The following is a 115,343-nucleotide window of genomic DNA, read 5'->3' as shown; positions in this document are numbered from 1 at the left end:
ACTTTATCAATTTGTTCTGTTACCGCTTCTTCCTCTACTTCTTCTTGTTTTATTAATTCATATAATGCTTGATCATTTTCTAATGATACGGTATATGTATCATATAAAGTTATGTATGCTTGATATCTTTCTTCCATTATGTCATACATTTCATTAGCGTTTGTTTGGACTGCCTCATCTTCTATGTCAGATAGCAAAGGTTCAATTTCATCAAATTCTTCTTTACTCGCATCAATACTCTCTTTCTCAATTACCAGTAATTCTTTTCTTTCTTCTATTGATTGTAGTGCTTCATCAGCAAGTGAAATGATTTCTTCCATATCATCACTACCCAATGCTGTGATTTCTTGATACAAAGCTTGTTCTTCTGCTTCTAATTCGTTTAATGGCTTTTGCTGTGCAACAAAGTCATTTTCTAGTTCAACTGCTTCTTCCATATGAACATACATTTGTTCTGTCGCTGATTCACCTGAACATGCTGCTAATAATGCGATACTAACTAATCCTACAATAAAAACCTTTAACTTCAAAATGCTGCCTCCTTAATCTTGATGCAATTTTATTATATTTTTTGACATTTATGAAAATATTATAACATATCACAATACATTTCTTATACTATTTAAGAAAAGTTATTGTTTCTTTTGCAAAAATAATAAAATACCATTATATTTAATAGTTATGTTACACTATGTAACAGTTAAAAACACTGATAAGGAGAGTGAACCAGTTGATTACCATGGATGATATTGTGCGTGAAGGTAATCCTATTTTGGAAGAAGTTGCAAAAGAAGTAGCATTACCGGCAACTGAGCAAGATAGCGCAACACTGCATGAAATGTTAGAATTCCTGAAAAATAGTCAAGATCAAGAGATCGCTGAAAAATATCAATTAAGACCTGGTGTCGGAATAGCCGCACCACAAATTGGTCTATCTAAAAGAATGATTGCCATTCATTTTGAGGATTTTGATGGTAATTTCTATAGTGATGGTTTATTTAACCCAAGGATTGTTAGTCATTCTGTTGAGAAAACATTTCTATCAAGCGGAGAAGGTTGTTTATCCGTCGATCGTGAAATACAAGGATACGTTCCTAGATATGCACGTATTACAGTAAAAGCTATTAACCTAGCCGGCGAACCAATAAAATTAAGATTACGTGGTTATGCTGCTGTTGTTCTTCAACATGAAATTGACCATTTAAACGGGCTTATGTTTTATGACTATATTAATGAAAACAATCCCTTCTTAAAACCAGATAATGCCAAACCCTGTGATGTAGATTAAATATTACACTTGTGCATGACTTAATTTTTTTTATATAGGCACACTCCTTTCGTATAAGATTAGCTCTATAAGCAAAAAATAAATCCTAATTACACTATTATTTCATTATTTTTGTAATAGTTTAGCACGTTTCTGTTTCCAAACGAGCAATTCCGTACTATACTAGTATATAGTGGGATTGGATCGGTAGGACGTATATGCTTTTCTTTAACTAATCGAAAGGAGCTGTGCAGTCAAATGTTAAAGCGACTGAGAGAAAAGCTTAGAAAACGATGGAAGAAATTATTAGGTCAAAATCGAGTTCCAAATGCTTTCAAAGAATAACTGTCGGTACGTAAAGCATTCCAATTTATCAGGTGAACACTTAATATCGCAGGAAAATTGCTATTTAAATATCAGCAATATAAAAATAAAAATGTAAAAGAATGAAGGAGAGATCGAATGATTTTCAAAGTATTATACCAAGAAATTCACAATGAAATTCCAGTAAGAGAAAGAACAACAAGTCTCTATTATGAAGCAGAATCTGAGAGACAAGTAAGAACAGAGTTAGCGACTCGCGAGATTAACATCGAATTTATCCAGCCATTAAATGGTGCTCATTTAGAATATGAAAAACTTTCTGAGCACTTCGAAGTGGAGAATGGATAAATTATGAAATTCGTAAAAAATGATCAATCAGCAGTTTTTTCACTAGGCGGACTTGGTGAAATCGGTAAAAACACATACGGCATTCAGTTTCAGGATGAAATAATATTAATCGACGCTGGAATTAAGTTTCCTGAAGATGAATTGCTAGGAATTGACTATGTCATTCCTGATTACACTTACCTTGTACAAAATCAAGATAAAATTAAGGGATTATTTGTCACGCATGGTCACGAAGATCACATCGGTGGAATTCCTTATTTATTAAGAGAAATTAACATACCAATATATGCTGGTAAACTTGCACTTGGATTAATTAAAAATAAATTAGACGAACATGGTCTATTAAAAAATGCAGAGCTACATGCATTTGAAGAAGAAGATATAATCAAGTTTAGAAAAACATCTGTAACGTTTTTCAGAACGACACATAGTATACCTGATTCTTATGGAATTGTAGTTAAAACACCACCTGGTAATATTGTACACACAGGTGACTTTAAATTTGATTTTACACCTGTAGGAGAACCTGCCAACATAGCTAAAATGGCTGAGGTAGGTAAGGAAGGCGTACTTTGCTTATTGTCTGACAGTACAAATAGTGAAGTTCCCGGATTTACAATGTCTGAACGTGTAGTTGGAGATAGTATTAATGATATCTTTACGCGTGTTGATGGTAGAATTATTTTTGCTACTTTCGCATCCAATATCTATAGATTACAGCAAATGATTGAAGGTGCTGTAAAGCATAATCGCAAAGTAGCTATTTTCGGTAGAAGTATGGAATCATCAATAGCAATTGGAAGAGAACTTGGTTATATTAATGCGCCTGATGATGCATTTATTGAATCACATCAAATTAATCGATTACCTGCTAATGAAGTGACGATCCTTTGTACAGGCTCACAAGGTGAACCAATGGCAGCTCTCTCACGAATTGCTAAAGGAACACACCGACAGATTCAAACGATCCCTGGCGATACAGTCGTATTCTCATCTTCACCAATCCCTGGTAATACGGTTAGTATTAATAGAATGATTAATATGCTTTCTCACGCTGGAGCAGATGTTATACACGGTCCATTAAACGATATCCATACATCCGGTCATGGTGGGCAAGAGGAACAAAAGCTAATGCTAAGATTATTACGTCCTAAGTTTTTCATGCCTATTCATGGTGAATACCGTATGTTAAAGGAACACGTAAAACATGCAGTTGCATGTGATGTTCAACCAAATAACTGTTTCATTATGGACATTGGTGATGTATTAGCACTAGGTAAAGATAAAGCTGCAGTTGCAGGTAAGATTCCTTCTGGATCTGTTTATGTTGATGGAAGCGGTATTGGTGATATTGGTAATATTGTATTACGTGATCGCCGTATTCTTTCAGAAGAAGGCCTTGTAATTGTTGTTGTTAGTATTAATATGAAAGAATTTAAAATTGCATCTGGACCAGATATTATTTCAAGAGGTTTTGTCTATATGAGAGAATCAGAAGACTTAATTAACGAAGCACAAAAAATTGTTTCTACTCACCTTGATAAAGTGATGGAAAGAAAAACAACACAATGGTCAGAAATCAAAAATGAAATAACAGATACAATTGCACCATTCTTATTTGAAAAAACTAAACGTCGTCCAATGATTCTACCGATTATTATGGAAGTATAATAATCGTAGCGTTAAGCGAAATATAAACAAAAAAAACACCGTAACTTGCGGTGTTTTTTTGTTTGTTTTTAATCGTCATCGACTACTAAATGTTTCTCAAAACGAGATATATCTTTATCTGCTCCTATAACGATTAAGATATCGCCGCCATCTATAACTTCTGACGCCATTGGCGAGACATTGATATCATTAGTTTCACCTTGCTTAATTGCGACAATGTTACACCCATAATTAGCTCGTACATCTAGCTCTACTAACGTTTTTCCGATCATCTTTTTACCAGCCTTTACTTCGACAATACTATGATCATCTGATAGTTCTAAATGGTCCAAGATATTATTAGATATTATGCTATGCGCAATTCTTTTTCCCATATCTCTTTCAGGATGAACAACTTGATCGGCACCAATTTTATTTAATACTTTTTCATGGTAATCATTTTGTGCTTTAACTGTTATTTTTTTTATGCCTAATTCCTTTAACATTAGCGTTGTTAAGATACTTGCTTGAATATTGTCTCCTATTGCCACAATGACATGATCAATATTACGAATTCCTAATTCTTTTAATACTTTTTCATCAGTTGCATCTGCGATTACTGCATGTGACGCAATATCTTTAAATTCATTTACTTTTTCTTCTTGTGTATCAATCGCTAATACATCCATGCCTTCTTCACTTAATTCGCGACATATACTTCCACCAAAACGCCCTAATCCTATAACTGCAAACTCTCTTTTCACGATTTTTCCTCCTCGTACACCTTACTGAAGATAGTTTATCATATTTATAAGAAATAAGGACCATCATTTTTAAAAAATAGCTGTTTTCTAAGAGATTTGATGCTATTAAAAACTTATGTACTGCTTGTAACGTACTTGCCTCGCTCTGTAACTAAACTACGCTAGTTGGTAATACTTAAACGTGGGATGTACTATATCAACGATAAGAATCCCACGAATATTTTTATATAGCTCCATGCTAACATTAAGAACCTTAAAACTTTATAAGCAAGCAGATGGCATATTACTCCGCTTTCGGCTGACGAAATTGATATGAATTACTACGTAACATACCGCTCTGGAAATATACTTCGCTTTCCGTGGGCACGGGAGTCTTCGTATATTTCCATTGCTAGTACAGATTTCTTCTTTCATGAATTGAGAAAGACTAGCTCTTTATCATTATTTTGTTTTACAAAGTTGGTTATTAGTATAAAAAGCTAACCCTTTGGTAAGGAAGTCAATTTTATTTAATACGTAACCTACATCAAAAACAATTCATAATACTTGTGTATGGAAGTTAATTACACTATAGCAACAGACAAAATTATTAATTACTTATATGCTACATTACAATTTTTCTTCAAACTTGCTTCCGTAGTGAGTAAGACCACAATGTTACGTCAGGGGTATTACTTTTATGTCTGTCAGCAATTTCACTTGATACGCTATACAAAAGAGGGAACAAATGCATGACATAACAGCTAAAGAAGCTATATCATATTTTCCATCAATAACAAAGTTAAAAATACTAAAGTTTAAGATAAAGCCCTCCATCACTAAGTAATGGAGGGCTTTATTTATAGATTTTATAACGCGTCTAACATTTCAAATTGTGATTTCACTAAACCGAAATATTCACCACGTTTTTGCATTAAATCGGAATGATTTCCTTGTTCCAAAATCTTTCCGTTTTCTAATACGATAATATTATCTGCTTCTCGAATTGTCGATAAACGATGGGCAATCATAATAGCCGTACGCCCATGTAATAACTTCTTAAGCGCAAGTTGGATACGCACCTCTGTTTCTGTATCAATGCTTGCTGTTGCTTCATCTAAAATCAATATTCGCGGATTAGCTAACAATGCTCTAGCAAAAGAAAGTAACTGCCTCTCGCCTGCAGAAAGAACGTTTCCTCTCTCTTCTACTTCTGTTTGATACCCTTCTGATAAACCTAAAATGAAACCATTCGCACCGACAACTTTTGCAGCATCGATCACTTCTTCATCTGTCGCAGTAGGCCTTCCAAAACGAATATTTTCCATAATAGTACCCGAAAAAATAAATGTATCTTGTAAAACAACACTAATATTATCTCGTAAATTACCAACTTTCATATCCTTTAAGTCATTTCCATCAATTTTAACTGTACCTTTAGTTGGATCATAGAAGCGACTAATTAGATTTGCAATTGTTGATTTACCAGATCCGGTATGCCCTACAAGTGCAACTGTTTGACCAACCTTCATTTCTAATGAAATTTCATGCAGTGCAATACGGTCATCGTCATAAGAAAATGCAACATGATCGAATTCAATATGCCCTTTCATGTCAGTAAATTCTTTTGCATCTGATTTTTCATGGACATTGGGCTGCTCATCTAAAAACTCAAAAATCCTTTCCGATGAAGCCATAGCGACTAATAATTGATTGTATATTTGACCGAGACGTGAAATCGGTTCCCAGAACATACCTAAGAAAAAGGCAAAGGATACAAAGGTACCAATTTCAATTGTTCCATTAATAATTAAATGTGCACCGTATGAAATCAAAATAACAGTACCTATCGCATTACTCATCTCAACAAAAGGTCCAAAATAGGCACTCTTTTTCATTGCGATCCGTTCTACTTCATAATTATCTTCATTCACACCATTAAAGTACTCGGTATTTTCCTTTTCTTGAGAAAAAGATTGCGTAATACGGATACCCTGCATACTTTCATTCAAATGTGAATTCAAACGTGATTTCTGGATACGTACATCTTGCCACGTCTTACGAATATTTCTTCTTAATTTAGTTGAGATATAGAACATAATTGGTAAGATGACTAATACCGCTAATGCAAGCTGTGGGCTTAACACAAACAAAATAACGATTATACCCACTAACATAAAGACATCCATCAATAAATTAATAATCCCGTTAGTAAACAATTCTTGTAACGAATTTACATCATTTAAGATACGAACCAAAATTGACCCAGCTGAACGTTTATCAAAAAAGTTATGCGATAAACGTTGTACGTGTGAGAACAATTGTTTACGTAGATCATGAATAATATTTTGCCCTAATATATTAACCCATTTAATTCTAAAATGATTTCCAATATAACTTATCACATATAAAAGTGAAATTAGGATAACTAAATAGGTTAAAAGTGTTGGATCTTGATTTGCTATCGCTACATCAATTACCACTTTACCAATCAAAATAGGTACCGCTAAACGGATCAATGTCGTAATAAACATTGCTATAATAGCACCTGGTAACAGTGATTTTGCATACGGTTTTATATAGAACAATAATCGCGTCATTTGTTTCCAATTAAAAGGTTTTTCCACTGCTTGATCGAGTGGATAATAAAACCGCTTTAAGTGTGGACTTTTTTGTTTTGCTGTATCTTGTTTTGCCAAAGTTATTCCCCCCTTTTTAATTTACTATATTCATAATAGCTTGTTTATCTTGATATTGAATATCATAAATTCGTTGATATGGTCCACCATTCTCTAATAATTTCTCGTGTGTACCTCGTTCGACAATTTCACCATCTTCTAAAACCAGAATCTCATCCGCATGTTTCAATGAAGATATACGGTGAGCAATAATGAATGTTGTCCGACCTTTCATAACCTCGTTTAGCGCTTTTTGAATTCTAAATTCTGTTTCCATATCAACAGCAGAAGTTGCATCATCCAAAATAAGAATACTTGGATCAATCAAGATCGCTCTTGCTATCGCGATACGCTGTTTCTGTCCACCAGATAAGCCCATCCCTCTTTCTCCAAGCATGGTTTCATAACCATTTGGCATTTCCATAATAAATGAATGCGCCTGTGCACGTTTAGCTGCAGCGATAATATCATCTATATTTGCTGTTGGATTACCGTAAGCAATATTGTCTCTAATTGATGTAGAGAATAAAAATGACTCTTGTAAGACAAATCCAATATGCTTGCGTAGTGACTTTATGTTATAGTCACTTGATGGTTTTTGATCAATTAAGACTTTACCCGATTGTGGTTCGTAAAAACGCGTCATTAGTTGCGTGATACTCGTTTTTCCAGATCCAGTTGCACCAATTAGACCAATCACTTTTCCTGGTGGAGCATCAAACGAGATGTTTTTAAGTGCCGCTTCATCACCTTCCACATATTTAAACGATACATTTTCAAAAGTCACATGACCTCTTATAACGTTTGGAATGAGCGCATTGTCTTTTTCTTGTATATCTTCTTCTGCTTCTAAGATTTCTAATAATCTTTCACCTGATGCTTTAGCTTGAGAAAATTGGTTGACGATAAAACCTAGGTGCATCAGTGGCCCTAAAATATAGCTTACCAAACTAAAGAAAGCGATTAACTTACCTAACGACAGACTCTCGTCAATAACCAGATAACCTCCAAAAACCAACAAAGCTACCATACAAATATTACCGATTAACTCCATAAATGGGAAATATTTAGCCCAAATATTTGATGTTTTAATATTCACTTCTCGGTACTCTTGATTATTAACAGTAAATCTGTCTATTTCAAAATCCTCTTTAGATAGAGATTTCACTGTATTAATACCACTTACGTTTTCCTGGATGCGTGTATTTAAACGACCTAATGATTTACGTATGGTACGAAAAGCTGGGTGAACCTTCTTATCAAATTTATAAACGACTATAGCCAGGAATGGCATGGCGGCCATTGTTACAAGTGCTAATGGTATCGAATAGTAGAACATGACAGATAAACTAATTACAATTAGCAATATAATCCGAATTAATTCCTTTAATCCAGCAGAAAGGAAGAATTTAAAACCTTCTACGTCCATTGTAAGACGTGACATTAAGTCGCCAGTTCGAGCATTATCATAATAAGTAAAAGATAGGCGTTGTAATTTTGTATACAAACCATCTCGCAATCTGTAGACAGATGACACACCAAACAGGTCACCTAAGTATTGTTGGATAAAATTCGCAATACCTTTAATAATCATCACAAGTATAAACCCACCTGCTAAATAAGGTATAAGACCGTATTGTTCATCAAGAACAACATTATCAATCGTTATCTGTAATATAATTGGATAGAGCACGGTGATTCCAGTTACTATAATTACAAATAATATAGACATGAGAAAATATTTTTTAAATGGCATATAATATTGTTGTAATTTTTTAAACGTTTCCAATGTATTATTCCCTCCCCTTTTTTCCTTTTTCGTAACTATAAATATATCGGTTTCCGAAATAAATTGCCACCCTTTTGCACTATTTCTTTTAAAAAACTAAAAAATCAGTCTTAAGACGGAAGCGCTTTTATGCAAACGAAAAGAAAAGATCCCTTGTATACTTTACGCACACAAAGGACCTTTTCAAATAGTGTTACATACAAATACCTATTTCTCTGTCGTTCCTAGCACACGATTGACACGTTTACGGAGCATTTTCATTCCTCCACCACCAGCTTGAAAATGGCGGAGATTACCTTCTTCATCAAAAACATAATATGCTGGAACATATTCATTTTCAAATGCATCTGTTAAAATATGCTTGTTGTCTACAAAAATGGGTTGTGTTATATCGTGCGCTGCGGCAACCTCTTTAATTTGATCTAAATCTAAATCCTTTTCAGAACGTGGTATATGGACAGCGACTACATTAAGCGCATCTTTATACTCATCACGAAATTCATTAACATTTGGCATTGCTTCTTTACATAAACCGCAACTAACTGACCAAAAGTGGATTAAAGTTGGTTTATTACCAATAAGATCGTCCTTTTTTAATTCTCCATTCAACCATTCAGTTGCACCATCTAATTCTGGCATCGGCGTTCTTAATCTCATTAATCATAATCCTTTCTATTCACTTATTATTAATTAAATAAGATTTTTATAGTGTTTCTTGACCTGGTTTCCAATTGGCTGGACATAGACCACCAGTTTGTAATGCTTGAAGTACACGTAATGTTTCATCGACATCACGACCAATATTATTATGATTTACGACTTGATATTGTAATTCACCTTCTGGATTAACAATAAATAATCCACGAAGCGCCACACCTTCACCTTCTATTAATACACCATATTCTGCTGATACTTTATGATTTGTATCTGCAGCTAAAGGATAAGCAAGATCACCTAGACCATTGTCTTCACGTGATGTATTAATCCAAGCTAAGTGTGTATGTACTGTATCTGTAGATACGCCAATTACTTCTGCATCTAAATCTTCAAATTCATCATAGCGATCAGATAGTGCAGTGATTTCAGTTGGACATACATGTGTGAAGTCCATTGGATAAAAGAATAACACTGTCCATTTGTCTTCTTTCATAATCTCATCTAATGATACCTTTTTGAATTCTTTATTCGCCATTACTGCTTCCATTTCAAAGCGTGGAGCCTGTTTTCCTACCATACGTTCTGCCATGCGAATCCCTCCAACTATCTATTTTTTGTGATAATATTTTCACATACTTTAATTAATTATAAAGATTGGAAAAAGTTTAGTCAACAATAATCAAACTTTAAATTACTAAATTGGACTAGTAACAGTTTTAACAAAAAAGCACGATGATATGCTTAAATTTTGTCGAAAAAGGGTATTATTTGATTATTAAAGTATATTTCTTTATTATGAAAGAGTTACTTTAGAAAGGAGCATAAAAAATGTACATGTTTGGCATTGATTTTAGTCAATTTACGACTACTTATCCACTAATTGCTAGTGCACTAAAAATTCTATTTCTATTTATCGCTTTTGCAATTGCTGCACCAATAGGTCGAAAGGTTATTGCTACCACACTAAAAAAAGCAGGTAAAAGAGAAAGTATCTCACCAGCTCGAACAAAAACATTAGAAAAGCTGATACAAAATGTTTATACATATATTTTACTATTTGTATTCATTGCAATGTTATTTGGTATCTTCGGTCTTGATCTAGCACCATTAATTGCTGGGGCCGGTGTTATAGGACTTGCAATTGGTTTTGGTGCACAAGGTCTTGTAAGTGATATTGTAACTGGTTTTTTTATACTATTAGAAAAGCAAATTGAGGTAGATGAATATGTCTCAACTGCTGGATACAGTGGTATTGTTGAGGAAGTCGGCTTACGCACAACAAAAATCAGAAGTTTTGATGGTACATTAAACTTTATCCCAAACAGACAATTGGAGGGAATTAGTAATCACTCTCGTGGTACAATGCGTGCTTTAGTTGATATTGGTATTAGTTACGATGAAAATATTGATCACGCAATGAATATTCTCCAAAAAATTTGTGATGAGTTTCAACAGGACGTTCGCTTTGTTGAAGGTCCAGACGTACTAGGCGTTCAAAGCTTCGGTTCATCTGATGTTGTTTTACGTCTCTTAGGTAGAACCGAAAATATGGAGCAATTCGCTGCAGAGAGAGATATCCGTAAACGAATTAAGGAAGAATTTGATAAAGCAGCTATCGAAATCCCTTTCCCACATCAAGTAAATATTACGAAAGAATCAAGTAAATAACAAAAAGCGGGTGCCATATAATGGCTTGCCCGCTTTTTTATTATGCCATCTTCTCATCAACTTGCTGACAAATTTCCTCCGCATTCATACCATGCGCATTAATTACTGAACCGGTGTAATTCGTTGTTGCCATTCCCATCACGTCTTTATCTTGGCCAGATATGACACAACAGCCACAATCCCCTAGGTCTTCCTCTTGTTTTAACTCAATAACCTCATAGCCTTTATCTTGCAAAGCCCCTTTTACATCTGATAACGTCCCTTCAACACCTACACGTTTCACACTATCTGCCTCCCATTCTATTTTCACAAGATAGTTTGTGCGTAGAACGAGCTATTTATACAAGAAAAAATGATGCTTATAGTTGACGCAACGTCGCTTCAACTACTTCTATTCCAGTTGCGATTGCATCTTCATTAGGATTGAGTTTACTATGATGTAATCCAAAAGGAGAACTAACACCTAACCAAAACATAAATCCAGGAATATCACGTAAGAAATAACCAAAATCTTCACCAGTCATAGCAGGATTTGCTTGCTTCCAAGTTGCGGAAGTGTCATTTACTATTTGCTTAAATTTATCAACATACTTTTTTGTATTATAAACTTGATAATAGTTTGAACCATAATCTATTGAAATCTCACAATGGTGACTTTGTTCATAACCTTTCGCCATTTCTTCAATCGCCTTTTTAATTTCGGCAATAATACTAGCATTGGCTGTTCGAATCGTACCTTCTAATCTAGCATTCTCTGCAATCACATTTTGTACCGTTCCACTTGTTATTTTTCCAACTGTCACAACAGCACTTTCTATTGGATCTAATTTCCTTGCTACTATTTGTTGTAATTGCGATACAAAGTTACTAGCAGCAACAACCATATCATTGGTTAAATGGGGGTATGCTGCGTGTCCACCTTTACCTTTAAAATCAATAAATAGTTCGCTCGTATTAGCAAATAGAAGTCCAGATCGAGTAGAAACAGTACCTACAGGTAATTCTGGTGCAATATGTAACGCAGTAATAATATCTGGATAAAAAGTTTGAAAAACATCTGATTCAAGCATAGGTAGTGCACCACCTGGACCCTCTTCTGCAGGCTGAAAAATCAGTACAATGTCATTTTGAGGCGGATTACGTGTTACATTCTCTAAAACGCCAAGTGCAATAGTCATATGTAAATCATGACCACACGCATGCATCTGTCCATCATGCTTAGATGAAAAAGGTAATGCGGTTTCTTCTTTAATTGGTAATCCGTCTATGTCTGTGCGATAAGCGATTGTTTTAACCGACTGGGTTCCTTTGACTTTAACTAATATACCTGTTTTCCATGTTTCAACTGTTAAGAAGTCTTGTGGCAATAATTTTATCTGCTCTAATAAATAGGACTGCGTTTTAAATTCTTGAAAACCTAATTCAGGAATTTGATGCAGCTCTCTTCTGATATTTAGTAATTTGTCACGATCCATCTCTCTCACTCCTCGTTCTGTTATAACTAAACTTTCGCGCTGTAAAACAGGCACTTAAGTCTTTATATAAAAAGAAATTCTAACAATCCAAAATAGATGTTGACTTCACGTTTCTTTGGTAATCATCCGCACGTTTGATCTGACGCACTTGAGAGAAACTCTGTGGTAAGTGACTTACAACTTTACACGCTACGGTAGCAAATGGTCTCGCTTTCCGTGGGCACAACCTCAGCTATCTATAGAAGCAAAGAACGCTTCTATAGAGGATCTTCGATTTGTGCTGTTCCCACAGGAGTCTCAACCATTTGCTACCTTCGCTGGATAGCGTATCTTTGTTTTAAACAGATGTTACTATACTATTTAATGACCCTAACGCGAGTTTGAGACCCTTTAGTTACAAATAATAGTGTAATTTACACAATTTTAAATTCACGGACTAAAACCAGCGGATCAAGCAAAATGGGTGACACTCCTGCAGGAACAGCACGGGCTGAAGATCCACTCGGAAAGCGTATTTTGCTTATCCGAGTTAGCTGAAGTCGTGCCTGCGGAAAGGGAGCCCATTTTGCTTGAGGAGCGGGGCGAAAGTTCTGTTAGATGCCCATTTATATAAAGATCCTTACCGCAGAGTCTATGTTTATTCAGTATTAAAAAACTTTTTTAATACTGTAAAGCTTTATAATGAACACACGTCAAACTCATAATAGCCAACGTGTAGCGTTTATTTTTCAAGTAAGAAAGTTCAGTTATTACAAAATTGATTTTAAAAAAAGCAGGAGAGTATACTCCCCTGCTTTTTACTATCCATTTATTCTTCGTCGTCTAAATTACGAAGTGCTTGCATAATTTCTGTTTTAGATTTCGTTTTATCATCAATCTTTTTAACCAATTTAGCAGGTGTTCCAGCTACTACTGTATTCGGTTCAACATCAGATATTACAATTGCACCTGCAGCAACAACTGCACCTTCTCCAACTGTTACACCTTCGAGAACAACTGCATTAGCTCCAATTAGCACGCCATCTTCAATTACTACAGGACTTGCTGATGGTGGCTCAATAACTCCTGCCAATACAGCTCCAGCACCGATATGACAGTTCTTACCTACAGTTGCACGTCCACCTAAGGTAGCATTCATATCAATCATCGTTCCTTCTCCGATAACAGAACCAATATTAATCATAGCACCCATCATAATAACGGCCCCGTCACCAATTTCAACTTGGTCACGAATAACAGCTCCTGGCTCAATACGTGCATTAATTCCTTTTAAGTCTAACAATGGAATTGCTGAATTTCTACGATCATTTTCTATTACATAATCAACAATTTGATCTTTATATGTATCCAAAGCTTGTTTAATTGCTTTCCATTCCCCAAACAATACGCCTGTTTCAGCTTGTACAAACGCTTGAATTTCATTTGTAAATTCTATCTTATTTAATTCCGTTCCTTTCACATAAACTTTCACTGGTGTTGCCTTTTTACTATTCGAAATAAATGAGATTATTTCATTTGCATCCATCTTCTTCATTTTCTTACCCCCAAGATAATTTTTCTTTACTTTATCAGATAGTATATGTAGCTGACAAGTATGATTCATTCAAAGTTTACATACAGGTCAACTACACGTTTTCTCTGCATACTTCTTTATTACTTATCATCTATTACTTTTGCAAATAAATCTTTGTTCACGTGAATGTACTTATTCAACTGCTTCAATATTGCTCTTCTAGTTAAGATACCGTCAAAAAAACCTTCTTCATCTACTACACAAACAAAAGGATGGTCAATCACAGCTTTTAAACAAGTTAAAAACGCATCTTGTTTTTTCACACATGGAATTTCTTGATTCATCACTTCTTGTACTTCTACTTCAGACAATCTTTCCATTTCAAAGCGTTCTAAACCAAGAATATGATTCAAAATAAGATTTTTTCCAATTGTTCCTTTGAATTTGTATGAGGTATCTAAAACTGGTACAGCGGAATACCCTGATTTAACTAATATCAATAACGCATGTTCTAACGGATTATTCAATTGTACGTGGGCTACTTTTTCTGAAGAGATCATTAAAGACTCAGCAGTTATATCTAATAACGGTAGTTGTTTAACAGTATTCATTTATCCACTCCCTTTAACGAGCAGTTGAAATAAAATGTTCACGTTAAAAATTAACATACAAGTATAGTTTACCATAAATAAAATAAGGAGACCAATTGATGTTAAATACTGTTTGTTTATCCATTAGCTAAATTAAATAACATTTTAACTAGTAGATATAGTTTTTTTATTAAGAAAATGTTAAAATAGTTGACAAATAGGAATCTACTATAAGAAAGTAGACATAGAAAGGAGGAACAGTAGTGAAGAAAGAGAAGTCTACAAATATTGAAGAAATTGCAAAAGCTCTATTTATTATCAATCGCCACGCAAAAACAGCTTTAAACCCTAGTGACTTGTATAACTTGAAAAAGAAAACAATTACAAAGTTATTGGAAAATAAGGATGCAGAAAAAATTGGTCTTCATTTTTCGGACCGCCCCAAATTAAGTCGGCAACATTCAACTCTACTCGTACAGGTAGGAAACTATTATTTCCACATTCCTCCAAATAAACAAGATTTCAAAGAAGTAGAACATTTGGGTAACATTGATCAAAATTATAGAAATCCAAAAACAAAGTTATCACTTACCCAAGCAAAAAAAGTATTATATACATTTTTAGATATCCCAATTCCTACCGAAGAAAAGGTTTACTCATCCTATTATACGCCTTCCTCATTAGGTCATTGGAATAAATCTTATTTTAAAAATAGAAGAGAAAGATAACTACATAAGCGGCATCTGTTAACTAGAATTTGACTTGTGCTGCTTAAAATAAAAAATAGCCCTATTTGTTAATACCACAATGCCTATAATAACGCCTAAGGTAATGATATCAAATAATACATAATGTACCATAGATAGATTGAATGCCATACTCCCCTTTTCTATTCCGCGATATAGATATGAAAACATCACTATATTTATAAATAAAAGGATCGTCACCAGATACGTTAACAGGAAATTCCATTTTAATTCTATTAAAAGTCTTACAGATGGGTGCAATATAACATACAATGCTACGATACAAAATAAACCTATTAGAAAATCCACTTGCCGTTCTTGCAAACCAAAAGATAACAATTGATTTTTTTTGAACCAACTAAATCCAAGACTATAAACTGTAAGTAATACTGTTTGCACTAGCATTTTCCCCTTTCAAGTAAAGGAAGTTGTTAAAAAAGGAGCCATCTAAAAGTATGACGCCCTTTAAAACTTTAACTATGACTATTGCAAACTAGTTTTTCCTACTCCGCATTGATTTATACGATGTATAAAGAATTTTTATTAATTATTCAAAAACATTTGTATTTTTCCACCTAATCGTTCCGCCTCTTCATACCCTTGATTGTATAAAGCATCTAACTTTTGCCTATTCCGTTCAATTCTATCAACTACTAACGGTAATTCTGGACGAACGATAAAAACTTCTTGCCTTTTCTCCATTTCGAGCAGTAAATCTAAAGTTTGGTTATATTTCTCGTGTCGTTTTAACAGTGCAGTTACTAAGCCGGGATACGCTTTATATTTTCTTTGAACAAAGCGTTTGAATTTCATTTCTTTTTTTACATAGCCTTCATTCCTTGTTAGTACGACAACATGTTTGTCATTACCAGCTTCAACGGAATGTGCAACTGGTATCGGATCACTAATCCCACCATCCATTAGTTCTAATCCATTATGCAAAATACTAGAAGCAATGAAAGGCAGTGAACTTGACGCCCGAACAATTTTTAATAACTCCTGCTTATTCTCGAAACTATCATAATAAACTGGCTCACCCGAATATATATCCGTTGCTCCTATAACAAGCTTACTCGTTCGCTTACTAAAAGTATCATAATCATATGGAACTAATTTATTAGGAATGGTATCAAAGATAAAATCCATTCCAAATAATTGCCTTTTTGTAATGAAACGTTTGTATGAAATATATTCAGGATGGCTTGCGTAATTAACGAATACTTCATAATTTCTATCTCTCTGGTTAGATAAATAGGAAGTCGCAACACAAGCGCCAGCTGATGTTCCAATTACATAAGGGAACTGATATGCTGCATCATGAAAAAAAGCAAGTACACCAGCCGTATAAGCTCCCCTCATTCCGCCTCCCTCTAAAATTAAACCTGTTTGACTCAATACTGCATCTCCTTTTTATTCATTTACTATAATGTTACTGTCTCTTAAGTATACCTCTATCATACAATAAATTGGTAATTCACGTAAGTCATTCGACTCCAACTAAAATTAAAAAACCAAAAAGCCTTTGCAATTAAAATGCAAAGACTTTTTGACATACTTAATTCAACTTTCTCACCAAAAAATAAAAGTGTAAGCGTTGGCTGTATTGCGTTTGAGTTATATGTGTTATCCTGCTTGACGATCTTTTAAGAAGTGGATTTTAAAAGATTGTGTTTATGATTAAATTAACATAGACTCTGTCGCAATGCCATGTTGATTTCTGCTTCTGATCTTGCTTTTCCCGCAGGAGTCGCCTGTTACGCTACAATCAATTAGCATAATGTGCGAAGCTGTTGTCATAAGCACAATAAAACTTTATGACCACCAGATAATATATTAATTTTAATCTCTATCCAGCGGAGGAAGTAAATGGGTGAGACTCCTGTGGGAACAGCACAAGTCGAAGATCCACTTGGTGAAGTGTTGTTCTTTACCAATGAAAGCTTTAGACTGTGCCCACGGAAAGCGAATCCATTTACTGACGTAGTGGGTAAAAAATTTACGTCACAATACAGCTAAATTGCAACAAGCCAACTAAAAAAGCTAGAAGTTTTGTTTACTTTACTGGAATTATGGTATGATCAATTTGATCACTTTCTTTTTGTTTCAAAGAAGAACTTGCTTGTTTTTTATCTAAACTTTCTTCAAGTTTTTTCATCGCTATTTCATCATTTAATAGATCTTGTTTATTCTGATTAACAAGCTCGTCAAAATTAAGTTTTCTTGCACGCAAGATTATCACTCCTTATAAGGCTAGTTTTATACAAGTGAACCGCTTACATAACAGTATAACCTATTATAAATATTTTTCAATTCAAATAAGTCTAAATTATATGACAATTTCCAAGGAGGAACTTTTATGGATCATTTATTAAACAAAAACGTCTTAGATATTGAAATTTCGGGTATTCGAAAGTTCTTTAATATGGTTGGTGAAAAAGAGGATATCCTTTCTTTGACAATAGGACAACCTGATTTTACAACACCTGAGCATATTAAAACAGCAGCCATTCAAGCGATTGAAAATAATCAAACGACCTATACGCATAATGCTGGTATCCTCCCACTCAGACAAGCCATTGCAAATCACGTTAAGCATAATGATCAATTACTATACGACCCACTGACTGAAATTATTGTTACTGTTGGGGCATCACAAGCAATTGATATAACGTTGCGAACCATTCTACAACCAGGTGACGAAGTGTTATTGCCTGCACCAGTTTATCCAGGTTATGAACCACTGATACGATTGGCTGGAGCTAAAGTCATACATGTGGATACACGTGCGGATAATTTTAAATTAACTGCTACAAATTTAGCTGCACACATAACAGACAAGACTAAATGCGTGATACTTCCATACCCTTCTAACCCAACAGGCGTTACATTAAGTCAAGAAGAGTTAACAGCTATTGCTAATGTCTTGGAAAAAAAGGATATCTTTATCATTGCGGACGAAATATATAGTTCTTTAACATACGAAAAAGCGCACTTCTCGATTGCACGACTGAACCAAGTAAAAAATAAAACGATTGTCATTAATGGCTTATCAAAGTCACATGCTATGACGGGTTGGCGTATCGGTTATTTACTTGCACCGAATTGGATTGCAAAGCACATTATAAAAGTACATCAATACAATGTTTCTTGCGCTACTTCTATTAGTCAACATGCAGCATTAGAAGCATTTAAAAATGGACAAGATGATCCAAAGAAAATGAAAGAAGCATATTTAGATAGAAGAAACTATGTCCATAATCGATTTTTGTCTATGGGGATTGACGTGATAAAACCTGATGGCGCATTCTATTTTTTTCCAAAAATCAATACAGAATTAACATCATTTGATTTTGCCTTAAAGATGGTTGATGAAGTTGGTTTAGCACTTGTTCCAGGTGATGCATTCAGTCAATATGGAGAAGGTTATTTACGTCTTTCGTACGCCTATAGTATGGAAACACTTGAAAATGGATTAGACCGATTTGAAACGTTTTTATCAAAATAAAAAAAGGTAAAGCAGAGATTTAATGTCTTCTGCTTTACCTTTTTAAATTGCTTTTTCTTTTAATTCTTCAAATTGGTTCAATAATCTGTCTAATTCACGGCTTAAATTTAGTGACTCCTCACTAGTAAAGCCCTCAAGTATAGCAATCTCGATCATTCTTTTACGAAGCATTTCTATTTGAGTGAGTAAATAATATGATTGTTCCTTATCCAAACGAGCTACCCCCTATACCAACTATCTCATTGAATTAGTTTAACATATTGCTATTAAATTACCACTACGTGTATTTTCAAAAATATGCATCCTAAACATAAAAATGCACAAGTCACCAAACGTACATTCTATTACTAAATATGGTACACTATAAATGATATTATGCATAGTTTTATGACTTCAAGATACATTTAAGATTTTCATAACTGCTTAGAGAGAGGACGTCCCTCATGCACTATAGCGCTAAAATGAACTGGAAAAATTGGATCAAATTTGTTTTACTAGCCCTTATTCTTGTCATTTTATTAACTTCCTTTATTTTTTCTACATCCGTTATTGAGGGAGATAGCATGCAACCTACATTACAAAATGGCGAACAGATTGTATATAATAAGATAGCTTATCTAGTAAATGAACCTCAACGTGGTGATATTGTTATTATTGATTATCCATTAAAAAATTATATAAAACGTATCATCGGTTTACCGAATGAAACCATTGAAATAAGAGAACAACAATTATATATCAATAACTTACTTTATCAGCAATCTTTTTTGACAGAAGCAAAAAGCTTCACTACAGATGATTTTGGTCCTATTACTATTCCAGATAAAAGCTACTTTGTTATGGGTGATAATCGCCAAATAAGTAAAGATAGCCGAAATGGTTTAGGTTTCATTAGAAGTGAAGAAATTATTGGCAATTTGGAGTTTGTCATCAACCCCAACTTTAAATGGAAACTGGTAGAATAATAGATATGTAATATTACAACTAGAAGTAGGTGTTTTAACATGGCTTATTGCCCATATTGTGGTAGCACAACGAAAACAGATGAATTATTTTGCATTCAATGTGGTGAAAAACTACCGACAGATATTGATTCTAGAAAGATACCACCAAAAAGGTTCTTTCGTTTCATTCATATTCCTATACTTATAGCTTTATTAAGTGTGATAGCTTGTACAAGCTATTATTTTTATTTGCAATCTCAAACAAAACAGGCTAACGCGTCTTATGAGAAAGCGGAAAACTACCTATTAGACGAAGATTATCAAGAGGCACGCATTGAAATAGAAGCAGCACTTGAACATAATAGTAACTTTCCAGCTGCACAAGAACTACAAGCATTCACCGAACTTGCACTAACAATAAAAAATGATATTGAAAATAAAGAAGCAATTAGCTATCAAGATGCTTTAGTTGAGATAAATGAGGGTAAGAAAGAATTAAGCAGCTATAACGGTGAAGCAGTTATTCAACTAACCGACAAATTAGAAACATCACGTATAGAGATCCAACTTAAAAAAGTAAAAGAAAAATTAGAAGGTGAACCAAGCATCCAAACATTACAAACTACTTTATGGGAAGCTGAAGGTATTCAAAATCCTGAAGCAATGGAGATAGCGACTTCTATCAGAGAGCAAATCATCGCCTATTCTTCTACTACTGCAAATCAGCTTTTACAAGAGAAACAATTTTCCGAAGCGCGTTCTATTGTTGCAAATGCTTTACAATATGCACCTGATTCAGAGAAGCTATCAAGTTTAAAAACAACAATTGAAAAAGAAAAGACTGCATTTGAAACAGCACAGGAAAAAAGAATTGAACAAGCTCTTACCGCAGTTGAAGCAGAACGTGACCTTAACAACAATGACGCCGTAGAGCTAACGAATGCTGCATTAGACGAAGATGATCAGGGCAACATTGTTATCTTTGGTGAACTTAAAAGTGTTGCGACTGTTCCAATTAACAGTATTGCTATCACCTATAATATTATAGATAAAGTTGATAATATTATTGAAACAAATGAAATCTATGTTTACCCCGAAACATTATATCCCGATGAAGTTGGGAAATTTGATCACACGCATTACGATTTAACAGATAAAAATAACGCATATGATGTAAAAATTGAAACCATAAAGTGGTTCATTGATTAATTACTTAAGGGGTAGCGAGATGAAAAAAAACACACTTTCCATTACAATTACACTTAGCCTTATCATTATAATTACAAGTATTACCATCTGTTTCAACCTTTATAATAATTGGTCATCTAAAACTGTTGAACATGATAATAACGTTGCAAGTTTAATTAATACAACTGGTCAAAAGGATTTACAATCCATTATTCATGAAGCACAAAAAAACGTCGTTCAAATTAGTGTTGAAACAGCGACAAGCGAAAAAACGGGTTCTGGTTTTTTATACAATACCAATGGAGACATTATTACGAATGCACATGTGATTAAAGATGCTGAATCCATTACGGTAACAATGTCAAACACTGAAACGTATAATGCAGCTATCGTTCAGATTGGAGAAACTAAAGATATTGCCGTTATTAGAGTCCCGCAACTAATTAACCAGACACCTGTTGAGATATCGTCTTCAGAACAATTAAGCATCGGTGATGAAATTATTGCTGTAGGAAGTCCTTTAGGTTTTCAAAACTCTGTTTCAATTGGTATTATTTCTGGGTTAAATCGCTCCTTTGAAATTGATGACTTCTCCTATGATAATGTGTATCAAATTTCTGCAAATATTACACATGGAAATAGTGGTGGTCCACTAATTAATCGATTAACTGGTGAAGTAATTGGTATTAATGCAGCCGGGATCGATGAAAGTGAAATTGCATTTAGTATACCTATCGAAAATGTCATTGAAGATGTTACAGAATGGTCTCGTTCTGTTAGCGATGAAGAATTAATCTATCCGATTGCTTCTTTTGACATGAAAAGCGATCCAACTCAGATGCAAGAAGATGCCGACTATCTAATTAGTTATTTTTTTGAGAGTATCAAGATACACGATTATATAAACGCATATACATTGTTAGGTAGTAGTCTACAAACCGAAACAGGCTATACTGATTTTAGGAAATCATATATCTATCATCTTTCAATAGAAGTAAGTGAAAGCAAAACCACCTATCTTGAGAACGAAAACCAAGTAAAAATCGTTTCAAATGTTGAAGTAGTTCATGTTGATTCTGAAAATGAACCAGAAAAACGAACGTTTACATTTACTATTGGGTATGAAAATGATCAATTAAAAATTATTGAATTAATTAAGGAAGAAGTATCTGATTAGGTACAAATGAATGTTTTTAAAGGAGAGCGATGCAATTGATTAAACATTATAGTGGTTGGATACTAATGATTTCCATTTTTCTCGTTGGTTGTTCTGATGACACACCTGCTATTGTGCAAAATGATATTAATGGAAATGAAGAAGAAAGTGCTATATTAGTTGAACAAACAGAAGATGAATCAAGTGAAAATGAAGCAAATACAATGATCGAGTTCAATCTAGAAAATGAACAGATCATGATTGAATTAAGCCAAGTACCTATCTTAGAGAACTATCTTGCTCAAATTCAAGATCGTCAACAAGCCTTAGATGATATGAAATTAGAAAAAATAGATAGCTCAACTAAGGATTCTTTATATTTACTTTCATTCTCTCTTTATGAAGATAGTGGTTCTTACTTATTATTAGATAGATCAGATCAAGGTAGTTCGCTTTTATTAGCTGATTTAGCAACTGTTTCTGACATTATCCCATCACCTGATGCATCAAAACTATTATTTATATTCAATCGTCAAAATCCTGAAAAGTCATGGCAAAGAAATAAAGTGGTAATTCTTGATGTAGAGAATTTCACACCACTTGGCGTGACAAATGAAAAAGACCTTTTATTCACTTCTTTTAAATGGCCGATAGAAAACATCGCGTGGCAAGATAATGAAACAATACTAGTTGATATACCAGCTATTGAAGAACCTACAATAGCAGCACTAGATTTATGGATAGAATCTGATAAAATGATAGATCAAATTACTTTAGCTATTGTAGGCGAATAAGAAAGGAAGTAAATAAAATGAATGAAACAATTAAGACCTTGTTAAATCATCGTTCAATTAGGAGTTTTAAAGATAAAGCCTTAAAACGAGAAGAAATTGATATAATCTTAGGAGCCGCAAGTCTTGCTTCAACATCAAGTTACTTAATGGCCTATTCTATTATTGGTGTGACTGATAATGATAAGAAGGCAAAATTAGCAAGTATATCAAATCAGCCCTATATCGAGAAAAATGGTCACTTTCTAATCTTCTGTGCTGATTTTCATCGTCACATTAGACAATCGTCAAATGAACAATACCAAGATATGCGCGTTAATTTAGAAAATACAGAACATTTCTTAGTAGCTACGATTGATGCAACTTTAGCAGCGCAAAATGCTGCCATTGCTGCAGAATCAATGGGATTAGGTATTTGTTATATCGGAAGTATTCGCAATGATATTGATAAGGTCGACACATTATTTAATCTTCCTGAACATGTAGTTCCTTTATTCGGTATGGCGATCGGTTATCCCGATGCTGAAACCGATCAAAAACCAAGATTACCTAAAGCCGCATATTATTTTGAAAATCAATATATTTCAATTGAGGATGAGGAACTTCACTTACAGAAATTCGATGAAAAAATTGCTGATTATTATCAAAATCGGACTACCAATCAACGAAACGAGCGTTGGACAGACCAAATGAAACATACTCTTTCAACTCCAAAACGCGCTAGAATGTCAAGCTATGTTAGAGAAAAAGGATTCAATAAACACTAAAATCACCAACAAAAAAAGCCTTTTAAGGCTTTTTTTGTTGAAATAAAACATCTTTTTCAATTTTAATATTTATAACTTCTTCCTTATAACGAAATTGACAATTCATGTATACCGTATGTGTTCCTGCTTCAAGCGGTTCCTCTATAAGTGCACCCTGATGTGGACGATATATATCACCAGATTCTAACGTTTTACTAACAGGACTACCTGTAAAGTCACTTGTATCCGTGTTAAACGATATAGATATTAGCGGAGTTCGATGTTCAATCGTAACTTGCTCTTCCCCGATATACTCTAATGAATGTAAAATCCGAAAACCTTCATCCGTATTTTCTATTCGCATATGTAAAATAAAGTCGTTCTCTTCTTGATCAGTTGAAACCGTTTCTGCCAGTGTTGTTGTCGTTGTATTATCCAGCCAATAAACCGTTGTAGCTCCAATAACCAAAAGAATAAAACCCATAATAACGAGACGCTTTATCATCAAACTCCCTCCTTTCAAATCTTTTCTATATATATAATGACGAAAACCAACGGTAAAAAGTTTCAAATTCGTGGAAATTATTTTTGATTATATTATTCGGTTTAAATAATTTTCATCGTATATCTAAAGTTTTTTTATACAAACTAATCACACAGAGTCATTAACATATTTTTATAATACGAGAATAAAGGTGATTATATGTCGAAAATAAAAGTTATTTGGATTATTACGTCTATTACTCTCTTCCCGTTTTTAACTGGATGTAATCAGGAAGATGCTAATCCGCCATTAATTAATAAGCAAAGTGATATGAATATGCAACAAATTAAAAATGAAGGAGGCTTAATAGAGCAAGCTAATTTGCAAGAGATAAATGATAAAATTCTTTCTACATTTAATTCTGTTGAAGATGTAGTAAGTCTTAAAAATCATGAAGACATGCTAATAGCTATAAAGACGACTGCTTTCCAACAGTTTAACGAGCAACAGATTGAACAAGACGTAAAAAAAGAAATGGAAAAGATAAAACCAAAATTAAATATCCTCGTTTCTTCTGATCAAAAAATCTTTATCGAAATAAACAAATTAGTAAAAGATTTACAAAATGGTCAATTTTCAATTGAAGATTTTGATAAACGATTTGATAAAATTAAAAAGCTAAAAAATGACACTGCTTAGAGAGGAACTTTTATAATGTCACCAACAAAACTAACAACAAGTCAAAAAAAATATCAAAAGTTAGCAGAAACAAAAGAAATAAAACGTCCCCTTCTTAAAAATTGCTTGATTGCCTTTTTAATTGGTGGCCTTATCTGTACGATAGGGCAAGCAATTTCCTTCTTTTATATGTATTATTTTGATTTTACTGAACAAACTGTCGGAAGCCCGATGGTAGCCACGTTAATTTTCATTACGATGTTACTAACGGGGTTTGGTGTTTATGATCATATTGCACAATATGCAGGTGCAGGTACAGCAGTTCCTGTCACTGGTTTCGGTAATGCTGTCATTTCTGCCGCTATTGAGCATCGTACGGAGGGGTTCGTATTGGGTGTTGGTGCAAATATGTTTAAACTTGCAGGTCCTGTTATCGTTTACGGGGTGTTCTCTGCTTTTGTTATTGCAATTATTAAAACACTCCTTATTCAATGGGGGCTTATCTAATGCTTAATGGGAAGCAAACATGGATTTTTGATCAGGCACCTGTGATTGTTTCTTCCGGAACAGTTGGCGGTCCATTTGAAGCGAAGGGAAAAATCGCAAATGATTTTGATCTCTTACATTCTGATTTATGGTTAGAGAAACAATCTTTCGAGCAAGCACATCAATTACTTATGGAAGAAGCGTGTCAACAAGCAATTAAAAAATCAAGCATTACAAAGGAAGATGTACAATTTATGTTAGGTGGAGACTTGATTAATCAAATGACACCTACTAATTTCGCTGCTAACACTTTGCAAATTCCTTATCTTGGTCTCTTTAGTGCTTGTGCAACGTCGATGGAAGCATTAGCTTTGGGTGCATACTTAGTAAATACAAATGGAGCAAACTATGTATTAGCAGGAGCAGGTAGCCATAATGCTGCTGTCGAAAAACAATTTAGATATCCAACAGAATATGGTGGACAAAAACCACCTACTGCACAATGGACTGTGACAGGTGCTGGTGTTGCTTTACTTGGTAGATCCGGGGACGGTCCTCGCGTTACAAGTGCTACAATCGGAAAAGTTTTTGATATGGGATTAACTGATCCATTCAATATGGGTGGAGCAATGGCACCTGCTGCAGTGGATACAATTGTTACCCACCTGCAGGAACGAGGCGTTGATCCAACTTACTATGACATGATCGTAACAGGTGATTTGGCTAAAATCGGAAGGGAAATCGCCATTGATCTAGCTAAAGAAAAGGGTATTACATTAGATGAAAAAACATTTAATGATTGCGGCTTGTTAATTTACAAGAATGATCAACAAGTTTTCGCTGGCGGTAGCGGTGCAGGCTGTTCAGCTGTTGTCACATTTGGGCATCTACTTAATCAACTAAGGGCTAAAAAAATAAACAAACTATTAGTTGTTGCAACCGGCGCATTACTCTCCCCCCTTTCCGTGCAACAAAAGCAATCGATACCTTGCATCGCGCATGCCGTATCAATTGAAAATGGAGGTGCATAAAATGGTGTTTTTATGGTCCTTTTTAGTAGGCGGTACCATTTGTGTAATTGGTCAGATTATGTTTGACGTTTTCAAACTCACCCCCGGACATACACTAAGTGCTTTAGTTGTAGCTGGAGCCGTTTTAGACGGGTTTGGATTATATGAACCTTTAATTGATTTTGCAGGGGCCGGAGCAACTGTACCGATTACTAGCTTTGGTAATTCATTAGTTCATGGCGCAATGGCAGAAGCAGAGAAACATGGCTTAATCGGTGTCGTTACCGGTATGTTTGAAATAACAAGTTCCGGTATATCTGCTGCGATTATATTCGGAGTGATTGGAGCAATCTTCTTTAAACCAAAAGGTTGAATAAAAAGCATAAGCTATCGTGTTTAGACCCAAAACGTTCGTTTTCACGCTACCTTTTGGTTGTAAAACACGATATACTTATGCTTGTTTTTTGTTTTAACTAATTAATTATTGATGCGCAGCCCAACTTTACCAAATTGCTTTCCATTTCTAAGATAAGTAAATGCTTCTGCCGCATCATCAAGATCAAATACACAATCAACTGCAGGACGAATAACTTGTTCTTCCATAAACACTAGCATAGCTCGCAACTCTTCTCTACTACCCATTGTTGATCCAAACAACTGATACTGACCATAGAAAAATTTCCGCATATCAATTGTTATTTGGTCATCTGTTGTAGCACCAAAGGTTACCATTCTTCCACCTTTTTTCAATACATCTAATGATCGGTTAAAAGTAGCTTCCCCAACACTTTCAATTACTAAATCAATCATCTCCCCTTTTAATGCATTCTTCCAGTCTTCATTCGTATCTATTACAACATCAGCACCTAATGCACGTGCTTTTTCTCTTTTTTCTTGTGAACGTGAAGAGACGATCACTCTTGCTCCAACGGCTTTTGCAAACTGAATAATATAAGTTGCTACACCACTACCAGCTCCTGGGAAAAAGATGGTATCACTAGACTTCGATTTCCCTTTAGTAAATAGCGCTCGATAACCCGTTAAAGCAGGTAACACTAATACGCCAGCTTCTTCCCATGTCAAGTAACTAGGCTTTCTTTCTACGAATGCTGCGTCTACTACATATTTCTCTGCAAATGTTCCATGGTAAGGCATTCCAACAATACTAAAGCCTTCTGGTGGTGCGTCACTATTTTCTATCCAACCTAACCCTGGATTAATAACCACTTCGTCACCAACAGAAAATGTTGTCACACCTTCTCCAACTGATTCAATTATTCCCGCACCGTCAGAACCTAAAATAAGTGGCTCTTTATTTTCCCCTCTTCTTTCGGGTATATGTAGGTCCCGATGATTTAACCCAGCCACCTTTATTTTCACCTTGACTTGTCCTTGCATAGGTTCCGGTTCTTCAATGGTACCAACGATAAGTTGATCCCCTTGATGCATATACGCCTTCATGTTATCCCCTCCAATTAATTATTATGACTCTTTTCCAATGCTATTAAAACCTCGCAGCAGATAGAAACTGCGACGTAGTTTCCATACCCGCTCCACAATTGAAATGGGCTCGCTTTCCGTGGGCACGGCTTCAGCTAACTCGGATAAGCAAAAGTCGCTTTCCGAGTGGATCTTCAGCCCGCGCTGTTCCCACTGGAGTCTCACCAATTTCAATTGTTCCGCTAGAATCTAACTGAGGGAGTTTTGTCAGTAATATTTTATGAACTATAAATAAACACAATAGCCATTCATATTTTGAAAATCCGCCTTATTGTTTCTGTTTTCTACTTAGAAATATTTCCACTAACTAGCGAAGGAAGCAAATGGGTGACACTCTAGTGGGAACAGCACAAGCCGAAGATCCACTTGGAAGTGTTCTTTGCTTCCAAGTTAGCTGAGGCTGTGCCCACAGAAAGGGAGCCCATTTGCTTCCGTAGTGGTGGTAATGTTACGTCGTAGTTGATGGAAATTCCGTCGTAAATCGCAGTTTATTGCAATTGTAAGCTATATAAGAGTTATGGTTCTTTTATTGTTGCTGTGTGGTCGTCAACACGGGAAAAAGACTTGAATCTTCTTTTTTATCATTCGTATTCTTTGATAAGTTCTCTCTGAGATGACATACTAAACAATACTAGTAGAAAGGAGTGCTCTGATGACAGAAGTAATTTCACACCCCTATTTCATGACAGAACGTAAAATTGTCAACAATCAACAATTCACACAAGAAACAGCCCATAAAGTTAACCTACACCAAAATTTTATTGAAAGTACTGAAAATTATATTGCATTAGAAAGTGTATTAGACATCTCTTATCGAGCCTTGTCCATACACTACTATTTTCTTTATTTACATACAGATAAAGGCGTGTTAGCTTTTCAATCAAAAATAAATCCTGCCCCATTTGTTGCTGTCTTTCGCGAGATAAAAGCCTCAGGCTATTCTTGAGTTAATTGTAAGAACTCCTCTACATCTTGCTTACAAAGGTTGATACCTTCTACCCAGAATGTTGGGTCTTGTAAATCAACTTGTAAATGTTTCTTGGCTAAATCTTCTACACTCATTCTTCCAGTATCATATAATAATTCATTATAAAACGTTTCAAATGTAGCGGTATCTTCTAATGCTCGTGCATAGATACCCATACTAAAGAGATAACCAAATGTATATGGGAAGTTATAGAATGGTACATCTGTGATATGAAAATGTAATTTCGAAGCCCAAAATGTTGGATCATATACTTCTAATTGATTTCCGAATGCTTCTTTTTGAGCGTCTTCCATCAAGTCATTTAAACGTTCTGTTGAAACGAAACCACGCTTTCTCTCCTCATAAAAGTTCTTTTCAAACAAGAAACGCGCATGAATATTCATGAAGAACGCTACACTTCGTTGAATTTTATCTTCTAATAATCCAATTTTTTCGTCTTTGTTTTTGGCATTCCGTACAGCAGCATCCGCTACAATCATTTCTGCAAATGTAGACGCAGTTTCCGCCACATTCATCGCATAACTTTGATTTAACACATCTAAATCATCCATTATATATTGATGATAGCCATGACCTAATTCATGTGCAAGCGTAGCAACATTCGTAGCATTACCGGCATATGTCATAAAGATTCTAGTTTCTTTACTGTCAGGGAAACTCGTACAAAATCCTCCAGGTCTCTTGCCAGAGCGATCTTCAGCTTCAATCCAACTCTTCTCAAAAGCATTTTGTGCAAATTGAGCCATCTTTGGGCTAAATTCAGAAAATTGTGCAACAATAGTCTCGGCAGCTTCATCAAAACTAACTTTTTTTGAATGCTTTGTAATGGGTGCTTCTAGGTCATACCAATTTAATTTCTCCACACCTAAAAGTTCTGCTTTTCGTTGTAAATAGGTGTAAAAGATCGATTTATTTTCACTAATTGCTTGCCACATTGTATGTAATGTTTTCTGACTCATTCGATTATAGCTTAATGGCTCTTTTAATACATCTGTCCAACCACGATGTGCATACGTTTGTAATCGAAATCCAGCCAAATGATTTAATGTTTCTGTAAAAAGATCAGCTTCCTTTGTAAAAGCCGCTTCTAACTTATCGAATGCCGATTTACGTACGTCGCGGTCACTATCATTTAACTTATTTTCTACCTGTCCTACGGATAATTGTTTCACTACATTTGCATCTTGCCAATCAATCGTTATCTTGCCAACAATTGCATCGTACATTTCTTCCCAAGCTTGATAACCATCTACTGCTAAATCAGCAAGTAATGCTTCTTGTTCAGCAGGTAATTTCTCTTTTGTTAATTTTCTCCGTTCTTCTAATACAAACGCAATAGGTTTAATAGTAGGAGTTTCAAGGAAAGACTCCCATCTATTGGTTGGGATTTCAGTAAGCTTATTATCAAAATTCGTCATTATCTTATCAAACATTGCTTGATAACTGTTGCTTTTTCCTACAAATAATTTGGCCTGTTTATCTTGTATATTTTCTGCTGTTAAACAACCAATAAACGAAGATATTTCTTCTAACTGCATCGTGCATACCCGAACCAGACTCACTATTTTTTCTAATGTATCTTCATCTAGTTTTTGGGCTTGTGATTGCCCAACTTCTATCTTCAACATTTCCAAACGTTTCTCTAATTCCTCCATATAACCGGCGAATTCTTTAGAACTACTACCACCAGCAAACAATGTATCTAAATTCCAAACCTGCTTATACTTCAATTCCATTCCATCACTCCTATAGACAATTATTCTTCTATCTTACTACTTTTTAGTAAAAAAATAAAAAAAAGGATGCTGTGGCATCCTTTATTCAACATGGACATACTTTTCATGCGCTGTAATGTAATAAATTTCACCTTTAGAATTTAGTACTTTATATTGCGCACCTGTTCCAACAGTTATTTTCGCTGCAATTTCCGGAAAACCAATTCCTTTATTGATTGTATTCACACAGGCGTTATCTTCCCAGGATGGTTCACGATAATATCGTAAATTATCTACCTTGCTAACAAGTCGTTTGCCAATATACCATGGTTTATCTTGTTCTAAATTCCCTTGACGCGTCGGAACACAATAAGAATAACCTGCAAAAGCACAAAACCCTTCAACAACAGCCTCTGCATACATCTCCCAGTTTTTTTCAAGTTGGGTGCGGTCATCCTTTACTGAATCAGCGAATCCGTATTCAATAATGATTGTTTCTACCTCTCCCGTTTCTCTATTCATAAAATAGTAGTCTTTGTTCTTGTTATTCGGTAGCGTTCTAGTGAAAATACGTCGTACATTTTGGCCTGATTTTTTTAATCTCGTTGCTAAACTTTTAGCCATTTTCCCATCACTATAAATAGAATGAATAAGCTCAGCACCGTCTCCGCCACCTGCATTAATATGATTAGAATGGCAATAACGCGCACCACTTACTCGTATCGTTCTTACCCTTCTATTTGGAGTTACTGTTTGATCTGTATTTCTAGTTAGTGCTACCGGAATTCCTAATTCTCTATATCTCTTTAATTGATATAATGAAATTTGTAATACGAGATCTTTTTCAACCCATTTATCATTTGAACCACCTCCTGGATCAGCTCCGCCATGGCCTGGATCAATAATTAGAACTGGTTTCAAGCAATTTTCCTCCCTCTTCACTTCGATAGTCCATGTTGTTTCAAACATTCTTTTTGATCTTTTCCTTTTTTTGTTACATAATTGTTTCCAAACCAAGCGATCAATGATGAGATAATGGTAAAGAAAGTAGAAAGGAATTGTTCCAAGACTACATCAGATATTGGCAATGGCGATTTTCCAAACAAAACAAGTACTTGATTTGTTAAAGCAACAAGCAAGGTGACTGTTCGTATAATCGTACCTTTGTCCACTTTTAATCACCTCCTTGCGTTACAGTAATAGATTGTAACGCTACTATAGTATTTGCTTGAAGGCGCTTTTTTGGAACGGCATCCTCTTATCGCCCTATTTCTATAATCCATGTAAAGACTACTAAAAGTGTCTATCATTTTTTTGAAAAAGTGGTAGAATACATCTATAGAAAAGCAAATTATATATTTTTGATTTTGAATTGATGATGAGGGATAACATGAAAAGTATAAAATCAAAGCTTTTAACATTTTCTCCACCACAAGTATTGGCCTTGAGTTTCTTGGCAGTAATTATAATAGGTACATTAGTATTAAAACTTCCTATTGCTACCACCACTCCTATCAACTGGTTGGATGCTTTATTCACAGCAACATCTGCTACAACAGTAACTGGTTTAATTGTTGTTGATACAGCAACTGCTTTCACACGATTTGGTCAAACGGCCATTATGATTATGATTCAATTTGGCGGGATTGGATTAATGACATTTGCGATATTCACTCTATTAGTAATCGGTCGAAAGATTACATTCAAACAACGTCTATTCTTGTCATCTAGTTTTAATCAAGATACGCCTGGTGGAATCGTTCGTTTAGTTAAATTACTAATGAGTTTTGTTGTTATAGTAGAATTCTGTGGTTTTTTAATTCTTGCGCTAGATTGGGTACCTAAATATGGTTGGTCAGATGGTTTATTTCACAGTATATTTCATAGTATTTCAGCATTTAATAATGCTGGCTTTTCCACATGGTCTGATAGCTTAATGGGACATGCAACTGATCCAGTAGTGAATATTGTCATCACCATTTTATTTATCATTGGCGGGATTGGATTCACAGTTATTGCAGACCTAAAAGCCAATAAGCATTGGCATCCGCTAACCTTGCATACGAAATTAATGCTAATCGGAACATTTGCGCTTAACTTTATTTCCTTACTCGTGATTCTAGCTATCGAATATAATAATCCTTTAACAATTGGTTCATTCAGTCATTTTGATAAAGTAATTACCTCTTACTTTCAAGCTGTAGCACCTCGTACTGCAGGATTCAATACCATTGACATCGGTTCAATGGAAGATGGTTCCCTGTTATATACAATTATGCTGATGTTTATTGGGGGAGGTAGTGGCTCAACGGCTAGTGGTGTAAAGCTGACAACGATTATCGTCGTATTCTTATCCACTTATGCTTTTTTAACTACTAAAGAATCACCTGTCATATTTAAACGTGCTATACCTAGAGCAATAATTATCAGATCATTAGCCATTATGAGTATTGGCTTTGCTGTGATTTTCATTTTTACACTTGCATTAACAATTACAGAAAAGGCAGACTTTTTAATGATACTATTTGAAGTCGTTTCAGCTTTCGGAACGGTTGGTTTATCAATGGGATTGACAGGTTCTTTAACAGATATCGGGAGGGAACTACTTATATTACTGATGTTCATTGGTCGTCTAGGACCATTAACATTTGCTTTTCTTTTAGCAAGACCCCACAATACACACATTCGTTATCCAAAAGGTGACGTTTATACTGGGTGATTTGAAAGATATCCTAGATTCCATAAAAAAGTCGAATCTGGGACAAAAATAAATAAATATTAAAGTAACCGAACTATGCTAGTTGTTAAAACTAGTATAGTTCGGTTACTTGATTTGGTGAAAACAAGTACTTATTTTTTTGGTGAGTAAGTTGCGTTATTAATATTTAGAATAAGAAATTTTGTTATGTTCCAGCGCCGACTTTTTTTCAAACAAATCGGTTACCTAACACTGCTTAAACAAGTATTATTGAAATCAACGCAAGTTTTTATAAAAATATGTATGACTCAAAATAGTGGCACACTTCATTTTCAAATTAATATAGTACATTAGTCCATCTAAATCTGAGGTGATGTTCAATGCCTAAAACTACTTTTACTGCCATTGTTTTGATCTATTGTTCTATTTTTATCGCTAGTAGTATTTATATCATGATCCCTATTCAACCATTATTGACTGAAAAATTTCATATATCACTACATTTTGCCAGTCTGCCTAGTACATTGTTTGTTATTCCTTATGCACTGGGGTTGGTGTTCTTTGGTATTTTGGCTGATCGTATTTCATTACGTAAACTTTTATTAATTGGCATGGCCGTGTTGGCTGTTGTTACCTTATTACTTAGCTTTAGTAATTCCTTTCAAAGTTTACTTGTTTTACGAATGTTCCAAGGATTTCTAGCAGCAAGTTTTGCACCATTAACATTTGCTTATTGCTTTAAATATTTTAAAGATTCTTCCCAAACTTTTGTAATTGCTATGATTAATACCGGGTTTTTATTCGCAGGCGTATTCGGACAAATGACCGCTGTTTTCTTTACCGAATTAAGTTCCTATCACTTTATTTTCACAGCCTTCTTTTATTTTTATTTAAGTTGTTTAATTGGTCTATTTCTTACATTAGAACCATCTAGTCCATCAAGAAGAGATGATACAAAAAAAATCTTACCTATAATTTTAGTGTGTTTTCGTGATCATACATTGCAAAAGGTTTACACGATTACTTTTTTCTTGCTATTCACGATTATGTTATTCTATGGCTCATTTGAAATTTATTTATACAATGGCTTGCGTGATTTCCCATATTCTTCACAACTACTACGCTTGATAAGCTTAATTGGCATCTTACCTGCATTTTTCTCTGGGTTTTTCGTTAAAAAGTGGAGCGTAAAGTCGGTATTGCGGTTTCAATTAGGAATTATGGTAGTTGGGTTTATTCCAGCCGCTATTTCGATAAATGTTTTTACTATATTAATAGCTTCCCTGTTTATGATTGCCTCTACTTCACTTACCATTCCGATGGTGGTCTTGCTCGTAGGAAAACATGCACATTTATTCAAATCGACTGCGATAGCTCTATACTCTTTCGTATTATTAATCGGAGCAAGTATTGGTTCTGTGCTAGCACCATTTATCCCTTTTAGTACTGTTCTTTTCATTATCCCAATTCTATTTATAGTGCTTTTAACATTTTCCTGTTTGCTTCCAAAAAACGAAAAGGATGCTTTCTCTGATTAATTTAATCGAGATAGCATCCTTTTATAGCTAGAGCCATTACTTATAAAAATTCAAAGTAGTGCTTTTTTGTTTTTAATGGCAGATTTTAATCGTTGTTGCATCTCCCCTATTCCTTTTGTACCTAATAATGGATAACGAATATCCTTATTAGGTCCAAATGTTTCTTCAATAATTGGTTGATACTTTTTTCCTGTTAAGGAAATAATTTGATCAAATGCACCTAATTTTTTATCTAACAGTTGACTTTGTAATTCTTCAATTGAAATAACTTCTCCATTATTTTTCACTCCAAATGTCACGTTATAATTTTCTAGTATCGTCTCATTAGGTAACATTAATCCGTGTTTTCCTGATAAAACAACCCATTGATCACAAAACATTTCCGCATATTGTTCACACATTCGATGCAACACACCGACATATGCATCCTTTACCACTGCAGGTCCTTGAGAGGAGTTTCTATCCCAAATCTTTTTTTTGCCACAAGGTATTATTGCTAATTGTTTCATTAATAATCACCTTCCTCTTCTCAAAATATCATACCATAGATAATTTACCATTATTTGTTTAAAAACGCACCAATTAACAACTAATTCCTGTAAGATTTTCTTACCATCAACATCTGACCTATTGCAAATAAAAAAGCACCTTAACACTAGTAACGGCAGTCTTTTAACCTCTTTAACAAATATTTATTCTACATGAAACACACACATTTTTTATAAATATCAGAAAATTTTCACTAAACCTGTTGACCTTATCTCAAAATGGTTGTATGATTGTCGTCAACCAAATAAATTATTTATTCTAATTTTAAAATGAGTTTTTTGAAAATTTAAAACACATATGCAACTTTTCACTAAATGAAAGCATGTTACTTGAACTAACTACACAAAAAGTTGTCACAACTATCAATACTGATGGTATAATAGATTAATACAGATAAGCTATACTATTAACTAAATCGATGAAGAGAACAAAGGAATAAGCATTTGTATTTACAGAGAGCCGGGGTTGCTGGAAGCCCGGAAATACATTTTATTCTGACATCGTCTCTGAGTGTTAAATTGAACAGGTGTAACCTAAGTAGATTTGGCCGGGTGGATCACAGTTCACTCGTTAAAAAAAGAAGTACTCTATTTATAGCGTACTTCATGAGACAATACTTGTAAAAGTGTTGTGAATCAGGGTGGTACCGTGAAAAGCAAAGACCTTTTCTCCCTTGTAATACTGCAATTGAATTAGATGCAGTTTATTTGGAGAAAACAGGTCTTTTTTCTTTTATATTAAAACACTTTAAAAATATGCAGGAGGGATTATAAAATGGCGAAAATGACAATGAAACAGGAAGAACAAGTAAATGCAGCTAACAAAACACCAAAAACAGGGGCAGATCTTTTAGTTGAATCTTTAGTTGATGCTGGTGTAGACACATTATTTGGTTATCCTGGTGGTGCTGTCCTACCAATTTTCGATGCATTATATAGAGCTAAAGGGTCGTTTAATCAAATACTTGCAAGACACGAACAAGGGTCGATTCACGCCGCAGAAGGTTATGCACGTGTTTCAGGGAAACCTGGTGTCGTGATTGCAACTTCTGGTCCAGGTGCGACAAACTTAGTTACAGGAATTGCAGATGCAATGATGGATTCACTGCCACTTGTAGTTTTCACAGGGCAAGTTAACCAAAGTGTCATTGGCACCGATGCTTTCCAAGAAGCAGATATCATGGGGATAACTACTCCAATCACAAAGTATAATTATCAAGTACGTTCTATCAAGGACTTACCTCGTATCGTTAAAGAAGCATTTCATATTGCTTCAACCGGTCGTCCTGGTCCTGTTGTAGTTGATATTCCAAAAGATTTAGCCGCTAATCCATGTGAAGATCATTACGACACTGATTTTTACTTGCCAGGCTATCAACCAACAATTAAACCGAATCCAATGCAAATTAAAAAACTGGGTGAAGCATTAAAAGCAGCTAAAAAACCAGTTATCCTTACTGGTGCAGGCATATCTATTGCGAAAGCATCAGAAGAAATGAAAACATTCGCAGAAGAACATCAAATTCCAGTTACCTCTACACTACTTGGATTGGGTGCATTTCCTGGAGAACACCCTCTATTCTTAGGAATGGCTGGGATGCACGGAACATATGCAGCAAATAAGGCAATTTATGAATGTGACTTGTTAATTAATATTGGAGCACGCTTTGACGATCGACTAACAGGTAACTTAGACCATTTTGCTCCAGCAGCGATCATCACTCATATTGACATAGATCCTGCTGAAATCGGTAAAAATATTACAACACATATTCCGATTGTTGCTGATGCTAAACTTGCACTAACACAAATGCTTACACAGATTAAAACATCATCAGATTTTGGTGACTGGCTTGACCACGTTCAAGAAAACAAACAAGATTATCCGCTTTGGTATAACAAACCTGAATCTGAGATGATTGGTCAATGGGTAATTGAACAAGTTTACAAAGCTACTGAAGGTAAGGCGATTGTTACAACTGACGTTGGGCAGCACCAAATGTGGTCAGCACAATATTACAAATTCAGTCAACCAAATCGTTGGGTAACCTCCGGTGGACTTGGAACAATGGGCTTTGGCTTTCCAGCTGCTATTGGAGCTCAACTCGCCGCTCCCAATGATACAGTTGTAGCAATAGTTGGAGACGGTGGTTTTCAAATGACATTACAAGAACTATCTATCTTACAAGAACGAGGTTTGCCAGTAAAAATCATCATTGTTAATAATTCTGCCTTAGGTATGGTTAGACAATGGCAAGAATCATTTTATGACAAACGTTATTCTGAATCAGTCTTTTCCATCCAACCTGATTTCGTTAAGCTAGCTGAAGCTTATGAAATCAAAGGAGCAAGAATAGATACGCAAAAAGAACTAGCAGAAAAATTACCAGCACTTATCGCTTATGACGGGCCAGTTCTAATTGATTGTCGTGTACTACAACAAGAAAATGTATATCCGATGATTGCACCTGGCAAAGGTATTCATGAAATGATAGGAGTGAAACCATGAAACGAATTATAACAGCTACTGTTCAGAATAGAAGTGGTGTCTTAAACCGAATTACTGGGTTATTACAAAAACGACAATTTAATATTGAAAGCATATCTGTCGGTCGTACTGAGATTGAGGGCATATCTAAAATAACATTTGTTGTCGAAGTGGAAGATAACCAAAAACTAGAACAAGTAACCAAACAGTTAAACAAACAAATTGATGTTCTAAAGGTTTCTGACATAACAGATAAAGCCATTGTTGCTCGTGAGCTTGCGCTAATTAAAATCGTAAGTAACAGCCAGCTACGCGCTGAAATACAAGGTATTATTGAACCATTCCGTGCAAGTGTTATTGATGTAAGTAAAGATACATTATCCATTCAGGTAACAGGTAAACCCGAAAAGGTTGAAGCATTAATTGAACTTTTACGACCATACGGCATTAAAGAATTAGCTCGTACTGGCGTAACGGCATTCCAACGTGGCCAACAGCCACAGGTTGCACAAGAAAACACACCATTTTCATTGCTACACTAAAAGAGAAGTAACATGTATCTTACATTTACTATATAAAACAAAACAAATTTGAGAGGATGTATTCATTATGGCAAAAGTACTATATCACAACGATATTCAAGAAGAGGTTCTAAAATCAAAAAAAATCGCAGTTATTGGATATGGCTCTCAGGGTCATGCACATGCATTGAATTTAAAAGAAAGTGGTTTTGATGTTGTTGTTGGTCTTCGTAAAGGGAAATCTTGGGACAAAGCAGTTGAAGACGGTGTAGAAGTTAAAACAGTTGCTGAAGCTACTAAAGCAGCTGACGTAGTAATGATTCTATTACCTGATGAAAATCAACCTACTATTTACAAAGAAAGTATTGAATCAAACTTAGAAGCTGGTAATGCGTTAGTATTCGCGCATGGTTTCAACGTTCATTTCAATCAAATCGTACCTCCAGCAGATGTAGATGTATTCCTTGTAGCACCAAAAGGTCCAGGACATCTTGTTCGTCGTACATTTGAAGAAGGTGCTGGTGTACCTGCACTTTATGGTATTTATCAAGATTATACTGGTAAAGCAACGGAAACAGCTCTTGCATATGCTAAAGGCATTGGAGCAGGACGTGCAGGAATTCTTAAGACTTCATTCCAAGAAGAGACAGAAACTGACCTATTCGGTGAGCAAGCTGTTCTATGTGGTGGTGTTAGTAGCCTAGTTAAAGCTGGTTTTGAAACTCTTACAGAGGCTGGTTACCAACCAGAAGTTGCTTATTTTGAGTGTATGCATGAACTTAAATTAATCGTTGACTTAATGTATGAGGGTGGACTTGAAGGCATGCGTTACTCTATCTCTGATACAGCACAATGGGGAGATTATGTTTCTGGACCACGCGTTGTGAATGCAGAAACAAAAGCTCGCATGAAAGACGTATTAACTGATATTCAAACAGGTGTATTTGCTAAAGGTTGGATTTTAGAGAACCAAGCAAATCGTCCACAGTTTAACGCTATTACTGCTTCAGAAAATAAACACCAAATTGAAAAAGTTGGGAAAGAACTTCGTGAGTTAATGCCCTTTGTAAATCAAAGAGCAAAAGCTAAGAAAGAAGTGGTCACGAATGACTCGAATTAAGATATTTGATACCACACTTCGGGACGGCGAACAGTCCCCTGGTGTGAATTTGAACCAACTTGAAAAACTTGAAATTGCTAAACAATTAGAACGCTTGGGCGTTGATGTTATGGAGGCAGGTTTTCCTGCTTCCTCCCAAGGTGATTTTGATGCAGTTCAAAAAATTGCGGATACAATCGAAAATGTGACGGTTACAGCATTAGCACGAGCGTTTAAATCAGATATTGATCGCGCATGGGAAGCTATTAAAAATGCTAAAAAACCAAGAATACATGTTTTTATTGCAACCTCCCCTATTCACATGGAATATAAATTAAAAAAAACCGCTGAAGAAGTAACGGATATTGCAGTTAACATGGTACGTTACGCGAAAGAAAAATGTGATGATATCGAATGGTCAGCAGAAGATGCATCTCGAACTGATTTACCTTTTTTGGCCTCTATTATTGAGAAAGTAATTGATGCTGGAGCAACAGTAATTAACTTACCAGATACGGTAGGGTTTACGACACCAAAGGAATATGGCGAAATGTTTCATTACATCAAAGAAACTGTACCGAATATCGACAAAGTTGATTTATCTTGTCACTGTCATGATGACCTTGGAATGGCAGCAGCAAACTCTATTGCAGCGATTCAGAATGGTGCAACACAAATTGAAGGTACAATTAATGGTATTGGAGAACGTGCAGGTAATGTCGCTTTAGAGGAAATAGCAGTTGCATTTAAAATACGAGAAGATTTTTATCCTTATACTACTAATTTAACATTAAAAGAAATAAAGCGAACAAGCGATCTGATTAGTAAACTTACTGGAATGGTTGTTCCCGGTAATAAAGCAGTTGTTGGTCGTAATGCATTTGCTCATGAGTCAGGTATTCACCAAGATGGTGTACTAAAAAACGCGCAAACGTATGAAATAATTACACCTGAACTAGTCGGTATTCAATCTAATAACTTAGTACTAGGAAAGCATTCAGGACGACATGCCTTTAAAGATAAAATTGAGCAACTAGAATTCACTTTAACAGAAGAACAAATCACAGAAGCCTTTAAATCTTTTAAACTTTTAACGGATAGAAAAAAAGAAGTAACCGAAGATGACTTATTTGTTATTTTAACTGATATTCAGACTGATTTAAGTACGCGTAAAAAGTATGAGCTCCTTTCTTTTCAAGTGCAATATGGTACACATAACTTACCCACAGCAACAGTTGCATTAACTACACCAGAGGGTAAAAAGGTAGAAACTGCTCGCACTGGGCAAGGAAGCGTAGAAGCTTTATATAATACGATTGAAGCATTAATTGAAGAAAAAATTCAACTTACTGATTTCACATTAAATTCAATTGGTAAGGGTACGGATGCCTTAGCAGAGGTACATGTAAGTATGACTGTAGAAGAATACAAGACTTCTATGAGCGGTCGTGGGACAGCTCAAGATGTTTTAGAAGCTGCTGCTCATGCCTTTATAAATGCAATAAACAGAATTTTCTTAACTAAAAATAATACTAAAAAAATAGATGCGTCTGAAAATATCTAACCAATTGGAGGATAAATGATGGAAAAAAATATAGTACTTCTTCCTGGTGATGGAATTGGACCTGAAATTATCGATGCTGCAACAGAAGTTCTATCCGTTATTGGAACTAAATTTGGCCATACCTTTACATTTGATTCGCAAGCAATTGGAGGAAGTGCTATCGATCTATACGACACTCCCCTTCCCGATCAAACGGTTTCAGCCTGTAAACAAGCAGATGCTATTTTATTAGGTGCAGTTGGTGGACCAAAATGGGATAACAACCCTTCTCACTTACGACCCGAACGAGGCCTACTAGGCATTCGCAAGGCATTAGATTTATATGCGAATTTACGTCCTGTTAAAGGGTTCAAAAAACTATTAAGTGCTTCTCCATTAAAAGAGGAAGTTATTAAAGGCAGTGACTTGTTAATCGTCAGAGAATTAACTGGTGGTTTATATTTTGGAACACCTAGTGAGCGACGCGATAATGGTAATGCTGTTGTCGATACATTAAGTTATAGTCGTTATGAAATGGAACGTATTATCGATAAAGGGTTTCAAAGTGCACAATTACGTAGCAAGAAACTCACCTCAGTTGATAAAGCAAATGTTTTAGAATCTAGTAAACTATGGCGAGAAATTGTCGAAGAAAAAAAGGCTACCTATCCAGACGTCGAAGTTGAACATTTACTAGTAGATGCTGCCGCAATGAAATTAATTACCAATCCGAGTCAATTTGATGTAATTGTGACAGAGAATATGTTTGGCGACATTTTAAGTGATGAAGCTTCTGTCTTAACTGGTTCATTAGGAATGCTACCATCTGCAAGCTTAGCTGAAAATGGCGTTGGTTTATATGAACCAGCACATGGTTCAGCACCAGATATTGCCGGTTTAGGGATAGCGAACCCTATTGCAACATTATTATCAGCTGCCCTGATGTTACGCTACTCTTTTTCATTCGAAGAAGAAGCAGCTTTAATCGAAGAAGCAATTGAAGCGTGTATAGATAAAGGATACTATACTGCTGATTTACAAGTTCAAAGTGGAAAGAAAATAAACACAGAGGAAATGACTGAAGCTATTATTGCTTATATCGAGCAAAAATAATAACCTTCATTTTCACAAAAGTAAAGGAGTGATTTCTAACATGGGAAAAGCCAAAACAGTTATCGAAAAAATCTGGGATAAACATGTTGTCCATGAAGAAGAAGGTAAACCAGATCTTCTCTATATTGACCTTCACCTTGTTCATGAAGTTACCTCCCCTCAAGCTTTTGAGGGATTGCGTTTGCAAGGTCGGACGGTTCGTCAACCAAATCGAACATTTGCAACGATGGATCACAACGTACCTACTGTGCACCGAAATGTTATTAAAGATGAAGTATCAAAAAAACAAATGGATCAACTAAAAATAAACTGTAAAGAATTCGGTGTACCTTTGGCAGGTATTAATCACCGTCATCAAGGTATTGTACACGTCATTGGTCCTGAACTTGGTTTAACACAACCTGGAAAGACAATTGTATGTGGAGACAGTCATACATCTACACACGGTGCCTTTGGTGCTTTAGCATTTGGTATTGGTACGAGTGAAGTAGAGCATGTTCTTGCTACGCAAACAATCTGGCAAGCAAAACCTAAAACCTTGAATGTAAAAATCGACGGAAAATTAGGTGTCGGTATAACGGCTAAAGATTTAATACTTGCTATAATCGGTAAATTTGGTGTTAAATTCGGAACTGGTTATGTCATTGAATATACCGGTGAAGCGATTCGAAGTCTATCTATGGAAGGTCGTATGACCATCTGTAACATGTCGATCGAAGCTGGAGCTCGTGCTGGCTTAGTAAGTCCAGATGACACAACAGTTGACTATCTTCGTGGAAAACAATATATACCAAAAGATGAAGATACATTTAACCAGTTGGCTTCAGACTGGAAAGCACTTGCTAGTGATGAAGGTGCCAGTTATGACGCTATGGTAGAAATGAATGCAGCAGAAATTGAACCACAAGTTACATGGGGAACGAACCCAAGTATGTGTATTCCAATTAGTGCTAATATTCCTAGTCCTGATGATGCAACATCTGAGAATGATAGAAATGAAATAATTAGTGCATTAGAATATATGGGATTAGAAGCCGGTAAACCAATATCATCGGTAGAAATAAAGCATGTTTTTATCGGATCTTGTACAAATTCACGACTAGCTGATTTACAACGTGCTGCCGAGATCATTAATGGTAGAAAAGTACACCCGAATGTACGCGCTTTGGTAGTTCCTGGCTCACAGTCTGTTAAAACAGCAGCTGAAGAACTTGGATTAGATCGTGTCTTTATTGATGCTGGTTTTGAATGGCGTGGAGCCGGTTGTAGTATGTGTCTTGCAATGAATGATGATGTTGTCCCTTCTGGTGAACGTTGTGCCTCTACTTCAAACCGTAACTTTGAAGGACGTCAAGGTACTGGTGCACAAACACACCTAGTTAGTCCAGAAATGGCTGCTGCTGCTGCAATTGAAGGACGATTCGTTGATGTCCGCAACTTGCCTGTAGGTGTGTAAGCTTAATGGATGTGAGGTAACAAATTAATAGATTTCCACTATTAATTTGTTACCTCACTCCCCTTTTACCATTAAATTAATTAGGAGGTACTTCAAATGGAACCAATTCGCAAACATAATGGACTTGTTTATCCACTGAATCGAGCTAATGTTGATACAGATCAAATCATTCCAAAACAATTCTTAAAAAGAATTTCTCGTTTAGGGTTTGGCGAGTTCTTATTCTATAATTGGCGTTATGATGAAAAGGGTCAACCTAGACCTGATTTTTCTTTAAATCAACCCAAATATACAAATGCTTCTATTTTAGTTGCAGGTGATAACTTTGGTTGTGGTTCCTCTCGTGAGCATGCTCCTTGGGCTCTACAAGATTTTGGTTTTAGAGTTATAATAGCATCTAGTTTTGCAGACATTTTCTATAATAACTGCACAAAAAATGGTATTTTACCTGTTCGTTTAACCGATCAAGAAGCACAACAATTAATTGAAAATGCACAAGCAAAGGACTATAACATCACAGTAGATTTAGAATCAAAGAAAGTTTACGATAGTGAAGGTTTTGAAGCTAGCTTTGACGTTGCGGCGTATCAAAGAGAAATGCTTTTAAATGGTTGGGATGAAATAGCAGTAACTTTAACCCAAGCAGATAAAATCGATAAATTCGAATCAAACCATATCATTCACCCAGCTGTTATCACAAACTAAAAAAACCTCCTTATAGGAGGTTTTTTTAGTTTTTTTATAAGACCTTCTTGCTAGTTAAACGACGCAATAGATAGAAACTGCGACGTAACTTCCTTACCCGCTACGTCAGCAAATGGGCTCCCTTTCTGTGGGCACAGCCTCAGCTAACTTGGTAAAGAAAAACACTTTACCAAGTGGATCTTCGGCTTGTGCTGTTCCCACTAGAGTGTCACCCATTTGCTTCCTTCGCTGGATAGCGTATCATTGTGACAAATATCATTATTATTATATAACGAAGCAATTTATCTCTATTATTATCACGGTATAAGAAACTAGCGTATCAAGTGAAATTGACGACACTCCTGCAGGAACAGCACGGGCTGAAGATCCACTTTGGAAAGCGCTTTTTGCTTTCCAAAGTTAGCTGAAGCCGTGCCTGCGGAAAGGGAGTCAATTTCACTTGTGAAGCGGGTCAAGAAATCCTGTTACGTCGCAGTTGATAAATATAATGAATCAATATTATAAATATCCCGCTTAATTTAATGATCATGGCTGTGTATGACTTCCTCTGAGGTTACGTTTGTTTCCATATGATCGTGTACTTTGCAGTATCTTACTTCTGTTCTAACTTTATTTATCACGTTGCACGTTTTTTCCTTTTGAATAAAATGGTGCCACACATTAAAATCATGAGAATAAATTGGAACATGATGATAGGAAACCCTTTGGATCTCCCATATATGATTCTCAGATTGTCGCTCATCTTCATGTGCAGCTTGCACAATAGTTGGCTGCATAAAACACATTACGATAAAACCACATGCTAACCCTATTTTCATTGCAGTAACTCCCTTTCACCAAACACTTTCTTTTTTTGTTAGTTTACCTCACATTTAATAAACTATACCTAACAAAAAGTTGAAATAATTATCAGAATTTTCAAAATATATCGTCAGGCAATCTTACAAACTAGTGTTTTTTTGTGTGAACTCTCTATACACTTAGTCTGTAGGATGTTCCAACAACACTTTTCACCAAAGTTCTATACCTTTTACATAGAACTTTTAAAAAAACAAGGGGGATTTAATTTGAGAAATCGAAAAAATTATTTATCTGCATTATTGGCTAGCTTTTTCTTGATTCTCGCACTATTTTTAACTGGATGTTCATCCGATGAGGATGCTAGCACAGATGAAAGTGATACACCTACAGAAGAAGAAACGGATACGGAAGAAACTTCTTCTGACAGCGACGCTGGCTCTACTCTCGCTGCTGTTGAAGAAAGAGGAGAAGTTGTTGTTGGTGGTAATAGTCAATTACCTGGTTTTGGTTATGTAAATGAAGACGGTGATTATGAAGGTTTTGATATTGATTTTGGTAAAGCACTTGCTGCCGCTATCTTTGATGATCCAGAAGCGATTGAAGTAAGACCCCTTTCTGCTCAAGAACGTTTTACCGCTTTACAAACCGGTGAAATTGACGTTCTGATTCGAAATACAACATGGACAACTACTCGCGATACTGAACTAGGAACAAATTTTGGCCCAACTACTTTTTATGATGGTCAAGGAATGATGGTAACAAAAGAGAGTGGTATAACTACTCTAGCTGATTTAGCTGGAGCACGTATCGGTGTTGAAACAGGTACGACAACAGAAATGAACTTAGCTGACCAATTCCGGAAATTAGGTATTGAATATGAACAAGTAGTATTTGATGATAGCGATTCATTAGTTGAGGCATATGAAGCAGGTACAGTTGATGCGTGGACTACTGATAAATCAGGTCTAGTTTCACGTCAAGCAACATTAGCTGAACCTGATGCACATCTAATCCTTACTGAGGCTTTATCGAAAGAACCACTTGGACCAACAGTAAGACAAGGTGATGATCAATGGTTCAACATTGTTAAATGGGTAACATTTGCAATTATTGAGGCTGAAGAACTAGAAATCACCTCTGAAAATATTGATGATTTTATGGACAGTGAAGATCCTGTAGTTCGTAGATTCTTAGGAATCGAAGGTGAACTTGGTAGTTTAATGGGTTTACCAAATGACTTCGCTTATCGTGTAATCAAACATGTTGGTAACTATGAAGAGATATACAATCGTAATTTAGGCACAGATTCAGTCTTTAATTTAGAACGTGGTTATAATACAAACTGGAAAGATGGTGGATTACTCTACTCTCCACCATTCAATTAAGATTATCTAATAAATGATCAAGATCTGCTCTCTTCAGTTAAGGGAGCAGGTCAATTTATTTCTATACGGAAGGGTGAATAACATGAATAAAGAACAAACTGTCCGTACACCGTTCTGGCGTGATAATCGAATTCTACCTATCCTATTTCAAGTAACATTCGTCATTTTCATTTTTCTTGTTGGTGCTTATTTAATTAATAATGCACGTGCTGGATTGGATCGGATTGGAATGGATTTAGGCGTTGGATTTTTAAACAATACTGCCTCATTTAACATTTCTGAATCAATGATTGATTATCAACCCACTGATACATATCTACGAGCAATTTTAGTTGGAATTCTAAACACAATCAAGGTAGCAATAATTGGAATTTTTTTCGCCACTTTAATTGGGGTTTTTGTTGGTATCTCACGCCTTTCTACGAATTGGCTCGTTCAAAAATTAGCAGGATTGTATATTGATGTATTTCGTAATACACCTTTACTTGTTCAAATATTCATCTGGTATTTTGCAGTTTTATTACCCTTGCCAGCTGTTGAAGAAAGTGTAAAGATCGGACCTGCATTCTTGAGTAATCGTGGCATTGCGATACCATGGTTAAATATGAACGCCCACACGTTTACATGGCTACTTCTATTTTTTATTGGTCTAGTAGGTGCACTCATTCTATGGAAAATAAAACGAACAAAACAAATTGAAACAGGTAATAAAAAGTATCCTGTTGTTTGGGGTATAGGAACCTTAATACTCTCTCTTCTCCTTGCATTTGTGATTACCGTGTCTGGGCCAGTAAATATAGATACGCCAGTTCTAGGTACTTTTAATTTCGAAGGTGGGTATATTATATCACCAGAATTCTTAGCTGTTTTACTAGGTTTAACCATTTATACAGCAACTTATATTGCTGAAATTGTTCGTGGCGGTATCCTTTCCGTTGCTAAAGGGCAAAAAGAAGCAGCCAAAGCATTGGGGTTAAAAAGTTCTACCACAATGCGTCTCGTTGTTTTTCCACAAGCTGTAAGGATTATCATACCACCATTAACAAGTCAGTATCTTAATCTCACTAAAAACTCAAGTTTAGCGATTGCAGCAGGATACGCAGACTTAGTATTTGTTGCAAATACAACAATGAATCAAGCAGGACATTTTATAGAAATGATTGTCATTATGATTTTGGTTTACTTAACTTTAAGTTTAATAACGTCTGTCTTTATGAATTTCTATAATGCCAAATCTCGTTTAGTGGAGAGGTGAGTAGAATGAATTTGAATACAAATACAAACCAAGTAACAAGCTCCATTAAGCCACCGAAAAATTCACCAGGTATATTAACGTGGCTAAAAAGGAATATGTTTAATAGTTGGTGGAATGTTTTATTATCCTTTATTTCAATTTTTTTGCTCTATCAAATAGTCTCTGGTACAGCAAATTGGGTATTCATCACTGCCGAATGGGATGTAATTAGTAATAACTACCGCTTGTTTATGGTTGGTCAGTATGAACGATCGGAGCTGTGGCGCGTTTGGGCTGGATTAGGATTTATCTCTCTTTTATTCGGGATGTCAGCTGGTATTTGGAAAGGCACACCCCGTATCCTTTCTGGTGTATTAATCTTTCTATATCTCGTTCATATTGTCGTACCGTTTACATCAGGAACTAGCAAACTATGGTTACTATCCACTATCGCGTTAATTATTGCAGGATATATTATTACGCCATATTTACCAAAGAAAAAAATGATTGTGATAATCGGCTTTTGTTTAGCCTTTCCACTAATTATCTTTTTGCTAAATGGATTTGGTATCTTACCTGCAGTGAAATCAAATGTATGGGGTGGTTTACTCTTTACTGTATTATTATCAGCTGTAGCGATTATCTTTTCTTTCCCAATCGGAATTTTACTTGCATTAGGACGTACAAGTAAGCTGCCAGTAATAAAATACTTTTGTATCGGTTATATAGAAGTTATTCGCGGCATTCCTCTAATTACTGTATTGTTCATGGCTCAAATATTAATACCTATATTCTTACCGGAAGGTTTTGAAATCACCAATATTATTCGCGTTATGATAGGTTGTACGTTATTTACAGCCGCCTATATGGCTGAGAACGTGCGTGGGGGGCTTCAGTCTATCCCGAATGGTCAATACGAAGCTTCAAAAGCAATTGGCTTAAATTCCATACATTCGATGACATTCATCATTATGCCACAAGCATTACGCGCTGTAATTCCCGCCATTGTGGGACAGAGTATTTCCATGTTTAAAGATACTTCTCTCGTTGCAATTGTTGGATTATTCGATATTTTAGGTATTGCGCAAACAGTCAAGTCTAACCCTGATTACCTAGGACGACATATGGAAGTGTATCTATTCATTGCGCTCGTTTATTGGGTAATTGCTTATGCAATGGCCTACTCTAGTCGCCGTTTAGAACGATCTTTAGGTGTCGGTGAACGCTAATAACTAATAAGGAGGAATTGATATGATCGAAAGTACCGCGAAACAAACAGAACAAGGTCCGATAATAGAATGTAAGAAAGTAAACAAATGGTTTGGTGATCTGCATGTGTTAAAAGATGTTACATTAACAGCAAATAAAGGCGAAGTTATCGTTATACTCGGTCCCTCGGGATCTGGAAAATCAACCTTTATCCGAACTATTAACGGACTAGAGGAAATACAAAAAGGAAAAATTCATATTGATGGTATTAATCTTTCACATGATATTAAAGATATTGAGGCAATTCGAAAAGAAACAGGGATGGTTTTTCAACAATTCAATCTTTTCCCTCATATGACTATTTTAAAGAATATCACATTAGCACCAATATGGGTTCGAAAAAAACCAAAAGCAGCAGCAGAAAAACTTGCACAAGAATTATTAGAACGCGTAGGAATTCCTGAACAAGCCGATAAATATCCAGGTCAACTTTCAGGTGGTCAACAACAACGCGTTGCGATCGCAAGGGCATTAGCAATGCAACCAGAAATTATGTTGTTTGACGAACCAACTTCTGCACTAGATCCAGAAATGATTAAAGAGGTTTTAGATGTTATGAAAGAATTAGCACGTTCAGGTATGACCATGTTAGTTGTCACACATGAAATGGGTTTTGCCAGAGAAGTTGCTGACCGCATCGTTCTTTTTGACCAGGGCGAGATTATTGAATCTGGTTCTCCTGAAGAATTATTTGATAATCCTAAAGAAGATCGTACAAAGCTATTTTTATCCCAAATACTATAACAATAATACAAAGGATCTGTCATTTTTGAACAGATCCTTTGCATGTATCACAATCTTTTTTCTAAAAAGTGAAGCGAACAACCTTCTGGCATACGGAACTTGACACTCCATCACCTTTCGAGGTACCTGATAACTAAAGCAGTTTCGAACAATCCCGTCAACGCAATATTGATTCATAGCTTATTTTTTTAAATGAACCATTCATCAAAAGCCATGCGATCATTGCCAACAAGACACCTAGCCCTAGCAAAACCCAAATATTAATAAAAATAAGACCGGTAAATTGTCCGACTACAAGAAATATTATCGGCAAAACTAAAAGAGAGCTGCGTTGCTGAGATTCCTCCATGGTCTGCGCTTTGGCTGACCCCCGCACAATCAACGTAATTGCAATTAAAGAGACTGCTGGTGAGAGTAACAAAAGTACCACTAGCCAGCTAATGTCCGGTAACAGCAGGCCACCTGTTGTCAGCAGTATTTCAAGTTGAGTTACAACTGTCATAAGGATAAAAGACAGGATGGCTACCAGTTCGCTCATGATAAACGAAGATAGTATCTTGGCCCGGAATATTTGTTTTAGAGAAAGAGGACAATATAAGAGCGTTTCCAGTGTTCGCTTTTCCTTCTCCCCAACAAAAGAACTCGCCGCCATAATTGATGCGGTCATAATAGGAATTATGATAAAGAAAACAGGCATAATGTTGTTTATTATCAAAGATATAACAGCGTTCTTCATGTTATCTAGTTGTAATCCCATAGGTAACTTACGGAGCATAGCTTCAAAGTCGTTCAAATCATTCGGCATAAAATGAACTAACATAATAAAAATTGAGGGCACAACGACTGTCAGCGCTATTGGAACGCATATCATGCCTATAAGCAACCGCTTGTTAGCGGTGATACCTCGCAAATCCTTTCTTATTAAAGATGATTGCATTGTATTCATAACTTTTTAGCCTCCTTCTGCTCTTTTCGCTTCTCAATCAGAGAGAAGTAAATTTCCTCCAACGACAATTTCTTTGCCGATATGGAATAAACGTTGCCACCAGCATCCACAATGCGTTTCACAATCGGTGGAATATCATCCTCCGTCTGCACATTAATTTCAACCCACTGTCCTTCAGTTCTATTGAAAGACACGTCTACAGGAAAACGATCTGCCTTTATGCGCACATTTAACCCGGAGAAAAGGTTACTTCGCAAAACATCAATACTACCTACTGCCAACAATGTCCCATCATCAATCAACCCATAGGAGGAACAGACCTCTTGAGCGTATCGTAACTGATGCGTACATAGGAAAACCGTAGTTCCTTTATCGTGTGCCAATTCTTTAATCATATTATTTACACTTTGTGCGCTCATAGGATCCAAGCCGGAGGTAGGTTCATCCAGGAATAGTATTTTTGGTGCATGGATCATGGCCCTAGCCAATGAAAGACGTTGGCGCATACCGGTAGAGTAAGTGGCCAGCTTTTTGTCTTTGGTAGCAGTAAGATCCAATCTCTCTAGCAACGCAAGTGCTCGTTTACGGCTTTCTTCTTTTGGTATTCCAAATAACGTACCATAAAAAATAATGTTTTCCAGTCCGGTTAGGTTGTCGTACATTTGTGCATGTTCCGTAACCACACCAGATATAGCGTGAACCTCCTCTGTTCTAACCGAGGAATTCATACCAAAAACATGGCAAGAACCTTCTGATGGAGAGATCATGCCATTTAAAAGTTTTACCGCAGTAGTCTTTCCAGCCCCATTAGGGCCCAAAAAACCAAATACTTCCCCTTCGTTGAGTTCAAAACTGACGTTATCCAATGCTTTTTTTCCTCCAGCGTATATTTTTGTCAGCTTTTCAGCGATAATTGCTTTCATGTGTTTTCCTCCCTGTTCAATAATTGTATTTATAACCTCTCAAAATAATATAATCATTATCTTTTTGATTATATTATCATTATGATAATATAATGTCAATAGATAAGCCCCCTTGTCTATGGGCGACAAGAAAGCTTTGAAAGACTATTTATTGTGATTTTCCGGCGGTGAAATAATCAAGCCAACATTTCGTAATTTTCTATCCGACTTAGGCCTATTCTTATATAGCGGTTGAATAATTTTCGCGTATTCCTCTATCGCCAAGGCCAATTCTTCCTCGGTTGCATATATTGGCGCAAGAGAAAAGCCCGACTGATCTTTTTGAATATCTATATCCGGATTTTTATAATACTCTTGAAATCGTTTGATAAAACTAAAAACATATTGCGTAAACATTTGTATATAAGCATCACCCGCATTTGGACCGGTTAACTCTTCTCCACTGATATCTAATTTAATGGCAACCGCATAAGTTTTTTCTATAGTCCCTCTCACTTGATTTTCTTCAACCACTTTCAAAATACCGTCATTTGTCATACGTTTCAGATAACGGTAAAGGGTTGCTTGTGGAATATCGTTATATATTTCCGCAAGTTGCTTAGCGGTTGCTTTTTCAGCAGTATGTAGCTCTAATAACAGTTTGCATTTTACTGGGTGTGTAAAGCAATCCATAACTTTTTGGTCCATAACATCCCCTCCCTTTTTGTGATAATATTATCACTTTGATAATACATAGTCAAATCATCTTGTAAACTGAAAATTACCTCAAATGTTAATTAAAAGTCCACTACCTAATTTTCACATATATGGTAAAAAGTTTATACAATAAAGAAAACCAAATTGAGAAACCTCTTATAGATGAGCAAAGGGTAAAGTCAACGCTAATAAATAAATATTTATTTGATTGGGTTAGCGCTAAAAAGATGGACCTTCTATAGTCGAAGGTCCATCTTTTTTAGGCTTCTAAAAATTTAACACAAACTGCTTCTGGTGCTGTAACATCTTTTTGTAACAATGTTAGTTTTCCTGTTTCTTCATTCCTACTAAAGAGTGCTAATGTGTTTGAATTTTGGTTAGCTGCAACTAAGAATTTTTCAGTAGGATCTAAAGCGAAATCTCTTGGCCAATCACCTGCAGTTGCTGTCCATTCAACAAAAGTGAGTTTATTTGTTGCTTGATCTATTGCAAACACTGCAATACTGTTGTGACCACGATTTGCTACGTAAATAAATTTACCGTCTTTTGTTATATGAATAGCACTACCATCATTTACATCAGTGTGATCCGATGGAATAGCTTTAATAGCTTGTATTTCCGTAAAGTGACCATCTTTTGCATCATATTCTAATGCAATAACTTCAGATGTTAATTCAGTCATAATATATGCATGTTTACCATCTGGATGGAAAACAATGTGACGCGGACCACTTCCAGGTTTTGGTTCAAAAGTTTGAACTTTCGTTAATTTACCCTTGTCTACAGCATAAGTAATTACATGATCACTACCCAAATCAATTGCGATTAAATGTTTCTCATCTGGTGTGAAGCCCGCGTAGTGGATATGTGGTTTTTCTTGACGGTCATGTGGTCCAGATCCTTCATGTTCTGCAACATCTACAAGTGATTGCAGCGAACCATTTGCAGAAGTTAGATAAGATTCTACCTTCTTTGTGTGGTAATTTGCTGTAACCACATTCGCATTATCTTTTGAAACACTAACATGGCAAGGTGGTGAACCAGCAGAAGCCAAACTATTTAATTGTGTTAAGTCTCCTGTCTGTTCATTTATAGAAAATGCCGTTACACCACCTTCTTCGCCTTCTTTTGATACCGCATACAGAAACTTGTTGTCTTTCGTTGTCGTAAGGTATGTTGGGTTATCTAGCTTTGCTACAGGAGTTACATTGGTAATCATTTCTTTTTCCAAATCTAATGTAAATTTATATACCCCTTCACTTGCTTTCTTTGTATACGAACCAATATAGCCTATTAAATTTTTCCCCATCACGTAAAACTCCTTTATGTATTGTATAGTTTCATTAATTATAACAAAAGAAGATCGTTATCGCCATGTATACACTTAATGAATTTTAAATTGAACGAGCAGACGAATTGATTTATTCGCCTACTCGTTAGTTTGTTACATATTTTTATTTTGTGTCATAGCAGAAGTCATTTTATTCATCGCATTTTTTCCGCCACCATTACGTCTCATGCTGTAATAAGTTGCAGCACCTACACCAATAGATGCAAGCATCGGAAGCATCATACCTCTATTTTTTTGCATTAGTTGTTCACCCCCTGCTTATACTTTTTACTAATTCCCCTAGAATACAACCTGTAATTTTTGACAAGCAGTGTCTGCAGTTTTATCTATTTTGACTTTAAATAACAACTCTTATTAAGAAAAGGTACTTCAGAACTAATAAAAAAGCTGCAGGATTATAGTATCCTACAGCTTTTTTCTAACTATATTATTTTCGAATTAATTGTCTGTTTTACTTGTTCGGCAATTTCAGTTGGGACCTTTGCTATTTGTATGACTATCCCAATACTTGTATTTACTATCAATTTACTAATTGGCACGTCTTGTGAACGAGAACCGATTGCAAAACGCTTTTCAGTACCTTGATCCTCTATTTGACAATTTAAAACATCTTTAAAATTAACACGCTTATCAACTGATAAATCCTCTGTATTCATCTTAAAATAAAAAACACGTTTATCTGTAACAAATAATAAATCGGTCGGCTTATCAAAAGTAGTTGCCATTTCTATTAATACTTCGTCCGTGTCTAACTTGTTTTTCTTAAAAACATCGGTATATTTCTTAATGATTTTTTTGCGTCCAAATCCAGCTTCATTAATTGTCTCTTCAATGGTATTCATCGCAGTACACTACCTCCTGAGTCAAACTTAACTATAAGCTAATTCTAGCATAACCAAACATTTTATGTTAAAAATATTTAATATTTTTTTTCATACCATACTTTAGCAGCATCTACTTCCGAACGAGTCAATTGATGGCCTTGGTTTTCCCAATGTAGGGTAACATCTGCACCGTTATCTTCTAAAACTTTATATAATTCCTTGGACTCAGCTTCCTTGCATAATGGATCATTGTGTCCTGCTCCAATAAAGACATCAACACTCTTAAGGTCAGGTAATGTGATATTCCTTCTAGGGACCATTGGGTGGTGTAAGATAGCGCCTTTTAATGCTTGCTCATGGTGAAATAATAAACTCCCCGCGATATTAGCACCATTTGAGTAGCCAATAGCAACAATATTAGCACGATCAAATTTATACTTATCTGCTGCTTCTGATAGGAATTCATTTAACTCTGTTGTTTGCTTTATTAAATCTTCTTCATCAAAAACGCCTTCCTCTAATCTCCTGAAGAAACGTGCCATACCATTTTCAGAAACATTTCCTTTGACACTTAGAACATTAGCAGTTGGATCAATTATTTCAGCTAGCGGTAGAAGATCTTGCTCTGTTCCACCTGTCCCATGTAATAATAATAATGTCCGATCTGAAGTACCTTCGTTAAATATATGTTTCATTTTATATTTCCCTTCCTTTCATTCGTTCGTATCTTGAATTCAAGATAATTATATGAATAATTAGAATGAGAGTCAAATAATACAATTATCTTTCATGCATCTTCTCTATTATTTATTGAATAATTGTTGGAAATCATCTTTATTAACCTTTTTAAGCTGTTCTTGTTCTTGACTATACCGTGCTTGGTTATATAGTTGGTCTAATTTTAATCGTGTTTCTTTTTCCAATAATTGATCTTGATCAATTCGAGTTAAAAGTTCATGTGCCGTTTCATTCTTCATTACTTCGTATCCTTCAGCTTGCGCTTTTTTAACAAATTGGCGATATAGAAAACGAATTTTTTCGGTTTCTGATAGTACTTCCCATTTTTTTTGTTTTAACAAGCGCAATTTCACAAACTTACTTGTCTGTCCTTTTATTTTATTTTGAAATTTATTCCAATCAAATAATGTTTCTTTTTCATCAGGGTGTGTTTGTGTGTTTTTATCAAGTAAAGATTTCCCACCTATTATTTCTATCATACGGTGAATGATGGAAATTACCCATACAATAAATTTTTTGAAGTTGTTTGATATTTTATACACGATAAATATTACAGCTACTATAAACACGACAATAGCAGTAATAGTGGCGACCATTTCCAGAATTCGAGCAAATTGAGATGGTTCATTTATTTCTTCCACTTGAAAAGGCATTTCACTTGGTGCTTCTTGTACTGGTTCTTCTATAGGGGCATCACTTTCAAAGAGACCAAAAAAACTAGAAATTGTTAAAAACATCATCCGTAACGTAGTTATTATAATTGTTTTGACTAAACCGAACTGTGTAAATATTGTTATAACAGCTAGCATGATCGTAATATAGACATAGTTTTGTTTTCGAATACCCGCGTTAACCGACTTTTTATCATTATTATCTAAAGTTGCCTCTTCCAAATGACTTGTATTTGATCTAAAAAGTAAAAGTACTAAAAACACTATGCCGCTTGCAGTTATGACTGGTAAATACGTTTCGAATGCTGTTGTATAACGATAAATGAAATAACTGATAAAGTATAACGGTACTCCAAATGACCACATAATATGAACAGGGAGTAGTACGTTCCAATTCGTTCTACTGTATTGAATTCCACGAAAGAGAATGCCACTGCTTAATAGTAAGACTCCAATCTTTTGAATGAGTGTACCATCATATAAAAGCATGTGGATAAGCGCAATAGAAAATATACTTAAAGTAATTAATACTTTTTTTTGAAAGAACTTGCCAATGCAAATGCCTAGCATGTATAAGAGTAGTATCCCTATTAAAAAGTACACATATAAAGAGACAGGGACGAACCAAATTGTTACACCAAGTAATATAGGAAAGAACCCTATATATTCAATAAAAGTCTGTGGAAAGGTTTGAAATACGTCATTACGCTGTATCACAATTCTCCTCCTTTGGGTTGATCAACATCTTCTGAAGTCATCCAAATTATTTCAACGGCATGGCCTTTATTTCGAAGTTGGTCAATTTGGTGTTGTGTCTCATTTGAAATGCGAGGGGTGATCAATACATAATCAATATTTCTGCTGTCATTACTAACTGCATCTTTAAGCAAATAATGAAAATTCCTACTACGATCGTATGTAAGTTGTGCCATAGAATCCAATAAATAAAATAAATGTCCATCACCGCTTGCAGGAAATATATTAACAAACGGTTTTATCTGCTCAAATTTATCTTTTTCCAATACGGCATTTGTTGCAAAACCTGTTTCAATCCCTTTGCTAATTGTATAATGTGCAATTGATGCCGCGTACCGAATAGAACTTTCAACTAATTGTTTATCTTCAATTGGTAGTTTAATATCGTCAGATTGATCGACATTCAAATAAATCATGACGTAATGATCTGCAGTATTGTCATACATGTTTACTTGTAATTGACTTGTCCGTGCAAATGCTTTCCAATTTATCGTATTAATTGGATCAGATTCTTGATAAGTTCGTGTACCAATCTTCATAAAAGGGTCATTCATAATCCAACTTTTTACTGTTTGTTCACCTATAAAGCTATGCACCGGTAAGGATAACTCCTCTAACTCTAATAATTTCGGATAGACAGTCAACACTGCATTCGTATCAAATTGCTGAAACCTTTCTTTAAAACCAAATAGGTCACCTGTTGCAAGTGACACCGTCTGCAGTTTATATACACCCCGCTTTAAACATGTTACTTCGTGCCTTCTCGTTATTTTTTGATATGGTAGAAAACTAAATAATGTACGATGAAATTGTTTATCTTCTGACAAGTGATCGGCTGTCTGTTTTATTTCTAAATTTAGATTGATTTTAGATTCTAAGCGTACCCACGGTAATGGCAATATCTTCTCATTAGCTATTTGATCAATAAGCTCTACATGTTGTCCTTCAAAAACAGCTTCTTTGTTAAATTTCCGATTATACGTTATTTTAGCTAAGCCCCATCTTTGAAAAAGAATACCTTGCATATAAATGAGTAAAATAGTTACGAACATGATCCAAGCGATATTCATAATTTATGAACCTTCTGTTGAAAATGATTCGGTTGGAACTGCGATACGCTCAAATATATTTTCAATAACAAGATCGGCTCCATTTAAGCTTCTACTAGCCATTGTTTTTAGGACTAATCGATGACTTAGAACAGATTTTGCCATCATTTTAATATCATCAGGGATGACGTGTTCTCTCCCTTTAATTGTTGCGTATGCTTGTACCGCTCGCAATAACGCTTGTGAACCACGAGGACTGATTCCAATTAATACCTCTTGATGGTGCCTTGTTTCCTCCACAATCGCCATTATATATTCTAATACTTCATCACTTACATATGTACCTGTAAATAGACTTTGTGCTTCTACAAGTGTTTCTTTATTCACAACTGCTTGAAGTGACTTTAATGGATCATTATCTTTAAAGCGCTTTAGTATTTCCATTCCTTCTTCTTTATCTGGATAGCCCATTTTTATTTTTAAGAAAAAACGATCTAACTGTGCTTCTGGTAATGGAAATGTTCCTTGATTCTCGATCGGATTTTGTGTAGCTATTACCATAAACGGCCGGTCCAGTATATAAGTTTTTCCATCTATCGTTACTTGTCGTTCTTCCATACTCTCTAATAAACTGGATTGTGTTCGAGGTGTTGCGCGATTAATTTCATCCGCTAATAGCAGATTCGTAAATAATGGGCCCGGTTGAAATTCAAATTCACCCTTATTCGTTCGATAGATCGTCAGTCCCGTTACATCCGTGGGCAAGAGATCTGGTGTAAATTGTATCCTGTTAAACCTACAGTCTAGTGAAGTCGCCAAAGATTTTGCTAACAATGTTTTCCCTGTGCCAGGAACATCTTCTAACAACACATGACGTGATGCAAGTAACGCTACTAAGAGTTGTTCAACAACATCGGATTTTCCAACAATGACTTTTTGTATATTCTCTTTTATTTTATTCGTCATCGCTTGAATATCTTTTGATTTCATAATTAACACGTCTCCCTTTCGTGGTTGCGCTTTCAATTATATTACTATAAGTAACATAAAAAAAGTATAAAGTATGTTTATATTTCAAAATATCGGGAAAAATAGAAAGGAGAATAGACTTATTAAGTAAACATGGTGCGGAATTGTCATACTACAATAAGATACCACCAAAAAAATAGTGAACTAAATACAGCTATACCTACAATAAAGCTTTTTAACGTCCTACTCAAGGAATTAGGTATAAAATGTAATAGCAGGCTCATTATTAAGCCAGTAATAAGAATAAATAGGGCAGCATATAAAAATAAACCTAATAAATTATCGACAGGAGTTTCCATTGATTCAATTAATGTAGTCATCTCTCCACCTCTTAATACACTCTTGTTCATTTCATTTATTTAACAATATAAATCTAGTACAAATAATATTATAACATTTTCTCCGATATAACAACTAAAATTTAGTTTATTGTACAATATAACCCATTTAAGGAATCCGTATTCCTAGAGCATTACATTACACCACAAAGAAAGTGGGAGATGAGATGAATCAATTAACAGATAAACAGCTCATTGAAGCCTATAAAACTGCAATGCGATTAAAATTAGATAACCAATTTATATTTTTATTAAAAGAAGAGATACTCGTGCGAAATATAAGTAGCAAAGAAAATTAAGCGTTACATCCCACATAAAAAGTTATCCATATATATATCATGTAAAGCAACATTGAGGCAAAAATCCTTGTGATTATAAGTGCACCTAATTATACCAATACCTTCAAGAAAAACATATGAACATTTTTCAACAAATTAAAAAAACTAGTAACCACTTAACGTGGTTACTAGTTTTTTTTCGTGCTACGTTAAAACGTATTTTGCTTTTCTTTGTTCTCTTCATTTAAAAATTTAAAAAAGATTTGCAGACTCATTTTAGAGTGTTCTTTTACCATATTTATATATGCTTTTTTCTTATCATCCGTAACAATATGGCTAGTCTGGATACGCTCAATTATATGTTTTTTACCAATTTGATGTATCTTTTTATTAACATGTTTTGATTCTTTATACAATGCCATGCCTATTGAGGTAATAAAAGCATAAATACCTGCAATCGGTAACGCTTCAGAGTTCCAACTACTTTGAAAAGCAATGATTATCAAATTTATTCCGCCTACTAACATGAGCGGAAAAGCAAATAATACATACCGCGAATTCCTTTTCATTAATGGGTGAACCTGTTCTGCTATCTTTTCCATTTCTCTTTTTATAAAAAATGGCATATTCTCAAATAATAAAGGATTCATAAAAAACACCCTTTCATTTTATTTACATGTTATACCTTAATAGTACTACTATACATTCAAGGCTTCATAACCTTTTATAACTATTATATAGTGACTGTGATTTACGGTCAATTTAAATGATTTATTACAAAAAAAAAGAGCTAACTAATCAAAGTTAACTCTTAAGTGAAGATTTCTTATAATATTTTCTCTAAAAATGCTGCAGCACGCTCTGTTTTAGGTTTATCAAAGAACTGATTTGGTTCGCCTTCTTCAACTAATTTACCGTGATCTAAAAAGATCACCCGATCAGCAACTTCTCGAGCAAAGCCCATCTCATGTGTTACGACAGCCATTGTCATACCAGAGTGCGCTAAATCTTTCATTACATCCAGTACTTCTTTAACCATTTCAGGATCTAAAGCTGATGTCGGTTCATCAAATAACATTAAATCAGGTTCCATCGCTAATGCACGAGCAATTGCGACACGTTGTTTTTGACCACCTGAAAGACTGCTTGGATAAGCTTCCTCTTTATCTGTTAAACCGACTTTAGCTAAAAGCTCTTTCGCTTTTTCTTGTGCCTCAGCTTTTGATTCACGTTTTACTTTTATCGGTGCATACGTTAAATTATCCAACACAGATAAGTGAGGGAATAAGTGAAAGTGTTGAAATACCATGCCAATCTTTTCTCTTACTTTCATAATATTTGTCGCAGGATCTGTTAAGCTCTGACCGTTAATATATATTTTACCCTCTGTCGGTTTTTCTAATAAATTGATACATCGTAAAAAAGTTGATTTACCTGAACCAGAAGGCCCAATAATCGAGACAACTTCCCCTTTTTTAATTTCCGCAGAGATGTCTGTTAATACTTCATTGTTTCCAAACTTTTTAGATAAATGTTCTACTTTAATCACTAATCCTCAACCTCCGTTCCACTAGCTTACCTGCTATCGTAAGTGCCATAACTAATAGATAGTATATCACACCAACAAATAACAACGGTTCAAAATTGCGATACAAATCAGCACCAACGACCTGTGCACGACGCATTAGATCTAGATAACCAATTGTTGAGACTAATGCTGATTCTTTTGTTAAAGTAATAAATTCATTCATTAACGCCGGCAAAATATTTTTCATTGCTTGTGGTAGTATAATATCAGTCATCATCTGACGATACGGTATCCCTAATGCTTGTGCAACTTCAGTTTGACCCTTATCAACTGCTTGAATACCAGCACGAATGATCTCTGATACATACGCAGATGAATTTAACCCAAATGCTAAGACCGCTGATAAGAAGGGTTGAATATCATATCCTGTAAGTTGTGGAACTGCAAAATAAATGATCATCAATTGTAAAATTAACGGTGTTCCACGAAAAATCGAAGTATATGCATCAGCAAACCATCTCAGTGGACGAATGCTGCCAATTTTAAATAATGCTAAGATGGTTCCTAAAATAAAACCAAATATAATAGCGACAAATACAAACTTTAATGTTACCCATATTCCTTCTATCATAAAAGGAATATAAGGCACGATTTGGCTAAAATCCAAATTCATGCCTTACACCTCATTTCTTCCTATAATATTTTATTTCAACACTTTACTTTACTCTTCCGTTAACCATTTATCTTTTAATTCTTGTAAAAAGCCACTTTCTTCTGCTTGAGCTAACACTTCATTCACTTCATCAACCATTTCGCTTCCTTTTGGAAATGCAATTGCCATTCCTGGTGAACTTGTTGTTGGATCATCAAATCCAGCTAGATCTTGCTCTTCTATATAACCAGTAGCTACAGCTTTATCCATGTATGCTACATCAATTCGATTAGACATTAATTCTTGAATCAGTATCGATCCAGTATCAACAGGTTTTATTTCAAAGTCTGTATCTTCTTGAATCTTCTCTGCACCATCTTGTTGAATCGTACCTAATTGAACACCAACAGTTTTTCCTTCTATATCTTCTAATGAAGTGATTTCTGAATCCTTAAGTGTGACAAACATTTCACCAGAATGATTATATGCTGTAGAAAAATCTACGTTTTCAGCACGTTCGTCTGTCGCTGACATACCTGATAGTACTACATCTACACGATTATTTTGTAGCGCTCCAATCAAACCATCAAAGTTCATATCTGTAATTTCTAGTTCATATCCAAGTTCATCCGCAACATAATTCGCTAAATCAATATCAAAACCAACAAAATCACCATCCGTGTTACGTGATTCAAATGGTGGGAAATCAGCAGATGTCGCCATTTCTAATACTTCTTTTTCTTCCGACTCTGATGAATCTGTCGTTCCTTCAGTTGCATCCTCTGTTGTTTCTCCTTCATCAGATGTACCACACGCTACTAACAATAGTGAAAATACCCCAATAAGTGCTACCAATAAGAAAAATTGTTTCTTCATCTTAATCTTCCCTTCTTTTGTCTCTTTTTGTTTGCGTATATTTATACACGATACTGCATTTTAACAAATTTTTATGCATTTGGGAAGAGTAAATCAAAAATTACCTTGCTTTTTAGTTATTGCGCGTTAAATTCCTTGTTTATTTTTTCAAGTAACATTTCATCTGCTACTATATCATATCCTGTCATCGCCAACGCTAATGCACCACGAACAATTACGGTATGTCCTTTTTCGGTAATTGTTTTATCTGCGAATTCGGTTGTGTGTGCGATTAAACCAGGATGATCGAAGCCAATATACGGGTGAATTGCTGGCACAACTTGACTCACATTTCCCATATCAATCGAACCGTATGATGCATTGGCTGGATTAACTTTTGTTTCACCAGCTGCATATAAATTCTCCGTAAATAAAGCAGACAACGTTTCATTCGTATGCATATCATCATAACTTAATTCATAGTTACTTATTTCAACTGTTGCACCAGTCATAGAAGCAGCACCTTCTGCAATATTCTTTACCTTTTCCACTACCTCATTCAAATAAGCACGATCTTTTGCACGTACATAGAATTGTGCTGTTGCCTTGTCAGGAACAACATTTGCTGCAACCCCACCTTCTGTTATTACACCGTGAATACGGACATCAGATCGAACGTGTTGTCTTAATGCATTTATACCATTAAACAATTGGATCACACTGTCTAATGCATTAATACCTTTTTCAGGAGCAGCTGCTGCATGACTTGTTTTACCATAATAGGAAAATTGAATTGCATCCATTGCTAATGAATGACCACTCTTTGATGAGACATCTCCTGGATGTACCATCATTGCGATATCAACGTCATCAAAAATCCCTTCGTTAGTCATCGGCACTTTGGCACCGTTCGTTTCCTCTGCTGGAGTTCCTAAAACAACAACTTTACCACCTGTTTCGTTTATGACCTTACTCAAGGTCACACCAGCGCCAACCCCCATTGTGGCGATCATATTATGACCACAACCGTGTCCTACACCAGGTAGAGCATCATATTCGGACATAAATGCTATTGTTGGTCCGGGTTTATTACTATCATAAACAGCTTTAAATGACGTTTCACGATCAACTAAACCTGTTTCCACTTCGAAATTATGTGATTGCAAAAATTCAACCAGCAGTTTCATCGATTGGTATTCTTGACTACCTAATTCAGGATGGTGATATAAGTAGTCACTCATCTCTATTAACTTGTCTTTAAATGCGTCTAAATTTGTTTCTAGTTTATTCTTCATATTATATTATTATTCCCTCCATATCTTGTTGTATGTATTTATATAGTAGTGATTAAAGATAAGGCTTAATGAAACTTTATGCAAGCCATTAAGTCATGTAATTGCGAGCCATTTTGAACCAGTTGGATCAGGGCACTTTTTATAAGCCAATTTTGCTCTAAATGCAACAAAACACCCACAATATCCACAAGTCGTTTCGTATTGTAGATTCGGACATTGTTCACAAATTTGCATTCTAGATTGATAGATAGCTTCTGTTACTAGATCAGGTTCTAACGCTAATTGTTCACTAACAAGTGCTTCTACTTCTTCTTTTGTATGCCTTACGGATGCTGAACAACCTTTGCAAGCCATTTATATCCTCCTAAAATTTCAATTCGTCTTTACTTTAGACTTCGCTTACGACGTTTAGGTGTTTGATAGCTTCTCTCAAAAACCTTTCCACACGTCACGGCATGTTGCTTTAGTAAATGATCAATATTTGATACCTGATTATCTTGCATCGCTTGAACCAAGAGTTCAATAACCGCACGAGAATCTGCAAGTGCATGGTGATGATCTAACATAATACCCTTTAAATCAGCCAGTGTATTCAATTTATAGTTAGGCATTCCTGGCCATACTAATTTTGACAACATAACAGAACAGAGGTAATCAAATGTTGGGTATGGTAATCGCGATTTATCTAATGATGCACGTAAAACACTCATATCAAAACTAGCGTTGTGTGCTATTACAATCTGATTATCAAGGTAATCTTTCATTGTATCCCAAACTTCATCAAAAGTAGGGGCACTCTTTACATCTCTTTCTGTAATTCCGTGAACATATATATTATGGCTTTCAAAACTTGTTTGTGGATTTATTAAACTATAAAACTCATCAATAATGCCATTTTCATTTCCAACAACAATCCCCACTGCACAAGCGCTATCACGAAAACGATTTGCCGTCTCAAAATCAATTGCAACAAAATCCATACAAACTTCCTCCTAGCTTTTCTATACTCTCATTCTATCAAATGATTCGTATGTTTCACAGTAAAGATTACTGTTCGCCCGATTCAGCATATAAAATCAAAAAAACTTGACCTCCACGTTTGAGGTCAAGCTCTTCAACACATTCATTTTATGCTTGTTTCTTAAAAATCCCATCTATTCGTTCAATATCATGCTCTGTTAATGTTACATCTAATGTTTTTAAATTATTAATAACTTGATCTGGATTTTTCGCTCCTGGAATAAGCGCGTTAATTGCTGGTTGAGTTAGATACCATGCTAACACGATGTGTGGAACATCTACACCTTTATCATCGGCAATTTCTCTAATTTGTTCAACCTTATCCAAGTTATGCTCAAATTGTCTGCCTTGAAAATGTGGCATATCTTTACGTAAATCATCGAATGTCATGTCTTTTGTATATTTACCTGCTAATAAGCCTGAAGCTAATGGGAAATATGGAATGAATGAAATATTATTCTCTTTGCAGTATGGTAATATTTCATTCTCTGCCTCGCGGTTAAGTAAATTATATTCACCTTGATATACATCTATCAGGCCATTTTTGTTTGCCTCTTTTAATTGATCAATAGAGAAATTTGAGACACCTATTGCTCTAATTTTCCCTACATCTTTTAATTCTTGTAAAGCACCAACAGCTTCATCCTTTGGCGTATCTTCGTCAGGAAAATGAATGTAATATAAATCAATATAATCTGTCTGCAACCTTGTAAGGCTGGCTTCTACAGCTTTTGTTAAAAAGGCTGGTGAGTTGTCGATAACAACATCATCACCATTAAATTTATGTGCACCCTTTGTAGCGATAACGACATCTTCACGATTTCCTAATTCTTTAACTACTTGGCCGACCAATTCCTCTGAACGTTCAGGACCATATATAAATGCCGTATCTAAAAAGTTAATATCATTTTTAATTGCTGTCCGAACTAAATCTTTTCCTACTTCCTCATCTAAATTAGGATAAAGATTATGTCCTCCAACTGCATTTGTTCCTAAACCAATTGGATTAATATATAAATCTGAATTTCCAAGTTGTGTTCTTACTGTCATAAATGAAACATCTCCCTTTGATTTGTCTAGCTAATCACTCTCCTAAATTTTACCCTTTAGATCATTTGATTAAACATATTCAAAAAAAATAACTGAGCCGAAGATCAGTTATTCTGGTAAATCAACATTATGATAAACTTGACGCACATCTTCTAACTCATCTAGTGCTTCGATTAACTTCTCTACATGCATATTGTCTTCTTCTGAAAGAGCTACATCATTCTGGGCTAGCATCGTTAATTCTGCAACCTTAAATTCCGTAATCCCCTCTTCTTTTAATCGATCTTGCACTGCACGAAACTGATCTGGTTCTGCATAAATAATAACTGCATTATCTTCTTCTAAAACATCACGAATATCAATATCGGCATCCATTAATAATTCTAGTACATCATCAGCGCTTTTACCTTCAAAACCTATAACGGCAGTCGCATCAAACATATATGCCACAGAACCATTGACGCCCATGTTACCGCTATTTTTATTAAAAGCTGCACGAACGTCTGCTGCAGTTCTATTTACGTTATTTGTTAATGTATCAACAATAAGCATGGAACCACTAGGTCCAAACCCTTCATAACGTAGCTCTGTATAACTTTCTTCTTCTCCCCCTTTAGCCTTTTCAATTGCTCGGTCAATAATTTGTTTTGGTACACTATATGTCTTCGCACGTTCTAAGACAATTTTCAACGCTTGATTTGTCTCTGGATCTGGGTCACCAAGACGTGCGGCAACATAAATCTCACGACCAAACTTTGCATAAACTCTACTTGTATTAGCATCTTTTGAAGCTTTCTTTTCTTTAATATTATTCCATTTTCTTCCCATACAGTTCCTCTCACTTTCCGGTTACACTTCTATGTTTCTTACATCACAATAATTATACCTTATTTTTGCCATATGTTAAGTCTTTACAGCTAATAATATGTAAACTTTCTAAAATCATACATAAAAAAACCAGCCTAGATTAGACTGGTTTTTACTTAACTTAATGAAATTCTCTTTCACTTTCTTTCTGTCGTGAAAATACGACATACACCACAGTTGTTAGTAATGTAAATAATGTGACAAGCAACGTGTTCTTCATGAACGGATTCCCTCCTTCAATTGATGAAAAAAATCGACATACTTAACTTAACGTTGATCTGTTTTATGTTTTAAAATGGTTTAAATTTACCTTTTTTCAATACAAGTCCTGCTCCACCAAGCATAAACAAGTAGCGGTCATCAATGACATGTTTCATCATTTTAGCTGATAAACCATACAATTTTTTACCTTCAAAAATTGTTCCCATTGCATGACGTCCACCTAATGATGCAACTGTTCCTTTATTGTCAAATGTAAACTCTTTTAATGTATTTCCTTTTATTAGTGCACTAATATTTGCTGCACAAACATCTGCCTCTTGAATAGCAATTTGTGCTGTTGGCGGGTATGGACGACCTGATTCTTTGTTCATAACCCATGCACAATCACCTAGGATGAAGACATCTTCATAACCTGGTGCACGTAAATCAGAATCAACATTTACTTTACCTTTTGTTAATTCAAAACCTGATTCACCTAAGATAGCGTTAGCTTGAACGCCACCTGTCCAAACAATCGTGCTTGCTTTAATTTCTTCTTTTTCGTCACCAACAATAACACCGTCAGCTTTACACTCTTTAATCATTGTTCCTAATTTAAACTCCACACCGCGATCTTCTAAAGAACGACGTGCATATTTCACTAGGTCTTCATCAAAACCTGGTAAAATTGTTGGCGCAGCCTCAATATTAACGATGCGAACTTTATTACGATCGACATCATATTTCTTACATAATTCAGGTATTTTCTCTGCTAATTCACCAACAAATTCAATACCAGTAAAGCCACTTCCACCTACGATAAATGTTAATAATTCATCTTTAGGATTCTCGGCATTATGGTAACTTGAGAATTGATATTCAATATGGTCACGAATGTAGCGACTCTTATCAATACTTTGGATCGATAAAGCATGCTCTGCCATACCTGGAATACCAAATGTTGCTTTTTCAAAACCTAAGCCAACTACAAGATAATCATAGTCTAACTCACTGTTTTTTAATGCGACTTTCTTTTGATCCGGCAAAATTTTCTCTACCGTATCCTCTACGATTGTAACGCGATTCGGATTAATCACGTCAGAAATCATAACACGCGCACGATTTGGATCAATTGTTCCAGCTGCAACTTCGTGTAACCAAGTTGTTTGATAGTGATAGTTATGTTTATTGACTAATACGATCTCTGCATCATCTATTGATAAATTTTGCATGAGACGTTTTGTTGTCATCATACCGGCATAACCTGCGCCAAGTAGGACGATTTTTGGTTTACTCATTTCCATTCAACCCCTTATTTGTAATGAAATGATGCACAGTAATATTTAATTATTTGTCTATAAGTCGCTATGTATACATTATTAGCAGCTTAAACATTCTGTCCACCAAATGCTTCCATCCCCTGTCGTTCGAAAAAGCACCTTCTATGTTATTCTAACAAATAGCTGCATAAACGTCTAACCAAATGTGTCATAAGTAACAAACTTATTACTTGTTTATGTTTTCAGAATATACTGTTTAATCATTAGTTTCAATTTTACACTTACTATTACAGCTGTTTTTTAATTATAACCTGCACACTTTCCTTTCTTACTTCTTGTAACTAAGCGTACGATTGTCCATATTGCGTAACCAAAAGTTACAGTTCCAATAAACAAATCATTGCCAATTGCGTTCAACCATGCATGCACGGAGCGCCAAAAGGTAGTATTCTTAAAAGAGATATAACAATGGAAAAGGAGTGTATTTATATGAAAAAGAACTATTCGGTAGCTTTTATTATGCTTTTTGTTTCATCAATTGCAGGCGGATTAGCACTAAATAATGTTTTTGACTATTCAATGATAGTTGGCGTTGGTTTAGGATTAGTATTCCTTTTAAGCGCCGCATTTTTTGCAGGAAAGAGCCAAAAGAATTCATAGGCATCATAAATTTAAATCTAAGTAGTTTACAGCTAGAACATGACGTTAAAATAGATACTATTTCACATATGCTTGCCTGGCATATTAGTAAATAAAGCAATAAAAATAACCGAACCGTAATAGATGTTAATTCTATTACGGTTCGGTTATTTAATATAAGGTGATTTCGTTATGTTACAGCCTCAATCTTTTGTTTCATCTTTTTCTACTTGTACTTGCTCTTCTTCTATCTGTTGGATAATGTCTTCTTTTAGATCATCATAAACTTTATCTTTCATCTCGTCATATATTTCCTCTTTAAAACCATCGTACATTTTATCTTTTACTTCATCATATAATTCTTCCTTCATTTCAACATATAGTTCACTTTTTACGTCTTCAAGAAATTCTTCACGAAATTCATCTTTCACACTTTCGGTAAGTTTTTCCCTACGACGATCTTTCTGTATTTTTAAATCCTTGGTAAACATAATTAATATTGAAATAATCATAAAAACCATTATAATTGCAAATGGTAATGCTGTTATAATCGAAGCAGTTTGAAGTGCAGCTAATCCTCCATCACCACTAAGTAATAAAACACTCGCAGTTCCTGCAATTAATAAACCCCACACTAATTTGATTGACATCTTAGGATTTAAACTACCTCGAGAAGTCATTGCACCCAAAACAAATGATGCTGAATCTGCTGATGTAATGAAAAATATCAAGATAAGTAGCAAAGCTAATACACTCGTGATTGCACTTAATGGTAGTTCTGCAAGTGTTGCAAATAAAGCAAGTTCTACTTCACCTGTGACAAGTGCTGCAATACCACCATTTCCATTCATTTCAATATTTAACGCAGTCCCTCCAAATGTACTAAACCAGACAATAGCTAAAAAGGCAGGTATAATTAAGACTCCAGTCATAAATTCTCTTATTGTTCGTCCGCGTGAAATCCTAGCAATAAACAAGCCCATAAAAGGTGCCCATGAAATATGCCATGCCCAAAAGAAAATCGTATTCGTTCCAAGCCATTCACTTTCTGAAAATGGTGTCAAAGTTAAACTCATAGGGATGATATTTGTAATGTAGCCACCCAAAGTCGTTACAAAACTTTCAGCAATAAAAACAGTAGGGCCAACAATGATAACAAATAATAATAATAATCCAGCAACAACTATATTGATATTACTTAAGATTTTTATTCCCTTATTTACTCCCTTTGCTGCAGAAATTAAAAATAATACGGTAACAATCGCAATAATGGTTAATTGAACATACGCATTATTCGGTAAATCTGTTAAATGAGATAAACCGCCACTTATCTGCAGTGCACTCAAACCAAATGTTGTTGCAACACCTGTTGAAGTTGCAATAACCGCTAAGATATCGATTGTTTTCCCTGACCAACCATGAATCTTATCCCCAAGTAATGGATAAAAAGCTGAACTGATTAATGCTGGCTGATCTTTCCGATACTGTACATAAGCTAGTGTTAATCCGACAATCGAGAAGATTGCCCATGGATGCAAGGCCCAGTGATAGCTACCATAACGTAGTCCTGCTAAAGCTGATTCACGTGATGCTGATTCATAACCTAGTGGGGGATCTAAATAATATAATACCGGTTCTGCTACACCCCAAAATACAAATCCAACACCAATACCTGCAGCAAATAACATGCCAATCCATGAAAACCAAGTAAACTCTGGTCGATCATCCGGCTTTCCTAAACGCAATTTACCATAAGGACTTATTGCAAGTACAATTACAAATAAAACAAAAAATGCCGTGACTAACATGTAAAACCAACCAAATGTATTAATCATCCATCCTAGTGCATGACCTGCCGCATTGTTTAATGAACTTGGAGATATTGCTCCCCATAAAACAAAGGCAAGGACTAACACTGCAGATATTATAAATACTTCTGATATTTTCTCTGTCTGTGAATTCTCATATTTCTTATTCATATTTTTTCACTGTGTAACTTTCCACAGTTCCCCCTCTTTTTCTGTATTTTTTTACATTTAAGTAGTTTTCCCTAATTTCAAAGTATGCAAACATGTGATACATTAACAAAAAAAAGACTTTCTAATAGAATAACCAATTCTAAAAGAAGCCTCTATCTTTTAAATTATTTTTCTAACAATCCTACTAACTGTAAGCCATAAACAATTCCATCTTGATCGACATCTTTCGTTACATACTTAGAAACAGCTTTCACTTCCTCTTTCGCATTTCCCATTGCAACGCTATTTGTTATTGTCGAGAGCATCTCTAAATCATTGAGTCCGTCTCCAAACGCATATTGATTCTCTTTTGCAATACCTATCGCTTTCATTGCCTGTTTTATACCGTTTGCTTTTGAACCACCTTTTGGCAAAACATCAACTGAAACTGGATGCCACCTTACAAAATCAAATGCCGGAAATTTTTCTCGATATTGTTCCTCTTCTCCCTCTGCACAAAAAAACAAGGATTGATAGATGTTACGATCTTTATAATAATTTGGATCATGTGTCGGAAAATGATCAATTTTCAAGGTATCTATACTTTCTATTATATGTTTATGTGTTGGCACATTGGCTTTCATATCCAGCTCATCCATAAATACGATTGGATGCGCATTGGTTAAACCCACTGCTGTTAGTTCAACCAATGAAGGTATGTCTAATGGATTACCGTAAACAACCTCACCATTGACAACAACATATTGTCCATTAAAACTAACGTATGTATCAATTTCTAATTCCGCGCGTAAATCAGCATACATAAATGGTGCACGTCCTGTTGCAATAGCTACAATATGCCCCTGTTTTTTCAATTCAAATACAGCTTTCTTTGCTGAGTCTGGTAACTTTTTATCATGATCTAACAAAGTCCCATCTATATCAAAAAATATTACACTTTTCTCGGTCATATTAGTTCTCCTTTTATCTATTTAAAATTTTGTCTGATTTATCTACTTTTACTTATTACACTGTACTTCTTTCGATTAAATAGACTGCAACTTTTTGCTGTGATATTGCATTCATATCAATTGCTTGCAAAAATAGATTCCTCCCCATATCAAGTAATGGAATTTCCATTGTTGTTATTCCAAGGTATTTTGCTATTGGTTGATTATCAAACCCAATAATAGCTAGATCCTCTGGTACCATTATCCCCTCGTTTTGACAGCATATCACAATTCCAGCCGCAACTTGATCATTTGTTACAACCAAGGCAGAAGGTGGGTTTTTCATTGTTTTGATTTGTTGGACAACTTTCTCACCGTCTTCAAAGTTCAAACAACCCTCAAAAATATATGCGCTGTTATACAGTAGCGCATTTCGGTCTAAAAATGTTTGATAGGCTCTCTCACGCTGTTCACTGCTAACTCCTGTTTTTCGATTAATGCAATAACCTATTTGACGATGTCCATTGACAAAGAGATAGTCAATCGCTTGATAAAAAGACTGATAATGATCAATATATGTAGCAGAAATTTGTTTTTCACTAGGCTTTTCCGCTAAAACGATTGGTCCGTGAACAAGATACGCTTTAATTGTGTCCCATTCACTAATTCTTGAACAAATAATTAATCCATCAATTTGCTTTTGTTCTAACATGATAAGTGCTTCTTTTTCCATACTTTTTTGATAACTTGTTTGAATTAGTACTAATTTATAATTATTCTCTAAAGCTTGATTTGCAATCCCTTTTAATAACATACCAAAATAAGGGTGGTCTGAATAAGGCAATACAACACCAATCAAAAAGGTCTTGCCCATACTTAAATGGACCGCATTAATATTTTTATGATAATTACTGATTTTTACAGCGTTCAATACAGCTTCACGTTTTTCCTTGCTTACATAAGGATGCTGATTTAAAACCCGCGAAACAGTTGTAACAGAAACCTTCGCCATTTTAGCAATATCTCTAATATTCGTCATTTAAATCACCTTTTTCACACTACTCTAATACGAATATTTTAACACAGTTTAGCATACTTTATGAAACGCGTTTCAGGTCAATAAGATTTCGCATTAATTATTTCTGTTTAAGGGTAGCCTATTAAAAAGGAGGTGTTTTCACATGGGACAAAACCACCAATTTAATCCTGGTCAAAAAGCACCAAACAATGGCATTTATGTTGAAATCGGTGAAACTGGCAGTATGGTAGCAGACCCTAAATCAGTTAGATTAGAAGCTGGACAATCTTTCCCCGAAACTTCTAACAAAGATAGGAAATGGATGCCAAAACGCAAACCATAATCAGAAATGAAGCAAGCCTATAGTGGCTTGCTTTTGTTTTTATAAACAGCTACTCTCTTAAACTTTCCTTTATGATTTCCCCTAATAAAAACAGCCTTCAAAAATGCTTTATGAAATAAATCCAAGCTTACACACTTTTGTCATCATTATCTCGATTATATGGATGACAGGAGGTGATACAGATGGCTGCATCAGAAAAAATTGATTCTAGGTTACAGTTATTGTTTGAAGATGGTTTTGATGAAGATGGTAATATCGCGATTAAAACAAAAACATTTAATAACATCAAAACAGTCGCAACAGCAGATCAATTACTCAGCATTGCGCAAGCGCTCGTAGCATTACAAACATTAACGTTACACATGGTGAAACGTAATGACACAGAACTTATTACCGCTGAGTAACAGTGAATGACTAAAGGAAAGGAGGTCAACTCATGAAGACACTTGAATTAAAATTTGGAAATGAAGAAGATAAAACAGTAACAGTTACACTAGATAATCCAATTGAACCTGCAGATCCTGTTGCAATCAACACTGCAATGGATAGTATAATCGCCCAACAAGCTTTTTACTCAGCTGGTGGAGAACTTACTAGTAAAAAAAGTGCACGTATTGTTGAACGTAATGTAGAAGAAATCACATTATAAAGTAGACTAATGCATTTGGGGGAGCAGATTATTGCTCCCTTTTTTGATGAAAGGAGTTAACTTATATGCAGGAAACATGGGTATCCATTCTAACAGAAGTTGGTTTTCCTATTGCGGTTACGTTTTACTTATTACATCGCATTGAAGGGAAATTAAACACACTAATCGAATCCATCCTATCCTTACCAGCAAATTTAAAATAACGATAATGAATCAGCTATCTGTCATAAGAAAGGCAGATAGCTTTCTAAATTTTTAGTTTTTTTATCGATACCAGTTGCTCATCTATGTTAACCTCGCTATAATAATGGAAGTACCATGCAGGGGGGTAAAAGAGATATGCCAATTAATGTACCTAAACAGTTACCAGCAAGACAGATATTAGAAAAAGAGAATATCTTTTTGATGGATTCTGAGCGAGCAACGACACAAGATATAAGACCGATGAACATACTCATATTAAATCTAATGCCCGAAAAAGAAAAAACAGAGACGCAATTATTACGTTTATTGAGTAATTCACCACTACAAGTACGTGTTGATTTTATTCATACAGCTAGCTATGAGTCAAAAAATGTGCACAAATCACATTTAAAACAGTTTTACAAAACATTTAATGATGTAAAAAATAACCGATATGACGGTCTGATCATTACTGGTGCTCCAATAGAGCACTTAGAATTTGAACAGGTTCGCTATTGGGGTGAATTAACCGACATTATGGAATGGTCTAAAAAGAACGTTACTTCTGTTTTGCATATCTGTTGGGGTGCACAAGCAGCACTTTATCATCATTATGGAATTAAGAAAGAAAAACGTCCAAATAAACTAAGTGGGATCTTCTCACATGAATTGGTTGTTCCTACTTCTAAATTAGTTCGAGGTATTAATGACGAATTTTTAGCTCCACACTCGCGAAACACAGATATTGATTTAGCTAAAATTGATAGTCATCCGGAGTTAGTCGCATTGGATACATCAAATGATGCAGGACCTTTCTTAATTGTTTCAAAAGATGAGAAACATATTATGATCACTGGACATATTGAATATGATGCTATTACGCTTGCTGACGAATATCTTCGTGATACGAACAAGGGATTAGACGTTCATATGCCTACTGGATATTACCCAGAAAACAATCCAGATAAAGCTCCTTTAAACCGTTGGCGTTCAGAAGCTTATCTAATTTTTTCGAACTGGCTTAATTACTACGTTTATCAAGAAACACCTTATACATGGAAATGAAATGACTACCGTGACTAATCAGCACGGTAGTTTTGTTTTCTAGATTATCCCTATAGTAAGATTGTCAAGATGAGGATCAAACCAAATGTCAGATGTAGTTTATTTGTTTCGGGTACTAACGACTTCTGATTAAGAGCAATTAGTTGGTAACTATTTAAAGCTAGTGGTACCGTAGCAAATACAAACAATGAATAAATCGGCAAATAGCTTAATACTACAAATATGATAACTAAGATATAACATGACAATAATAAGCCTACATAAAGATTTCTTCCAAATAAGAAACCTAAACGTACTGTCATTGTCTTTATACCCAGTTGTTTGTCGCGGTCAAAATCGCGTAATTCATTACTTAACATCAATGCCGGAATCAATAAACTGACCGGTAAACTTAAAATAATTGGAGACCAAGAAAAAGATTCCGAAAAAACTACATACGCGCCATAAACCATTAATGGCCCCATTAAAACAAATGATAACAGCGTTCCTAATCCTCTTTTTTTGTAAACGATTGGCTCTCCTGTATAGGCATAACTACCAATTATTCCAAGTATACCTACAACAAATAACTCTTTTGATGTTAGTACTAGTAATATTAAGCCAATTAATCCTGTTGCACCAAAACATGCCATACCAATTAAGAAAATAATAATATCAAAGACCGTTCTTTTTTTTCCTAAAAAACGATACTTTTTCATGCTTTGTGGACGATATTTATATTCACACTCAAAATAATCATTAATTAAATTCGCTCCTGTTTGAACAAATAAACCCGCTACCGTAACTAGTAATATCTTCAGTAAATCCAACCACAGGTATGAGGCCCCAAACAAATAGCCATCATGATATGCGATAACCATTCCAATAGTCGTAGAATAAAGGGCTAAGGTTAAAGATAAAGGTCTAGTCGCTTTAAAGAGATCATAAACTGTTTGTTTTGATAGTTTAGGAAGATCCTGTAACACCATTTTGTACTGCAAATTGTTCATCTCCATTTTCAGCTAACTTTAACTTTGTTAATCTTTTCACTTAGTTTACTAGTTGTCAAGATCATATAGATAATTTTATGCACTATATTAAACACTTTTGTACATAAAATGTTCACACTATCTTCTTTTAATGTTCAAATTTTCACATTGTTTTACTGTTTTTTTCCTATTACAATTAAACTACTAACTGTTTTTACATATAGACAACTTAAATTAGGGGGACTAATAATGCAATTCTTTAAACGTTTTAGCTTGTTTTTATTCTACTTACTTATTTTAACTTCTTGTTCTACTGCTGGAAGTACAACATCGGATGCAACTTCAAATGGAGAACCAGAGATGGTAGAATTATCGATTGGTTTAATGCCCGCAGTTGATTCTGCACCAATTTTATTGGCAGAACAAGAAGGTTATTTTAAAGACCTTGGATTAAACTTAGAATCCACCATTTATACAAACGCAAACAATCGACAGAGTGCTTTGCAAAGTAATGCATTAGATGGCACTATGACAGATTTAATTGCTTTCGTGAATAACCAGCACAATGGATTCGAGACTAAAATTGTTACAAGCACCGATGGGAGCTTTTCATTTTTAACTGGAGATAATTTTGAGTCTGCAGAAACAAAAAAGCTTGGGCTTATGGAGGTAAGTGTATCTAATTATCTAGCCGATCATTATGTAACAACTGAATATAATGTAGAAAAAGTTTATATTGCTGAGATTCCTGCTCGATTAGAAATGCTCAAATCAGGCCAATTAGATATCGGCTTTTTTCCTGAACCAATTGCCTCGATGGGTGAATTAAACGGTTTAACAAAACATATTTCTATTACCGACGATGATGGATTCACACCTGAAGCGATGGTATTTACAACAAAAGCATTAGAAGAAAAAAGTGTAGCAATCGAACGATTTATCAAGGGCTATAATAAAGCTGTTGAAGCAATTGAAAAAGATGAATCATTAGCACGAGATGTTTTAATCAAAGTAATTGAATTGGACCCAGCAAGTAAGGATTTGATTACAATACCAACTTACCATAAAGCACGAGTACCAAGTGAAGATTATCTGAATAAAATTATTAATTGGGTTGAACAAGTGCAGGAAATTGAAGTTGAATTAGACTACACAAATATGGTTACAAAAGCGTATCTCGAATCATGATTAAAATTAAGAATCTTGTTATGAAATATGGTGATAACACGATTTTAAACAAAATCAATTTGCAGATTGATGCACATCAAACTTGTGCTATCATTGGGCCGTCTGGTTGTGGAAAAAGCACCTTATTGTATGGAATAGCAGCTATTTTAAAGCCTGCAAGTGGTTCTATCTTAATCAATAACAATCTCGTGGAAAATCATAGAAATCAAACAGGTGTTATTTTACAAACATATGGTTTAATGCCTTGGAAGACTGTTTGGCAAAATACGGCCCTAGGATTAAAAATTCGCGGAGAAAATAAGATAATAATTGAAAAGAAAACAAATGCTATTTTAAAAGATCTTCATATTTATGATCAACGTGATAAGTACCCCGTTCAATTAAGCGGTGGTCAGCGTCAACGGGTTGCGATTGCTCGTGCGTTAGCAATTAATCCTGATTTATTATTAATGGATGAACCCTTCTCTTCTCTCGATGCAATTGCACGCGAGGAATTACAAGATGTTGTAGTGGATCTTAATAGTCAAAAGAAAATGACTATAATTATCGTGACGCATAGTATTGAAGAAGCAGTCTTTTTAGGTAATAAAATCGTCATAATGGACGCAAAAACTGGTAACATAAAGAAAATCATTGATAATAATTATGTTGGAGATCACGCATTTCGAAATACGAGTGATTTTCATCAAACTTGTGTAGAAGTAAGAAATCAAATGGATGTGTTTTAAAAAATGATAAGATCAATTGCACTAAGATATAAAACAATTTACGCAAGTGTTTTCATAATAATTTGTTGGTATTTTTTTCACTTATTAATTGAATCAACTATCATTCCAAATCCATTTGAAACTATTTTTACATTCTTTCAACTATTGCGTGAGGATCTATTATTACATGTGGGGATGAGCTTATTACGTATCTCTGTTTCCATTATTATTGCTGTTTTAGTTGGTGGATCACTCGGACTTTATTTAGGATTACATGAAAAGTTCGACCTTTTTTTTGCTCCGATTATATATTTACTATATCCGTTACCAAAGATAGCATTTTTACCAGTTTTCATGATTTTATTTGGTCTTGGTAATACGTCAAAGATTGTTTTGATTTCGATTATTATTCTATTTCAAATACTTTTGACAACTCGTGATAGTATTAAAGGATTAAGTAAAGAGTTATTTTATTCCATCATATCTTTAGGTGCAAATAAACAGCAAGTATATCTGCATCTCGTTTTACCAGCAGTTTTACCCAAGTTATTTACAGCACTACGCATAAGTGTTGGAACAAGTATTTCAGTCTTATTCTTTGCTGAGAATTATGCAACCACATATGGCATTGGTTATTTTATAATGGATAGCTGGATACGGGTGGATTATGTTGAAATGTTTGCTGGCATAATAGCAATCAGTTTTCTTGGATTATTAGTTTTTAGAGGAATTGATTTAATTGAAGCAAAGCTATGCAAGTGGGTTTTACTAGAAAAATTCGAGAATAAACCATATTAAATTAGATTTATTATCAAGTTCTATAAAATAAAAATGGTGCTTGGTAATAAATAATATCATTTCACTTTCGCTATCCCTAACGCATAATGATTCCAAAGTATCGATTCTACTAAGTCTTCATCCTTTTCTTCGCAATCAACTATAATAATAACTTCTCCATGTTTTCCTTTTAACAGTCTTCTCTTCTTTTTTAGAAATACTTCTGTAAAGACACGTATCAAAAGCCCTAAGATAAAGCCCGAAAATGCACCTATTAATCCCCAAAATATAGGACCCCAAGCCAATTTGAATCCAATGCTAGCGCCAATTACTGCAAATGCTGTTGCAAGTGCAAACCCTATATCTATCATTGAGGTCCCATCTGAGCGATGAATCGTATCAAATACCTTCCGTTTCTCTTTGCGATTATCTAATGGAACTGCAAATATTCTCTCTTGGATAATTCCCTCCTTCTCAAGGATAGAGAGTGCCATTTCTAAATAGACAGTATTTTCAAAAGTTGAAAAAAATTGCATGCTATTCACTCACTTTTCCTTTTAGTATATGGAACGTAGTCGATTGATACCGTTCACTTAAAAAATTACGCTGTTCCTTATCAAAAAGCTTATTATTTTCTACTGTGTTGATATAGGAATCGAAAACGGAAAATCCATAGGCTGAGGGTAAAAATAATAACCATTCAGGTTTTAATACAGCTGTTGATCCTTCTATTTCTCCTAAAAACAAGAGAGATATCGCCTCAAGTGCATGTGAATAATAGGTGAAAATAACAACCCAAACAATAACAAAAAATGCACCAACGATTCTATGTATATAAAGTTGCCCTAATCCTGGGACAAATAGTGACCACATCACAGCCATCAATGGATTTCTTTTATCAAGATAATTAATTTCAAGCGCACCCATACTAAATGAATTAAAGCGATGTTGTTCTCGCTCTGCTAAAAGATAGATTTTATTCAAATCGATCGTAGTTCGATAGCTATCCCAAATCGCAAAAAGATAAACAGGGATATAAATTAATAACCATCTTGTATCTAAAACTTCTTTAGCCAAAGCTATCTCACCTTGAAACGAATAGACCATCGCTACATTTAAATTAGCATTTATGTTCACCACAACTTCCCAAGTAAATAAAACAAAACCACGTAGGTATTTGGATAGAAGTAAATGTCCAAAACCAGGAAAAGCTGCACTCCACCATCCAATAATATAGGGATTCCTTAAATGAACCTGTGTTGTACCTAGAATACTAACATGTGCTGTATAACGTCTAGCTGAGTTATCGTTCGAATAGTTATTCATAATAGAGACCCCTTATATATATTTCCAGATATTTTACTATTAGCTTCCCTAATTAGATTCTTTTCATTCTAATTATTAGAATTACTTATTTTTTGCGCTAAAACGCTTAAAAACCCGTCAAATAAAATCTATTTGACGAGTTTTCTATTTAGAGTCCTTAATGTGTTTTTCTTAGTTACCTTTTAAGGTAAAAGAATATCTATAAAATTGATTAGCGAACAAGGTTACATCTTTGTGTGTTTTTTGACCCCAACTATCATCACCACCAACTCCCATTTGGCGGAGGTTAATACGTACAACAGTCTGGTCCGACTTTGGTAATTCAAATCCATAGTTACTTTCTTCTAATTGTTTTGCTGTATACGGTAGTACGCTTAACTCAACTGTTGGTTGTCCACTAACTTCTAGACCAATGCCATCAGCCCGATAAACCTTTCCAGATCTCACGCCTACCTTATTCCCACACTCTTGTGGTTTCAAATATGGCACATACTGATCGGCTACTTTCCCTTGGTAACGACCAATTTTAGCACCCTTTTGTTTATCCCAATAAGATTCTTGCGGGCCTTTACCATACCAACTTAATTGATCAAATTCGACTGGCATCGTTAACTTCATACCTATTTCCGGGATTTCCGGTAACCCTTCACCTGGTTCAAAAATATAATCAATTTTGACCTCACCTAAACCGCTTACTGTATAGACAAGTTCTAATTTTGAATTATTAGCTGTAGGCAACTGATACACTGTCTTAACAATAATACGATCTTTATTTGCCTGATAAGTAAAAGCTGTTAATTCTCGTGTCTCACCAACACTACGCCAGATTGCACTACGCTGATCCAACTGATTTCCACGATCATTATCAGTCATCGCACGCCAGAAGTTTGGTACTAATCCTTCTTTAAGTAGCTCTTTGTCATTAACCTGATAGGAAGTAAGTATACCTGTTACCTGATCAAATCCTACCGAGAAATCATCCCCTGAAACAACAAGCAAATCACTTTTAACCTGGATTTCAACTGCTCCTATCACCGCTTTTACTTCTTGTAATTCAGCTTGTTTTATCGGTAAAATAAATTGACCAAAGGCGATTTCATGTCCAGGTTCACACCATAAACGTTCAACACGCTCTTTCAGACTAAGTGTTACTATATATTCAACTTGGTCATCAAACACATGGGGTAATGCATAATCAAGGGTAAAATCTGTTGACTCCCCTGGCTCACAATCAATTGTTATTTCACCCGTTTGCTCTACTTCACCATTCTTCGTAACTAACCATTCTACTAAATAATCACTAACATTAGTAAATAGAAATTTATTACTTAGGTTAAACTGTCTTTTTTCAAGGTTAATCGAACTGAAGTCTACTTGTTGATAACAACGCTTTACTTCATGGATTTTCGGGCTGATTGTACCATCGCCAAAAATCAAACCATTTCCTGCGAAGTTACCATCGTGTGGCGATTCACCAAAAGCTCCTCCATACGCAAGATAAGGAGTCCCGTCTGCTGTTTCTGTTAATAAGGATTGATCCTTCCAATCCCAAATAAATCCACCTTGTAAAATTGGGTACGTATCAAATAGTTCTGTATACTTATGAAAATCACCTAAGGAGTTACCCATCGCATGACTGTACTCACATAAAATATATGGCTTTGTGCCATCTTCCGCTACTTTAGCATATTGCTCAATACCTTCTGGTGAAACATACATGGTACTTTCTATGTCTGAAGCCGCTTCTGATTCACGATAATGGAATACACCTTCATAATGGACAAGACGCGATGGGTCATTCTTCTTAAAATAATCATGCATTTTCAAGAAGTTATCACCGCCAAACGATTCATTACCTAATGACCAGATAACAATTGATGGATGGTTTTTATCACGTTCGAACATTGACTTACAGCGATCTAACACATTTTCGGTCCATTCAGGACGACTACCAGGTACGGTTTCAGCTAATCCTTCTTGACCGTAAACCCATGTGCCATGCGTCTCTAAATTCGTTTCATCAATAACATAAAGTCCATATTGATCACATAACTCATACCATAATGGATTATTCGGATAGTGTGATGTACGTACCGCGTTAATATTAAATTTTTTCATCAACTTAATATCAGCAACCATATCATCATACGTAACAGCGCGACCCTTATCAGATGCAAATTCATGGCGATTTGTTCCTTTAAAAACAATCCGCTTGCCATTTATTTTCATCAAATTATCCTTCAATTCAAATTTCCTAAAACCGACTTTACTGCTTTTCGCTTCAAGTAATTGCCCACTTTGATCATATAAGCTCAGTACTAATGTGTACAAATAAGGACTTTCTGCACTCCATTTGTTCGGATTTTTAATCATCGTTTTAAGTGTAGGTCGAACTACATCATCGTTCTGAAAATGCACATCTGTCAACAAGGGGTCATCTAATACGGGCTTACCCATCTGATCATAAAGCATCGCCTCAAAATCAACCGACTGCATTGATTTAAAATAGTCGATTACTTTCGCATCTATAACCAAATCAGCATCTTGATATTTATCATCCAAATGCGTATTCACAAAGAAATCATCGATATGCATAGTCGGCATTTTATAGATGTAAACATCACGAAAAATCCCGCTTAACCGCCAAAAATCTTGATCCTCCAACCAACTTGCATCACTCCACCGATACACTTCAACCGCTAACTTGTTTTCACCATCAATCAGATAGGGTGTTAAATCAAATTCAGCTGGTGTAAACGTATCCTCACTATATCCAACAAAGTCACCATTTACCCAAAGATAAAACGCAGACTCAACGCCTTGGAAATTCAAATAAATCGGCTGGTCTTTCCAATCCACTGGTACAGTAAAAGTCCGTACATATTGACCTACTGGATTATAATTTGTCGGTGCAAATGGCGCTTTAATATCTTCCTTTTCTACCCAAGGATACGTTGTATTTGTATATTGTGGATAATCGTACCCTTGCAGTTGCCAATGACTCGGCACTTTTATTTGATCCCATTTACTATGGTCAAAATCCTGGCGGTAAAAGTCTGTTATACGACTGGTTGGTTCATCGCAATATGCAAATTGCCACATGCCATTTAATGATTGATAATTTTTTGAAGTAGTACAATCACCTACTAAAGCTTCCTCTTTTGTAGGATAGGACATCAATGTTGCATGCGCTTCTCGACGATTAAGCTGAAAAATATCAGGATTATTATTCCATTCAGGATAACCATTTTCTGGTGGACTATATATGAATTTCTCTAATCTTTTTGTCATCATTAATCATCCTAACTTTAAAAATTTTATTACTATACGCGTGTTAATTTAAATAGTTCAGAAGTAAAATCACCATGTTCACCAGTCGTACGATAGCGGTCAATTTCAATTCCTGCTTGTAACAATTGATCACCATAGAAATAGCCGTCGATTCCATCAATCTGATACCGTTGTTCTGGGTCTAGTCCTGTCAATCGAATGCGTCTTCCTACTGGATTTGGACGTGATAAAATTTGATAATAGCCGACAAGTGCTTCTTGTTTATCTTCTGAGACAACCATCCAACTCGCATTATTCTGATCGCCTTCAAATGGACTTAGTAACCTATAAAAACGGCCTGTCTGGATTAACTTACGGTTTTCCTGATAAAAGCGGACCTGTTCTGAAACCTTTTCCTTATCGGCGTCAGACATGGTTGTTACATCTAACTCATAACCAAACATGCCAAAATAAGCAACAGCAGCACGCATATCCATACTAGTTATTCGATTCACTTGATGATTCGGTACCGCAGATACATGAGCACCCATCGATGAAATCGGATAAACCATTGAGGTACCATACTGAATCATCAAGCGCTCGACGGCATCTGTATTATCACTCGTCCAAGCTTGTGGCGCATAATAAAGCATGCCAGGATCAAATCGACATCCACCACTTGAACACGATTCAAATAATATAGTAGGAAATGCTGTGATTAAACGTTCGTATAATTGATATACCCCTAGAATATAGCGATGTGGTAACTCTTGTTGACGTTCAGGTGGTAAAGTTACCGAACCTATTTCTGTCATGTATCGGTTCATATCCCATTTCACATATGAAATCGGTGCATCTTTTAAGACCGCAGCCATCACTTCGAAAATATGATCTACAACCTCTTCTCTTGAGAAATCTAGCACATATTGATTACGCCCTTGCGAACGATCGCGGTCAGCTACATGGATGATCCAATCTGGATGTTCTATATAGAGTTGACTAATTGGTGAAACCATCTCGGGTTCGAACCACAAACCGAAGTCAAGACCCAAATCACGAATTTCGTTTGCTAAATGCGCGATACCATTTGGTAATTTATCACGATCAACAAACCAATCACCTAATGATGTCGTATCATCATTGCGTTTTCCAAACCAACCATCATCAAGCACAAATAACTCAACACCTAGTTGCTTTGCTTCTTTTGCCATTTCTAAAATTTTGGTTTCGTTAAAATCGAAATACGTTCCTTCCCAGTTATTTATCAAAACTGGACGCTCTTGATCTCGCCACTTCCCTCGTGCAAGGCGATTTTGATAGAGTTGATGATAAATTTGACTCATACCATTCAACCCTTTATCAGAATAAACCATCACGACTTCTGGTGTTTGAAATGAACCGCCAGCTTCTAATAACCAATTAAAATCAAATGGATTAATCCCCATCATGACACGTGTGACATCATAATGATCAACTTCAACCTGGGCCAGAAAATTACCACTATAAACTAAACTCATGCCATAGACTTCACCTACATTCTCTGTCGTTTCTGGACGTTTTAATGCAATAAACGGATTTTGTTGGGCACTACTTGTTCCCCTCGTACTTGCAATACTTTGTAATCCAGCTTGAAGGGGACGTTTTTTCACGTGACGTTCACGTGCCCATGAACCAGATAAATGGACCATTTCATATTCACTATCATTTAAATCAAAACTTGCACTAAGCGCACGTAAAAGATTCGCATCGGCTGAACCGCGATTAACAAAACGTGCTGATCTCGTAAGCGCATGATACGTTTCAAAAATGGTATACGATAAAATCAGCTCTGTTTCAATCACACGATCATATAACGTAATTTCTAACGTCGTTGCTTCATCTTCTGATTCCACATATGTAGCAGGTAACCCCTCCAATCCGCGTTTCCCTTTATAAATCTTATTATTGACGTATTCAAAGTTGGTAATCCGACTACCATCTTCCTGTAAAATTTGATGTGCAGGTTCACGAAAATCTGTCGTTCCATAAGCCGGATATTCTTGCTTGATCAAATCAAGTGACAAAGGCTCACTTGTATCATTGATGTAAGACGTATTATTTCTTTGAATGGCATGAAATAAATGCGTAAAGTCGTCCTGATGGTTAAGGTGTTTACCGAAATACACATGGCTTAATTGATTATTTTCAAGCACTTTTAGAATATAACTAACTTTACTTGACTGAAGATGGAATTCTTTTGTTTTTTCATTAAATAAAATAGGCATAATAAACCTCCAACTCTATTAATTTTACGCAAAAAGCAAGCCTGAATTTGCTTTTTGCGTGCTAACTATCCTTTAACAGATCCCATCATACCGGCTACAAAGTGCTTTTGCATAAAGAAGAACACAATAGCTGTAGGTAGCGTTGCAATCGTAATTGCCGACATGATCATACCGTAATCAGGTGAATAACTTGAACCAAGATTAGAAATTAACAATGGGATCGTTTGATTCCCTGGTGATTGTAAGACTACTAATGGCCATAGGAAGTTATTCCAACTATTCATAAAGGCAATAATAGCAGCCGCTGCATAAGTCGTTTTCATAGTTGGTACGTATATTCGGAAAAAGATTCCAAGTTCACTTAATCCATCAATTCTTCCTGCCTCAATTAAATCTTTTGGAAACATTTTTGTATTTTGTCTAAAGAAGAAGATGAAGAACGCGGTCGTAATTGTTGGTAAAAAGGCTGCCGCTAGTGTATCAATTCCAATTATTGGTGCTGTTTGTGAAATCCGTCCAAATAGACGATACAATGGCACCATTATTGCTGCAAACGGGATCATCATCGAGATCAATAATATATTGAAGACAATATCTTTTCCTTTACTCTTATACATTTCAAAGCCATAGCCTGCTAATGATGCAAGAAGCAATGTCAAAAATGTCGAAGCAACTGCAATAATTGCTGAATTAGTTAGGGCTGTGACAATATCTACTTGTTCAAATAGATTTTTTAAATTTTCAATCAAATGTGTACCTGGAAGCTGTCTACCTTGTGTGACATCAACCGATTTATTTGTCATACTAACAATCATCCAAAAGAATGGATAAATGGAAATGATCGTAGCAATCGACAAAAATGTATAGACCGAAATTCTTTTTATTTTTTTCATTTTTTGTCACCTGCCAATCTAAATTGAAGCGTAGATAAAATTACTACTAGAATAACAATGACATACGCTACAGTCGCAGCATATCCAAAATCAGGTGTGTATTTAAACGATAAATCAAAAATGTATTGCGAAATAGATATAGTAGAATTACCCGGTCCACCACCGGTAATATTAACAACTTCATCAAAGATCTGAAGCGTTCCAATTGTTGATGTAATTGTTGTAAATAAAATGATCGGTTTTAACATCGGTATCGTTATCTTTAAAAATTGTTGTAAAGACGACGCACCATCAATTTTTGCTGCTTCATAAATTGATCTATCAATATTTTGTAAAGCAGATAGGTAGAATATCATATTGTAACCCGTCCAACGCCATGTGATCGCTAATATAATAGTGATCTTTGCCCAAAAGGGGTCAGATAGGAAATTTATCGGATCTGAAACAATCGATAGATTCATTAAAAATTGATTCGCAATTCCATCACCGCTGAACATATATTTAAAAATAACAGAATAGGCAACTAGTGATGTTACTGCTGGTAAAAATATTGCTGTTCTAAAAAAACCTCTAAATTTTAATGTCTGATCATTTAACAAAGAGGAAAACAACAGTGCTAATAGAATCATGACTGGTACTTGAACAATTAAATAGGTAACCGTATTTATTAATGCCGCAATAAAAGTCGGGTCATTAAATAGTCGTTTCCAGTTATCTAATCCTGTAAAGGTTAAGGTTGCCCCCATACCTGATTGAAACGATAAAAATAATGCGTCGATCATTGGGTAAAAATAAAACAGTGCAATGGCAATAACAGATATTATGATAAAGATCCAACCAATATTATTCTTTTTAAAGAGTTGTTTCATACCACTATACTCCCTTCGATTAAAATAAGAACATGAGATACGATCGTCTTGATTACCGAGCGCATCTCACGATCAATTTCTCTATTTTTATCTTAATTGCGTTTCAGCTTGTGATTGTGCATTGTTCAACACTTCTGATAACTCTGCACCATTTAAATAGTTTTGCATTTCGTTGATTAAAATATCATCAATTGCATAGGTGTGCATACCGTAATTGACAGCTGGAATTTCTTCTGTCCACTCCGTAAAATCAGATATAATTGGTTGACCATTAAAGAACTCATCTTCAGATTTAAATGCTTCTCCTTGAAGACCAGGAATATACGTACCAATAGCACCAATTTCTGTTACTAATTCTTCATAAAATGCTTCGTTTGAACCAAATGTATTTGCCATAAATTCAGCCGCTGCTTCTTTACCATCCGTATTCAATACATACCATGAACTACCACCTAAGTTTGAAGCGTTCACACTTCCTTCTACTTCTAAACGTGGTACTGGAACAACTGCCCAATTACCGGCTTGTGATTCTTCTGCTTTTACGCTTGGTGTGATCCAATTTCCTGTAGGTACACTTGCAACATCTCCACTATTAAATGCTCCAACAAACTGACTCCAGTCTGAGTTCATTTTCACAATATTTGCTTCCATCATTTCTTTGTAAATTTCAAATGATTCTGCTAATGCCGCATTATCTGCTAAATTAGGTGTCGAACCATCCTCTTCAAAATACCACGTACCTGCTGTTTGAATCATTGTCCGTATTAAACCAAAATCGTTTGGATCTAATGTAATCATGTCTTTCCCTGTTGCTTCTTTCACTTCTTTACCAATTTCTACATATTCGGACCATGTAATATTTGTTACATCTTCAACAGTGTATCCTGCTTCTTCAAGGTAATCTGTACGTACATAAAAACCAGCTACACCTGAATCAAACGGCAAACCATATTGTTCACCATCAAAGCTTGTTGTTTCTGTTTTATAAGCCGCAAAATCATCTGTATTAATGTAATCCGTTAATGGATAAAAAGCTTCTGGATATGATTGTAAAAAACTTTGTGCGCGATAATCTTCAATTAAAACAATGTTAGGCATTCCTTGCGTCGTTCCTGAGCTTAGCCCTGTGTTTAAACGTTGAATTAAATCATCTTGCGCGTTTTCAATGATCTCTAACTCTATTTCTGTCTCCCCATCATATGCCGCATCTGCAAGTTCTAATGCAGCAATATTGAAGTTAGGATCCCAAGCCCAAACTGATATTTCTTGTGTTCCACCATCCGTCTCTTCAGTTGCTGTATCATCTGTTCCTTCTGTTGACTCATCTGAAGTATCATCTCCACCACAAGCCGCTAAAATCAATACACTAACCAGTGCAAATAAATATAAAAATACCTTTTTCATAAGTAACCCTCCCCTTATTTGTAAGCGTTATCTTACGCTACATTCTTAGTATAACTCGAAAAAAAAAAGATCGTTAGAACGATCTTTAGACATCTGCTTGTAATAATTTACGTAATTAGATTACGCAGCATATTACCAGTTGTACTTTCTTTAGAAATTGGTATTTTTTTTAGTTATTATTCATCAGTGGACTTTGTAATTAAAGGTAATCGTACAACTACTTTGGTTCCGTGTCCGATCGTACTAGAGACTTGTACACCATAACGATCTCCATAAAGCAACAAGATGCGTTCATGTACATTACTCATACCAATACCACTAAACATTTGGCGTTTACCTTTATACACATAAGGGAATTGATCTTTTTTCATGTGCATACCATCCCCATCGTCAACAACTTCACATACTAATGTATCTGCTTCTTTATGAATCATAATTTGGATATAGCCTTCTTTCTTTTTATTAAAGCCATGGAAGAAGGCGTTCTCGATAAACGGTTGTAATACAAGTTTAGGTATGTGATATTGCAACACATCTGGCACGATAAAATAATTCACCTTAATACGCTCACCATAGCGCGCTTGATTAATAAATACATAATACTTCATATTTTCAATCTCTTGCTCAACCGAAACAGTCTGACTCACTTCACCTAATGCACTTTGCAATAAGGAGATGAGCGCATGAATTGTTTCCATCGCTTGTTCAGTTTTTTCTTGCATGACCATGAATTTCACTGTTGTTAATGTATTATAGAGAAAATGCGGATTAATCTGATGTTGCAATGCCCTTAGTTCTGCGTCACGTTGATTTTTCTGTGACTCAACTACAATCTTCACATACTCTTGTAATTCGTCTAAGGTGTAATTAAATGCTCGTGCAATTTTTTTAGCTTCATAGCCACCAGTTTCTTCAATTCGCTTGCTAAAATCATGTTTGGTTTGCTTTGCAATTTGCGTGACTAATCGACTCAGCGACTTAGTAATCCGACGCGATACGATAAATACACCAATTACAGCAAAGAAAACAGTACTAATACTAATCATAATTATTTCACGCGTATTAATTAAACTATTCGTTACCTTTTGTTTATCAATCAGATTGACTAAATACATATCAAAACCTGGTATGTATTCGGATAATACGAGATAATCTCTGCTCTCAAGTGTGATATCCTGACTCTCAATATCTTTATCATCACCCTTTTTTGCATACTCTAATAATTCAAAGTTATCTCGACCAATAATTTCTTCATTATTACTTGAAATCACCTTTCCACTTCGATCAAGTAGTAAAACATCATTACCTTCACTCGTATATCCCTCATAAAAACTTCTAAGTTGTTTTTCACGAATGGAAATGTAGAGTATTCCGTATATACGATCAGATGATAATTCAGATAAAGCTTTGGTTGAAACTAACATCGCCTCTCCATTAAGCAATTCAGGTTCGATAAAATGATAATTAATTCTATCTGGTGTTGCTAATGTATATTTCGTAATCGGATGGTCTTGTAAGAGCGACAATGAAGTTGGCCAATAAGAGTAATTCATATTATACAATTGTTTCTCTGTACCTGTCACAATCATATTAGCGCCCAATGGCTGTAAATTTGAGTAGACCGTATCAAGCTGATTGATAATATCATAATAAGAACCCGCTAACTTGAGTGAATCAAACTCTTCTTCACTTAAAACACGCTTGATCGTCCCATTGTTTTCAATTTGATTGGACGTTGTCACCACTGCATTACTATATGACTCAAACTGTGAACGTATTTGTGTGTTGATTTTTGAATTCGTAATACTAAACGTGTCTAAAAAAAGCTCTGTTGATACACGTATAGAACTAACGGTGATCAACAAGGATACTAATGTAATACTAATGACGGTAACAAAGAATATTTTAATAAATAAGTTATTCTTTTCAATTAACTTGATCCATTTAAGCTTTTTCATTTCAACATATCTTTTCTATAACTACCTGGAGATTTATTGGTCTTTTTCTTAAATACTTTGCAAAAATAACTATGATCGGTGTAACCTATCATTCCACTTATATCAGAAATGGAAATTTGGCTATTTTCCAAAAGTTCTTTTGCCTTTTGAATACGAACTTGTGTCAAATACTCACTAAACCCTAAATTGTGATGTGTACTAAAATAAGCAGACAAATATGACGGATTAAAGTGAAAATGTTTAGCCAATTCTGTTAAACTAATCGATTCAGAATAATGCTCATCAATATATGCGAGTAGAAGACTCATGTTTGTTGTTTGCAATTTACTATCTGCTTTTTTTATAATTGCTTTAATTTCTAACATAAACTGATCAAGTGCAGTTCGGGCCTCTGAAGCGGAATACGCGTTATTTATTTGGTTAAAATAATCGTACTTATCTTTTTCAAAGTCGTTTGTATCATATTTCAAAAGATCCATCACGACCATTACATTAAAAATAATATTTCCTAAAAATGATTTAAATGCCACACTATCTCCTCTGTAGTCGTGCCCTAAATAGTCAATATGTTTATTCAAATAATAAATCGATTCATCAACCTTTTTGTATTTAAATAATTCAATAAAGTAATTCAGATCGAATGGTACTTCAGACTTTACTTCGTCAGGGAGCTCACCATATCGAAGGACACGGTGATCCGTTAAATAAAATAAATACTTGCGCATCATGACCAACTGTTCTTGATAAATAGTTGGTAATTGGTCAACGTGATTAAACTGTTCTGTTATTAGCCAGGTAAACTTACTTGTTAAATGATTACGATCAGTAATCGTTTTGATGAGCAAGTCATACGCATCAATGGATAAATTTATAATAAAAGTACTCGCTCGCTCCGTGCGCTCAAGCAAATGGCAAACTGACTCTTCTAATGATTGCACAATGAATTCAATTTGTTCTAACGGTTTGATTGCTGTTTGCTCGTCTAGATTCGTCACATTTAGTTCAACTAAACAACACATTTCATTTGGTAAAGTTTTTTTCAACAACTCTAACTCACTTGTTGAGGCATATCCTGCTAAAATCTTTTTAAATAAGTCACTTATTGATTTTTGCTGATCGACTGTTTCATCGACATTTACTAGTTGTTTTTCATGTGAACGGTTCGTAACAACGCGCTTTAGTGTCTCAAGCAATATAATTCCGTCAAGCTTCGGTTTTAAAATATAATCAGCTACCCCACTTTGAAACGTACTACGCACATAATCAAAATTATTAAAACTACTTAAAACAATCACATCAATTTGTGGATGTTCCTTTTTTAATTGTTTTATGAACTCTGTTCCGTCCATAACCGGCATGACGATATCGGTAATAATGATATCCGGTTTTGTCTTTTCAATGAGTGCTAATGCTTCAACACCATTGGATGCTTCTCCAACAATGTCAAATCCTTCTTTTTCCCAATTAACATAGTGTAAAATACCCTGTCTAATTAGCATCTCATCATCTACAATAAGTACCTTTATTAATGATCCCATTTTTTTCTCACCATCCCTAATTAGAGTAATGGGTAAACAATTACTTGTTTTTATCTGTTTTTTAAAGAAAGACTCTTTTGGTAACCTTTTATTACTTTTAAAAGCTCGCAATTGATAGAAACTGCGACGTAGATTCCATACCTGCTCCACAATTGAAATGGGCTCGCTAGTTTTGTCTATAAATATGTGAAACGTGTCCTATTGCATACTGAATTGAAACGTCATCAACTATATTAGTAATAGACAGACACATCAGTTTTTAGCGACTAATACCAATTTATGTAATTAATGTTACAACATTTTTGAAATTAGTTTCTCTAATCAGCGAAGGAAGCAAATGGGTGACACTCTAGTGGGAACAGCACAAGCCGAAGATCCACTTGGAAGTGTTCTTTGCTTCCAAGTTAGCTGAGGCTGTGCCCACAGAAAGGGAGCCCATTTGCTTCCTTAGCGGGTAATTTACGTCGTAGTTGATGAAAATTCCGACGTAGCTTCCTTTCTTTCCCTGTCAGCAAATGGTTTCAAAGGGAAGCATAAGCGTTGTCCGACGTGGGTTCTTAATAGCTATGTCACAGAATTTAGTCCATTTAACAATTTTTAAAGAAATATTTGTTATTCATGATATGTTAACTTCAATTCTTTTATCATATTTTCTTATATTGTATACGTTGTCATTATTATTGGCAATAAACAAACTTTTTTTCTTTACACTTATTCTGAACTTATAACAAAAATTAAAGAAGTAGCCGCGGTACGGTTACTTCTTTAATCAAAAACGTGACATCACTTAATCTTTAATGGCAGAAGCTGCGCTTTAATGTTAGCGATACTTGTATCACCTTGAGCAAGTGCCGCCGCTACGTAAGAACCCTCAACCAAAGCAACATCCATTAAATGGACCGTTTTATCCGTCATCTCTATTGCCATTTCAAGCGTCATTTTCGCACTACCTAAGTCATAAAAGGCAAATATCTCATCGGCTTTATTGTTGTTTAATGCTTCAGTGATTTTCTCAAAACTCGAACCAATCTCATTATCATCTGTCCCACCAGCAAACGTAATAGAAATGTTAGGTGCGCTTTCTTGAAGCAAGGTTGCAACACCTGATGCAAGTGACGGTACATGAGAGGCAATCACAATACCATAGTTACAACCCATTTATGATATCCCCTTTCAACAAGCATAAAAAGAAATAACCACTTGATACAGCACCAGGATCAAGATTACCAATTGAACGATCACCAAGATAAGATGCTCTTCCTTTTGTTGCCTTTATTGCTTTCGTCTTATCAACAATTTCTTCAACCGATTCACGCGTTAAAGATTTGGTAGCTAACTGCTCGGCAACAGGGCTCCAAACATCAACCATTGTTTTCTCGCCGACTTCGGCCTTACCACGCTTTTGAATTCCGGTAAGGCCCGCTGATACAACTAATCCAATATCTGTTGTATCTTGACCGGAGGCTTTCGCCATATCAAGTAAAGCTGAACCATATAACGGACCCGACGCACCACCAATTTTACCTAATAACGCCATAGCAGCAACCTTAAAGACCTCTTCAACTGATGAAAAATTTCCTTGATCTAATTTTTCAACCATAGCTGTTACCCCACGCGCCATGTTCGAACCATGATCACCGTCTCCGATCACACTATCCAACTCACTTAAATACCCTTTTTCAGTTTCAATCTTTTCTGCAAAATCTCGTAGCCAGACGATTGTATTTTCGACTGTTAACATATGCGATCCCTCCTCTTCTTACCAATCTGTTGTTTGAACAGGACTATGCCAATAATCAATCCATTTGTCATCAACTATTTTGACTAATGTTAGCGATACACCAGCCATATCAATAGAAGTCATTAGTGAACCAACCTTCTTAAAGGCTACGTCAATCCCTTCTAATTCAAGCAATGTTTTGACATCATTGATAAACACATATTGCTCCATTAACGGCGTCGCGCCTAATCCATTAACTAAGACACCAAATCGTGTACCCTTTTCCCATACAAAAGCTTTTTTTAATTGCGCAATTAATTCTTCTGCAATTGCCTTACTCGCCTTCAACTTTTCTCGTCGATAACCCGGTTCACTGTGAATTCCAACACCGTATTCCATTTCATCAGGTGCCAATGTAAATCCTGGTTTACCTACTTCAGGAACAGTTGCAGCAGAGATGGCAACACCAATCGTTTTTATTTGTTCCACAAGTTGTTCGCCTAGTGCTTTTACTTCATGCAGGGCTAAACCTTTTTCCGCAGCAGCTCCAAGTATCTTATGGACAATTACAGTCCCTGCTACACCGCGTTTTCCTGCAGTATAGGTACTATCCTCTACTGCAATATCATCATCGACAATAAGTTTTTCAACTGTAATACCTTCGATTTCAGCCAATTCGGCTGCCATTTCAAAGTTCATTACATCTCCCGTGTAATTTTTAATAATTAACAAAACACCAGCACCCTGATCAGCAACCTTTATTCCTTCGAACACTTGATCTGGCGTAGGTGAGGTGAAAATTTCACCACAAACTGCTGCCGCTAGCATACCTTTTCCGACAAAGCCCGCATGACTCGGTTCATGACCACTGCCACCACCACTTACGAGGGCTACTTTGCCCCTTTCTTTCACCTTTTTGTATAGTACACTTGTACCGGACAAACGATTGACAACGTCACTATTTGCATACGCAAAACCTTCTAACATCTCCTCTAAGACATTTGATGGTTCATTGATAATTTTTTTCATGCCTATTCCTCCTCTTCTTTTGCAATTGATTCGTTAAATAAAAGATCAATTGCTGTTATTCCTAGTATGAATTGTAAACGCTTTAATTAAAACGGACAATCGAGATAATCTGTCAAAAACCAGAAAAATATTTGGAATCACTACTCGCAAATTTTAGTTATTCAAGCTAAAATAGCAATAGAGGATGATGACATGATGAACAGTTCAATCATTACAAAAAAAATAATTGCAAACGCATTCAAAAGTTTTATGAAAAGTCAGCCTTTTGTGAAAATCTCTGTCAGTGATATTATGAAAGCATGTCAAATGCGCAGACAAACCTTTTACTATCATTTTCAAGATAAATTCGAATTACTTGAATGGATTTATCAACATGAAACAAAAGAAAACATTTCCGACTTTATTAATTATGAAAGATGGGAAAATATTTTTAATCAGTTATTTGATTATTTTTACCAAAATCAGCTTTTTTACAAAAATGCATTAGATGTCACTGAACAAAATTCATTTATTGACTATTTATCTCAACATACACGTACACTTTATTTAAAAACAATTAATGACATTTTGGTACATTCAAACAACACACTAGACACAGATAAAAAAGAAATAATCGCTTCCTTTTACAGTCACGGGTTTGTCGGGCTTATTAAAGAATGGATTGAAAATTCATGTTCTCCAGAACCAGAATATATGGCTAATACCGTCAAAACATCCATTCATGATCAATTAACAAAAGCGATTCAACAATCACAAGTACCTATAGGTGGAGATCAGTCATGAAAAACATAAAAAATCAAACAGAAGATCTTATTAATGAAATGTTGCAAGGCTATTATTATGAACACAATCAAGATATTAGTTATGATAGTAAAAATAAAATTATTTACCAAAAATCAATAGCAAGTCAAGACCAAGTAGCTATCATAAGCGGTGGTGGCAGTGGTCATGAACCGGCACACTTTGGCTATGTTGGTGACGGAATGCTTACCGCAGCGGTTAGTGGCGAACTATTCATTCCACCGACAGTTGATCAAATTGTAGCTGCTATTCGACTGGCCAATAAGCAAATGGGCACATTGCTTATTATCAAGAATTTTAAAGAAGATGTTGATAATTTCTTACAAGCAAAAGAGATCGCACAGGCTGAAGGACACACGCTAGAGCATATTATTGTTGATGATGACGTTTCAATTGAAGATAATCAATCCTATGATAAACGTAAAAGAGGAGTTGCAGGCACTATTTTTGTCCACAAAATAGTTGGTCAAGGAGCTAAAGCGGGATTCACTTTAACTGAATTAAAAGCATTGGGTGAAACGGTCATTCATTCATTACACACATTGGGTGTCGCGCTTACACCAGCTACGTCACCTAATCAATCAACGCCATCGTTTACACTGGCAGATGATGAAGTATACTTCGGAATTGGCATTCATGGTGAACATGGCTATCGTAAAGAACCTTTTACCTCTTCAGAACGTCTAGCAATTGAATTAGTTAATAAACTAAAAAGCATCTATAAATGGCAGCCTGGAGAAACGTTCGCCATACTTGTTAATGGGCTAGGATCGACTCCTCTTTTAGAACAATATGTCTTTACAAACGATATTCGTCGACTGATGCAATTAGAAGAACTTACTATTACATTTGTTAAAGTCGGCTCACACTTAACTTCTTACGACATGAAAGGCATCTCCCTTTCACTATTACGTATTCAAGATCCCAACTGGATTGAGTTGTTAAAAGCGAACACAACCGCACCAAAGTGGTAACTTAATAAAATGTCTGCACAAAAAAAGTCAAAACATAAGCTGTTTTGACTTTTTTGTGTTAGACCCACCACATGTCTGCTGGTGCTTCTTCGATATTGACGCTATTTAAGTTTTTAATCGCTTTTTTGAATCCTTCTTCAATCGACATAATTGGGTCTTCATGTTCAATACTTATCACATGATCATAACCATAAGTTCTTAATGCACTAACGATGTTTGACCACTCGTTCATGCTATGTCCATATCCAACCGAACGAAAGCTCCATGCTCTGGTTTGCACGTCGCTATACCGCTGCATGTCGGTTAAACCATACATATTAACGTTATCTTGATCAATGTACGTATCTTTCGCATGAAAATGGTGAATTGCATTATCTTTACCGAGAATTTTGATTGCTGCGACTGGGTCAATACCTTGCCACCAAAGATGACTTGGATCTAAATTAGCACCAATAGCATCATTTGTCGCTGCTCGTAATTTCAACATCGTATGTGGCGTGTGAACTAAGAACCCTGCATGAAGCTCTAAACCAATTTTCACACCATGTTTTTCAGCAAACGCTCCTTGCTCTTTCCAATATGGTATTAATTTTTCTTCCCATTGCCATGTTAGAACCTCGCTATACTCGTTTGGCCATGGTGTTACAGGCCAGTTTGGATGTTTAGCTCCTTCATGATCTCCTGGTGTACCAGAGAATGTATTAACTACTGGAACACCCATTAAACTTGCTAACTGTACCGTTTTTATAAAAGTTTGATGGGAATCATTTGCAAAACTTGCGTCTGGAGAAAGTGGATTTCCATGACAACTAAAAGCACTTATTGTTAAGCCGTATGCCTCAACTTTATCCAGGTAGGCTTGACGTTTCGCTTCGCTTTCTAGCAACCCATCCAAATCACAATGTGCGTTACCTGGATAACCACCTGTCCCAATCTCTACTGCCTTTACTCCCGCTTCTTTTACGTAACATAACATCTCTTCAAACGATTTATCGGCCAATAATACAGTAAACACACCTAATTTCAAAAGAAATTCCTCCTATCTGAGTCAATTTCATAATTACATTAACAAGTCATATTACATCAACATATAGTCGGAAAGGTTTAATCCGACTATATGTTATATCTTAATGACGATAAATCGGTATTATGAAATTGATTAATCTATATCTTAATTACACGCTTCGTTTCACTAGATTCAAGTGCTGCTAGAATGACATTTAGTGATTTCAAACCTTCTTCTCCATTTATAAGTGGCTCTTTGTTCTCTACAATAGATGTTATAAAATGATCGATTACATGAGTTGTTTTCTGTCCACCGGCATCGTTTGATTGAATTTTACCAAGTTGATAGTTAACCGTATTGCCGTTTGTATATTGCACAATAAGTCCGTAATCCGGGTCATCTTCTAAACGCAGCACAGCCTTTTCCCCATAAATAATCGTCGAATTATCTTCTTTAGCATTATAAGCCCAACTCGCTGTTAACGTACCGATCAGACCACTTTCTGCTCGCAAAATACAAACGGCATTATCATCAACCGTTATCTTTTCTTTTGCATTTGTCTCAACAATAGCAGACACTTCGGTAAACTCTTCGCCTAACAGATAGCGCATTAAATCAGCCTTATGCACACCTAAATCTCCCATTGCCCCAATAAATGCTTCTTCTTTTTTAAAAAACCAACTGTCCGCTCCATCTGCACTCCACTTTTCTGGTCCGCCATGTCCAAAGGTTGTGCGAAAACTATAAATTTTCCCTAGTTCATTCTTTTCAATCAATTCTTTAGCTTTTACGTGTGACGCAACAAAACGTTGATTATGTCCTATCATTAATTTTTTATTAGTATCTTGAGCAGCACCAATCATATCTTCTGCTTCTTTTTGTGACGTTGCCATTGGTTTCTCACATAAGACATGACACCCTGCTTTTAATGCGTCAATCGAAACGGGTGCATGTAAATAGTTTGGTAGACAAACACTTACGGCATCTATTTTTTCCTCTTTTAATAGTGTTTTATAATCTGTATAATACACAGCACCATATTTTTCTCCTGTTTCCTTTGCTCTCGCTTCAACAATGTCGCATACTGCAACAATAGCAACACCTGTATGACTATGATATTCTCCGAGATGGCGGTTTTGGGCGATACTTCCACAACCAATGACTGCAATACGTAACTTTTCCAAGATATCTACTCCTTTACAATCTTTATTTTTCCGAAATATCTTCAATAGGTTTAGCGTTTCCATAAATCGGTGTAGGAGTTTCAGTTGGACTAACCCATTTCACACCATTTTTAATGACCGTTTGAATTTCTTTGTTATGATACGTTGGATACGTTTCATGACCAGGACGGAAATAAAAGATTTTTCCCTTTCCACGCTGATACGTCGCACCACTACGAAACACTTCGCCACCTTCAAACCAACTAATAAAAACAAGTTGATCCGGTGTCGGGATATCAAAATGTTCGCCGTACATTTCTTCTTTCTCTAGTTCAATATATTCACCAATACCCGTGGTAATCGGATGACTCGGGTCAACTACCCATAATCGTTCTTTTTCATCGGCTTCACGCCATTTAAGATCACAGGTCGTTCCCATAAGTTTCTTGAAAATTTTTGAAAAGTGTCCAGAATGTAAGACGACTAATCCCATACCTTCTAAAACACGTTTGTGTACTTTTTCAACAATAGCATCTTGTACTTCATCATGTGCTTTGTGTCCCCACCAAACGAGTACATCTGTATCCTTTAATACTTCATCTGTCAGGCCATGCTCAGCTTCATCTAATGTCGCAGTTTTCACCTCAACTGTATCTTCCTTTTCCAAAAAGTCCGCTATTGCCCCATGGATTCCTTTTGGATAAATATCTGAAACGACTGGATTTGTTTTTTCATGACGATTTTCATTCCATACAACTACTTGCATGTTACTCCCTCCTTCTATAAAGTTATCTTATTAAAAATTTATTCGCTCTTTTTTCTTCCCGGATTCATATACTGCTGCGATCATCTGTTGTGTTTTTAGAGCCTCAGCTCCAGAAATTGTAGGTGTTTTATTATCACGTAGCGAATCATAGAAATTATTTATCTGTTTCACATGACTTACGCCCCAGTATCCTTTCGCACCAGAATCATAATCGAATGTTTCTAATGGATTATTATCGGCAATGAATTCCCTACCGTCATTTAGCGTGACAACTGCTCTATCTGCAACCATCTTTGCAATGCCTTTTTCACAATGAAGTTCAATCTCCACTGGTGCATCGTACGTATAATAATTAATCGCATGAAAAGCAGTAATAACACCATTTTTATATGCGATAACACCCTCAGCAGCATCTTCAACCTCGATAATCTCGTGCGCTCGATTACTTATCGATGCATCAACATACTTCAACTCACTATCTACAAACCAACGCATCAAATCCATGGTGTGGATTGCTTGATCAATGATCACACCCCCACCTTCCATATCCCAGGTTCCCTTCCAATCACTATTTTGATAGTAAGCATCCGAACGGTCCCAAGTAACAGATAATTTACCTGCTTTTATTTCGCCAAGTTCGCCATTAACTAACATGCTTTTGATCAATTTAGAACCTGGGTTGTAACGATTTTGAAAAATAACACCCAGTGTCACATTTTCTGCTCTTGCTGTTTCTACCATTTCTACAGCATCTTCGTATTTAATTGCCATTGGTTTTTCTGTTAAAATAGCAATCTTCTGTTTTGCAGCTTCAATTGCTACTGGTGCATGTAAATGGTGTGGCAAACAAATATGAATTACATCCAACTTTTCCACTTTAAACATTTGATTAAAGTCAGTGTAAAATGCACAATTATGTTGGTCTGCTTTTTCCTTTGCCCTATCTTCTTTACTGTCACAAACAGCTACTATCTCCGCATCCTCTCTATCCTTAATTGATTGGGCATGCATTGGGAAGATGTTACCGCAGCCTATTATTCCTACACGTAATTGCTTCATTTTAACTCCTCCTTTTACCTTAATTAAATACAGCGCTTTCAAACTAACTAATATACCTTTTCTTATTACAAAATAAAATAGCATTCATACTTACTTAACTATATCTATCATATCTTATCTGTTTTAGCATGCATATAAATGATATAATCAAAACATGCATTATCTTGCTATCAAATGAAAAGAGGAATCTGAAATGGAAATTAGTTATTGTGGGTATGCCTATCATACAAATGGTTATTTTGCGACACATAAAAATGGATTGGATTCTTATTTGTTTCGTTTACAAACAGAGGGAGTGAGCAAAGCCATTGTTAAGAAGGATGAACTGGCTGTTGAAAAAGGGGATCTCTTACTTGTTGCACCTGGTGAATTCTATCAATTATCAATTCCAGAAGGCCAAGCAAGCGGTGACTTCCATCTCATTTTTGATGGCGATTGGATGAATGAATGGTGGGATCGTTCCATAAAACCATCGATGGTGCGAATTGAGCTAGATGATAAAATCATGTCACTCTGGCGTTATTTAGCTGCAGAAAAGCGCAGACCAATCTCAGATAAAAATGAAGAATTAATGAGCAATTTAACAAGAAGCCTCTGCCTCTTAATTGAAAGAGCAATTGAAGATCGCTCTTCTTATGCAAGACCTTTTGTTGTCACTAAAATGATGCGCTATATTGAAGAAAATGCCACAAACGGTTTTTCTATTCAAGCTATTTCCGATCATATTGAATTAAGTGTTTCACGTTCTGCTCATTTATTTAAACAATATGTTAACAAAACGATAATGGGATATGCACAGGAAATCCGTTTATCGGCTGCGATTGATCAAATGAAATACACATCGATGACGTTAGAGCATATTGCACAGAACTGTGGCTTTGGCACTTACCCCTACTTTCATCGTGTTTTCAAGAAGGCATATGGGGTTTCTCCCGGTGTTTATCGTCGAGGAGATTAACGCTTGACATATGCTTTCTTTTATAAGCTATCGGTGTACAACCCTTATGCTTTTTAAATAGACGAATAAAATAACTTTGATTAGTAAAACCAACGTCCATTGCGATATCTATCATTTTTCTATCTGTCTTTTGTAACAATTTACAAGCATTACTTATTCTTATTTTATTTATATATTCCATCGGTGTCATTCGAACTAAAGACTTAAAAAACCTACTAAAGTGACCTTCACTCATTTGAACTTCTGTAGCTAAATCCATTACAGTCAGTTTATGACTATGATTTTTATTTATATATATTAGAACAGACTTTAGTAAAGCAATTTTATTCGAATCTTTTAAACTTATTTGATCATTATGCTTCCAGACTTGTTTTTCAAACATTTCAGCAAATAATAAAAATAAATAGCCCTTTATTACAAGTTCCAAACTAGGATTTTCATTTATGTAGGCGTCTATTAACTTGTTTAATATGCACAACATCTCCCCACCATTTTCATCTGGTTCCAGCCTAACAGAAGTTGAAATAGTTGGATTTTCTAATTGCTCTAAATAATTAGATTCCATCCGATCGTAACTAAAACTTCTTAATAAATCAAAATGAAAAACGATTGCACGGAGTTTAAATGGCATGTTGTCTATCGGGAAGGCGCCATGTAACTGACCAGTTGGTATATAGCACGCATGTCCTTTTCTTAAGGTATGATTTTCCGTTCCAATCTGTAAATTAATTATGCCTTCTTCAACATAAATGAACTCCAATTCATGATGCCAATGCACATTAAAAATGGCATCTCCATCTAGATAATCAACTGTGTATACCCGAAATGGAAACATCTTGTCTCCATGTACCCTATCCTCTAACAACATAAATTTATCCATATACATCTCTCCTTTTGATCATTATATCAGAATTGTGTTATTAAATATTAGAATAGTGCAATAAATAGCAATGAAATATCAATATAATTATAATTAGAAAGTAAACAAAATGGTTTAGCAAAGAATCAGACAATTAATGAATGAATGGAGTGTCAAGAATGAAATTCACTGATGGATACTGGCTTACAAAAGAAGGCTTTACAATTAATCATCCGCATACTATTCGTGATACATCTTCAACGAAGGACACATTAACGTTGTATGCACCTTGTAAACCTATCAATGATAGAGGTGATACATTAAACACCGCTTCCCTTACGATTGAATTATCTTCACCGTTAGAAGATGTCATAAAAGTTAAAGCGTGGCACCATAAAGGAACAAGAAACAAAACGCCTAACTTTGCACTACGTAATGATTCGATTCCATTGCAATTTACTGATAACGGAGAAGAAACCGTTTTTGCGAGTGGTAATATGAAAGTTACTGTTATTCGAGACCCTTTTACAATTCAATTTTACAATAATGAAAAAAAACTCACACAGTTAGATGCAAAAGGAATTGCATGGATTCAAGGACCAGAGAAGGAAAGTTATATCCGTAGTCAATTGAACATCAATGTCGGTGAATATATTTATGGATTAGGTGAACGCTTTACCCCTTTTGTGAAAAACGGGCAAGTAGTTGATATATGGAATGAAGATGGTGGAACAAGTTCAGAGCAAGCCTATAAAAATATCCCTTTCTACCTAAGCAATCGGGGTTATGGTGTATTGGTTAATCACCCGGAAAATGTTAGCTTTGAAGTTGGTGCTGAGGCAGTTTCCAAAACACAGTTTAGCGTGGAAGGTGAAATGTTAGAGTATTATATTGTAAGCGGTACCAATCCTAAAGATGTATTAACCAATTATACACAACTAGCTGGTAAACCAGCACTACCACCTGCATGGTCTTTTGGTTTATGGCTCTCTACTTCATTTACAACAGATTATAATGAAGAAACAGTCAACCACTTTATTGATGGAATGGCAGAACGTGATATTCCATTAAGCGTTTTTCACTTTGATTGTTTTTGGATGAAAGAATTTGAATGGAGTAATTTTAAATGGGATGAGGATGCTTTTCCAGATCCTGAATCAATGTTACAGCGTTTAAAAGCAAAAGGGTTAAAGATTTGCGTATGGATTAATCCGTACATTGCAGAAAAATCGATACTGTTTGATGAAGCAGCAGACCAAGGTTACCTAATCAAAAGGGAAAATGACGATGTATGGCAATGGGATTTATGGCAGGCTGGAATGGGAATTGTTGATTTCACAAACCCTGCTGCTTGTAGATGGTATCAGTCAAAACTAAAAGAGCTGTTAGATATGGGAGTAGATTGCTTCAAAACTGATTTTGGTGAAAGAATACCGACGGACGTTGCTTATTTTGATGGTTCTGATCCAGATCGGATGCACAATTATTATTCCTATAAATATAACGAAGTAGTATTTGATTTATTAAAGAAAGAAAAAGGCGAACAAGAAGCAGTTGTTTTTGCAAGATCTGCTACTGTCGGAAGCCAAAAATTCCCTGTACACTGGGGTGGTGATTGTGATGCAACATATGAATCAATGGCAGAAAGTCTACGTGGAGGTTTATCCCTAGCACTATCTGGTTTCGGTTATTGGAGTCACGACATTGGTGGATTTGAAAATACCGCAAGTCCAGATTTATTTAAACGGTGGACAGCATTTGGCCTTTTATCCAGTCACAGTCGTTTACATGGTAGCTCCTCTTATCGTGTCCCGTGGCTTTATGATGAAGAAGCTGTTGCGGTAACCAAACACTTTGCTAAATTAAAAAATAGACTTATGCCTTACATTTATCGTACATCCGTTGACAATCACCTAACAGGTGTACCAGTAATGCGGCCTATGTTGTTAGATTTTCCAGAAGATCCAAATACACATGTACTTGATCGACAATATATGTTTGGTAATGCACTATTAGTCGCACCTATCTTTAATGAAGAAGGTGTCGGTACGTATTATTTACCTAATGGAAACTGGACACATTTATTAACTGGGAACGTAGTAAAAGGTGGATCATGGAAAAGCGAAAAGTGTACCTACCTTGATATGCCTATATTCGTTAAAGAAAATACGATCTTAGCATTAGGAGAGAATCATGATCGACCAGATTATGAATTTGCTGAAAATGTTACTTTTGCAATTTATCAACTACAAGATAACGTACTAGCAGAAACTTCTGTAACTACGCTCGATGGTAAGAATGTTGGGCATATCACAGCTATTAAAAATGGTAACCATATCGGTATTGAGACGTATATGACAGCATCTCCTTATTCCATTCTGCTTAAAGGGTATAACACCGTTAGCACCATTTCAAGTGGACAGTTAGAAACAGACTCAGGTGAAGTGAAGATTAACCTTCAAGGTTCACATAAATTAGACATTGTATTGTAAATCTTTTTTAGCTTACGTATGAAAGGTTATTTCTTTTAATATATTGAGGTGGTGATGAATTTCCTTACATGTGCAGAATTGATTTAAATTGTAGGTCAAGTTTTCATTCTTATTCATGTAGAAACAGTTTTATACAGCCATTTAACATTTAAAAAGCAATTACTTTTAGGAGGGTTTTACTATGAGAAGAAGATTAATAGGATTATTTTTCATATTAACAGTTTTTTTACTAATAGGTGCTGCTTGTTCATCAGGCGGTGAGGGCACTAATGGTGATCAGGTAGAATTATCTATTTTTAATATTAAAGTAGAAACAAAAGATCAACTAGAGGGTATGATTGCAAAATATGAAGAAGAGAATCCTGATGTAAAAATTAACTTAACGACCGTTGGCGGTGGACAAGATGCAACATCAGCATTACAAGCAAAATTCTCTTCAAATGATGAACCTAATATCTTTTTACTAGGTGGATTGTCTGATGCCGCAAAGTATCAAGATTACTTAATCGATGTATCTGAAATGGAATCCGCTAAGACTGCAATCGACGGTACATTAGAGGGTGCAACGCTAGATGGTACGCCTTATGGAATACCGTTAAATATAGAAGGTTATAGTTGGATGATTAATAAAGACATATTTAATCAAGCTGGTATAGATCCAGAGAGCATAGGTTCATATCAAGACTTTGTCGAGGCTGTGGAGACAATCGATAGTCAAAAAGAAGAACTTGGTTTAGAGTCCGTATTCGCTTTTAGTGGAAAAGAAGATTGGGTTGTAAGTCAATTTTCAAGTCATTTTACCTCACCTGAATTCAATAATAGTGTAATAGACGCTTATGCATCTGAAGAATTAGAATTAGAGTATGGCAGTAGAATGCAGGAATATACTGACTTATTCAATCAATACAACGCACAGCCAATATTATCGCTCGATTATAGTACGTCCGTGGAAGAAATGTTTGCTGGTGGCCAAGTTGCAATTATACACCAAGGTAACTGGATCATCCCTTCCCTAGACAGTCTAGATGAGAGCTTCGCAAGTGAAAAGCTTGGTATCTTACCAATGTATGTAGAGGATGATTCTGAAGGTAAAATTATTGCTGGTCCTTCTTGGTTCTGGGGAATAAACGGCGACAAAGAAGAAGCATCTGTTGAAGAATCCAAAAAATTTATGGATTGGATGTACACATCTGATTATGGTAAAGAAAAAATTATAAGTGATTTTAAATATATACCTGCACATGAAGGCTATGATACTGACGCAATAGCAGACGATGTCTCTAAAACGATTTATGAAATGTTAATGAACGGGGAAACTGGAATTTGGGCAAATAACCAATATCCAGATGGATTCTTCTCGACAGCTCTATTCCCAGATTTCCAAAGATATCTAAATGGTGATATCACATGGGAGGACTTTGAAGAAGTAACAAAAGAAAACTATTCTAAGATGAGATAAACAAAACTGTAGAGTCGAACGAATATTTTCGACTCTACAGTTTAAATAGAAAGGTAGGATATACGTGACTTTCAAAAAAAGTTCTTATTGGATGTTTTTAATTCCTTGTTTAGTAGCAATTACAATTGTAATTATCATCCCGTTTATTCAAGGTATCTACTACTCTTTTACAGAATATAACGGTTTTCAAGTTGCTGCCTTCATTGGATTAGACAACTATACAAGATTAATAAATGATAACCAATTTTGGGATAGTATGCTCTTTACAGCAGGTTTTTCTATAGCATCAGTAATCGGAATTAATGCACTTGGACTTGGTTTTGCATTATTAGTCACGCAAAAGTTTGGAAAACTAACCAGTACCTTATTTCGGACCATTTACTTTATGCCAAATTTAATTGGTGGTATCATTTTAGGTTTTATCTGGCAGTTTATCTTTTTAAAGGCTTTTGAAAGTATAGCAGATATTACAGGGATTGATGTATTTAATGGCTGGTTATCTGATACAAATACTGGTTTTTGGGGTTTAGTTATCTTATTTACATGGCAAATGAGTGGCTATATAATGGTCATTTATATCTCATTTTTGAATAACGTACCAGAAGAATTATTAGAAGCTTCGACGATCGATGGTGCAAATGCTTGGCAAAAATTTTGGAAGATTAAATTTCCTTTAGTTGCGCCGGCTTTCACGATTAGTATGTTCTTGACACTTTCAAATGCCTTTAAAGTGTACGATCAAAATATGGCATTAACTGCTGGTGGTCCCTTTAGCTCGACTGAAATGGCGACAATGAACATTTATAATACAGCTTTTAAAATTCAGGAAATGGGTTATGCCCAAGCTAAAGCTGTTATCTTTTTGATCATTATTACAATAATATCTGTTTTACAAATTTATATTACACGTAAAAGAGAGGTCGATTTGTAATGAAACAGCAGAAGCTATCAGTATATATCTACTTATTTCTAGGCTTTATAACTTCCGTAATTTGGATTTACCCATTTTATTTAGTAATCGTAAACTCTTTTAAATCAAAAGGAGAAATCTTCACGAATACGTTAGGATTACCTAAAGACGGAACAGTAGCAAATTATCCAGAAGCTTTTATGCAACTTGATTTTGTAAGAAGCTTTTTAAACTCTGTGTTTATCACTGGTTTTAGTATATTGTTAATCGTTGTTTTTGCTTCAATGGCAGCATATGCACTATCAAGAAGGAAAACGAAAACGAGTACCGTTATATACTTTTTCTTTGCTATACTGATGTTAGTGCCTTTCCAAGCAATTATGATCCCTTTAGTATCCATTTTCGGTTCATTTGATATGTTAAATCGTTTTGGAATCTCTATTATGTATTTGGGATTGGGGTCAAGTTTAGCCGTTTTCCTCTTCTTCGGGGCACTGAGAGGTATACCTACATCGCTTGATGAAGCAGCTATTATTGATGGATGTAATCGATTTCAAGTATATCGCTATATAATACTACCAATGTTACGTCCTACAACTGTTACGGTCATCGTATTAAATGCAATCTGGTTTTGGAATGATTATCTCTTGCCTTCATTAGTAATAAACAAAGAAGGTATGTACACGATTCCTTTAAAAACTTTTTATTTCTTTGGTGAATATTCGACACAATGGCATTTAGCATTAGCTGCATTAGTGTTAGCGATTATTCCGATAATTATCTTATATATGTTTTTACAAAAATATATTATTAAAGGGATTGCAGATGGTGCTGTTAAATAAAGCAATTAGATTAGCTAAATCAGTAAAAGGATCTATCCTACTCTGGATAGATCCTTTTACTGTTTAATTTAAGTGATATACTCTTGCTTCATAAGGTCGTAACGATAAAATATTAGCATTACTTTCCTTTACCTTATAGTTGTGAAGCAGTAATGATCGTTGTTTATTTTTAAATTCATCTGGTAATGTGATTGTTGTTTCTATTTCAAATAAATTTACAACAATCAGTACCGTATCATTATCTTGTTTTCTAGTATATGCATAAACGTGATCGTGCTCTTTTGCTACTAAATCATAGCTACCATACACTAACGTCTCACTAGATCGGCGTAGTGAAATCAATTTCTTATAATAATGATAGATTGAGTTTGGATCTGCTAGATTTTGTTCGACATTTATGTCTGGATAATTCGGATTAACATTAAGCCATGGCTTCCTTGTTGTGAAACCAGCATTATCCTCACTAGACCATTGCATCGGTGTACGTGAATTATCACGACCACTCTTCCAAATGACTTCCATTACTTCTTGATGCGATTTTCCTTCTTTTCGTTCCTTTTTATAGAGATTCTTTATTGCTACATCGTTATAATCATCAATCGAATCAAACTGAACATTTGTCATGCCTATTTCTTGTCCTTGATAGATAAACGGCGTGCCTTGCATGAGGAAATATAGAGTTGCCAAAGCCTTTGCTGAAGTTTGACGCAAATTCGTATCATTTCCCCATGTGGAGACTGATCTTGGCTGATCATGGTTTTCTAAAAATAGCGCATTCCAGCCAACGCCATCAAGACCTTTTTGCCATTTGGTTAGCGTTTCTTTTAAAGCATGAATATCCAAGCCATTTGATGCACCTTTACCCCATAAATCTAAATGTTCAAATTGAAAAATCATGTTGAAGTAGCCTTTATCTTCACCAACCCATTGATCAGCATCTTCTACTTTCACGCCATTGGCTTCCCCGACTGTCATGACGTCATAACGATGCAGGGTTTTTTCTGCGAATTCACTAAGAAATGTATCAATACCTGGACGGTTCATATGACCTTTAAATGACGGAACATATTTCGTTTTATCTGGGTTAGGCATATCTGGATACCCTTCAACTTTTTTGATATGAGAAATAGCATCGACTCTGAAACCATCTATCCCTTTATCAAGCCACCAGTTAACCATCTTGTATAATTCCTGTCTTACCGTTGGATTTTCCCAATTTAAATCTGGCTGTTTTCGAGAGAATACATGCAGGAAGTATTCGTTTGTTTTTTCATCGTATTCCCAGGCAGATCCATTAAAAATCGATTCCCAATTATTTGGTTCATTTCCCTTCTCACCTTTTTTCCAGATATAATAATCACGATAAGCATTATTTTTAGAAGAACGTGATTCAATAAACCACGGATGTTCATCAGACGTATGATTTATGACTAAGTCCATAATTATTTTCATCCCACGTTTATGTGCCTCTTCTAATAATTGATCAAAGTCCTCCATTGTTCCGAACTCATCCATAATATCCTGATAATCACTTATATCGTAACCGTTATCATCATTTGGCGATTGATAAATTGGACTCATCCAAATTACATCAATCCCTAGATTTTTTAAATAATCAAGCTTTTGAATGGCACCTTGAATATCTCCAATACCATCACCATTTGAATCCTTGAAGCTCCTCGGATAAACCTGATAGGCTACTGCTTCTTTCCACCACTTTTTAATCATGATCGGTCCCCCTCATATCTTTTATCTCTCGTTATATACTTTCTTTAACTGTAAAGCTATTGATTGAATCATTTCTGTTTTTTGGTGATAGAGTTACGTTAGTTAGTTAATTTGATATATAGACGGTAAAATGCTGCGAATGAAATAAAAGCAATTAAACTACCAGTAAAGAATACTAGTAAAAACAGCATGCCATTTATACTCACATATAAAATAATTAAACTAGTAACTAGTACCGCTATAAAAAGAATTGGACTGCCTAATGTTAGTGAAAGTGAATTTTTAAACACCGCTCTTAATTTAATGTCATAGTGTACAAGTACAGAGAAAAATACAAGTGTGTAAACATATAACACAATTCCAAATAGGATAAATGTGAAAAATAAAATAACATTTTCTTGCTGGAAGAAGTAAAAATCAACTACTAATACTGTCCAAACCAACGTTAATACTAAACCACTAATTAAGCTATTTTTATAGTTCGCTCGGTAATATTTCCAATAACTAAAAATTAGAAACTTCTGCTCCTTTTCCATAATCCAATCCCTTACCATTGCAAACATCGCTGTTGTTGCGGGAAAGAACAGAAATGGTGCAAGAATTATGATTGGAATAAAAGCAAAAACTGGCGAAACTCCTTCTGCATAGATTGCACTTACTAGTAACAAAACAATTGGTAAATTAAAGGCTAGCCACAATAGATTTACAACGGAAAATCGCATTATCCATTCTGTCATTCTGAAAAGTCCGCTCATCATTGTATTCATTACATCTCTACTCCTTTAATTATCTAAAATTGTTCTTCGTTACATAGCAATTTTTATGCAAATAATAGGCAAACGTTTGCTTAATCCATTAAAAAAAATCGCTTCATTTTATATAGTAGTCGTGGAATCTCTTATCTCTATCTTAGTTGGTATAATGATACTTTTAGCATATGTTGATGGTTCCTTTATCTCCTCTATCAGACAACGTGCAGCTTCATAACCAAGCTGAAAAACATTCGTATCAACCGAAGTTAAGCTAGGATTTGCTAAATGTGCAATCATGGTATTATTAAAACTGATCAAACTAATGTCTTCTGGAACTCGGACATTCATTTTTCGTAATACAGACATAATGTGCAAGGAAGCTAAATCATCTGTTCCTATAATAGCAGTTGGTCTATCCGGTAACGCTAATAATTCAGACATAATTATTTCTATCGAATCCAAACTTGGTGCCTCTTTAATATAAGCTTCATTCAACAAATCTATATGTGATTTCATTGCTTCTCGATAACCACTTAATCTTGAAATTGCCACTTCAAATTCATTATCTCCACCAATAAATGCAATCTTCTCATGTCCTAATTTGATTAGGTATTCTGTTGCATCTTTTGCTGCTTGCACATTATCATTATTGACGTACATGATTTCGTTTGTGTGTACAACCGGCTTACCTACTACTACAAAGGGAATACCACGTTTTAATAAATAGGGAACAACCTTGTCATTCGCTTTAGAATATGTGACTACCATACCATCAACACGTTTACCCTGTACCATCTTCTCTACATCGTGAAAAATCGCTTCTTCAGTATCGCCAGTAGTAATACTAATATTAAAGTCTTGCTTGTTTGCATAAGAACTAATTCCTTGTAATACTACTGGAAAAAACGGATCATGTAGGGACTCAATCGTTGAGTTTTTCATTACAATTCCAATAGTTTGTGTCGACTGTTGTACTAAGACTCGAGCATTCAAGTTAATATAATAACCCATTTCTTCCATTACTTTACGTACTTTTCGTTTTGTTTTATCACTAATATTGGGACTATCTGAAATAACACGTGAAACCGTTGATGTTGCTACATTTGCCTCTTTAGCTACATCTTTTATTGTAACTGCCATCTCTCCACCTACTTTATGCTACTAAATTCAATTAGTTAATACTATTATTTTACAGCACCTTCAGCTACTCCTGCAATAATTTGTTTCTGAGCAAAGAAATAACCAATGACTACTGGGATAATTGCTATCGTTAAACCAGCTAATGCTAAATGCCATTGTTTCGTATACTGCCCAAAGAAATAAAACATTTTTAGTGGTATCGTCGCATTACTATCACTTAATACAAGAGATGGTAATAGATAGTCATTCCAGATCCATATTACATTTAAAATCCCAACTGTCATCGAGATTGGTTTTAATAATGGAAAGATAATGTAACGGAATGTTTGAAATTTATTTGCACCATCGATAATCGCTGCCTCATCAAGTGAGCGTGAAATTCCAGTCATCGCTCCATGGTATAAGAAAATGGATAAACTTGATCCAAAACCTAAATACATGAAAATAAGACCATAACGATTTAGTAATTCAACTTTACCGAATAATGCCACTAATGGTATCATAACAGACTGGAATGGGATTAACATTGCACCAACGAACAGCATTAAAATAAGTGCACTTAACTTACTTTTATTTCGCGCTAGCGCGTAGCCCGCCATAGAAGAGAAAAATACAATAATGGTAATACTTACACCTGTAACAATTAGTGAATTCAGCAAAGAGTTGATAAAGTCTAAATCAATAAATGCCTCAACAAAGTTCGTTGTTTCTAGACCTTCTGGTAAACCTAAAACATCAGTAAAAATTTCTCTTTTTGATTTAAATGCATTAACTAGCATTAAATAGAACGGGGAAATCCAGATTAAACCAAGTAATACGGCTAATATTTCTCCAAGATATTTTTTTCTCTTATCCTTCATTACATGTCAACCTCCCGTTTCTTGTTGTAGTATACTTGCGTTAATGATATTACTGCTACGATAATGAAAAATATCACTGCTTTAGCCTGTCCATAAGCCATTTCATTAGCACCAAATGCCGTTCTAACAATATTCATTGCCACCATTTGCGTTGATTCAAAAGGGCCACCACCCGTTAATGATAAGTTTTGATCATACATTTTAAACGATGTTGATAACGTTAAAAACATACTAACTGTAAAAGCTGGCGCGACTAACGGAAATATAATACTTCGAAAACGTTGGAAACTATTAGCACCATCAATTTTGGATGATTCTATTAATTCGTTTGGAATGTTTTGTAAATACGCAATATAAATGATCATGATATAACCGGACATTTGCCATACTGTTAAGATAACTAAGCCCCAAAAACCAGTACCAGTTGTTGATAACCAACCTTGTAAACTTTCAATTCCTAGTAATTGACCTGCATCATCAAATACACTAACGAAAATAAACTGCCAGATAAACCCTAAAATTAAACCACCAATTAAGTTAGGCATGAAAAAGATGGTCCGTAAAAAGTTAGCTGATTTTAATTTTCTTGTCACAAGTAACGCTAAGCCCATACCAAAGAAATTAAGCAAAAATATCGTTACTACCGAAAATTTTATCGTGAACCAAATCGAGTTTAAAAAACCCTTATCTTGAAACAAATTAATATAATGTTCAAATCCGATAAACTTATTTGCTGTTAAGCCATTCCAATCTGTAAAGGAATATATCGTACCGTATAGTAATGGGACAATTACAACTAATCCTAAACCTAATAAAACAGGCGTTAAAAATAACCAAAAAGCTAGATCACGATTCCGCACCTTGATCCCCTCCATTTATGAAAATATCAAGCGATGCGTAAACATCGCTTGATTCTATATGTTAGTTACTTATCTCTTTTCTTCCCATTTCGCAATTGAATCTTCAATTACTTCTTCCCATGTCATGTCATCAGCTAAATAGCGTTGCATGTTTGACCCCATTACGTCTGTTCCCCATGGGTTACTTGGGTATCCACCGAAGATCCATCCAATTGTATTACCTGCTTCAGAATACGTATAGACATCTTTTGATAGTGGATCAGTGATTAGGTCAGTATCATAACCTTCATAAGCAGGAATGAACTTAAAGTCTTCTATTACGGATCTCTTACCTTCTTCAGATGTATACATCCAATCTAAGAAATCTTTTGATGCTTGAATTTCTGCATCTGTTCCTTCATTATTTACTGCCCAGTTATTTGGTACACCAACTGGAAGACGTCCTTCTAATCCCTCAACTGGAATTGGTAACATACCAATATTCTGAGCTAACTCTTCATCCATTTGTTGAACAGAAGGATAAACCCAGTTACCTTGTTGAATGATTGCTACACGCTCAAGTGAAAAGTTCTCTTCGACTTGTTGTGAATAATCAAGACTAAGCACAGGTCCAACTGAATATTCTGCTTGCAAATCAAGAAAACGTTTCATCTCGTCTCCTCTTTCAAATGTTACTGTTTCTGCATTAAACGCTTCCATAATATCGTGATTGAATTCAGGTGCTAAGAATGCATTTGCTAAATGGTCACCCATAACCCATGCTTCTTTACCAGGTAATGCAAATACACCTTCTAAATCTAATTCTTCTTTCATACTATCTATTGTTTTCACTGCTTCTTCTAAATCTTCAAAAGTTAATATTTCTTCTGCATTAATACCAGCTTCTTCAAAAATACGTTTATTATAAACTAAACCATAACCTTCCTGATTAAATGGCAGACCAAGAATTTGATCACCATCTGTAACTGCTGTCAATGTACCTTCTAGAGCTGCTTGAGCTGCTGCTGTGTCAGAAAGATCTGTTAAGTATTCCTTGTAATCGATTACATCTTGTGGCCCAGTTACATTAAAAATATCTGGCGCATCACCAGAAGAAAATGCTGATTTTAGTACTGGAGCATAATCAGTTCCTCCACCTACAGTTTCAACTGTAATTGAAACATTTGGGTTTTCTTCTTCATACGTAGCAACTAATTCTTCAAATTGATCTTTAAACTCTACTTTCCCTTGGAATATCTCAATACTTACTTTATCTCCTTCTGCTGTGTCACTATCTTCTGAACTACTGTCGTCAGATCCGCAAGCTGCTAGCAATAAGCTTAAAACTAAAGCAAAAGATAAAAATAGAAATTTTTTGTTCTTCATTGTAAATCTCCCCTTTTCTATATAATAAAGAAAATGTTTTACAAATTAATGTAGTGGTTTGCTAATTACTTCATTTTCGAATTTAAGCAATCGTTTGCATTAACTTGTATAAACAAACAATACCATATGCTTTTTTATAAAGCAACCACTTTTTTAAAACAAATTAACCGCTTACATTATTTTAATGCAGGTTTTTATTACCATATGCTTTCATCTATTGATATGATTGAATCTACTCATTTATCACAATATCCCATCATTTAATGCTTTATATATATTAAAATAAAGCAAACGTGTGCACGAAACATTCAAACTTAAAGTAATGAGCAAGTTGCGTTATTATAATTCATTTAGATTGAGAGTATTACCTTTTGGGTATACAACACTATACTTATGAATGAAAGAAGGTTTTCCAGATGAAAACAACTACCTATGATTTTATTGGCATTGGTATCGGTCCCTATAATTTAGGCTTAGCAGCATTAATAGATGAACAAACAGAATT

Annotated in this window: 117 protein-coding genes (2 of these 117 cut by a window edge); 48 read left to right on the top strand and 69 right to left on the bottom strand. The window is 35.2% G+C overall.

Translation table 11 applies throughout. The features are described from left to right. Positions 1-530 carry the 5' portion of a YkyA family protein gene (locus D2K60_RS13810; protein WP_117169844.1) on the bottom strand. The gene continues 121 nt to the left of window position 1, outside the view, so only the first 530 of its 651 coding nucleotides appear in the window; the start codon lies at positions 528-530; its stop codon lies beyond the left edge, outside the window. Between the two features lie 200 nt (positions 531-730). Here D2K60_RS13810 and def point away from each other — a divergent pair, with 200 nt between their 5' ends. The 3 genes from def (at position 731) to rnjA (ending at position 3,610) form a co-directional block, all read left to right on the top strand. Further along, the gene (def, locus tag D2K60_RS13805) at positions 731-1,288 is read left to right on the top strand and encodes a peptide deformylase (protein ID WP_117169845.1); all 558 of its coding nucleotides are present in this window, start codon (positions 731-733) and stop codon (positions 1,286-1,288) included. Between the two features lie 441 nt (positions 1,289-1,729). Next, positions 1,730-1,939, top strand: coding sequence for a DNA-dependent RNA polymerase subunit epsilon (locus D2K60_RS13800; protein WP_117169846.1), 210 nt, complete (start codon positions 1,730-1,732; stop codon positions 1,937-1,939). Positions 1,940-1,942: 3 nt separating this feature from the next. After that, positions 1,943-3,610 carry a ribonuclease J1 gene (rnjA, locus tag D2K60_RS13795; RefSeq protein WP_117169847.1) on the top strand — a complete coding sequence of 556 codons (1,668 nt, stop codon included), beginning with the start codon at positions 1,943-1,945 and terminating at the stop codon, positions 3,608-3,610. Between the two features lie 68 nt (positions 3,611-3,678). On the opposite strand, the gene D2K60_RS13790 is transcribed toward rnjA, so the two are convergent. The 5 genes from D2K60_RS13790 to D2K60_RS13770 form a co-directional block, all read right to left on the bottom strand. Beyond that, positions 3,679-4,353: a potassium channel family protein gene (locus D2K60_RS13790; protein WP_117169848.1), complete on the bottom strand. Its 675-nt coding sequence runs from the start codon at positions 4,351-4,353 to the stop codon at positions 3,679-3,681. Positions 4,354-5,201: 848 nt separating this feature from the next. Continuing rightward, positions 5,202-7,031: an ABC transporter ATP-binding protein gene (locus D2K60_RS13785; protein WP_117169849.1), complete on the bottom strand. Its 1,830-nt coding sequence runs from the start codon at positions 7,029-7,031 to the stop codon at positions 5,202-5,204. A 16-nt stretch (positions 7,032-7,047) separates the two neighbouring features. After that, positions 7,048-8,799 (bottom strand): ABC transporter ATP-binding protein, encoded by a 1,752-nt coding sequence (locus tag D2K60_RS13780; RefSeq protein ID WP_117169850.1) that lies wholly within the window; start codon positions 8,797-8,799, stop codon positions 7,048-7,050. A gap of 207 nt (positions 8,800-9,006) precedes the next feature. Then, entirely contained in the window at positions 9,007-9,456 is a 450-nt protein-coding gene (locus D2K60_RS13775) for a TlpA family protein disulfide reductase (protein ID WP_117169851.1), read from the bottom strand. A 46-nt stretch (positions 9,457-9,502) separates the two neighbouring features. After that, entirely contained in the window at positions 9,503-10,045 is a 543-nt protein-coding gene (locus tag D2K60_RS13770) for a peroxiredoxin (RefSeq protein ID WP_117169852.1), read from the bottom strand. A gap of 239 nt (positions 10,046-10,284) precedes the next feature. On the opposite strand from D2K60_RS13770, the gene D2K60_RS13765 reads away from it, so the two are divergent. After that, positions 10,285-11,124, top strand: coding sequence for a mechanosensitive ion channel family protein (locus D2K60_RS13765; protein ID WP_420818814.1), 840 nt, complete (start codon positions 10,285-10,287; stop codon positions 11,122-11,124). A 40-nt stretch (positions 11,125-11,164) separates the two neighbouring features. On the opposite strand, the gene D2K60_RS13760 is transcribed toward D2K60_RS13765, so the two are convergent. The 4 genes from D2K60_RS13760 to cbpB all read right to left on the bottom strand — a co-directional run bounded on the left by D2K60_RS13760 (position 11,165) and on the right by cbpB (position 14,723). Next, positions 11,165-11,407, bottom strand: a complete 243-nt coding sequence (locus D2K60_RS13760; protein WP_117169853.1) for a YkuS family protein — start codon at positions 11,405-11,407, stop codon at positions 11,165-11,167. A gap of 76 nt (positions 11,408-11,483) precedes the next feature. After that, positions 11,484-12,599, bottom strand: coding sequence for an N-acetyldiaminopimelate deacetylase (locus D2K60_RS13755; protein WP_117169854.1), 1,116 nt, complete (start codon positions 12,597-12,599; stop codon positions 11,484-11,486). Positions 12,600-13,407: 808 nt separating this feature from the next. Then, on the bottom strand, positions 13,408-14,133 hold the full coding sequence (gene dapD / locus D2K60_RS13750) for a 2,3,4,5-tetrahydropyridine-2,6-dicarboxylate N-acetyltransferase (protein ID WP_117169855.1): 726 nt from the start codon (positions 14,131-14,133) through the stop codon (positions 13,408-13,410). A gap of 119 nt (positions 14,134-14,252) precedes the next feature. Continuing rightward, positions 14,253-14,723 (bottom strand): cyclic-di-AMP-binding protein CbpB, encoded by a 471-nt coding sequence (gene cbpB, locus D2K60_RS13745; RefSeq protein ID WP_117169856.1) that lies wholly within the window; start codon positions 14,721-14,723, stop codon positions 14,253-14,255. A 242-nt stretch (positions 14,724-14,965) separates the two neighbouring features. On the opposite strand from cbpB, the gene D2K60_RS13740 reads away from it, so the two are divergent. Continuing rightward, a complete protein-coding gene (locus tag D2K60_RS13740; protein WP_117169857.1) occupies positions 14,966-15,430 on the top strand; it encodes a YkyB family protein in 465 nt (154 codons plus the stop codon). An 18-nt stretch (positions 15,431-15,448) separates the two neighbouring features. Here D2K60_RS13740 and D2K60_RS13735 read toward each other — a convergent pair whose 3' ends face one another. Continuing rightward, positions 15,449-15,847 carry a hypothetical protein gene (locus tag D2K60_RS13735; protein WP_117169858.1) on the bottom strand — a complete coding sequence of 133 codons (399 nt, stop codon included), beginning with the start codon at positions 15,845-15,847 and terminating at the stop codon, positions 15,449-15,451. A 144-nt stretch (positions 15,848-15,991) separates the two neighbouring features. Further along, the gene (locus tag D2K60_RS13730; RefSeq protein WP_117169859.1) at positions 15,992-16,843 is read right to left on the bottom strand and encodes a patatin-like phospholipase family protein; all 852 of its coding nucleotides are present in this window, start codon (positions 16,841-16,843) and stop codon (positions 15,992-15,994) included. A gap of 471 nt (positions 16,844-17,314) precedes the next feature. Between D2K60_RS13730 and D2K60_RS20740 the strand changes: the two genes are divergently transcribed. Further along, a complete protein-coding gene (locus tag D2K60_RS20740; RefSeq protein ID WP_162880746.1) occupies positions 17,315-17,464 on the top strand; it encodes a hypothetical protein in 150 nt (49 codons plus the stop codon). A gap of 37 nt (positions 17,465-17,501) precedes the next feature. Here the strand turns inward: D2K60_RS20740 and D2K60_RS13725 are convergent, their stop codons facing one another. Further along, positions 17,502-17,678 carry an FbpB family small basic protein gene (locus D2K60_RS13725; RefSeq protein WP_240335291.1) on the bottom strand — a complete coding sequence of 59 codons (177 nt, stop codon included), beginning with the start codon at positions 17,676-17,678 and terminating at the stop codon, positions 17,502-17,504. A gap of 126 nt (positions 17,679-17,804) precedes the next feature. Between D2K60_RS13725 and D2K60_RS13720 the strand changes: the two genes are divergently transcribed. After that, a complete protein-coding gene (locus tag D2K60_RS13720) occupies positions 17,805-18,953 on the top strand; it encodes an aminotransferase A (RefSeq protein WP_117169860.1) in 1,149 nt (382 codons plus the stop codon). Positions 18,954-18,995: 42 nt separating this feature from the next. Here D2K60_RS13720 and D2K60_RS13715 read toward each other — a convergent pair whose 3' ends face one another. Next, positions 18,996-19,166: an aspartyl-phosphate phosphatase Spo0E family protein gene (locus D2K60_RS13715; RefSeq protein WP_117169861.1), complete on the bottom strand. Its 171-nt coding sequence runs from the start codon at positions 19,164-19,166 to the stop codon at positions 18,996-18,998. Between the two features lie 230 nt (positions 19,167-19,396). On the opposite strand from D2K60_RS13715, the gene lepB reads away from it, so the two are divergent. From lepB to nfsA, 5 genes are read left to right on the top strand one after another with little or no spacing between them, the layout of a single operon-like run. Beyond that, positions 19,397-19,918 carry a signal peptidase I gene (lepB, locus tag D2K60_RS13710; RefSeq protein ID WP_117169862.1) on the top strand — a complete coding sequence of 174 codons (522 nt, stop codon included), beginning with the start codon at positions 19,397-19,399 and terminating at the stop codon, positions 19,916-19,918. Positions 19,919-19,957: 39 nt separating this feature from the next. Beyond that, positions 19,958-21,106 carry a zinc ribbon domain-containing protein gene (locus D2K60_RS13705; protein ID WP_117169863.1) on the top strand — a complete coding sequence of 383 codons (1,149 nt, stop codon included), beginning with the start codon at positions 19,958-19,960 and terminating at the stop codon, positions 21,104-21,106. A 19-nt stretch (positions 21,107-21,125) separates the two neighbouring features. Beyond that, the gene (locus D2K60_RS13700; protein WP_117169864.1) at positions 21,126-22,262 is read left to right on the top strand and encodes a S1C family serine protease; all 1,137 of its coding nucleotides are present in this window, start codon (positions 21,126-21,128) and stop codon (positions 22,260-22,262) included. Between the two features lie 35 nt (positions 22,263-22,297). After that, the gene (locus D2K60_RS13695; protein WP_117169865.1) at positions 22,298-23,035 is read left to right on the top strand and encodes a hypothetical protein; all 738 of its coding nucleotides are present in this window, start codon (positions 22,298-22,300) and stop codon (positions 23,033-23,035) included. Between the two features lie 17 nt (positions 23,036-23,052). Continuing rightward, a complete protein-coding gene (gene nfsA / locus D2K60_RS13690) occupies positions 23,053-23,799 on the top strand; it encodes an oxygen-insensitive NADPH nitroreductase (RefSeq protein ID WP_117169866.1) in 747 nt (248 codons plus the stop codon). Positions 23,800-23,821: 22 nt separating this feature from the next. Here nfsA and D2K60_RS13685 read toward each other — a convergent pair whose 3' ends face one another. Further along, complete coding sequence (locus D2K60_RS13685) at positions 23,822-24,283, bottom strand: hypothetical protein (protein ID WP_117169867.1); 462 nt, start codon at positions 24,281-24,283, stop codon at positions 23,822-23,824. Between the two features lie 198 nt (positions 24,284-24,481). On the opposite strand from D2K60_RS13685, the gene D2K60_RS13680 reads away from it, so the two are divergent. The 4 genes from D2K60_RS13680 to spoVAE are packed head-to-tail and all read left to right on the top strand — an operon-like array spanning position 24,482 to position 26,809. Next, entirely contained in the window at positions 24,482-24,961 is a 480-nt protein-coding gene (locus D2K60_RS13680) for a YhcN/YlaJ family sporulation lipoprotein (RefSeq protein ID WP_117169868.1), read from the top strand. A 15-nt stretch (positions 24,962-24,976) separates the two neighbouring features. Then, entirely contained in the window at positions 24,977-25,447 is a 471-nt protein-coding gene (gene spoVAC, locus D2K60_RS13675) for a stage V sporulation protein AC (RefSeq protein WP_117169869.1), read from the top strand. Next, positions 25,447-26,457 carry a stage V sporulation protein AD gene (spoVAD, locus tag D2K60_RS13670; RefSeq protein WP_117169870.1) on the top strand — a complete coding sequence of 337 codons (1,011 nt, stop codon included), beginning with the start codon at positions 25,447-25,449 and terminating at the stop codon, positions 26,455-26,457. Before spoVAC ends, spoVAD begins: the two co-directional genes overlap by 1 nt. Before the next feature lies 1 nt (position 26,458). Further along, the gene (gene spoVAE, locus D2K60_RS13665) at positions 26,459-26,809 is read left to right on the top strand and encodes a stage V sporulation protein AE (RefSeq protein ID WP_117169871.1); all 351 of its coding nucleotides are present in this window, start codon (positions 26,459-26,461) and stop codon (positions 26,807-26,809) included. A gap of 104 nt (positions 26,810-26,913) precedes the next feature. On the opposite strand, the gene D2K60_RS13660 is transcribed toward spoVAE, so the two are convergent. Beyond that, positions 26,914-27,897 carry a zinc-binding dehydrogenase gene (locus D2K60_RS13660; protein WP_117169872.1) on the bottom strand — a complete coding sequence of 328 codons (984 nt, stop codon included), beginning with the start codon at positions 27,895-27,897 and terminating at the stop codon, positions 26,914-26,916. 691 nt (positions 27,898-28,588) lie between these two features. Here D2K60_RS13660 and D2K60_RS13655 point away from each other — a divergent pair. Further along, on the top strand, positions 28,589-28,882 hold the full coding sequence (locus D2K60_RS13655) for a hypothetical protein (protein WP_117169873.1): 294 nt from the start codon (positions 28,589-28,591) through the stop codon (positions 28,880-28,882). On the opposite strand, the gene D2K60_RS13650 is transcribed toward D2K60_RS13655, so the two are convergent. The 3 genes from D2K60_RS13650 to D2K60_RS13640 form a co-directional block, all read right to left on the bottom strand. Further along, positions 28,873-30,660 (bottom strand): M3 family oligoendopeptidase, encoded by a 1,788-nt coding sequence (locus tag D2K60_RS13650; RefSeq protein ID WP_117169874.1) that lies wholly within the window; start codon positions 30,658-30,660, stop codon positions 28,873-28,875. The two genes, D2K60_RS13655 and D2K60_RS13650, sit on opposite strands and share 10 nt — an antisense overlap. A gap of 81 nt (positions 30,661-30,741) precedes the next feature. Continuing rightward, positions 30,742-31,560 (bottom strand): N-acetylmuramoyl-L-alanine amidase, encoded by an 819-nt coding sequence (locus tag D2K60_RS21165; RefSeq protein ID WP_275896248.1) that lies wholly within the window; start codon positions 31,558-31,560, stop codon positions 30,742-30,744. A 17-nt stretch (positions 31,561-31,577) separates the two neighbouring features. Beyond that, the gene (locus D2K60_RS13640; RefSeq protein ID WP_117169875.1) at positions 31,578-31,811 is read right to left on the bottom strand and encodes a phage holin; all 234 of its coding nucleotides are present in this window, start codon (positions 31,809-31,811) and stop codon (positions 31,578-31,580) included. Between the two features lie 218 nt (positions 31,812-32,029). Between D2K60_RS13640 and D2K60_RS13635 the strand changes: the two genes are divergently transcribed. Beyond that, positions 32,030-33,358, top strand: coding sequence for a TrkH family potassium uptake protein (locus D2K60_RS13635; RefSeq protein WP_117169876.1), 1,329 nt, complete (start codon positions 32,030-32,032; stop codon positions 33,356-33,358). A gap of 359 nt (positions 33,359-33,717) precedes the next feature. After that, on the top strand, positions 33,718-34,875 hold the full coding sequence (locus tag D2K60_RS13630; protein WP_117169877.1) for an MFS transporter: 1,158 nt from the start codon (positions 33,718-33,720) through the stop codon (positions 34,873-34,875). A gap of 50 nt (positions 34,876-34,925) precedes the next feature. Here the strand turns inward: D2K60_RS13630 and D2K60_RS13625 are convergent, their stop codons facing one another. After that, positions 34,926-35,384 carry a DUF6884 domain-containing protein gene (locus D2K60_RS13625; protein WP_117169878.1) on the bottom strand — a complete coding sequence of 153 codons (459 nt, stop codon included), beginning with the start codon at positions 35,382-35,384 and terminating at the stop codon, positions 34,926-34,928. A gap of 814 nt (positions 35,385-36,198) precedes the next feature. Between D2K60_RS13625 and ilvB the strand changes: the two genes are divergently transcribed. From ilvB to leuD, 7 genes are all read left to right on the top strand, one after another. Then, positions 36,199-37,932, top strand: a complete 1,734-nt coding sequence (ilvB, locus tag D2K60_RS13620) for a biosynthetic-type acetolactate synthase large subunit (protein WP_420818815.1) — start codon at positions 36,199-36,201, stop codon at positions 37,930-37,932. Then, positions 37,929-38,453, top strand: coding sequence for an acetolactate synthase small subunit (gene ilvN / locus D2K60_RS13615; RefSeq protein WP_117169879.1), 525 nt, complete (start codon positions 37,929-37,931; stop codon positions 38,451-38,453). The genes ilvB and ilvN overlap by 4 nt, the downstream gene beginning before the upstream one ends. Before the next feature lie 67 nt (positions 38,454-38,520). Further along, positions 38,521-39,552, top strand: a complete 1,032-nt coding sequence (gene ilvC / locus D2K60_RS13610; RefSeq protein ID WP_117169880.1) for a ketol-acid reductoisomerase — start codon at positions 38,521-38,523, stop codon at positions 39,550-39,552. Beyond that, complete coding sequence (locus D2K60_RS13605; RefSeq protein ID WP_117169881.1) at positions 39,539-41,095, top strand: 2-isopropylmalate synthase; 1,557 nt, start codon at positions 39,539-39,541, stop codon at positions 41,093-41,095. The genes ilvC and D2K60_RS13605 overlap by 14 nt, the downstream gene beginning before the upstream one ends. A gap of 18 nt (positions 41,096-41,113) precedes the next feature. Then, on the top strand, positions 41,114-42,187 hold the full coding sequence (gene leuB / locus D2K60_RS13600) for a 3-isopropylmalate dehydrogenase (protein ID WP_117169882.1): 1,074 nt from the start codon (positions 41,114-41,116) through the stop codon (positions 42,185-42,187). 40 nt (positions 42,188-42,227) lie between these two features. Continuing rightward, a complete protein-coding gene (leuC, locus tag D2K60_RS13595; protein WP_117169883.1) occupies positions 42,228-43,643 on the top strand; it encodes a 3-isopropylmalate dehydratase large subunit in 1,416 nt (471 codons plus the stop codon). Between the two features lie 96 nt (positions 43,644-43,739). Then, positions 43,740-44,348 carry a 3-isopropylmalate dehydratase small subunit gene (leuD, locus tag D2K60_RS13590; protein WP_117169884.1) on the top strand — a complete coding sequence of 203 codons (609 nt, stop codon included), beginning with the start codon at positions 43,740-43,742 and terminating at the stop codon, positions 44,346-44,348. A 518-nt stretch (positions 44,349-44,866) separates the two neighbouring features. Here leuD and D2K60_RS13585 read toward each other — a convergent pair. Next, entirely contained in the window at positions 44,867-45,166 is a 300-nt protein-coding gene (locus D2K60_RS13585) for a hypothetical protein (RefSeq protein ID WP_117169885.1), read from the bottom strand. Between the two features lie 249 nt (positions 45,167-45,415). Here D2K60_RS13585 and D2K60_RS13580 point away from each other — a divergent pair, with 249 nt between their 5' ends. The 4 genes from D2K60_RS13580 (at position 45,416) to D2K60_RS13565 (ending at position 49,781) form a co-directional block, all read left to right on the top strand. Next, on the top strand, positions 45,416-46,534 hold the full coding sequence (locus D2K60_RS13580) for an amino acid ABC transporter substrate-binding protein (RefSeq protein WP_240335292.1): 1,119 nt from the start codon (positions 45,416-45,418) through the stop codon (positions 46,532-46,534). Positions 46,535-46,616: 82 nt separating this feature from the next. Then, positions 46,617-47,789, top strand: coding sequence for an amino acid ABC transporter permease (locus D2K60_RS13575; protein WP_117169887.1), 1,173 nt, complete (start codon positions 46,617-46,619; stop codon positions 47,787-47,789). 5 nt (positions 47,790-47,794) lie between these two features. Then, a complete protein-coding gene (locus tag D2K60_RS13570) occupies positions 47,795-48,997 on the top strand; it encodes an amino acid ABC transporter permease (protein WP_117169888.1) in 1,203 nt (400 codons plus the stop codon). Between the two features lie 22 nt (positions 48,998-49,019). Next, positions 49,020-49,781 (top strand): amino acid ABC transporter ATP-binding protein, encoded by a 762-nt coding sequence (locus D2K60_RS13565; protein ID WP_117169889.1) that lies wholly within the window; start codon positions 49,020-49,022, stop codon positions 49,779-49,781. 157 nt (positions 49,782-49,938) lie between these two features. Here the strand turns inward: D2K60_RS13565 and D2K60_RS13560 are convergent, their stop codons facing one another. The 11 genes from D2K60_RS13560 to D2K60_RS13515 all read right to left on the bottom strand — a co-directional run bounded on the left by D2K60_RS13560 (position 49,939) and on the right by D2K60_RS13515 (position 59,084). Further along, positions 49,939-50,727: an ABC transporter permease subunit gene (locus tag D2K60_RS13560; RefSeq protein WP_117169890.1), complete on the bottom strand. Its 789-nt coding sequence runs from the start codon at positions 50,725-50,727 to the stop codon at positions 49,939-49,941. Then, entirely contained in the window at positions 50,724-51,650 is a 927-nt protein-coding gene (locus tag D2K60_RS13555; RefSeq protein WP_117169891.1) for an ABC transporter ATP-binding protein, read from the bottom strand. The genes D2K60_RS13560 and D2K60_RS13555 overlap by 4 nt, the downstream gene beginning before the upstream one ends. 144 nt (positions 51,651-51,794) lie before the next feature. After that, positions 51,795-52,337: a helix-turn-helix domain-containing protein gene (locus D2K60_RS13550; RefSeq protein ID WP_117169892.1), complete on the bottom strand. Its 543-nt coding sequence runs from the start codon at positions 52,335-52,337 to the stop codon at positions 51,795-51,797. Positions 52,338-52,605: 268 nt separating this feature from the next. Further along, the gene (locus D2K60_RS13545; RefSeq protein WP_117169893.1) at positions 52,606-53,655 is read right to left on the bottom strand and encodes a lactonase family protein; all 1,050 of its coding nucleotides are present in this window, start codon (positions 53,653-53,655) and stop codon (positions 52,606-52,608) included. A gap of 135 nt (positions 53,656-53,790) precedes the next feature. After that, positions 53,791-53,937 carry a hypothetical protein gene (locus D2K60_RS20735; protein WP_162880719.1) on the bottom strand — a complete coding sequence of 49 codons (147 nt, stop codon included), beginning with the start codon at positions 53,935-53,937 and terminating at the stop codon, positions 53,791-53,793. Between the two features lie 182 nt (positions 53,938-54,119). Next, positions 54,120-54,539 (bottom strand): hypothetical protein, encoded by a 420-nt coding sequence (locus D2K60_RS13540; protein WP_117169894.1) that lies wholly within the window; start codon positions 54,537-54,539, stop codon positions 54,120-54,122. A gap of 77 nt (positions 54,540-54,616) precedes the next feature. After that, entirely contained in the window at positions 54,617-55,216 is a 600-nt protein-coding gene (locus D2K60_RS13535) for an alpha/beta hydrolase (RefSeq protein ID WP_117169895.1), read from the bottom strand. Positions 55,217-55,324: 108 nt separating this feature from the next. Then, entirely contained in the window at positions 55,325-56,647 is a 1,323-nt protein-coding gene (locus D2K60_RS13530) for a DUF4129 domain-containing protein (protein ID WP_117169896.1), read from the bottom strand. Beyond that, entirely contained in the window at positions 56,644-57,756 is a 1,113-nt protein-coding gene (locus D2K60_RS13525) for a DUF58 domain-containing protein (protein WP_117169897.1), read from the bottom strand. Before D2K60_RS13525 ends, D2K60_RS13530 begins: the two co-directional genes overlap by 4 nt. A 3-nt stretch (positions 57,757-57,759) precedes the next feature. Next, a complete protein-coding gene (locus D2K60_RS13520; RefSeq protein WP_117169898.1) occupies positions 57,760-58,725 on the bottom strand; it encodes an AAA family ATPase in 966 nt (321 codons plus the stop codon). A gap of 146 nt (positions 58,726-58,871) precedes the next feature. Then, positions 58,872-59,084, bottom strand: a complete 213-nt coding sequence (locus D2K60_RS13515) for a hypothetical protein (RefSeq protein WP_117169899.1) — start codon at positions 59,082-59,084, stop codon at positions 58,872-58,874. Between the two features lie 185 nt (positions 59,085-59,269). Here D2K60_RS13515 and sda point away from each other — a divergent pair, with 185 nt between their 5' ends. Continuing rightward, positions 59,270-59,401: a sporulation histidine kinase inhibitor Sda gene (gene sda, locus D2K60_RS13510; RefSeq protein ID WP_117169900.1), complete on the top strand. Its 132-nt coding sequence runs from the start codon at positions 59,270-59,272 to the stop codon at positions 59,399-59,401. Between the two features lie 188 nt (positions 59,402-59,589). On the opposite strand, the gene D2K60_RS13505 is transcribed toward sda, so the two are convergent. The 10 genes from D2K60_RS13505 to D2K60_RS13460 all read right to left on the bottom strand — a co-directional run bounded on the left by D2K60_RS13505 (position 59,590) and on the right by D2K60_RS13460 (position 68,146). Continuing rightward, complete coding sequence (locus D2K60_RS13505; protein WP_117169901.1) at positions 59,590-60,030, bottom strand: DUF5392 family protein; 441 nt, start codon at positions 60,028-60,030, stop codon at positions 59,590-59,592. 176 nt (positions 60,031-60,206) lie between these two features. Continuing rightward, positions 60,207-60,929 carry an amino acid ABC transporter ATP-binding protein gene (locus tag D2K60_RS13500; RefSeq protein WP_117169902.1) on the bottom strand — a complete coding sequence of 241 codons (723 nt, stop codon included), beginning with the start codon at positions 60,927-60,929 and terminating at the stop codon, positions 60,207-60,209. Further along, a complete protein-coding gene (locus tag D2K60_RS13495) occupies positions 60,922-61,581 on the bottom strand; it encodes an amino acid ABC transporter permease (RefSeq protein WP_117169903.1) in 660 nt (219 codons plus the stop codon). Before D2K60_RS13495 ends, D2K60_RS13500 begins: the two co-directional genes overlap by 8 nt. Before the next feature lie 48 nt (positions 61,582-61,629). After that, entirely contained in the window at positions 61,630-62,436 is an 807-nt protein-coding gene (locus tag D2K60_RS13490) for an ABC transporter substrate-binding protein (RefSeq protein ID WP_117169904.1), read from the bottom strand. A gap of 116 nt (positions 62,437-62,552) precedes the next feature. After that, complete coding sequence (locus D2K60_RS13485) at positions 62,553-63,710, bottom strand: M20 family metallopeptidase (RefSeq protein WP_117169905.1); 1,158 nt, start codon at positions 63,708-63,710, stop codon at positions 62,553-62,555. 93 nt (positions 63,711-63,803) lie between these two features. Then, positions 63,804-64,064: a DUF6171 family protein gene (locus D2K60_RS13480; RefSeq protein ID WP_117169906.1), complete on the bottom strand. Its 261-nt coding sequence runs from the start codon at positions 64,062-64,064 to the stop codon at positions 63,804-63,806. Positions 64,065-64,093: 29 nt separating this feature from the next. Then, positions 64,094-64,690: a 3'-5' exonuclease gene (locus D2K60_RS13475; RefSeq protein ID WP_117169907.1), complete on the bottom strand. Its 597-nt coding sequence runs from the start codon at positions 64,688-64,690 to the stop codon at positions 64,094-64,096. Positions 64,691-64,838: 148 nt separating this feature from the next. Beyond that, positions 64,839-65,780: an aldo/keto reductase gene (locus tag D2K60_RS13470; RefSeq protein ID WP_117169908.1), complete on the bottom strand. Its 942-nt coding sequence runs from the start codon at positions 65,778-65,780 to the stop codon at positions 64,839-64,841. A 108-nt stretch (positions 65,781-65,888) separates the two neighbouring features. Next, positions 65,889-66,608 (bottom strand): YebC/PmpR family DNA-binding transcriptional regulator, encoded by a 720-nt coding sequence (locus tag D2K60_RS13465; protein ID WP_117169909.1) that lies wholly within the window; start codon positions 66,606-66,608, stop codon positions 65,889-65,891. Between the two features lie 329 nt (positions 66,609-66,937). Continuing rightward, positions 66,938-68,146, bottom strand: coding sequence for an NAD(P)/FAD-dependent oxidoreductase (locus D2K60_RS13460; protein WP_117169910.1), 1,209 nt, complete (start codon positions 68,144-68,146; stop codon positions 66,938-66,940). A gap of 471 nt (positions 68,147-68,617) precedes the next feature. On the opposite strand from D2K60_RS13460, the gene D2K60_RS20730 reads away from it, so the two are divergent. Next, positions 68,618-68,788 carry a hypothetical protein gene (locus tag D2K60_RS20730; RefSeq protein ID WP_162880747.1) on the top strand — a complete coding sequence of 57 codons (171 nt, stop codon included), beginning with the start codon at positions 68,618-68,620 and terminating at the stop codon, positions 68,786-68,788. A gap of 182 nt (positions 68,789-68,970) precedes the next feature. Here the strand turns inward: D2K60_RS20730 and D2K60_RS13455 are convergent, their stop codons facing one another. From D2K60_RS13455 to D2K60_RS13445, 3 genes are all read right to left on the bottom strand, one after another. Next, entirely contained in the window at positions 68,971-70,746 is a 1,776-nt protein-coding gene (locus D2K60_RS13455) for a BCCT family transporter (protein WP_117169911.1), read from the bottom strand. 164 nt (positions 70,747-70,910) lie between these two features. Further along, positions 70,911-71,696, bottom strand: a complete 786-nt coding sequence (locus D2K60_RS13450) for a Cof-type HAD-IIB family hydrolase (protein ID WP_117169912.1) — start codon at positions 71,694-71,696, stop codon at positions 70,911-70,913. A 55-nt stretch (positions 71,697-71,751) separates the two neighbouring features. Continuing rightward, a complete protein-coding gene (locus D2K60_RS13445) occupies positions 71,752-72,714 on the bottom strand; it encodes a LacI family DNA-binding transcriptional regulator (RefSeq protein WP_117169913.1) in 963 nt (320 codons plus the stop codon). A 142-nt stretch (positions 72,715-72,856) separates the two neighbouring features. Here D2K60_RS13445 and D2K60_RS13440 point away from each other — a divergent pair, with 142 nt between their 5' ends. The 5 genes from D2K60_RS13440 (at position 72,857) to metA (ending at position 74,933) form a co-directional block, all read left to right on the top strand. Next, a complete protein-coding gene (locus D2K60_RS13440) occupies positions 72,857-73,036 on the top strand; it encodes a YjzC family protein (RefSeq protein WP_117169914.1) in 180 nt (59 codons plus the stop codon). Positions 73,037-73,218: 182 nt separating this feature from the next. Then, positions 73,219-73,440 carry a DUF1659 domain-containing protein gene (locus D2K60_RS13435; protein WP_117169915.1) on the top strand — a complete coding sequence of 74 codons (222 nt, stop codon included), beginning with the start codon at positions 73,219-73,221 and terminating at the stop codon, positions 73,438-73,440. A 32-nt stretch (positions 73,441-73,472) separates the two neighbouring features. Continuing rightward, positions 73,473-73,685 carry a DUF2922 domain-containing protein gene (locus D2K60_RS13430; protein WP_117169916.1) on the top strand — a complete coding sequence of 71 codons (213 nt, stop codon included), beginning with the start codon at positions 73,473-73,475 and terminating at the stop codon, positions 73,683-73,685. A 65-nt stretch (positions 73,686-73,750) separates the two neighbouring features. Next, complete coding sequence (locus D2K60_RS13425; RefSeq protein ID WP_117169917.1) at positions 73,751-73,888, top strand: YvrJ family protein; 138 nt, start codon at positions 73,751-73,753, stop codon at positions 73,886-73,888. 136 nt (positions 73,889-74,024) lie between these two features. Next, complete coding sequence (metA, locus tag D2K60_RS13420; RefSeq protein ID WP_117169918.1) at positions 74,025-74,933, top strand: homoserine O-acetyltransferase MetA; 909 nt, start codon at positions 74,025-74,027, stop codon at positions 74,931-74,933. A gap of 50 nt (positions 74,934-74,983) precedes the next feature. Here the strand turns inward: metA and D2K60_RS13415 are convergent, their stop codons facing one another. Next, positions 74,984-75,913 carry a prenyltransferase gene (locus tag D2K60_RS13415; RefSeq protein WP_162880748.1) on the bottom strand — a complete coding sequence of 310 codons (930 nt, stop codon included), beginning with the start codon at positions 75,911-75,913 and terminating at the stop codon, positions 74,984-74,986. Between the two features lie 237 nt (positions 75,914-76,150). Here D2K60_RS13415 and D2K60_RS13410 point away from each other — a divergent pair, with 237 nt between their 5' ends. From D2K60_RS13410 to D2K60_RS13400, 3 genes are read left to right on the top strand one after another with little or no spacing between them, the layout of a single operon-like run. After that, positions 76,151-77,089 carry an ABC transporter substrate-binding protein gene (locus D2K60_RS13410; protein ID WP_162880749.1) on the top strand — a complete coding sequence of 313 codons (939 nt, stop codon included), beginning with the start codon at positions 76,151-76,153 and terminating at the stop codon, positions 77,087-77,089. Then, positions 77,086-77,817: an ABC transporter ATP-binding protein gene (locus D2K60_RS13405; protein WP_117169921.1), complete on the top strand. Its 732-nt coding sequence runs from the start codon at positions 77,086-77,088 to the stop codon at positions 77,815-77,817. Before D2K60_RS13410 ends, D2K60_RS13405 begins: the two co-directional genes overlap by 4 nt. Before the next feature lie 3 nt (positions 77,818-77,820). After that, positions 77,821-78,594, top strand: coding sequence for an ABC transporter permease (locus D2K60_RS13400; protein ID WP_117169922.1), 774 nt, complete (start codon positions 77,821-77,823; stop codon positions 78,592-78,594). Between the two features lie 56 nt (positions 78,595-78,650). On the opposite strand, the gene D2K60_RS13395 is transcribed toward D2K60_RS13400, so the two are convergent. From D2K60_RS13395 to dhaK, 12 genes are all read right to left on the bottom strand, one after another. Then, positions 78,651-79,109, bottom strand: a complete 459-nt coding sequence (locus D2K60_RS13395) for a hypothetical protein (protein WP_117169923.1) — start codon at positions 79,107-79,109, stop codon at positions 78,651-78,653. Position 79,110: 1 nt separating this feature from the next. Continuing rightward, positions 79,111-79,899: a hypothetical protein gene (locus tag D2K60_RS13390; protein WP_117169924.1), complete on the bottom strand. Its 789-nt coding sequence runs from the start codon at positions 79,897-79,899 to the stop codon at positions 79,111-79,113. 171 nt (positions 79,900-80,070) lie between these two features. Next, complete coding sequence (gene lacZ / locus D2K60_RS13385; RefSeq protein ID WP_117169925.1) at positions 80,071-83,190, bottom strand: beta-galactosidase, LacZ type; 3,120 nt, start codon at positions 83,188-83,190, stop codon at positions 80,071-80,073. A 32-nt stretch (positions 83,191-83,222) separates the two neighbouring features. Then, positions 83,223-85,433: an alpha-galactosidase gene (locus D2K60_RS13380; protein ID WP_117169926.1), complete on the bottom strand. Its 2,211-nt coding sequence runs from the start codon at positions 85,431-85,433 to the stop codon at positions 83,223-83,225. Positions 85,434-85,498: 65 nt separating this feature from the next. Then, a complete protein-coding gene (locus D2K60_RS13375; RefSeq protein WP_117169927.1) occupies positions 85,499-86,326 on the bottom strand; it encodes a carbohydrate ABC transporter permease in 828 nt (275 codons plus the stop codon). After that, complete coding sequence (locus tag D2K60_RS13370) at positions 86,323-87,195, bottom strand: carbohydrate ABC transporter permease (protein ID WP_117169928.1); 873 nt, start codon at positions 87,193-87,195, stop codon at positions 86,323-86,325. Before D2K60_RS13370 ends, D2K60_RS13375 begins: the two co-directional genes overlap by 4 nt. A gap of 87 nt (positions 87,196-87,282) precedes the next feature. Beyond that, positions 87,283-88,599: an ABC transporter substrate-binding protein gene (locus D2K60_RS13365; protein WP_117169929.1), complete on the bottom strand. Its 1,317-nt coding sequence runs from the start codon at positions 88,597-88,599 to the stop codon at positions 87,283-87,285. Positions 88,600-88,775: 176 nt separating this feature from the next. After that, positions 88,776-90,557, bottom strand: coding sequence for a sensor histidine kinase (locus D2K60_RS13360; RefSeq protein ID WP_117169930.1), 1,782 nt, complete (start codon positions 90,555-90,557; stop codon positions 88,776-88,778). After that, a complete protein-coding gene (locus tag D2K60_RS13355) occupies positions 90,554-92,095 on the bottom strand; it encodes a response regulator transcription factor (RefSeq protein ID WP_117169931.1) in 1,542 nt (513 codons plus the stop codon). The genes D2K60_RS13360 and D2K60_RS13355 overlap by 4 nt, the downstream gene beginning before the upstream one ends. 783 nt (positions 92,096-92,878) lie before the next feature. After that, positions 92,879-93,253: a dihydroxyacetone kinase phosphoryl donor subunit DhaM gene (gene dhaM / locus D2K60_RS13350; protein WP_117169932.1), complete on the bottom strand. Its 375-nt coding sequence runs from the start codon at positions 93,251-93,253 to the stop codon at positions 92,879-92,881. After that, positions 93,243-93,836 (bottom strand): dihydroxyacetone kinase subunit DhaL, encoded by a 594-nt coding sequence (gene dhaL / locus D2K60_RS13345; RefSeq protein ID WP_117169933.1) that lies wholly within the window; start codon positions 93,834-93,836, stop codon positions 93,243-93,245. The genes dhaM and dhaL overlap by 11 nt, the downstream gene beginning before the upstream one ends. Before the next feature lie 18 nt (positions 93,837-93,854). Then, on the bottom strand, positions 93,855-94,844 hold the full coding sequence (dhaK, locus tag D2K60_RS13340; protein WP_117169934.1) for a dihydroxyacetone kinase subunit DhaK: 990 nt from the start codon (positions 94,842-94,844) through the stop codon (positions 93,855-93,857). A 195-nt stretch (positions 94,845-95,039) separates the two neighbouring features. On the opposite strand from dhaK, the gene dhaS reads away from it, so the two are divergent. Next, complete coding sequence (dhaS, locus tag D2K60_RS13335) at positions 95,040-95,627, top strand: dihydroxyacetone kinase transcriptional activator DhaS (RefSeq protein ID WP_117169935.1); 588 nt, start codon at positions 95,040-95,042, stop codon at positions 95,625-95,627. After that, the gene (gene dhaQ / locus D2K60_RS13330; protein WP_117169936.1) at positions 95,624-96,619 is read left to right on the top strand and encodes a DhaKLM operon coactivator DhaQ; all 996 of its coding nucleotides are present in this window, start codon (positions 95,624-95,626) and stop codon (positions 96,617-96,619) included. Before dhaS ends, dhaQ begins: the two co-directional genes overlap by 4 nt. A gap of 58 nt (positions 96,620-96,677) precedes the next feature. Here the strand turns inward: dhaQ and D2K60_RS13325 are convergent, their stop codons facing one another. From D2K60_RS13325 to D2K60_RS13310, 4 genes are all read right to left on the bottom strand, one after another. Next, on the bottom strand, positions 96,678-97,646 hold the full coding sequence (locus D2K60_RS13325; RefSeq protein ID WP_117169937.1) for a sugar phosphate isomerase/epimerase family protein: 969 nt from the start codon (positions 97,644-97,646) through the stop codon (positions 96,678-96,680). 137 nt (positions 97,647-97,783) lie between these two features. Further along, positions 97,784-98,809, bottom strand: a complete 1,026-nt coding sequence (locus D2K60_RS13320) for a Gfo/Idh/MocA family protein (RefSeq protein ID WP_117169938.1) — start codon at positions 98,807-98,809, stop codon at positions 97,784-97,786. 22 nt (positions 98,810-98,831) lie between these two features. After that, entirely contained in the window at positions 98,832-99,554 is a 723-nt protein-coding gene (locus tag D2K60_RS13315; RefSeq protein ID WP_117169939.1) for a ThuA domain-containing protein, read from the bottom strand. 30 nt (positions 99,555-99,584) lie between these two features. Continuing rightward, on the bottom strand, positions 99,585-100,613 hold the full coding sequence (locus D2K60_RS13310; protein ID WP_117169940.1) for a Gfo/Idh/MocA family protein: 1,029 nt from the start codon (positions 100,611-100,613) through the stop codon (positions 99,585-99,587). A 193-nt stretch (positions 100,614-100,806) separates the two neighbouring features. Here D2K60_RS13310 and D2K60_RS13305 point away from each other — a divergent pair, with 193 nt between their 5' ends. Continuing rightward, positions 100,807-101,571 carry an AraC family transcriptional regulator gene (locus tag D2K60_RS13305; RefSeq protein WP_117169941.1) on the top strand — a complete coding sequence of 255 codons (765 nt, stop codon included), beginning with the start codon at positions 100,807-100,809 and terminating at the stop codon, positions 101,569-101,571. Here D2K60_RS13305 and D2K60_RS13300 read toward each other — a convergent pair. Next, positions 101,522-102,451 (bottom strand): AraC family transcriptional regulator, encoded by a 930-nt coding sequence (locus D2K60_RS13300; RefSeq protein ID WP_162880750.1) that lies wholly within the window; start codon positions 102,449-102,451, stop codon positions 101,522-101,524. The two genes, D2K60_RS13305 and D2K60_RS13300, sit on opposite strands and share 50 nt — an antisense overlap. A 158-nt stretch (positions 102,452-102,609) precedes the next feature. Here D2K60_RS13300 and yicI point away from each other — a divergent pair, with 158 nt between their 5' ends. The 4 genes from yicI to D2K60_RS13280 all read left to right on the top strand — a co-directional run bounded on the left by yicI (position 102,610) and on the right by D2K60_RS13280 (position 108,133). Next, on the top strand, positions 102,610-104,922 hold the full coding sequence (yicI, locus tag D2K60_RS13295; RefSeq protein WP_117169943.1) for an alpha-xylosidase: 2,313 nt from the start codon (positions 102,610-102,612) through the stop codon (positions 104,920-104,922). 181 nt (positions 104,923-105,103) lie between these two features. Next, positions 105,104-106,381 carry an ABC transporter substrate-binding protein gene (locus D2K60_RS13290; RefSeq protein ID WP_117169944.1) on the top strand — a complete coding sequence of 426 codons (1,278 nt, stop codon included), beginning with the start codon at positions 105,104-105,106 and terminating at the stop codon, positions 106,379-106,381. Positions 106,382-106,445: 64 nt separating this feature from the next. After that, a complete protein-coding gene (locus tag D2K60_RS13285; protein WP_240335293.1) occupies positions 106,446-107,312 on the top strand; it encodes a carbohydrate ABC transporter permease in 867 nt (288 codons plus the stop codon). Continuing rightward, complete coding sequence (locus tag D2K60_RS13280; RefSeq protein ID WP_117169945.1) at positions 107,312-108,133, top strand: carbohydrate ABC transporter permease; 822 nt, start codon at positions 107,312-107,314, stop codon at positions 108,131-108,133. Before D2K60_RS13285 ends, D2K60_RS13280 begins: the two co-directional genes overlap by 1 nt. A 63-nt stretch (positions 108,134-108,196) precedes the next feature. Here D2K60_RS13280 and D2K60_RS13275 read toward each other — a convergent pair whose 3' ends face one another. From D2K60_RS13275 to D2K60_RS13250, 6 genes are all read right to left on the bottom strand, one after another. After that, entirely contained in the window at positions 108,197-109,861 is a 1,665-nt protein-coding gene (locus tag D2K60_RS13275) for a glycoside hydrolase family 13 protein (RefSeq protein ID WP_117169946.1), read from the bottom strand. Positions 109,862-109,959: 98 nt separating this feature from the next. Then, positions 109,960-110,628: a YesL family protein gene (locus D2K60_RS13270; RefSeq protein WP_117169947.1), complete on the bottom strand. Its 669-nt coding sequence runs from the start codon at positions 110,626-110,628 to the stop codon at positions 109,960-109,962. Between the two features lie 108 nt (positions 110,629-110,736). Next, complete coding sequence (locus tag D2K60_RS13265; protein WP_117169948.1) at positions 110,737-111,753, bottom strand: LacI family DNA-binding transcriptional regulator; 1,017 nt, start codon at positions 111,751-111,753, stop codon at positions 110,737-110,739. A 44-nt stretch (positions 111,754-111,797) separates the two neighbouring features. Continuing rightward, on the bottom strand, positions 111,798-112,613 hold the full coding sequence (locus tag D2K60_RS13260) for a carbohydrate ABC transporter permease (protein ID WP_117169949.1): 816 nt from the start codon (positions 112,611-112,613) through the stop codon (positions 111,798-111,800). Then, positions 112,613-113,473, bottom strand: a complete 861-nt coding sequence (locus D2K60_RS13255) for a carbohydrate ABC transporter permease (RefSeq protein ID WP_117169950.1) — start codon at positions 113,471-113,473, stop codon at positions 112,613-112,615. Before D2K60_RS13255 ends, D2K60_RS13260 begins: the two co-directional genes overlap by 1 nt. 69 nt (positions 113,474-113,542) lie before the next feature. Beyond that, a complete protein-coding gene (locus D2K60_RS13250) occupies positions 113,543-114,838 on the bottom strand; it encodes an ABC transporter substrate-binding protein (RefSeq protein WP_117169951.1) in 1,296 nt (431 codons plus the stop codon). Positions 114,839-115,254: 416 nt separating this feature from the next. On the opposite strand from D2K60_RS13250, the gene D2K60_RS13245 reads away from it, so the two are divergent. Then, on the top strand, positions 115,255-115,343 hold the start of the coding sequence (locus D2K60_RS13245; protein ID WP_117169952.1) for a lysine N(6)-hydroxylase/L-ornithine N(5)-oxygenase family protein. The gene runs 1,213 nt beyond the window's last position; the window shows 89 of its 1,302 coding nt (coding positions 1-89); its start codon is at positions 115,255-115,257; the stop codon falls past the right edge of the window.

It is taken from the genome of Paraliobacillus sediminis (genome assembly GCF_003426055.1).
This window is presented reverse-complemented; position numbering and strand designations above follow the sequence as displayed.

Bases quoted from the DNA above. Each gene is read 5' to 3' on its own strand.
- D2K60_RS13800 (WP_117169846.1), top strand. From the start codon at position 1,730: ATGATTTTCAAAGTATTATACCAAGAAATTCACAATGAAATTCCAGTA.
- rnjA (WP_117169847.1), top strand. From the start codon at position 1,943: ATGAAATTCGTAAAAAATGATCAATCAGCAGTTTTTTCACTAGGCGGA.
- D2K60_RS13775 (WP_117169851.1), bottom strand. From the start codon at position 9,456: ATGAGATTAAGAACGCCGATGCCAGAATTAGATGGTGCAACTGAATGG.
- D2K60_RS13770 (WP_117169852.1), bottom strand. From the start codon at position 10,045: ATGGCAGAACGTATGGTAGGAAAACAGGCTCCACGCTTTGAAATGGAA.
- D2K60_RS13765 (WP_420818814.1), top strand. From the start codon at position 10,285: ATGTACATGTTTGGCATTGATTTTAGTCAATTTACGACTACTTATCCA.
- D2K60_RS13755 (WP_117169854.1), bottom strand. From the start codon at position 12,599: ATGGATCGTGACAAATTACTAAATATCAGAAGAGAGCTGCATCAAATT.
- dapD (WP_117169855.1), bottom strand. From the start codon at position 14,133: ATGAAGAAGATGGATGCAAATGAAATAATCTCATTTATTTCGAATAGT.
- cbpB (WP_117169856.1), bottom strand. From the start codon at position 14,723: ATGAATACTGTTAAACAACTACCGTTATTAGATATAACTGCTGAGTCT.
- D2K60_RS20740 (WP_162880746.1), top strand. From the start codon at position 17,315: ATGGGTGAGACTCCTGTGGGAACAGCACAAGTCGAAGATCCACTTGGT.
- D2K60_RS13720 (WP_117169860.1), top strand. From the start codon at position 17,805: ATGGATCATTTATTAAACAAAAACGTCTTAGATATTGAAATTTCGGGT.
- lepB (WP_117169862.1), top strand. From the start codon at position 19,397: ATGCACTATAGCGCTAAAATGAACTGGAAAAATTGGATCAAATTTGTT.
- D2K60_RS13705 (WP_117169863.1), top strand. From the start codon at position 19,958: ATGGCTTATTGCCCATATTGTGGTAGCACAACGAAAACAGATGAATTA.
- D2K60_RS13700 (WP_117169864.1), top strand. From the start codon at position 21,126: ATGAAAAAAAACACACTTTCCATTACAATTACACTTAGCCTTATCATT.
- nfsA (WP_117169866.1), top strand. From the start codon at position 23,053: ATGAATGAAACAATTAAGACCTTGTTAAATCATCGTTCAATTAGGAGT.
- D2K60_RS13685 (WP_117169867.1), bottom strand. From the start codon at position 24,283: ATGATAAAGCGTCTCGTTATTATGGGTTTTATTCTTTTGGTTATTGGA.
- D2K60_RS13680 (WP_117169868.1), top strand. From the start codon at position 24,482: ATGTCGAAAATAAAAGTTATTTGGATTATTACGTCTATTACTCTCTTC.
- spoVAC (WP_117169869.1), top strand. From the start codon at position 24,977: ATGTCACCAACAAAACTAACAACAAGTCAAAAAAAATATCAAAAGTTA.
- spoVAD (WP_117169870.1), top strand. From the start codon at position 25,447: ATGCTTAATGGGAAGCAAACATGGATTTTTGATCAGGCACCTGTGATT.
- spoVAE (WP_117169871.1), top strand. From the start codon at position 26,459: ATGGTGTTTTTATGGTCCTTTTTAGTAGGCGGTACCATTTGTGTAATT.
- D2K60_RS13660 (WP_117169872.1), bottom strand. From the start codon at position 27,897: ATGAAGGCGTATATGCATCAAGGGGATCAACTTATCGTTGGTACCATT.
- D2K60_RS13655 (WP_117169873.1), top strand. From the start codon at position 28,589: ATGACAGAAGTAATTTCACACCCCTATTTCATGACAGAACGTAAAATT.
- D2K60_RS13650 (WP_117169874.1), bottom strand. From the start codon at position 30,660: ATGGAATTGAAGTATAAGCAGGTTTGGAATTTAGATACATTGTTTGCT.
- D2K60_RS13635 (WP_117169876.1), top strand. From the start codon at position 32,030: ATGAAAAGTATAAAATCAAAGCTTTTAACATTTTCTCCACCACAAGTA.
- D2K60_RS13630 (WP_117169877.1), top strand. From the start codon at position 33,718: ATGCCTAAAACTACTTTTACTGCCATTGTTTTGATCTATTGTTCTATT.
- D2K60_RS13625 (WP_117169878.1), bottom strand. From the start codon at position 35,384: ATGAAACAATTAGCAATAATACCTTGTGGCAAAAAAAAGATTTGGGAT.
- ilvB (WP_420818815.1), top strand. From the start codon at position 36,199: ATGGCGAAAATGACAATGAAACAGGAAGAACAAGTAAATGCAGCTAAC.
- ilvN (WP_117169879.1), top strand. From the start codon at position 37,929: ATGAAACGAATTATAACAGCTACTGTTCAGAATAGAAGTGGTGTCTTA.
- ilvC (WP_117169880.1), top strand. From the start codon at position 38,521: ATGGCAAAAGTACTATATCACAACGATATTCAAGAAGAGGTTCTAAAA.
- D2K60_RS13605 (WP_117169881.1), top strand. From the start codon at position 39,539: ATGACTCGAATTAAGATATTTGATACCACACTTCGGGACGGCGAACAG.
- leuB (WP_117169882.1), top strand. From the start codon at position 41,114: ATGGAAAAAAATATAGTACTTCTTCCTGGTGATGGAATTGGACCTGAA.
- leuC (WP_117169883.1), top strand. From the start codon at position 42,228: ATGGGAAAAGCCAAAACAGTTATCGAAAAAATCTGGGATAAACATGTT.
- leuD (WP_117169884.1), top strand. From the start codon at position 43,740: ATGGAACCAATTCGCAAACATAATGGACTTGTTTATCCACTGAATCGA.
- D2K60_RS13585 (WP_117169885.1), bottom strand. From the start codon at position 45,166: ATGAAAATAGGGTTAGCATGTGGTTTTATCGTAATGTGTTTTATGCAG.
- D2K60_RS13575 (WP_117169887.1), top strand. From the start codon at position 46,617: ATGAATAAAGAACAAACTGTCCGTACACCGTTCTGGCGTGATAATCGA.
- D2K60_RS13570 (WP_117169888.1), top strand. From the start codon at position 47,795: ATGAATTTGAATACAAATACAAACCAAGTAACAAGCTCCATTAAGCCA.
- D2K60_RS13565 (WP_117169889.1), top strand. From the start codon at position 49,020: ATGATCGAAAGTACCGCGAAACAAACAGAACAAGGTCCGATAATAGAA.
- D2K60_RS13560 (WP_117169890.1), bottom strand. From the start codon at position 50,727: ATGAATACAATGCAATCATCTTTAATAAGAAAGGATTTGCGAGGTATC.
- D2K60_RS13555 (WP_117169891.1), bottom strand. From the start codon at position 51,650: ATGAAAGCAATTATCGCTGAAAAGCTGACAAAAATATACGCTGGAGGA.
- D2K60_RS13550 (WP_117169892.1), bottom strand. From the start codon at position 52,337: ATGGACCAAAAAGTTATGGATTGCTTTACACACCCAGTAAAATGCAAA.
- D2K60_RS13545 (WP_117169893.1), bottom strand. From the start codon at position 53,655: ATGGGGAAAAATTTAATAGGCTATATTGGTTCGTATACAAAGAAAGCA.
- D2K60_RS20735 (WP_162880719.1), bottom strand. From the start codon at position 53,937: ATGCAAAAAAATAGAGGTATGATGCTTCCGATGCTTGCATCTATTGGT.
- D2K60_RS13540 (WP_117169894.1), bottom strand. From the start codon at position 54,539: ATGAATACCATTGAAGAGACAATTAATGAAGCTGGATTTGGACGCAAA.
- D2K60_RS13535 (WP_117169895.1), bottom strand. From the start codon at position 55,216: ATGAAACATATATTTAACGAAGGTACTTCAGATCGGACATTATTATTA.
- D2K60_RS13525 (WP_117169897.1), bottom strand. From the start codon at position 57,756: ATGAATATCGCTTGGATCATGTTCGTAACTATTTTACTCATTTATATG.
- D2K60_RS13520 (WP_117169898.1), bottom strand. From the start codon at position 58,725: ATGAAATCAAAAGATATTCAAGCGATGACGAATAAAATAAAAGAGAAT.
- D2K60_RS13515 (WP_117169899.1), bottom strand. From the start codon at position 59,084: ATGACTACATTAATTGAATCAATGGAAACTCCTGTCGATAATTTATTA.
- sda (WP_117169900.1), top strand. From the start codon at position 59,270: ATGAATCAATTAACAGATAAACAGCTCATTGAAGCCTATAAAACTGCA.
- D2K60_RS13505 (WP_117169901.1), bottom strand. From the start codon at position 60,030: ATGAATCCTTTATTATTTGAGAATATGCCATTTTTTATAAAAAGAGAA.
- D2K60_RS13495 (WP_117169903.1), bottom strand. From the start codon at position 61,581: ATGAATTTGGATTTTAGCCAAATCGTGCCTTATATTCCTTTTATGATA.
- D2K60_RS13490 (WP_117169904.1), bottom strand. From the start codon at position 62,436: ATGAAGAAACAATTTTTCTTATTGGTAGCACTTATTGGGGTATTTTCA.
- D2K60_RS13485 (WP_117169905.1), bottom strand. From the start codon at position 63,710: ATGAAGAATAAACTAGAAACAAATTTAGACGCATTTAAAGACAAGTTA.
- D2K60_RS13480 (WP_117169906.1), bottom strand. From the start codon at position 64,064: ATGGCTTGCAAAGGTTGTTCAGCATCCGTAAGGCATACAAAAGAAGAA.
- D2K60_RS13475 (WP_117169907.1), bottom strand. From the start codon at position 64,690: ATGGATTTTGTTGCAATTGATTTTGAGACGGCAAATCGTTTTCGTGAT.
- D2K60_RS13470 (WP_117169908.1), bottom strand. From the start codon at position 65,780: ATGACAGTAAGAACACAACTTGGAAATTCAGATTTATATATTAATCCA.
- D2K60_RS13465 (WP_117169909.1), bottom strand. From the start codon at position 66,608: ATGGGAAGAAAATGGAATAATATTAAAGAAAAGAAAGCTTCAAAAGAT.
- D2K60_RS13460 (WP_117169910.1), bottom strand. From the start codon at position 68,146: ATGAGTAAACCAAAAATCGTCCTACTTGGCGCAGGTTATGCCGGTATG.
- D2K60_RS20730 (WP_162880747.1), top strand. From the start codon at position 68,618: ATGAAAAAGAACTATTCGGTAGCTTTTATTATGCTTTTTGTTTCATCA.
- D2K60_RS13455 (WP_117169911.1), bottom strand. From the start codon at position 70,746: ATGAATAAGAAATATGAGAATTCACAGACAGAGAAAATATCAGAAGTA.
- D2K60_RS13450 (WP_117169912.1), bottom strand. From the start codon at position 71,696: ATGACCGAGAAAAGTGTAATATTTTTTGATATAGATGGGACTTTGTTA.
- D2K60_RS13445 (WP_117169913.1), bottom strand. From the start codon at position 72,714: ATGACGAATATTAGAGATATTGCTAAAATGGCGAAGGTTTCTGTTACA.
- D2K60_RS13440 (WP_117169914.1), top strand. From the start codon at position 72,857: ATGGGACAAAACCACCAATTTAATCCTGGTCAAAAAGCACCAAACAAT.
- D2K60_RS13435 (WP_117169915.1), top strand. From the start codon at position 73,219: ATGGCTGCATCAGAAAAAATTGATTCTAGGTTACAGTTATTGTTTGAA.
- D2K60_RS13430 (WP_117169916.1), top strand. From the start codon at position 73,473: ATGAAGACACTTGAATTAAAATTTGGAAATGAAGAAGATAAAACAGTA.
- D2K60_RS13425 (WP_117169917.1), top strand. From the start codon at position 73,751: ATGCAGGAAACATGGGTATCCATTCTAACAGAAGTTGGTTTTCCTATT.
- metA (WP_117169918.1), top strand. From the start codon at position 74,025: ATGCCAATTAATGTACCTAAACAGTTACCAGCAAGACAGATATTAGAA.
- D2K60_RS13410 (WP_162880749.1), top strand. From the start codon at position 76,151: ATGCAATTCTTTAAACGTTTTAGCTTGTTTTTATTCTACTTACTTATT.
- D2K60_RS13405 (WP_117169921.1), top strand. From the start codon at position 77,086: ATGATTAAAATTAAGAATCTTGTTATGAAATATGGTGATAACACGATT.
- D2K60_RS13400 (WP_117169922.1), top strand. From the start codon at position 77,821: ATGATAAGATCAATTGCACTAAGATATAAAACAATTTACGCAAGTGTT.
- D2K60_RS13395 (WP_117169923.1), bottom strand. From the start codon at position 79,109: ATGCAATTTTTTTCAACTTTTGAAAATACTGTCTATTTAGAAATGGCA.
- D2K60_RS13390 (WP_117169924.1), bottom strand. From the start codon at position 79,899: ATGAATAACTATTCGAACGATAACTCAGCTAGACGTTATACAGCACAT.
- lacZ (WP_117169925.1), bottom strand. From the start codon at position 83,190: ATGACAAAAAGATTAGAGAAATTCATATATAGTCCACCAGAAAATGGT.
- D2K60_RS13380 (WP_117169926.1), bottom strand. From the start codon at position 85,433: ATGCCTATTTTATTTAATGAAAAAACAAAAGAATTCCATCTTCAGTCA.
- D2K60_RS13375 (WP_117169927.1), bottom strand. From the start codon at position 86,326: ATGAAAAAAATAAAAAGAATTTCGGTCTATACATTTTTGTCGATTGCT.
- D2K60_RS13370 (WP_117169928.1), bottom strand. From the start codon at position 87,195: ATGAAACAACTCTTTAAAAAGAATAATATTGGTTGGATCTTTATCATA.
- D2K60_RS13365 (WP_117169929.1), bottom strand. From the start codon at position 88,599: ATGAAAAAGGTATTTTTATATTTATTTGCACTGGTTAGTGTATTGATT.
- D2K60_RS13360 (WP_117169930.1), bottom strand. From the start codon at position 90,557: ATGAAAAAGCTTAAATGGATCAAGTTAATTGAAAAGAATAACTTATTT.
- D2K60_RS13355 (WP_117169931.1), bottom strand. From the start codon at position 92,095: ATGGGATCATTAATAAAGGTACTTATTGTAGATGATGAGATGCTAATT.
- dhaM (WP_117169932.1), bottom strand. From the start codon at position 93,253: ATGGGTTGTAACTATGGTATTGTGATTGCCTCTCATGTACCGTCACTT.
- dhaL (WP_117169933.1), bottom strand. From the start codon at position 93,836: ATGTTAACAGTCGAAAATACAATCGTCTGGCTACGAGATTTTGCAGAA.
- dhaK (WP_117169934.1), bottom strand. From the start codon at position 94,844: ATGAAAAAAATTATCAATGAACCATCAAATGTCTTAGAGGAGATGTTA.
- dhaS (WP_117169935.1), top strand. From the start codon at position 95,040: ATGAACAGTTCAATCATTACAAAAAAAATAATTGCAAACGCATTCAAA.
- dhaQ (WP_117169936.1), top strand. From the start codon at position 95,624: ATGAAAAACATAAAAAATCAAACAGAAGATCTTATTAATGAAATGTTG.
- D2K60_RS13315 (WP_117169939.1), bottom strand. From the start codon at position 99,554: ATGCAAGTAGTTGTATGGAATGAAAATCGTCATGAAAAAACAAATCCA.
- D2K60_RS13310 (WP_117169940.1), bottom strand. From the start codon at position 100,613: ATGAAGCAATTACGTGTAGGAATAATAGGCTGCGGTAACATCTTCCCA.
- D2K60_RS13305 (WP_117169941.1), top strand. From the start codon at position 100,807: ATGGAAATTAGTTATTGTGGGTATGCCTATCATACAAATGGTTATTTT.
- D2K60_RS13300 (WP_162880750.1), bottom strand. From the start codon at position 102,451: ATGGATAAATTTATGTTGTTAGAGGATAGGGTACATGGAGACAAGATG.
- yicI (WP_117169943.1), top strand. From the start codon at position 102,610: ATGAAATTCACTGATGGATACTGGCTTACAAAAGAAGGCTTTACAATT.
- D2K60_RS13290 (WP_117169944.1), top strand. From the start codon at position 105,104: ATGAGAAGAAGATTAATAGGATTATTTTTCATATTAACAGTTTTTTTA.
- D2K60_RS13280 (WP_117169945.1), top strand. From the start codon at position 107,312: ATGAAACAGCAGAAGCTATCAGTATATATCTACTTATTTCTAGGCTTT.
- D2K60_RS13275 (WP_117169946.1), bottom strand. From the start codon at position 109,861: ATGATTAAAAAGTGGTGGAAAGAAGCAGTAGCCTATCAGGTTTATCCG.
- D2K60_RS13270 (WP_117169947.1), bottom strand. From the start codon at position 110,628: ATGAATACAATGATGAGCGGACTTTTCAGAATGACAGAATGGATAATG.
- D2K60_RS13265 (WP_117169948.1), bottom strand. From the start codon at position 111,753: ATGGCAGTTACAATAAAAGATGTAGCTAAAGAGGCAAATGTAGCAACA.
- D2K60_RS13260 (WP_117169949.1), bottom strand. From the start codon at position 112,613: ATGAAGGATAAGAGAAAAAAATATCTTGGAGAAATATTAGCCGTATTA.
- D2K60_RS13250 (WP_117169951.1), bottom strand. From the start codon at position 114,838: ATGAAGAACAAAAAATTTCTATTTTTATCTTTTGCTTTAGTTTTAAGC.